This is a genomic window from Bacteroidales bacterium (assembly GCA_016707785.1).
GTDB lineage: Bacteria > Bacteroidota > Bacteroidia > Bacteroidales > UBA4417 > UBA4417.
In genome coordinates this window covers 57,672-143,178 of sequence record JADJGZ010000016.1, presented here as the reverse complement: position 1 = coordinate 143,178, position 85,507 = coordinate 57,672, and the positions used below count along the sequence as shown (strand labels likewise).

Annotated in this window: 77 protein-coding genes and 1 pseudogene (1 of these 78 running past the window's edge); 47 read left to right on the top strand and 31 right to left on the bottom strand. The window is 41.4% G+C overall.

What is annotated here, in order from left to right:
* Positions 1–186 precede the first annotated feature (186 nt).
* Complete coding sequence (locus IPH84_11015) at positions 187–480, top strand: hypothetical protein (protein ID MBK7173739.1); 294 nt, start codon at positions 187–189, stop codon at positions 478–480.
* 104 nt (positions 481–584) lie between these two features.
* Positions 585–1,580: a hypothetical protein gene (locus IPH84_11010; protein MBK7173738.1), complete on the top strand. Its 996-nt coding sequence runs from the start codon at positions 585–587 to the stop codon at positions 1,578–1,580.
* Positions 1,581–1,692: 112 nt separating this feature from the next.
* On the opposite strand, the gene IPH84_11005 is transcribed toward IPH84_11010, so the two are convergent.
* Both IPH84_11005 and IPH84_11000 read right to left on the bottom strand, forming a co-directional pair.
* Positions 1,693–2,496: a 5'-nucleotidase, lipoprotein e(P4) family gene (locus IPH84_11005; protein MBK7173737.1), complete on the bottom strand. Its 804-nt coding sequence runs from the start codon at positions 2,494–2,496 to the stop codon at positions 1,693–1,695.
* Positions 2,497–2,703: 207 nt separating this feature from the next.
* A complete protein-coding gene (locus IPH84_11000; protein MBK7173736.1) occupies positions 2,704–3,582 on the bottom strand; it encodes a T9SS type A sorting domain-containing protein in 879 nt (292 codons plus the stop codon).
* Between the two features lie 360 nt (positions 3,583–3,942).
* Between IPH84_11000 and IPH84_10995 the strand changes: the two genes are divergently transcribed.
* Genes IPH84_10995 through IPH84_10980 form a run of 4 tightly spaced genes read left to right on the top strand, consistent with a single transcriptional unit; the run spans position 3,943 to position 7,478 of the window.
* Complete coding sequence (locus IPH84_10995; GenBank protein ID MBK7173735.1) at positions 3,943–4,947, top strand: TonB-dependent receptor; 1,005 nt, start codon at positions 3,943–3,945, stop codon at positions 4,945–4,947.
* A complete protein-coding gene (locus tag IPH84_10990; GenBank protein ID MBK7173734.1) occupies positions 4,947–5,102 on the top strand; it encodes a hypothetical protein in 156 nt (51 codons plus the stop codon). The genes IPH84_10995 and IPH84_10990 overlap by 1 nt, the downstream gene beginning before the upstream one ends.
* A gap of 34 nt (positions 5,103–5,136) precedes the next feature.
* Complete coding sequence (locus IPH84_10985) at positions 5,137–6,666, top strand: TonB-dependent receptor (protein ID MBK7173733.1); 1,530 nt, start codon at positions 5,137–5,139, stop codon at positions 6,664–6,666.
* A gap of 2 nt (positions 6,667–6,668) precedes the next feature.
* Positions 6,669–7,478, top strand: a complete 810-nt coding sequence (locus tag IPH84_10980; protein ID MBK7173732.1) for a DUF4249 family protein — start codon at positions 6,669–6,671, stop codon at positions 7,476–7,478.
* Positions 7,479–8,224: 746 nt separating this feature from the next.
* Here the strand turns inward: IPH84_10980 and IPH84_10975 are convergent.
* From IPH84_10975 to IPH84_10965, 3 genes and pseudogenes are all read right to left on the bottom strand, one after another.
* A pseudogene (locus tag IPH84_10975) lies at positions 8,225–9,462 on the bottom strand (alpha-glucosidase C-terminal domain-containing protein).
* Between the two features lie 239 nt (positions 9,463–9,701).
* The gene (locus tag IPH84_10970; protein ID MBK7173731.1) at positions 9,702–10,016 is read right to left on the bottom strand and encodes a hypothetical protein; all 315 of its coding nucleotides are present in this window, start codon (positions 10,014–10,016) and stop codon (positions 9,702–9,704) included.
* A gap of 13 nt (positions 10,017–10,029) precedes the next feature.
* Positions 10,030–10,953, bottom strand: coding sequence for an alpha/beta hydrolase (locus tag IPH84_10965; GenBank protein MBK7173730.1), 924 nt, complete (start codon positions 10,951–10,953; stop codon positions 10,030–10,032).
* Between the two features lie 320 nt (positions 10,954–11,273).
* Between IPH84_10965 and IPH84_10960 the strand changes: the two genes are divergently transcribed.
* The 14 genes from IPH84_10960 (at position 11,274) to IPH84_10895 (ending at position 27,215) form a co-directional block, all read left to right on the top strand.
* Positions 11,274–12,605 carry a TolC family protein gene (locus tag IPH84_10960; GenBank protein ID MBK7173729.1) on the top strand — a complete coding sequence of 444 codons (1,332 nt, stop codon included), beginning with the start codon at positions 11,274–11,276 and terminating at the stop codon, positions 12,603–12,605.
* Positions 12,606–12,831: 226 nt separating this feature from the next.
* Positions 12,832–13,989 carry an efflux RND transporter periplasmic adaptor subunit gene (locus IPH84_10955; protein MBK7173728.1) on the top strand — a complete coding sequence of 386 codons (1,158 nt, stop codon included), beginning with the start codon at positions 12,832–12,834 and terminating at the stop codon, positions 13,987–13,989.
* A gap of 40 nt (positions 13,990–14,029) precedes the next feature.
* Complete coding sequence (locus IPH84_10950; protein MBK7173727.1) at positions 14,030–14,776, top strand: ABC transporter ATP-binding protein; 747 nt, start codon at positions 14,030–14,032, stop codon at positions 14,774–14,776.
* 33 nt (positions 14,777–14,809) lie between these two features.
* The gene (locus IPH84_10945) at positions 14,810–16,033 is read left to right on the top strand and encodes an ABC transporter permease (protein MBK7173726.1); all 1,224 of its coding nucleotides are present in this window, start codon (positions 14,810–14,812) and stop codon (positions 16,031–16,033) included.
* Between the two features lie 508 nt (positions 16,034–16,541).
* Positions 16,542–17,597: a histidine kinase gene (locus tag IPH84_10940; GenBank protein ID MBK7173725.1), complete on the top strand. Its 1,056-nt coding sequence runs from the start codon at positions 16,542–16,544 to the stop codon at positions 17,595–17,597.
* A complete protein-coding gene (locus IPH84_10935; protein MBK7173724.1) occupies positions 17,594–18,304 on the top strand; it encodes a response regulator transcription factor in 711 nt (236 codons plus the stop codon). Before IPH84_10940 ends, IPH84_10935 begins: the two co-directional genes overlap by 4 nt.
* Positions 18,305–18,574: 270 nt before the next feature.
* A complete protein-coding gene (locus tag IPH84_10930; protein MBK7173723.1) occupies positions 18,575–20,479 on the top strand; it encodes an aryl-sulfate sulfotransferase in 1,905 nt (634 codons plus the stop codon).
* Between the two features lie 15 nt (positions 20,480–20,494).
* Positions 20,495–21,700: a T9SS type A sorting domain-containing protein gene (locus IPH84_10925; GenBank protein MBK7173722.1), complete on the top strand. Its 1,206-nt coding sequence runs from the start codon at positions 20,495–20,497 to the stop codon at positions 21,698–21,700.
* A 59-nt stretch (positions 21,701–21,759) separates the two neighbouring features.
* Positions 21,760–23,943 carry a CotH kinase family protein gene (locus IPH84_10920; protein MBK7173721.1) on the top strand — a complete coding sequence of 728 codons (2,184 nt, stop codon included), beginning with the start codon at positions 21,760–21,762 and terminating at the stop codon, positions 23,941–23,943.
* Positions 23,944–24,078: 135 nt separating this feature from the next.
* Entirely contained in the window at positions 24,079–24,489 is a 411-nt protein-coding gene (locus IPH84_10915) for a hypothetical protein (protein ID MBK7173720.1), read from the top strand.
* Between the two features lie 32 nt (positions 24,490–24,521).
* Complete coding sequence (locus tag IPH84_10910; protein MBK7173719.1) at positions 24,522–25,088, top strand: hypothetical protein; 567 nt, start codon at positions 24,522–24,524, stop codon at positions 25,086–25,088.
* Complete coding sequence (locus IPH84_10905) at positions 25,075–25,848, top strand: polyphosphate polymerase domain-containing protein (protein MBK7173718.1); 774 nt, start codon at positions 25,075–25,077, stop codon at positions 25,846–25,848. Before IPH84_10910 ends, IPH84_10905 begins: the two co-directional genes overlap by 14 nt.
* Positions 25,849–25,870: 22 nt before the next feature.
* On the top strand, positions 25,871–26,554 hold the full coding sequence (locus IPH84_10900) for a DUF4956 domain-containing protein (GenBank protein ID MBK7173717.1): 684 nt from the start codon (positions 25,871–25,873) through the stop codon (positions 26,552–26,554).
* Complete coding sequence (locus tag IPH84_10895; GenBank protein MBK7173716.1) at positions 26,547–27,215, top strand: DUF2490 domain-containing protein; 669 nt, start codon at positions 26,547–26,549, stop codon at positions 27,213–27,215. The genes IPH84_10900 and IPH84_10895 overlap by 8 nt, the downstream gene beginning before the upstream one ends.
* Before the next feature lie 63 nt (positions 27,216–27,278).
* Here the strand turns inward: IPH84_10895 and IPH84_10890 are convergent, their stop codons facing one another.
* From IPH84_10890 to IPH84_10870, 5 genes are all read right to left on the bottom strand, one after another.
* Positions 27,279–27,659 carry a hypothetical protein gene (locus IPH84_10890; GenBank protein MBK7173715.1) on the bottom strand — a complete coding sequence of 127 codons (381 nt, stop codon included), beginning with the start codon at positions 27,657–27,659 and terminating at the stop codon, positions 27,279–27,281.
* 69 nt (positions 27,660–27,728) lie between these two features.
* Positions 27,729–29,126: a DUF4403 family protein gene (locus tag IPH84_10885; protein ID MBK7173714.1), complete on the bottom strand. Its 1,398-nt coding sequence runs from the start codon at positions 29,124–29,126 to the stop codon at positions 27,729–27,731.
* A 615-nt stretch (positions 29,127–29,741) separates the two neighbouring features.
* On the bottom strand, positions 29,742–31,088 hold the full coding sequence (locus IPH84_10880; GenBank protein MBK7173713.1) for a GIY-YIG nuclease family protein: 1,347 nt from the start codon (positions 31,086–31,088) through the stop codon (positions 29,742–29,744).
* Between the two features lie 22 nt (positions 31,089–31,110).
* Complete coding sequence (locus tag IPH84_10875; GenBank protein MBK7173712.1) at positions 31,111–32,268, bottom strand: endonuclease; 1,158 nt, start codon at positions 32,266–32,268, stop codon at positions 31,111–31,113.
* A 14-nt stretch (positions 32,269–32,282) separates the two neighbouring features.
* Complete coding sequence (locus IPH84_10870) at positions 32,283–33,941, bottom strand: endonuclease (protein ID MBK7173711.1); 1,659 nt, start codon at positions 33,939–33,941, stop codon at positions 32,283–32,285.
* A 239-nt stretch (positions 33,942–34,180) separates the two neighbouring features.
* On the opposite strand from IPH84_10870, the gene IPH84_10865 reads away from it, so the two are divergent.
* Positions 34,181–34,381: a hypothetical protein gene (locus IPH84_10865; GenBank protein MBK7173710.1), complete on the top strand. Its 201-nt coding sequence runs from the start codon at positions 34,181–34,183 to the stop codon at positions 34,379–34,381.
* 214 nt (positions 34,382–34,595) lie between these two features.
* Here the strand turns inward: IPH84_10865 and IPH84_10860 are convergent, their stop codons facing one another.
* From IPH84_10860 to IPH84_10840, 5 genes are all read right to left on the bottom strand, one after another.
* Positions 34,596–39,068 (bottom strand): T9SS type A sorting domain-containing protein, encoded by a 4,473-nt coding sequence (locus tag IPH84_10860; GenBank protein MBK7173709.1) that lies wholly within the window; start codon positions 39,066–39,068, stop codon positions 34,596–34,598.
* Positions 39,069–39,115: 47 nt separating this feature from the next.
* On the bottom strand, positions 39,116–40,261 hold the full coding sequence (locus IPH84_10855; GenBank protein MBK7173708.1) for a hypothetical protein: 1,146 nt from the start codon (positions 40,259–40,261) through the stop codon (positions 39,116–39,118).
* An 88-nt stretch (positions 40,262–40,349) separates the two neighbouring features.
* Positions 40,350–44,219: a dockerin type I repeat-containing protein gene (locus IPH84_10850; protein MBK7173707.1), complete on the bottom strand. Its 3,870-nt coding sequence runs from the start codon at positions 44,217–44,219 to the stop codon at positions 40,350–40,352.
* 484 nt (positions 44,220–44,703) lie between these two features.
* A complete protein-coding gene (locus tag IPH84_10845; GenBank protein ID MBK7173706.1) occupies positions 44,704–45,666 on the bottom strand; it encodes a hypothetical protein in 963 nt (320 codons plus the stop codon).
* The gene (locus IPH84_10840; GenBank protein MBK7173705.1) at positions 45,575–45,886 is read right to left on the bottom strand and encodes a hypothetical protein; all 312 of its coding nucleotides are present in this window, start codon (positions 45,884–45,886) and stop codon (positions 45,575–45,577) included. Before IPH84_10840 ends, IPH84_10845 begins: the two co-directional genes overlap by 92 nt.
* Positions 45,887–45,981: 95 nt before the next feature.
* On the opposite strand from IPH84_10840, the gene IPH84_10835 reads away from it, so the two are divergent.
* Positions 45,982–46,170 carry a hypothetical protein gene (locus tag IPH84_10835; protein MBK7173704.1) on the top strand — a complete coding sequence of 63 codons (189 nt, stop codon included), beginning with the start codon at positions 45,982–45,984 and terminating at the stop codon, positions 46,168–46,170.
* 286 nt (positions 46,171–46,456) lie between these two features.
* Here the strand turns inward: IPH84_10835 and IPH84_10830 are convergent, their stop codons facing one another.
* Positions 46,457–46,615, bottom strand: coding sequence for a hypothetical protein (locus tag IPH84_10830; protein ID MBK7173703.1), 159 nt, complete (start codon positions 46,613–46,615; stop codon positions 46,457–46,459).
* A gap of 180 nt (positions 46,616–46,795) precedes the next feature.
* Positions 46,796–50,593 (bottom strand): dockerin type I repeat-containing protein, encoded by a 3,798-nt coding sequence (locus IPH84_10825; protein MBK7173702.1) that lies wholly within the window; start codon positions 50,591–50,593, stop codon positions 46,796–46,798.
* Positions 50,594–50,837: 244 nt separating this feature from the next.
* Between IPH84_10825 and IPH84_10820 the strand changes: the two genes are divergently transcribed.
* A complete protein-coding gene (locus tag IPH84_10820) occupies positions 50,838–52,130 on the top strand; it encodes a cysteate synthase (GenBank protein ID MBK7173701.1) in 1,293 nt (430 codons plus the stop codon).
* Between the two features lie 270 nt (positions 52,131–52,400).
* Here IPH84_10820 and IPH84_10815 read toward each other — a convergent pair whose 3' ends face one another.
* Positions 52,401–53,429, bottom strand: a complete 1,029-nt coding sequence (locus IPH84_10815) for a hypothetical protein (protein MBK7173700.1) — start codon at positions 53,427–53,429, stop codon at positions 52,401–52,403.
* A gap of 345 nt (positions 53,430–53,774) precedes the next feature.
* Between IPH84_10815 and namA the strand changes: the two genes are divergently transcribed.
* The 3 genes from namA (at position 53,775) to IPH84_10800 (ending at position 57,491) form a co-directional block, all read left to right on the top strand.
* Entirely contained in the window at positions 53,775–54,833 is a 1,059-nt protein-coding gene (namA, locus tag IPH84_10810) for an NADPH dehydrogenase NamA (GenBank protein MBK7173699.1), read from the top strand.
* Between the two features lie 85 nt (positions 54,834–54,918).
* Positions 54,919–56,382, top strand: a complete 1,464-nt coding sequence (locus tag IPH84_10805; GenBank protein MBK7173698.1) for a DASS family sodium-coupled anion symporter — start codon at positions 54,919–54,921, stop codon at positions 56,380–56,382.
* 296 nt (positions 56,383–56,678) lie between these two features.
* Positions 56,679–57,491 carry a class I SAM-dependent methyltransferase gene (locus tag IPH84_10800; protein MBK7173697.1) on the top strand — a complete coding sequence of 271 codons (813 nt, stop codon included), beginning with the start codon at positions 56,679–56,681 and terminating at the stop codon, positions 57,489–57,491.
* A 49-nt stretch (positions 57,492–57,540) separates the two neighbouring features.
* On the opposite strand, the gene IPH84_10795 is transcribed toward IPH84_10800, so the two are convergent.
* From IPH84_10795 to IPH84_10785, 3 genes are all read right to left on the bottom strand, one after another.
* Positions 57,541–58,830 (bottom strand): MFS transporter, encoded by a 1,290-nt coding sequence (locus tag IPH84_10795; GenBank protein MBK7173696.1) that lies wholly within the window; start codon positions 58,828–58,830, stop codon positions 57,541–57,543.
* Between the two features lie 99 nt (positions 58,831–58,929).
* A complete protein-coding gene (locus IPH84_10790) occupies positions 58,930–59,634 on the bottom strand; it encodes a hypothetical protein (protein MBK7173695.1) in 705 nt (234 codons plus the stop codon).
* Positions 59,635–59,963: 329 nt separating this feature from the next.
* Positions 59,964–60,233 carry a hypothetical protein gene (locus tag IPH84_10785; GenBank protein ID MBK7173694.1) on the bottom strand — a complete coding sequence of 90 codons (270 nt, stop codon included), beginning with the start codon at positions 60,231–60,233 and terminating at the stop codon, positions 59,964–59,966.
* A 482-nt stretch (positions 60,234–60,715) separates the two neighbouring features.
* On the opposite strand from IPH84_10785, the gene IPH84_10780 reads away from it, so the two are divergent.
* The 7 genes from IPH84_10780 (at position 60,716) to IPH84_10750 (ending at position 64,390) form a co-directional block, all read left to right on the top strand.
* Entirely contained in the window at positions 60,716–61,198 is a 483-nt protein-coding gene (locus IPH84_10780) for a hypothetical protein (GenBank protein MBK7173693.1), read from the top strand.
* The gene (locus IPH84_10775) at positions 61,153–61,899 is read left to right on the top strand and encodes a T9SS type A sorting domain-containing protein (protein MBK7173692.1); all 747 of its coding nucleotides are present in this window, start codon (positions 61,153–61,155) and stop codon (positions 61,897–61,899) included. Before IPH84_10780 ends, IPH84_10775 begins: the two co-directional genes overlap by 46 nt.
* An 11-nt stretch (positions 61,900–61,910) precedes the next feature.
* Positions 61,911–62,177 (top strand): hypothetical protein, encoded by a 267-nt coding sequence (locus IPH84_10770; GenBank protein MBK7173691.1) that lies wholly within the window; start codon positions 61,911–61,913, stop codon positions 62,175–62,177.
* Positions 62,164–63,651 carry a hypothetical protein gene (locus IPH84_10765; protein ID MBK7173690.1) on the top strand — a complete coding sequence of 496 codons (1,488 nt, stop codon included), beginning with the start codon at positions 62,164–62,166 and terminating at the stop codon, positions 63,649–63,651. Before IPH84_10770 ends, IPH84_10765 begins: the two co-directional genes overlap by 14 nt.
* Before the next feature lie 130 nt (positions 63,652–63,781).
* Positions 63,782–64,051 carry a hypothetical protein gene (locus IPH84_10760; GenBank protein MBK7173689.1) on the top strand — a complete coding sequence of 90 codons (270 nt, stop codon included), beginning with the start codon at positions 63,782–63,784 and terminating at the stop codon, positions 64,049–64,051.
* The gene (locus IPH84_10755; GenBank protein MBK7173688.1) at positions 64,048–64,188 is read left to right on the top strand and encodes a hypothetical protein; all 141 of its coding nucleotides are present in this window, start codon (positions 64,048–64,050) and stop codon (positions 64,186–64,188) included. The genes IPH84_10760 and IPH84_10755 overlap by 4 nt, the downstream gene beginning before the upstream one ends.
* Before the next feature lie 25 nt (positions 64,189–64,213).
* Positions 64,214–64,390, top strand: a complete 177-nt coding sequence (locus IPH84_10750; protein MBK7173687.1) for a MarR family transcriptional regulator — start codon at positions 64,214–64,216, stop codon at positions 64,388–64,390.
* A 116-nt stretch (positions 64,391–64,506) separates the two neighbouring features.
* On the opposite strand, the gene IPH84_10745 is transcribed toward IPH84_10750, so the two are convergent.
* Positions 64,507–64,842 (bottom strand): hypothetical protein, encoded by a 336-nt coding sequence (locus IPH84_10745; protein ID MBK7173686.1) that lies wholly within the window; start codon positions 64,840–64,842, stop codon positions 64,507–64,509.
* Positions 64,843–65,024: 182 nt separating this feature from the next.
* Positions 65,025–65,783: a fibrobacter succinogenes major paralogous domain-containing protein gene (locus IPH84_10740; protein ID MBK7173685.1), complete on the bottom strand. Its 759-nt coding sequence runs from the start codon at positions 65,781–65,783 to the stop codon at positions 65,025–65,027.
* Between the two features lie 348 nt (positions 65,784–66,131).
* Between IPH84_10740 and IPH84_10735 the strand changes: the two genes are divergently transcribed.
* Both IPH84_10735 and IPH84_10730 read left to right on the top strand, forming a co-directional pair.
* Positions 66,132–66,989, top strand: a complete 858-nt coding sequence (locus IPH84_10735) for an alpha/beta hydrolase (protein ID MBK7173684.1) — start codon at positions 66,132–66,134, stop codon at positions 66,987–66,989.
* A 68-nt stretch (positions 66,990–67,057) separates the two neighbouring features.
* Positions 67,058–67,345: a hypothetical protein gene (locus IPH84_10730; protein MBK7173683.1), complete on the top strand. Its 288-nt coding sequence runs from the start codon at positions 67,058–67,060 to the stop codon at positions 67,343–67,345.
* A gap of 135 nt (positions 67,346–67,480) precedes the next feature.
* Here IPH84_10730 and IPH84_10725 read toward each other — a convergent pair whose 3' ends face one another.
* Positions 67,481–67,843, bottom strand: coding sequence for a T9SS type A sorting domain-containing protein (locus IPH84_10725; protein ID MBK7173682.1), 363 nt, complete (start codon positions 67,841–67,843; stop codon positions 67,481–67,483).
* 181 nt (positions 67,844–68,024) lie between these two features.
* Positions 68,025–68,663 (bottom strand): hypothetical protein, encoded by a 639-nt coding sequence (locus IPH84_10720; protein ID MBK7173681.1) that lies wholly within the window; start codon positions 68,661–68,663, stop codon positions 68,025–68,027.
* A 198-nt stretch (positions 68,664–68,861) separates the two neighbouring features.
* On the opposite strand from IPH84_10720, the gene IPH84_10715 reads away from it, so the two are divergent.
* The 7 genes from IPH84_10715 to IPH84_10685 all read left to right on the top strand — a co-directional run bounded on the left by IPH84_10715 (position 68,862) and on the right by IPH84_10685 (position 74,678).
* On the top strand, positions 68,862–70,034 hold the full coding sequence (locus IPH84_10715) for an alpha-amylase (GenBank protein ID MBK7173680.1): 1,173 nt from the start codon (positions 68,862–68,864) through the stop codon (positions 70,032–70,034).
* A complete protein-coding gene (locus IPH84_10710; protein ID MBK7173679.1) occupies positions 70,001–70,258 on the top strand; it encodes a hypothetical protein in 258 nt (85 codons plus the stop codon). Before IPH84_10715 ends, IPH84_10710 begins: the two co-directional genes overlap by 34 nt.
* Before the next feature lie 91 nt (positions 70,259–70,349).
* Positions 70,350–70,937 carry a starch-binding protein gene (locus IPH84_10705; protein ID MBK7173678.1) on the top strand — a complete coding sequence of 196 codons (588 nt, stop codon included), beginning with the start codon at positions 70,350–70,352 and terminating at the stop codon, positions 70,935–70,937.
* A gap of 171 nt (positions 70,938–71,108) precedes the next feature.
* A complete protein-coding gene (locus tag IPH84_10700; GenBank protein ID MBK7173677.1) occupies positions 71,109–71,474 on the top strand; it encodes a hypothetical protein in 366 nt (121 codons plus the stop codon).
* Positions 71,475–71,575: 101 nt separating this feature from the next.
* A complete protein-coding gene (locus tag IPH84_10695; protein ID MBK7173676.1) occupies positions 71,576–72,295 on the top strand; it encodes a hypothetical protein in 720 nt (239 codons plus the stop codon).
* Between the two features lie 478 nt (positions 72,296–72,773).
* Positions 72,774–73,955, top strand: coding sequence for a hypothetical protein (locus tag IPH84_10690; protein MBK7173675.1), 1,182 nt, complete (start codon positions 72,774–72,776; stop codon positions 73,953–73,955).
* Between the two features lie 135 nt (positions 73,956–74,090).
* A complete protein-coding gene (locus tag IPH84_10685; protein ID MBK7173674.1) occupies positions 74,091–74,678 on the top strand; it encodes a cysteine hydrolase in 588 nt (195 codons plus the stop codon).
* 85 nt (positions 74,679–74,763) lie between these two features.
* Here the strand turns inward: IPH84_10685 and IPH84_10680 are convergent, their stop codons facing one another.
* The 4 genes from IPH84_10680 to IPH84_10665 all read right to left on the bottom strand — a co-directional run bounded on the left by IPH84_10680 (position 74,764) and on the right by IPH84_10665 (position 78,581).
* A complete protein-coding gene (locus tag IPH84_10680; protein MBK7173673.1) occupies positions 74,764–76,761 on the bottom strand; it encodes an aminotransferase class V-fold PLP-dependent enzyme in 1,998 nt (665 codons plus the stop codon).
* A 48-nt stretch (positions 76,762–76,809) separates the two neighbouring features.
* Positions 76,810–77,055, bottom strand: coding sequence for a helix-turn-helix transcriptional regulator (locus tag IPH84_10675; protein MBK7173672.1), 246 nt, complete (start codon positions 77,053–77,055; stop codon positions 76,810–76,812).
* Position 77,056: 1 nt separating this feature from the next.
* Complete coding sequence (locus tag IPH84_10670) at positions 77,057–77,503, bottom strand: hypothetical protein (protein ID MBK7173671.1); 447 nt, start codon at positions 77,501–77,503, stop codon at positions 77,057–77,059.
* A gap of 301 nt (positions 77,504–77,804) precedes the next feature.
* The gene (locus IPH84_10665; protein MBK7173670.1) at positions 77,805–78,581 is read right to left on the bottom strand and encodes a 1-acyl-sn-glycerol-3-phosphate acyltransferase; all 777 of its coding nucleotides are present in this window, start codon (positions 78,579–78,581) and stop codon (positions 77,805–77,807) included.
* A gap of 362 nt (positions 78,582–78,943) precedes the next feature.
* On the opposite strand from IPH84_10665, the gene IPH84_10660 reads away from it, so the two are divergent.
* From IPH84_10660 to IPH84_10650, 3 genes are all read left to right on the top strand, one after another.
* A complete protein-coding gene (locus tag IPH84_10660) occupies positions 78,944–80,245 on the top strand; it encodes an MFS transporter (GenBank protein MBK7173669.1) in 1,302 nt (433 codons plus the stop codon).
* A 549-nt stretch (positions 80,246–80,794) separates the two neighbouring features.
* Positions 80,795–81,481, top strand: a complete 687-nt coding sequence (locus IPH84_10655) for a type VI secretion system tube protein Hcp (GenBank protein ID MBK7173668.1) — start codon at positions 80,795–80,797, stop codon at positions 81,479–81,481.
* Between the two features lie 160 nt (positions 81,482–81,641).
* Positions 81,642–82,121: a hypothetical protein gene (locus IPH84_10650; GenBank protein MBK7173667.1), complete on the top strand. Its 480-nt coding sequence runs from the start codon at positions 81,642–81,644 to the stop codon at positions 82,119–82,121.
* A 73-nt stretch (positions 82,122–82,194) separates the two neighbouring features.
* On the opposite strand, the gene IPH84_10645 is transcribed toward IPH84_10650, so the two are convergent.
* Entirely contained in the window at positions 82,195–82,776 is a 582-nt protein-coding gene (locus IPH84_10645) for a DUF1211 domain-containing protein (GenBank protein MBK7173666.1), read from the bottom strand.
* Between the two features lie 343 nt (positions 82,777–83,119).
* Between IPH84_10645 and IPH84_10640 the strand changes: the two genes are divergently transcribed.
* Positions 83,120–84,112, top strand: coding sequence for a phosphatidylserine decarboxylase (locus IPH84_10640; GenBank protein MBK7173665.1), 993 nt, complete (start codon positions 83,120–83,122; stop codon positions 84,110–84,112).
* A 113-nt stretch (positions 84,113–84,225) separates the two neighbouring features.
* On the opposite strand, the gene IPH84_10635 is transcribed toward IPH84_10640, so the two are convergent.
* Entirely contained in the window at positions 84,226–84,558 is a 333-nt protein-coding gene (locus IPH84_10635) for a TIGR03987 family protein (GenBank protein MBK7173664.1), read from the bottom strand.
* 127 nt (positions 84,559–84,685) lie between these two features.
* On the opposite strand from IPH84_10635, the gene IPH84_10630 reads away from it, so the two are divergent.
* Positions 84,686–85,507: the 5' portion of a site-specific integrase gene (locus IPH84_10630; GenBank protein MBK7173663.1), read on the top strand. It continues 414 nt past the right edge of the window; only the first 822 of its 1,236 coding nucleotides appear in the window; it begins with the start codon at positions 84,686–84,688; its stop codon lies beyond the right edge, outside the window.

The following is an 85,507-nucleotide window of genomic DNA, read 5'->3' as shown; positions in this document are numbered from 1 at the left end:
GTTGAACCAGATCATATTTGCGGATCAAATGGTTGGGTATATTGCAGGTGATGGGGGTACCATCCTCAAGACAACAGATGGTGGTTCAAACTGGAGTGTCATTGAGTATTTGCCTGTGCAGGACTGGATATCTGTAAGTTTTACTTCTCAGCAGACAGGTGTAATTGCTTCAAAAAATTTTCGCCAATGGCTAAAACACCAACGGAGGATGATTGGGAGGTTGTTTATGAAGATGCATGGAAGCAGTTTCGGATTACCTGTATCAATGAAAACACCTATATAGCGATCGGAGAAATGGGGCTTATTCTTAAAACCACAAATGGTGGAACTACCTGGGATTCCATTCCTTCAGGGACTACAGTAAAGATTCGTGATATTGAATTTGTGAATGAAACAAATGGATTTATTGCAGGGGATCATGACTATAACAAAATACCAATGTCTTCCTTAGAACCACATGGTGGAAACACCTTGGATTAATACTGCTGAAGCAAATGAATACAGTGTTTATGAGGAGATATTGCATTTACCAGTGAAAATGCGGTGGATATAACCGCAAGCTATAAACACCTTTGAGACAACAGATGGAGGGAAAGCTGGACGTAGTTATCCTGGCTGGGAAACTCTTAAGCATTGCCTTGCTGGATGATTCAACCGGATACAGTGCTTCAATCTATGATATCAACAAGTTTAGTCATTATGGGACTGAATATCAAAACATTAATTATTCTTTCCCTGGTTATATCAATGATATTGCCTGTCCTGATGACAAACGGTTATTTGTTATTGGTGCTAACGGGTTCCTTTACTCCTCTTTTGCACCAGTATCCTACCACTGGGAACCATCCACAGGCCTGAGTGCTGATGATGTTGAATCTCCGGTTGCCAGTCCAATGGAACCCACTATTTACACAGCAACAGTGCTGTATTCCAATGGCACTACCTGCACTGATTCAATCACTGTGCTACTCCAGAATGAATGGTATTCTCCGAATTTATGCATGGTTACTGTGGACTCAACCTCATCACATTATATGATCCTATGGAATGAACCCGCATTAGGAACAGCCGATTCTGTATTTATTTACAAAGACGGGACTATCGCCGGTCAGCCCATCAGGCTGGCAGGTTTTTCAGCATCCGCTCCGGGTGAATATGTAGATATACTTTCCAATCCTGCGGTAAAGACAGAATGGTATGCTATGAATGTGATTGATAAGTGTAACATATCATATATGGGTTTTGGTCATAGTCCGGTGCATTTAGCTATTAACCAGGGTGTTGGAAATACCTGGAACCTGATGTGGAGTGATTACCACGGGGCTTTGTTATTGACCTATAATATTTACAGAGGTTCAACTTCTGACAATCTGCAGCTTCTGGCATCTGTTTCAGGAGGAATTACCCAGTATACGGATCTGAATGCACCTGCCGGTGATATCACCTATCAGATAGAAGCCATACTTGATGTTGAATGCAGCCTTTCAAAAGAAGCAACGCCATCATACTCCAATCTTGCCAGGTATTCCCCCTTTCAATATCTCCGGCATATCATCCGGGATATATATCCTGAAAATTGATCTGAAGGACAAACCGCAGAGTATTATGCAAAAACTGATCAAACTTTAATTATCTGTTTGCAAAACACCCAAGGATCTGTCATTATTTGGTGGCATACGCAAGATATAGTTTTTACCTAAGCTTCTTCAGCATCAGCTCCGTTTTTTCATCTTCCGTGAGATTCTTTTTATAATCATAAAGTGGCTTCTCCCAGGCACCATACATAGGGTTGGGAAGAACGATAAACCGTTGGCCAAAGAGTGCTTTATTCTTTTCTACGGCATCTTTCCCATAATTAACTGACCGGTCCTCAAAGACTTCTGAAAAATCATTCAGATTGTCACCTATAAGAAGCACAATCTCATGTGTGGAGGAAACTTTTGCTCTTCGCCCTACTTTAGAGCTGGTATTGCCGTTGTAGAAGGCTGTGTCGCTTCTTGTAAGCAGGTGGTCATTTGTGGCAAAAGGAAATCCCTCTTTCTGCAGATTCAGCAGGGTGGCAGCCTGTTCCTGGTAGTCATGGTTTGTAGTATAAAAGATATGAACACCCTTGCTTTCGGCATAATGGGCAAATTCCAGTGCCCCGGGAAGTGCTTTTGCTGAAGCCTTTGTTGTCCAATCATACCATCCGTCCTTTTGTTCTCCTTTTGTAATCACAATAGTTTCATATGGACTGTTATCCAGCATGGTTTCATCAATGTCAACCACTACCGCCAATGGTTTTAGACTGTTGTTGGTAGCCAGTTGTTCATCCAGGCGGAGTTTGGCGATATTAAATCCCTGGTAATAAAGTGCCGTCATCTCTGCAGAATTCTGAAACCAGGAAACAGATGACAATAAGTTGTTGCTATTCCTGGCTGTGACTACTTCCTTGCTTGTGTTACATGATTGAAAAAGGAAAGTAACAAGCAATAAGGTGAGAATTGTCCATTTCATAAAGTGAAGATTATAGTTGTCAAATTTCTTATTCAAAACCAAGTCAAAATTAAAGATTTACAAGCTAATTTGTTTGTTTGAATCATGCAATTGTTCATTACAGGAAAACCAAAGATGCCCTGGACTATCCAGGGCATCTTCAAATCTAATCGGAAATCAACACCTCCATTCCGGAATATTATAGAAGTATTTTCCGGAGGATCATTGTTAATCAATAAGAAGTAGCTTGCTCACATGTACATCACTTCCTGATATCCAGCGAACAAAATAACTTCCCCTGGGCAAAGAGGCTAGGTTAAGTGTAACGGCTTCATCTTCAATAGTTTTAGATTGATATACCTGGTTCCCGATCGCATCAAAAATGTAAAGTGAAACTTTTTCACCTGGATGGTTATCCATTTTAATCACAACCTTGTCCTTAGCGGGATTTGGAAAAATCCGGAATGATGCTGATGGATCTGAACCCACAGATAGTGTGGAACCATCTTGTGTAACCGTCACCTGGCTGGGTTCAAGCCCTTCCACTTCAATGGATATGGTAGCAATACGTGTGGCTGAAGTTGGATTTTCCAGGTAAGTAGCTACAATCGTCCCATTACCGGAACCCGATGGGGTTGCTGTACACCAGTCCCTGTCGGTGGAGGTTGTCCATATTGCATTGGAGGTCACACTGAAAGAAGTTGATCCGGCTATATACCCAACATTTCGATTTTGAGGAAATAATGTCAATGTTGGCACAGATGCAGTTGCTACAAAGGATCCCACCATGCCCATTCCTGTATGAGGTGTACACTTATAATTATAGGTACCTGCTTTGGTTACTTTATATTCATAGGAAGTTACTGTGCTTGTAATCGGACTATTCCATGTAGCAGCGCCTGAAGGAATGGTGGTTGAGGTTGTTGTGTGTGAACCTGAAACCCAGACCCATCGCATAGTGTCACCCACAGTAACATTATTAATATTTGCAGGGCTGAATGTATAATTTTGAACGTTGATCACATGTTTTGTTGCCAACGCCTCCCCTGGTAACACCGTAAGTATGAGGAGAATTATCCCCGTAAAGAGTGTAGCTATTGTTTTCATATAGGTATTATTTAGAATGTTTCTTAATACAACAATCTAATAATGATAAAGTTGATGAATTGAGTTATTTGATAGTTAATGACCAGGTATTATGCATGTTATATAGAATGATTGTCTTCAATTTTTGGTATCACGATATCACCCTGAATATTTCTGAAGCACTCATGGGACAAGCAATCATAATGCAGAGTTTGCTCATTAGTAATTGATTTCCAAACTGAAATAACATTTGCATAGAATAATCTCAATAGATAAAATGTGGTGATTCATCGGTATAAATCTTGTCAACGTATATTTCATTTTTGCCCGTCCGAAGGATGCGTAGAATTTTGCTGCCTCATCACTATGTAATAACAAATGATGCATAAGCCTTCCACTCTTCATTATCTTTTTGGTATCATCCTAATGGCCTTATTGCTTGTTAAGGTTATGCCCATCCATGCGCAGGACGATCAAGGAATCAGGATTTCTGAGTATTACTGGAGCACACCATTGGTGAAAGTCCTCGGAGATTTCAAATTCAAGTATAAGGCTGATATAGAATATGACTCGGCGATGGTCAAAGGTTTTACCCTGGACTATCTTTTTACGAATACCCCAATTGCAACAGCCGTAGAAGTGGTATTTCGTAATAATCCGGAAGTGGGTTATTTCATGGATGACAAGAATCACATCAAAGTTATACCACGTTCAATACTCAATGCCAGTAAACTCACTTCAGCTAACCAGAAATTTAAAGGAAAGCCTACCAAGTTCAATTTCACAGCAAGCGGGATTGTCAAGGACAGGCAAAGTGGAGAACCTTTACCTTTCGCTTCAGTGCTGATAAGGGGAACCAGTAAGGGCTGTTCATCGAATATCGACGGATATTTTACACTTCCGAACATCCCTACCGACACCTCTGCTATCCTTGTTTTTTACCTTGGCTACTACAAGCAACTCTTCTACCTAAGTCCTCATGCCGATGTTCATGAAATTACTATTCTGATGGATCCGGTAACTACCCAGCTAAAAACAGTAGAAGTTAAAGGACAGCGGGAGGACTTACTTAAAGCTTCTGAAGGGGGAAACCTGATAAAAATGGCTCCTGCTAAATTAGCTGAGTTGCCAAGTTTGGGGGAAAAGGATATTTTCAGGACGTTCCAGCTGATGCCCGGAATTGGCGGAGGCAGTGGTTCCTCAGCCGGACTGTTTGTGAGAGGGGGAACCCCTGACCAGAACCTAATCCTGTATGATGGATTCACAGTTTACCACCAGGAACATCTGTTTGGGATGTTCTCAGCTTTCAACCCCAATGCTATCAAGGAAGTGCAACTATATAGGGAGGGTTCGAGGCTAAATACGGGGGAAGGCTTTCCTCTGTGATGGAGATTATCGGGAAAACCGGTAATGATCAAAAATTCAATGGTGGGATTGATGCCGGGTTTATTGGAGTAAACGGCTATGTCGAAATTCCCCTGAAAGGAAAAAGGCTCTGTATTCCTTGCCGCCAGGAGGTCGTACAAGTCGTTCCTTTATGAAAAGTTGTTTGATTCCTTCAGCCAGGATAATGTGGTGCCACAAGAAATAAGGCCTGCCGGGCCTGGAGGAATGCCCAGGATGATAGAGGAACAGGAACCAACATCCTACTTCTATGATCTGAATGCCAAAGTCACGTATAAGTTTACCCTCAAAGACATTGTTTCCTTCAGCTTTTTCAGTGGACAGGATTATTTCGATAATTCCCGTGATATGAACCATTCAAGGGGAGGGATGAGTATAAGTGGAGGAATAACCGACCTAACCAAATGGGGGAATTGGGGGAGCAGTGCAAAATGGTCCAGGAAATGGAATGAAAAACTTTATACCAATAACCTGGTATCCATTTCCGATTATTCCAATTCGAAGGATAGGAGTGATGCCCGCACAATTTTTAATGAGGATGGAACCAGCAGTGTGTTCAATAATGGTTCTGTGGAACAAAATGCACTAAAGGATTTTTGCTTTAAGACCGATAATGAATGGAAATGGAACGACCAGAACCAGGTAGAATTCGGGGCTCAATACAATCATTATGATATTGCCTATTCTTTCCTGCAGAATGATACCCTTTCAATACTGGATATGCAGAACGAAGGGGACCTGATTGCAGCCTATGTCCAGAACCGTTTGAATCCTTTTGATAAAAAAATAACCTTACTCCCCGGGTTGAGAGTATCCTATTTCAGCAACACCGGCAAACCCTATTTCGAACCCCGTTTCCAGGCTTCCATCAATGCTACTTCCAAATTAAAGATTAAAGCATCCACGGGTTTGTACTACCAGTTTGCAAACAGGATCATCAGGGAAGATATCCAGGCCGGGAGCAGGGATATATGGATACTCTCAAACGGGGATAATATCCCGGTAAGCAGCTCCATTCATTTTATTTCAGGAGCCAGCTACGAAACAAGGGATGTCCTTATTGATGCAGAGGTTTACTATAAAAGACTTGCAGGTCTTACTGAATATACCTTGCGTTTCAACCACCGCTTCGGTGAAAGCATTGACTATTCCTCCCTCTTTTATGAAGGAACAGGTTATACCCGGGGTTTTGACCTGCTGCTACAGAAAAAATTCGGAAAATTCAGCGGATGGATTGGATATACCTTATCCGAAACCCGGTACAAATTCCCGGTATATGGCGAAGGCTATTTCGCTGCCTCACAGGATGTAACCAATGAACTGAAAATAGTAGCTATCCATAAAATTAAAAAATGGACCTTGTCAGGAACATGGGTGTATTCTACCGGAATGCCATACACCCAGCCTATTGGGGGCTATGTACTGACTATGCCTGATGGAACAACAAAAAGTATCATCATTCCCGGGACTAAAAATGCCTCCCGCCTGCCCGATTACCACCGGCTCGACCTGTCAGCAAAATATGATTTTACCATGGGTGAAACCGGGAAGGGCAGCATAGGGTTTTCCCTGTTCAATGTGTATAATCGTAAGAATGTGTGGTACAAGGAATTTACCGTGGATGAAACAGGCCTCACGGAAACCAATGTTAACCTCCTGGGGATTACTCCCAATGTTTCAGTAACACTTCAAATCAGGTAATTATGAAAACTAAACTCCTGATAATCTTATCAGTTGTATTCATTTTGATGTTCAATTCCTGCGGCAAAGAACTCATCGATCCTCTGAATTCCGATGAAATCGCCATCGTGGAATCCTATTTATACGCCGGGGATAGCAGCATCAGGGTAAATGTTTCCAGGCTACTGCCGTTTTCGGAAGACACCCTCGAGGTGAAAGAAGGTATAACCGGGCTTAACATTTTATTGAATGGTTTGCCAATGAGCGATATGGGCTCAGGTGAATACCAGTTCCTGCTGGGAAATAATAAAGTGGAGGCTGGTACTTCATTTACAATGGTTTTCTATTATGGTAGTGATTCAGTGAGTTCATCCACACAGATCCCCGAAAAGCCTGTTGATTTTTATCTCTCCGACCATGTCATTTATACTGACCGAATTACCAGCAGTGGTGGATTTGGCAGTGGCCCGATGGAGGATATTGATGTAACCTGGACCAATGATGATGACAGTTATTACTATGTTACCATTGAATACCTCGAAAGCACCCCTGACCTGATAAATGAAGTCATGGAAGATACTGATGTGCCCACCATTCAGAGTATTTCACCCATTCAGTCGTCGGGAACCAGGCTGGGTATGAGGAATCTGCAGTTTTTTGGACATTATCGTATAGTCTTATTCAAGGTGAACCAGGATTTTGCTGACCTGTATCAGCAGATCTCAGCAAATTCAAATAATATTACCGACCCTGTAACTTCAATTAAGAATGGATACGGTGTTTTTACAGGGATGAGTACGGATACAGCTTTTATAGAAGTGAGGGAGAATTAATTTATAAAAACATGCAACAAGAAGAAATCCCATTGTTTGAAGCAATAGATTGTTTGACTTGAGTATTGCTACAGGTGGGCTGTATCGTTGTGGCGAGGATAATAAATATCTAAAACTGCAACGAAAAAAAGGAAAAGGAAAGTGGTGGGATGCCCGGGTCCTGTCGGATTAGGAGGGTTAATTCGGCACACTTTCCTCCTGTCGGATGTTTGATGTCGGATGTTTGATGTCGGATGTCGGATGTTGATGTCGGATGTTGGATGTTTGAATTCGGATGTTTGATTTCAGATTGCTTCGGGAAATTCTTTAGCTCGTTGATTTTCCTCAAGGAAGCCTTGGTTTTGGTTCGCAGGTGAGATTGGGCTTGGATTTTGGACTTTGGATTTGAGACTTGGGACGTTTTGGTCCGCAAGCTGGCGAATGAGACTTGGTCCGCCAACCGGCGGATGGATTTTTGATTTGCTCTACGTTTTTTATTTTCTTATTAAAAAATTCTCCTGGTCAGGCAGCTTTAGGCAGTAAGTAGGTTTTTCGTTTTTCATTTTTCATTTTTCATTTTTCACTCTTCACCTGCCCGCTGTGAATATTTTCCTTTTAAGCAAGATTCCCCTGGTCAGACAGACCCCGCACTCAGAACCAAATGCTTCCCAATTGGGCACTCAGCACTCAGAGCCAAAGGTTCCCCTTCGGGGCACTCAGCACTCAGCACTCAGCACTTTGCCCCCGACACAAAAAGCCAAAATCACTTAGTCCAAAACCAGCACAAGATATCCCCACGGATTAAGAGTTATTACATCATCTCCACTTATCCGGAAAACTTTGCCTGTAAACAACTCGGTATAATTTCCAAAATGATGGCTGGTCTTCAATTTGACAGTTACATTTTCATTACTGAAATTAAAAATAGGTATCACCTTATCCCCATTCATTTCCCTTGAGAATGAAATCACCTTTGAAGGCTGATCATTGAAAATTCTAACCATTTCGCCGCCCCAGGCCCCATTCCAAAGGGCCTTGTTTGTGTGTTTCAGGGTGAAAAGTTTCCTGTAAATCTCGTAAAAAGGGTGTTCCCGCCATTCTATCAGGTCTTTGTCGAAGAATGCCAGTGAACGATTAAGTCCGGCTTCCTGCCCGCTATAAACCAATGGCATTCCATTTACTGTGGCGGCTAGTACAATACTGGTTTCAAGTCCATCTCCAAAGTTCAGCAATGGATTTCCTTCCCAGGAGTTTTTGTCATGGTTATCGGTAAAAGTCATCCGGTAAGCATCCCGGGGAAAAGTGTTCACATCATGAGCCATGTATTCCACTAATCCACCAATGTTTTTATGACCGGTAGTTACCTCCTTCATCTTATCCCATAAACTCCAGGAATAAGTCATATCGAAAGCATACCTGTGCAGGTCACGTGATTCCCATTCAGCCAGCATAAAAACCGGTTTGATAGCATCTAACTGCTTTCTGACGGATTCCCAGAAATCGACCGGGATAAAACCTGCCACATCACATCTGTAACCATCAATATTGGTTTCTTTTACCCAGAATTTAAGTGCCTCTGTCATATATTCCCTCAGTCCTGGCTGGTTGTAATCGAAATCAATGATATCTTCCCAATCATACCAGGGAGTAGGTTGAAAGTCTCCTTCCAGCGTCCGGGTGTACCATTCCGGATGTTCTGTTACCAGGGGATTATCCCAGGCTGAGTGATTAGCCACCCAGTCGAGGATTAAATACATCCCCATCTCATGTACTTTTTTAACCAGGGATTTAAAATCATCCATCGTTCCAAACTGGGATTAACCCCATAATAATCCTTCACCGAGTATTCGCTGCCTAATGTTCCTTTCCGGTTTTTCTCTCCAATGGGTTGAATGGGCATAAGCCATAGTATGTCAATACCCATTGCTTTTAAACGGGGCAAGTGGGCTTCAAATGCTTTGAATGTACCTTCTTTGGTGTATTGACGGATATTCACCTCGTAGATGGTGGCATTTTTGCTCCATTCCGGGTGCTGAAGTTTTACATAGGTTTCTGGCTGATAGGATGGCTTGACATTTACTCCAAAAAAGCCTGGGCCTTCAGGTTTGCTGAGTTAATTCCGGCAAGCAAGAAACTTGAAAGGAGAATCAGATTGTAAAGTGTTTTCATACAAAAAGATAAAGTGAATTTAAGCCGTCGGAATTCTTGCACTTATGATCCTTTATTTCAGCAATTATTGTAACCCTATCCAGGAATTTCCGGTACTTCAATGATCATATTTCCGGTTCCCAGTGCAAAAGTAATATTCAGAAATATCATGCAATTGTTTTCAGTGCCCGATTTTTCCACCCGGTTTTCATCAATTAACAGAATTTTTACAAGCTCTTTCCTGAGATACAGAAGATCTTTTTCTTCCAACTCAAGGATCAGTCCTAGTGAAATATCAGAAAAACGCTGAAAATTGATAATTGTGGCATATTTATCTACAATTGCCTGTATATCGCTGATGGCTTTGATTCGCTCATCACGACTTATCCCCGACCAGTAATACTTACTCATTCAAAAAGAGTTATCATTTTTTGAGTAAAAAGTTCATTGGAATGTCAAAACGCTTATTCCATGCTTTCTCACTATGGTCCTCGCCGGGGAAGTACCGGGTAATCCAGTTGGAGGAGTTGAATCCTTTTTCTTTCATAACCTGGTCAACCTTTTCCTGGAGGGGTGGGTACAGGCTATCCAGAGTCTGATCTCCATAATCGAAATAAATCTTATGCGAACGTGGATTAGGAAGATGAAGGCGGAGATAATCGTAAAAAGCTTCCGGTATGGGGTTGTTATCCATTTTGAAAATCCCGGGCCAATGTGTACTTAAACAGGCTGCACCCCCAAATACATCAGGGTATTCGCAGATGGCATACATCGAAATGAGCCCTCCCATGCTGCTGCCGGCTATAAAAGTATGTTTCCGGGTTTTTAATGTGGAATAAGTCCTGTCAATATAGGGTTTTAACTCAAGAGTGATGAATTTCAGGTAGTTGTCGGATTGAATCTTGTAATCGTTGAAAACTGAATATCCATTACCCCTTGCGGCTGTGTAAACTGATTCCTTTTGTTCAGGTGATAATGACTCAAAGGGTTTTTGAGGGAAATAATCCGAATGCCTTGATTTATCGCCATTCCACACACCCACAACAATCACATCCCTGATACTTCCCTTTTCCATCATGGTTGTCAATACATCATCTACATTCCATGAACTATGGTTCCAGGTTGTATTGGAGTCATAAAGCATCTGACCATCATGCATGTAAAGTACATTATACTTCTTCGAGCTTGAATAACCGGCAGGTAGCCAGATATCGATATTTCTTGAAGTGACATACGCTGAGGGGAAGTTTTCAATCCTGGAAATACCGCCTGAAACTACTTTGGGTAGCGTTTGTGAAGAAACTGTGAAGGACAGTAGAATACTAATTGTAATCAATAGACTTTTCATCTTGAAGTTTTTCAGGCTTGTTTTAATAGGAGTTGAAGCACTCACTAAAGAAAGAAAGTTGTTTGTCAGGTAATTAAGTAAGTCTGTTCCCAAAAAGTATCTTTCTGATTTATCGTAAATTAAGCGATGCAATAATAGCATAATTCTGTAATTGTTGATCAGGTATACTGTATTCTGATTCTTGTATCCTAAAAATTTATAGTGTTTATTACTTCGTCGATAAATTCTTGCACTTCGTCCTGAAACATGTCACCAACTTATATATAGTTTGAGGGCTCACTATCAAGGAGATACTTTTGCTCATTCTTAATTCCCGGATCATGACCAAAAAGAAAAGTATCTTCATACTAATCAGCCTTTTTATCACACTCTTCTTTCAGTCAGCTATGGCTCAGCAACCTGCTGCTAGCTGGACACTAAGGGCTTGTATTGATTATGCCCTGGCCAATAATATCCAGATTAAAAAACTCAATGAGTCGGTTAAAAGCATTGAGCTTGACCTGGAAGCTGCAAAAGCATCACTCTATCCATCTCTTTCTGCATCTGCCAATCAATCCTATACTCACCAGAAAGCCCAGTCGGGAAGTCCGGACGATGAGTCAAATTCATTAACAGGGAATTATAGTATCCGTTCTTCTGTTTTACTGTACAATGGAAATAAACTTAAAAACACAATTGAATTACAGGCACTCACCGTGCAGAGTGCCGGATTGAATCAACAGGCTACCCAAAATAACATTGAGCTTGAAATCTCATCACTATACCTCCAGGTTTTATATGCCAGGGAAGCATTGGTGAATGCAGAAAATAATCAGATTTCCACTCAATCTCAGGTAGATCGCGCAAAAATTCTCTATGATGCAGGTTCAATTTCAGAATCTACTTACATGCAATTAGTGGCTCAGCTCAGCGAAGCAAATTATTCAGTAGTAAGTGCCAGGACCAGTCTTGAGCGACAGTTACTGAACCTGAAACAAATGCTGGAGCTTAATATCAATGAACCTTTTGATATAGCTTATCCTGAAATTGATGATGATCAGGTACTCTCCCTGCTTCCTGAAAAGCAACAAGTGTATATTTCAGCCCTGGGTTTCATGCCGGAATTGCAAAATGGTCAACTGGCCGTTGGTCAGGCACAAATAGCTGTTCAAATTGCAGAAGCCGGTAAACTGCCAACGCTTGCCATGGATGCCTCCCTGGCTTCAGGGTATTCCAGTCTTTCAGGAAACCAGTTTGCTACTCAGCTAGGGAATAATTTCTATCAAAATGCCGGCCTGACCTTAAGTATTCCGATTTACAGTAATAAACAGGTTAAGACCGCTGTTTCAAAAGCGAAAATTTCTCAGAAAACAGCTGAACTCGATCTCAGCCTCACCCGAAAAACAGTGCTCCATTCAATCGAAAATGCGTACCTCGATGCATCTTCTGCCCAGAGCAGGTTTGTAGCAGCTAAAGATCAACTGAAAGCGTCGAAAATCAGCTATGATTTAATAAATGAGCAGTTTAGGCTGGGCATGAAAAACTCGGTGGATCTTCTCACCGAGAAGACACTCTACCTCAATGCCCAACAGGAATACCTTCAGGCAAAATATACTACTGTGTTAAATCAGAAAATCCTCGATTTCTACAGGCAAAAGAGAATTGAGCTTTAAGCAGGTAGGAAGGGGAATCCAGAATCCAGAATTCAAAAAACATGCTTCATTCATTCGTTCTTCATTCGTGCATTCGTGGCATTTTTTACTCCCCCCGGAGAATACCCCGGCTTGGAGCGTCAGAACTCAAAGTAGTTTTCATGATCCAGGAACATTTATTTTCAATTCTATCTCCTGGATTCTAAGAAAAACTTCCATTAGACAAATCACTTAAACAACAACAGATATGACCAAAAAGAAAATAATCTATGCAACCCTGGGGATCCTTGTCATCCTGGCCGTTTCTCTGGCTTTGCTCCGTGGTGGCGAGCAGAAAGGGACGATTTCCTATATTACAGAGGAAGTTACCATCGGATCTATATCCTTAACTGTTACAGCAACGGGCACTGTGGAGCCGGTAAAGCAGGTTGAAGTAGGAACCCAGGTTTCAGGGGTTATCAAGAAAATTTATGTTGATTTCAATTCCAATGTAAAGAGTGGACAGCTCCTGGCTGAACTCGACAAAACACCTCTTTTGGCGCAACTTGCCTCGGTTGAGGCCGATCTGCAATCGGCACAGAGCCAGTTTGTTTACCAGGAGGCAAATTTCCACCGGATGGAACAACTGCTGGCAAAAAAAGCCATCAGTGAAACCGATTATGAATCAGCTTTATACCAGTTTAGTGCAGCCAAAGCCAACGTGGCCAAGATGAAATCGGAGGTGGAGCGTGCCGGTACCAATCTGGGTTATGCCATGATCTATTCACCGATCGATGGTGTAGTGTTGAGCCGTGCTGTGGATGAAGGACAAACCGTTGCTGCAAGTTTCAATACCCCTACTTTGTTTACCATTGCCCAGGACCTCACTAAAATGCAGGTGGTGGCTGATGTAGATGAAGCGGATATAGGAAGAGTAAAAGAAGGTGAAAAAGTTTCCTTCACAGTTGATGCTTATCCTGACGATACATTCGAAGGGAGTGTTAAACAGGTTCGTTTACAGGCTGTTACAAATTCAAATGTGGTTACTTACAGTGTGGTGATTGATGCCCCAAATCCCGAACTGAAGCTGAAACCCGGGCTTACTGCCAGTATCACTGCTTTCACAAATACAGCTGAAAATGTACTTACTATTCCAGCCAGAGCACTTCGCTTCATGCCTGATAGCACCGTGGTTAAGAGGTTTCCGCAAAAGGGTAATTCAATTGTCTGGGTGATGGAAAAAGGGCAAATTAAACCAGTTGAAGTTGTTTCAGGACTTACTGATGAAACCCGGACGGAAATCATATCAGGCCTCTCGAAAGGTGAGCATGTTGTAGTTTCCTATAGAACAGAAACGGTATCCGGCAATGAAACCACATCTGCCCAAAGTCCTTTTATGCCTAAACCACCGGGAGCTAAGAAGTAATCGTTAACCCTGTTTATATTGAAAATTCAAAAGTAAAGTAATGAGCGAGATACTTACAGCAAAGCAGATTAAAAGGGAATTCATGGTGGGAAGCCAGAAAGTAAATGCCTTAAAAGGGGTTTCTTTCATGATAAAAGCCGGGGAATTCGTCACTTTCATGGGGACAAGCGGTTCAGGTAAATCAACCCTTCTGAATATACTTGGATGCCTTGATACGCCCACCGAAGGAGAGTATCTGCTGGATGGCATTCCGGCACAAAGTATGTCGAAAAATGAAAGGGCCCTGCTTAGAAACCAGAAAATTGGTTTTGTTTTTCAAACCTATAACCTACTTCCCCGGACTACTGCCCTCGAAAATGTAGAACTCCCTTTGATGTATAATTCAGCAGTCAAGGCAAGGGAAAGGGAGGAAAGAGCTATACATGTGCTGGAATCGGTGGGACTGGCAGATCGTATGCACCATACACCTAACCAGATGTCGGGTGGGCAGCAGCAACGGGTAGCTATTGCAAGGGCATTGGTAAATGATCCGGTCATCATTCTGGCGGACGAAGCTACAGGAAACCTTGATTCACGAACATCCTATGAAATCATGGCTCTATTCCAGCAACTGAATTCTGCTGGGAAAACCATCGCCTTTGTAACCCATGAGCCGGATATTGCTGCTTTTAGCCAAAGAAGCATAGTACTCAGGGATGGCAGGATATTAACAGATACGAAAATCTTACAACCAGCTTCAGCGGCAACAGCTTTACTAAATCTTCCTGCTGAAGAAGAATTTGGCTGAAATAATACTTATACAATTTGAAAATCCTTCTAAATGAATATTTCAAATCTTTTCAAAATATCCTTTAAGGCACTGGGCAGTAATAAGTTCAGAGCTTTATTAACGATGCTGGGAATCATTATAGGCGTGGCAGCTGTAATTGCTATGCTGGCCATTGGACAAGGTTCAAAAAAGAGTATTGAGGATGAAATTTCCAAAATGGGCTCCAATATGCTGATGATTCAACCGGGAGCTGATATGTTTCAGGGTGGTGCCAGGATGAATCCTGCCAGTAATAATACTCTGATCCTTGAAGATTTTACCGCCATCCGGAAAAACTGCAATTATATTTCAGCGATTTCTCCGGTAGTAAATGGAAATGGACAATCTATCTATGGGTCTGATAACTGGCCGGTTAGCATGGTGGGAGTAAACGAAGAATACCTGCAAATCAGGAAGTTCAGTGTAAAAAGTGGAAGAATGTTCAATGAGCATGAAATCAACTCGTCGGCAAAAGTATGCCTGCTGGGTCAAACAGTTGTTGAGGAGCTTTTTGGAGAAGGTGCTGACCCTGTAGGACTCTCCATCCGGTATAACAAGATTCCATTTATAGTGATTGGTGTGCTTATTGAGAAAGGTGAGAATGGGATGGGTCAGGATCAGGATGATATTATCCTTGCACCTTTTACAACAGTTCAGAAAAGGGTGGTAGCTATCGATTATATTAATGGAATCAATTGTTCAACCACCACAGAAGAGGTCACCCAACAGGCGAAAACCGAAATTGAAACAATTTTACGCTCACAACATGGAATTAATGAAGGTGATGAGGATGATTTTCATGTCAGGTCACAACAGGAAATGTTAACCATGTTCAGTAGTACCAGTGCAGTGATGACCATTCTGCTGGCTGTTATTGCAGGAATTTCCCTGATTGTTGGAGGTATCGGAATTATGAATATCATGTTTGTCTCGGTTACTGAACGCACCAGGGAAATTGGTTTAAGAATGGCAGTTGGAGCCAGGGGAATGGATATCATGGCTCAGTTCCTGATAGAAGCTTTCCTGATAAGTATGGTCGGTGGTATGATAGGAGTGGGCCTGGGGATAGGCAGCTCCTTCATAATTAAAAACATGTTGAACTGGCCGGTAGTGATCACCTCGTATTCGATCGCTCTTTCGTTTGCAGTTTGTACCTTTACAGGTATATTCTTCGGATGGTATCCTGCCAGGAAAGCTGCCAACCTGGATCCGATTGATGCCATTAGGTATGAGTAGATTCGGATGTCGGATGTTTGATGTCGGATGTTTGATGTCGGATGTTTGATGTGGAAAGGCGGATATTTGATGTTGGATTTTTGAATTGAGAATATGAGCATGTCCCCCTTTGCAAAAAGGGGGTGTCCGCTTGCGGACGGGGGATTAAAAGTGGTCATAGACTTCAAATGGGAATCTCTGGATTGGAATGTTGAATGTCGGATGTTTGATTTCGGATTCGGATCGGATGTTGGATATTACGAAGGAAGGCCTATGGCTTGGATCTTCAAAAATCAAAAATCCCTGCCTGCCTGCAGGAATGCTAATACTTAGCTGGTTTTTCGCAGTCAGGCAGGGTTAATCGACAATCTAAATTCAAGAGCAATTTTGATTAACGATTGAAGATTAACGAATTCAGAATTAAGAAGGAGTTTGACATCCGACATCTTCAAAACCTTCTTTCAAATTTCCCGTTCAGGCGAGCACAGCACCCAGCACCCAGCACAATGACAGTAAAATCAACCCCAATATGATCGACTCTAATCCATTCAAACATCGCCTTCAATTCCTGATCCATATAATCATCTGGGGGGTGATCATTATTTTTCCCCTGGTATTTATTTACAGTGAAGGTGAAAGAAGCCTGGTCCGCTTCCTCGACTTCTCACTTCCTGCGCTCTTCCTGATCCTGGTATTTTACATGAATTCGTTTTGGATCATCCCTCAATACCTGTTCAATAAAAAAATCTGGCAGTTTTTTCTGGTAAACATTGTCCTGATTGCTGCTTGTATCTTTTTGATGGACACTATTAAACACTTTTATTTCGTTGAGTACTTTGCACAATTTGAGAAAAGAAATCAATTCCCTCCCAAACCCCGCATGGAGGGTATAATATTCTTCAGAGATATTATTTCTATGTCAGTAACGGTCGGACTTTCAGTGGCTATCAAGATGACAACCCAATGGTATCAGTCACAGGCAGAGCAAAAGGAACTGGAGAAATTACATGTGGAATCGGAACTGAATAACCTGAAGCATCAGTTAAATCCACACTTTCTGTTTAATACACTTAATAATATTTACTCCCTGATCAGTATTAATCAGGATCATGCTCAACATGCCGTTCACCAGCTTAGTAACCTGATCCGTTATGTGCTTTATGATAGTGATCAGCCGAAAGTTTCGTTAATCAAAGATCTGAAGTTTACCTCAAATTTCATTGAATTAATGAGCCTCCGGTTGCCTTCACATGTAAAACTTGAAACAAATATCTCTGCATCAGAAGAGGACCTGGAAATTGCCCCTTTGTTATTTATATCACTGGTAGAAAATGCCTTCAAACATGGTGTTAGTCCAACCGAACCTTCCTTAATTAAGATTGAGATCACTAATTCCCGGCAAAATGAAATTGTATGCATCGTCAGGAATAGCAATTTCCCAAAAACTGAATCTGATCGGAGTGGGTCGGGTATTGGCCTGGTAAATCTTAAAAAAAGACTTGATCTTATTTATCAAGGGGCCTATGATTTATCAAATGAAATCAATGGCGAACAATATATTGCAACCCTATCCCTGAAATTATGAAAATCAGCTGCCTGATCGTCGATGATGAACCCCTTGCCCTTGATCTTTTGGAGGGATATGTAAACAAAACACCATTTCTGTCACTAGCCGGCAGATGCAATAGTGCTTTCCAGGCAATGGAAATTATGACTCAGCTGGATATTCAGCTAATATTCCTTGATATTCAGATGCCCGGATTATCAGGACTTGAATTCAGTAAAAGTATTCTTGAAGGGCCAAGAGTGATTTTTACAACAGCATTTGAGAAATATGCAATATCCGGATTTAAAGTAGATGCCCTCGACTACCTTTTAAAACCTGTCAGTTTCCCTGAATTCCTGACGGCAGCCAATAAAGCCAAGCGTTGGTTCGACTTTCAATCAAAAAATATTTCTCCTGAAGTCAGAAATTCACTGTTCGTGAAAAGTGATTATAAGATGATCCAGATCGAATTCAACAGTATTCAATTTATTGAAGGTCTTAAAGATTATGTCAAAATATATCTGTCAGGTGAAGAAAAACCGATTCTTACTCTCATGAGTATGAAGTCTCTGGAAGAAAATCTGCCGGAAAACTTGTTCATGAGAGTGCATCGATCCTATATTGTTAATCTCGAAATGATAAAAACGATCGAAAGGAATCGGATTATCTTTGGGAAAACCTATATTCCTATTTCAGAAAACTATAAGGAGAAGTTCCAGGAATTTGTCAACAGCCGTTTCTTCTGATGCAATGCTAGTCGGGATATTAGATATCCGGCTGTAATCATTCTTAACCTTATTTTAATGATCAACACTTTACGCTGTATCTGTTTCCCATTGGTCATGAGAATTCAGTAGTCTAGTCGAAAAATCAGTGTTTCCATCTATTTGTTTTTAACAGTAAATTAATATTTTATTAATTTGTAAACTCAAGGTAAAATGATAACTGCACAAATTTGACAACCTTTGGATTATCATTTAGTTCCAGAACTTTTAAAGCTGATAAAACCAGATTCTATGAAGCTTACAAATTTCTTAATTGCCATCGCTTTCTTTTTATGTGTGGTAGTTTCAGCTCAGCCTTATGGCAGCTACACGCTTTACAGCTTAAAAAACAGCACCAAAGCCTATCTCGTTGATTTAACCGGGGCTACTTATAAAATGTGGACATTCAACTCATCTAAACCGGTTGGTTACTCTTCCTACCTGTTACCAGGTGGTGTGATTCTCCGCACTGTTGCCAAATCAGGAAACTATTTCACCGGGGGTCCGATTTGCGGAGAAGTTCAAAAAGTGGATTGGAATGGCAATGTTATCTGGGACTATGTGTATTCCACAACAGAATACTGCACCCATCATGATATTTGCCCTATGCCCAATGGAAATGTCCTCCTTATCGCCTATGAAACCCGCAATCCAACGCAGGTTTCAGCTGCAGGATGTTCACAAAATATAACGATGTGGCCCGATAAAATTGTTGAAATTGAACCGGTAGGAACTACGGGAGGGAATGTCGTTTGGGAATGGCATGCCTGGGATCATTTGAGCCAAAGTTTATACCCGTCCAAAGCTAATTATGTTACATCCATCGTTGACCATCCGGAACTACTTAATGTTAACTATAAAGCACAAAAAGACTGGCTGCATGTAAACGGGATTGATTACAATGAACAGTTGGACCAAATCGTTTTTTCTTCCCATAATATGAATGAGTTCTATGTGATTGATCATAGCACAACTATCGCTGAAGCCGCTTCTCATTCAGGAGGAAATTCAGGAAAAGGTGGGGATATCCTCTACCGATGGGGGAATCCTGAAGCCTATCAAGCCTCTGGTTCCGCTAATTTCAATGTTGTGCATGATGCGCATTGGGTGCCAGCAGGATGCCCGAATGCCGGATTTCTATGTGGATTCAATAATAAAGGCGGTGCAGGAGGTAAAACCTGTGTCGACCTGGTTTCCCCTCCTTATGATGGTTATAATTATTCTCATACACCGGGAATGTCCTACGAACCGGCAACTTATTCCTGGCGCCATACCTATAGCGGAAGCCCTACCCAGAATGAAGGCAATTCACAACAATTACCAAACGGTAATACCCTGGTCAATATCTCATTTTCAGGATATATGTACGAAATTGACCCAAATCAGAATGTGGTCTGGTCAAAAACAGTTGCAGGTACTAATACATCCGCATTCAGATATACCGATTGCTATGTTAACAGCATTGGCTATGCAAATGCAACCGCCGTTCCTAAGAGTCTCTGCGAAGGGGATGCAGCACAGCTTGACGCACAGGGAATCGGGGGCTCCAATTATACTTACCAATGGACTTCGAATCCCCCGGGTTTTACTTCCAACCAGCAAAATCCATTAATCAATCCAACCGAAACAACCACTTTTATCGTGACAATCACGAGTGGAACATGCACAGCAACCGATTCAGTGAAGGTTATTGTAACACCTTATCCGGAAACACCTGTAATAACGGTTCATGAAGATAGCCTTATTTCCAGCAGTGAAAGTAATAACCAATGGTTTCGGAATGGCAGCCTGATTGAAGGTGCCACCTTCCGATACTATCTTCCATCAGAACCGGGTAATTACCAGGTACAAATAATTACCAACGGCTGCGAATCAGATCTTTCAACCCCGGTCGTGTACACTTCCAGCGAAGAACAATCGTTGAACTGGCCTGTAAATATATACTATCATGCAGTTTCAGAACAGGTAAGGATAAGTGGAATTGAGAATATCCCGGGCACAAAACATCTGTTGGCTTATAACTACCTGGGACAACTCATTCTTGATGAAGAAGGCAAAGAAGATATTGATGTTGCAAATCTTCCAACAGGTGTATATTTATTCAAACTTATAAACCTGAACAAAGTCATTTTCATAGGGAAAGTATTCATTCACTGATGTTATTATAAGCAAATGAAATATCTGTTGCACTTTTTAATTCCCGGCATGCTGGTGATGAGTTCACTCATTTCTCAGGCCCAGTTTTTTATTAACTATACAACCACTAACGGTCTCCCGGATAATAATGTGAATGGGGTAGCTGTAGATGCAAATAATGTGAAGTGGTTCGGAACTCAGTCGGGTGTAGCCCGTTTTGATGGCTCTTCATGGACCACCTTTACCACGGCAAATGGCTTGATTGATAACTTTATCAATTGTATAGCAGTAGATGTCAATAACCATATTTGGGTAGGAACCGATCTTGGTATCAGCAGCTATGATGGTGCAGCCTGGACAAACTTTAACTCATCCAATGGACTGGTGAATGATATGGTAAGCTATATTGCAGGAGCTGATGATGGTAGCCTATGGATTGGTACCAGTGGGGGAGTGTCAAAGCTCAATGGCTCCACTTTCACAAATTATACCACTTCCAATGGCTTGCCTTCTGATATGATAAGTTATATAACAACAGATGGAAGCAAAGTCTGGATGGGAACCTGGCTGGGTGGCCTGGTTAAATTCGACGGCTCTGTGTTTACCATTTTTACAACAGCCCAGGGATTGCCGGATAATAATATTTCATGTATCACTGTCGATGAAGCTGGAAATAAATGGGTGGGTTCTTTTATGGGTGTAACCCTGCTTGATAATTCCGACCAGTTAGTTACCACCTATACTACCGTAAATGGTTTATTTAATAATTATGTCAAAGACCTTGCCATTGACTCAGATCAGGATGTGTGGGCCGGCATCTACGCTGATTATCTCCAGGATGGTGCGCTAAACTGGTTTGATCAAACAGATTGGATTACTTATAAAGTGGAAGATGGATTAGTGAACCCAATGGTCAAACGACTGGCCATTGACCAAAATGACCATATTTGGATAGCAACCGGAAATGGGGTTTCTGAATTTATTAAACTGGATGGACAAATTGAATCCTCTTTAACTGGTATCAATATCTTCCCAAATCCTGCCAGGGACTGGCTGAAAATTACCGGGATCAGGTCTGTATCTGACATAGGTCTCTCCAATTTACAGGGACAGATGGCTCTTTATCAATCCGGTGTTTCAGGTGATGTTGAAATTAACATTAAGGGATTACCCGCAGGTATTTATGTTCTCTCAATAAAAAATACCCAAACAATTAATACACTAAAGGTGGTTATTAAGTGAGGTTTTGGTTTCTGTTAATAGGGATTTTTTGGTTTGCTTCTTCGACAAATGCCCAGGAGGTGAATTTCTATGATGCTTCAGCTATCAATGAAATCCGCATCTCTTTCAGGGAATCAGATTGGAGACATATTCTCGATAGTTTGTTCATTAACCAGGGAGATAGCGGACGATTGATAGGTGACGTCAAGGTGAATGGTGAAGAATTTCCTGATGCCGGGATCCGGTATAAAGGGTATAGCTCCTGGAATAGTAATGAGATAAAGAATCCTTTCAATATTGATCTTGATTATATTCATGCCGGGCAGGATTATCAAGGCTTTGCTAAAATAAAACTGAGTAATGTTATCCATGATCCTTCCTTTGTCAGGGAAGTACTTTCCTATGAAATTGCTCGTCAATATATGCCTGCTCCCAGGGCAAATTATAGCAGGCTATTTGTTAATGAGGAATATATCGGACTGTATACCAATGTTGAAGCAATAGATAAAAGATTCATTACATCAAGGTTTGGATCTAATGATCGAAGCTTTTTCAAAGGGGAACCCGAAACCTTGATTTATCCTTTCGGACAGAATGCTAACCTTGCATATTCACATGGTACGGATACCAGTGGATACTTACCCTATTACAAAATGGAGTCTGACAGGGGGTGGAGTAATTTGGTCAATCTAATCAGGATACTGAACACGAATTCTGATAGTTTGGGCCAATACCTTAATATAGACAGGGCTCTTTGGATGCATGCCTTCAACTATGCGCTGCTGAACCTGGACAGTTATATAGGGTATGCACAGAACTACTATCTCTATGAAGATGAAAATGGCAGGTTTAATCCGCTCCTCTGGGATCTGAATATGTCCTTCGGAAGTTTTAGGGATACTGATGGATCTACCAATTTTCTTGGACTCACCATCCCAAAGCTGAAAACTCTTGATCCCTTACAGCACCTTAAATTCAGCATAAGTCCAAGGCCACTGATGACACGGCTGTTTGCCAATGATACCCTGAAGCGTATGTACCTGGCTCATATCCGGACAATCATCGGGGAGAACATTGAAAATGGCAATTATTATTCAAAGGCATTGTCGATGCAGGAACTTATCCGGCTAAGTGTTCAGGCAGATACAAACAAATTCTATTCTTTCCAGGATTTTATCAATAATGCAGATACAACCGTTGGAGGTGTTGGAAGCATGATTCTGTACCCGGGTCTCCGGGACTTAATGACGGCCCGTTCTGCATATTTAGCGGGTTATAAAGGAATCAGCAGTCATCCCTTAATCACTGAAATCAGGAATTCCCCTGAAATACCTCTGAAGCAACAACCTGTGGTGATTGAAGCTAAAATTGAAGATGCTTCTGAGGTGATATTGGCATATCGTTGCAAAAGGGAGGATCTGTTCACACAAGTGTCAATGTGGGATAATGGCCAATCCGGTGATGCAGTGGCTGATGATGGCTTCTTTACAGCTTCTGTTTTATTGAATGGGAATGTATTCCAGTATTACATCTATGCTCAGAATGACAGTGCCGGAGTCTTTTCCCCTCCCAGGGCCGCTTATGAGTATTATACTTTGCAACCTGCCATCGGGAAAGGCGAATTAGTTATAAATGAAGTTAGCTTAAATAATAATGAATGGATAGAAATCCAGAATCGAACCACAGAACCCATCAACCTTGAAGGCTTTAGGTTTACTTTCAGTTCTGAACTAATGGATGAATGGTTATTTCCTGATGTGGTAATTGAGGCTGGGAAATTTTTATGCGTAGATTCCAGGGATATAACAGGGAATTACCTGGATTTCTCAATTCCTGGCAAAAATTTCATCAAACTGGAGCTTGAAAATTCAAAAGAAGAGGTTATCGACTCACATATACTTACCACTGTTCCCGATTCGAGAACATTAGGCCGATACCCCAATGGTTATGGCCCTTTTGTATTTATGGAGCCTTCACCTTGTGCTAACAATTTTGTGGGCACCACTCCAACTAATGGTTTCAATGTTTATCCTAATCCCGCCTCAGAACAATTTACCATTGAATTTGTCAATCCCAGGGAAGCATACAACATTGAAATTTTTAATGCTTCAGGTCAATGCATATTTAAGGAAGAATATGATGCCAATCCTGAACACATGGATGCTGTTGCCCTGCAATATGAATGTAAAGGCTTCTCAGGGCTTTTAATAGTGAGAATCAGTGGAAACGGGTTCCAGGAAATAGAAAAGCTGTTGGTGAGGTAAGGATATGAGCATGAAACGAAGGCTCCTGGATACTGTCTGCCAATTGGCGGATGAATTCTGAATTCTTTTTGCGCTTCATTTTAATAATTTTAGACAGTTTCTAAACCAACTTTTTAAAATGTCAATAAGGAAAATATGATTTCATTAAAGAAAAAACGGATAGCTGTCGGCTTATTGCTCATCTTTGTCATCGTTTTTCAATCCTGTAGTAAAGAGCCGGGTTCTGGAGGGAGTTCAGGAATTTATGGCAAGGTGTATGTGAGGGATTATGATGAATTCTTTACAACTTTGCACGAAGAATACTATGGTCAGGAAATAGATGTATACCTGATCTATGGTGACGATCGTTCTTATAGTGACCAGGTTAAAACAAATTATGACGGTAGCTTCGAATTTAAATACCTTCGTCCTGGTGAATACCATCTATTCTGCTATTCTGAAGACTCAACCTTGCAAACCCGCGCGCTAATACCGGTAATCAGGGATGTAACCATCAGCAGGAATAAAGAAAGTATTGAAGTCGAAGATATTACCATCTTCAAGTAATGGGATTTATTAATAATACCAAGCAATCATAAATGAAAAATATCATCATCTGTTTCTTTCTTCTTTTCAGTGGACTCTTGACATTTGCACAGGGTAGTAAAGAAATAAAACTCAACAAAATAAAATCAGTGACTACCTGGCAATCTGATACTGAAGAAGGGTCTGCCGAGCTGGTCAAAGAGTCTTATGATGAGTTTGATAAAAACGGGAATCCTGTTCTTGAAATTAACTATAAAAAAGATGGGACAGTTGATCATAAAAAAACCACGAAATACGACAGGAAGCAGAACAAAATCGAAGAAATTGAGTATGAGGGAGATTTTGTGATCAAATCCCATAAAGCCTACCTCTACAATACCCTTGGGAAAAAAACAGATGAAAGGGAATATGATCCTTCCGGGACTTTGATTCAAACGACTAGTTTTAGTTATTATCCCGATGGGGAAAAGAAATCAGAGACAACTACAGACGCAAAGGGAACAGTCCTTAAATTGGTTGAATATAAATACAACTCCAGGCAACTTAAAATTCAAAAGATCAGCCAGAATAAAGAGAAAAAGTCTGAGGCAATCAAGAAATGGAGTTATGAATATCACTGATCCAATGGAGGATATTTCCCCAATCCTGGCATTATTTGAGCCCATCAGTCTGGAAGAGATGGACCGTGCAAAGCTATTGGACAGGATGGACCTCAAATTTATCTTTCAACGAAGCCTCCTTCCTGAAATTCTCCGGAATTGCCAGGAGAATTACAAGGTATTATCGATAAAAGAAGAACGCTTCAGCCGGTATGAGACACATTATTTCGATACGACTGATTTCTCAATGTACATCCAGCACCATAATGGGAAATTGAACAGGCATAAAGTGAGGTATCGCAAATATGTCGATTCAGGCCTGTGTTTCTTTGAAATAAAATTTAAAACAAATAAAGGACGCACTATAAAGGACCGGGTGAAGGTTAAAGAGTTGAAAAGTAACATTGAGGGAGCTTCTGAACAATTGCTTATTAAAAAAACTGATTTTGAAGCCACAGCACTTGTGGAATCACTGAAAGTAAATTATAACAGGATAACACTTGTCAATAAGAACCTGTCTGAAAGGGTAACCATTGATGTATCCCTCAGCTATGGTACACAGCCGAATTGTTGCGAATATCCAGGTATTGTCATCGCTGAGGTGAAACAGGAAAAAACATCACGTTCACCGATGATCTCCGTCATGCAATCACACCACATCCATCCACTCTCTTTAAGTAAATATTGCCTGGGTATTGCCAGCATGAACCAGGACATAAAAAGTAATAACTTCAAACCTAAACTTCTCCATGTTAAGAAATTATCAAATAACCAGGAATAGCGCCAAGTTACTGTTTCTGATCATGTTATTGTTTGCAACACCCTCTTTTGGACAGTCGCTTTCAGCTATTGAATCAGAAATCCTGGCAGAAGAAACAGATAGCAAGGATGCTAAAGCCGAAGCAAAGAAAAAAGATAAGGACATTATTGAAATCAACTCCCGCTTCTTTATAACTCTTGGAATTGATGTTGCTGCTGTCTTACTGATCATATTGGTGGTCTATTATCCCAATTACAGGAAAATGGATACCATCTTCACTTTTATTCTCTTTAACATTATAATATTCCTTTTAACCTTTGTGCTGAATAAGGTCAAAATATCCATGGGGGCGGCATTCGGTTTGTTTGCCGTGTTTTCCATGCTTCGATACCGGACTGCCGGAATTGGAATGAAAGATATGACTTACCTCTTCATCTTTATAGCGCTTGGATTGCTGTCAGGTATTCAGCTTGAATATGATGAACTGGGAATCATTTGTGGAATCATCTTCCTGGTCACAGTTATCATGGACACCAAGCTGCTGCTTCGAAGAGAACAAAGCAAAAATATACAGTTTGAGAAAATTGATCTTGTAAAACCGGAACACCATGCGCAACTCATGGAAGAACTGAGGTTTCGCACCGGGCTGAATATTCATCGTATTTCAGTAACCAAACTGGACTATCTGAAGGATATTGCCTCTATCCGAATCTATTATTATGAGTAAAACGCTCCTCCCCTTTATCCTGCTTGTATTAATCCTGGCATCTGTCAATGGATATGCCCAGGTGAATGATGCCGGACTATGGGTCTCCGGTACTGCACAGAAAAACCTTTCAGAAACCTTTGCCATTCAATTGTCACAGGAAGTAAGAATCATGGAGAACATTACCGAAGCAAGTACTGTGTTTACTGACCTGGGAGTTGATTATAGAATCAGTAAACCCTTGAAATTATCCATTCATTACAGGCATACTTTTGATAGAAGACTTGATGACAGTTATGAACGAAAATCAAGGTTTTATGCCGATTTAAGCGGCCGTATTAAACTAAAACCAATTGTTCTGCAAGTCAGGGAGCGAATTCAGACAGAATTTGTGCCTGTTAATACCAGGGAAAATGCTACACCAGAATGGTACTCCAGGACCAAAGCTCAAATTAAGCTTGATCTTGACAAGAACTGGTCCCCTTACCTGTTTTCCGAAGGCTTCACAGCTCTCAACCCTGGATCAGATTTACTAATTGACAAAATAAGGTTTGGAGGAGGTGTGGAAGTTCAAATTCTAAAAAAGCACACTATTGATGCTGCTTATATGATTCAATCAAAGTTTCAGGATGAAAGGGAGAATGATTTTATTATCGTTGTCGGGTATTCAATTATGCTTTAGTGTCATGCATAAAAAAAGCCTCCTAAAAAAGAGGCTAATCAAAAGTCTATGATATAACTATTACTAAACCACTTTCAGTTTTTTAACCTTATTCACAAATTCATCCTGCTCCATAATCTCTTTTTGAGCCAATAACCTGATAACACGGTTCCTGTGGATGAGATGTTTCATAAATTGGTAATTCCCGGCTCCTTTAAGGAACTTCATCATGATTTCAGTTGTCTGAAGTTCAGCCCGCTCTTTTGCAGCTTTAATAATCTCTGAGTTTACCCGGAATGCGTATTCACATAATCCTAGGTCAACAATGTCTTTAATCTGCTGACGCAGATCGGCATTTACCTTTATGGCTTTCTGAAATAAAGAGAAAGAAATTTTCTTTCCTTGTACAAGGTTACAAACGCCTTCCGGATAACGGTCTCCTGATAGATAGTCAACTTGTTTCATGGTTTGGGATATTTGCTTTCTAGTTTATTGCCCCAGGACCATTTTGTAATATTTATTTTGAAAAATTTCTTAATTATTTTGTAATCCAACATGAACTTTGCCTTCAATCACTACAGGAGCAATGATTGCCTGCTTACTTAACACAGGCTGCATAACCTCCATTTTAAGTAATTGCCCTCCCAGATAAAAGCCTTCTGCCAGTTCATAATGTTTAAGGTTTTCTTCTAATAAATCATAGGTGTTCCTTAAATCTCCTCCCACCGGGTATACCATCTTCTTTTCAAGAATTCTTTCAATCCCGCCATTAGCAAGCCATGTTGCTGACTTAAGCAATACATTCCTGGTTTTCAGATGGAAATCCAGGTTCGAAAGAATTATAGATGAATCAGCCGCCCTGTATACCGGTTTGCCGGCAAAATAAAGCTTGCCTTTAATGCTTCCTGTAACATCTGTCTCAACTATGAGTTTATCTTCTCCCGAATAAACATTAACCCCGGTGATAGTAAGGTTTTTCTTACCTACGGTATAGGTAGTGTTGACCAATAGTGCTTTTGAAATGGAATCAATATATTCATATCCTATATAAGAAGTCAGGTTGATAATAAAGTTGTCGCTTAACTTCGAAACAGGGGTTAGGTCAGGTAATGTCTTATTAACATTATATGACGGCTCTTTTCCTGTAAAGCACTCAGCTACTGCCTGAATGGAAGAAGTATGGCGGATAAACCCTTTGCTGCCGGTTATAGGGGCTGCTGAAATTGATTTAGGGGTTACTTTGAGCCAAAGCTTATAGTCTTTATCCAGGAGCATGGGTTTCTGAATATCAATCCAGGCTTGCTGAACGTTTGTTTTAAGATCGAGGCTTGACTTCATTCCCTCATCAATGGCAGTGCTAATAGTCTCCATATTATACTTAATGATAAGGTCAGCAATAAAGGTTATGGGCAAATCAATGGGGCCTAGCTTCAATACAGGTTTGCTGATCCAGCGATATCCATCAGAAACAGTCTTTGTATTGATCGTCCAGTCTTTGTTGACACCTACCCCGGTATGAAAATCAAGGGAAATCTCTGCATTCACCTCTTTGTAATCTGAAAGTGAAATTCCAAATTTCTCTATCTTCCACCCCGCCTTGATCCATAATTTTAATGGTACCGTGTAAATAAACTGCCCTTTGTCGAAAGAGAGCTTTATGGCGTCTTTTTTCCAGGCTTTTACCATCAGGTTATCGCCACCATTATCGTCCAGGCTGTTGTCTTCATAAATCAACCCGGTCAGCTGCCGATTCAGGAATAATTCCAGTTCCGGTATCTTCATTTCTATGGGAACATTGATCAGGGAAGGCTCGGGTTGATATTTGAATTCCTGATAGGATACCATTGGTTTTTCAGGCAAGAGTGCACTTTTGCAAGATGAAAAAAGACTGATAAATATCAGGAACGACAAGAGATGTAAACAATATTTCATTTCCTTTCATTTTATGCAAAAGTAGGTTGAAGGGAGCATAACAGGAATAATAAACAGATAAATTAAACGGAATATTTGTTAAAAAACATGATAATTTGTCAAAAGTTTAATCTCACCAGCATTCTCTTACCTGGTGAACCAGATCGCAAAGGGTTTTTATGAAAACTTCTCCCGCTTCAATGATAAAATCACTCAAAATGGTTCAATTTGGGAAAACAAAAAACCGGGACTACTAATCCCGGTTCTTGTCAATATGGGGTTTCTGGTTATAGGTTACAAGTTAAATCCTGAGATTCTGATATTTATAGAAAACAAGATTAATTTCTTATGTATGTTTTGATCTTTTTTGTCCGAAACAGGGCAAATAAACACTTTTGTGATGCCTATAATGACCAATATTATGCCATGAATTGTATTCATTTGTTTGTCATAATATTACCCATTTGGAAAGAGGAAACATTCTATGATTTTGTCCCAATATTAGAATTTTTGTTTCCAGAATGGCAAAGAAATTTATCTGAAAAGTCTATATTAGGGAATGAGTCATAGCTATTCGGTAATCAAGTAAAAATGAGAGGCATATGATATAGCCTTGAGTAGTAAGAAATTTGAATTTTAAAATTTAATAAATTTTAATCCTCTTCGGGTGCGGGTGTATTGTCGGATGATCTGTTGAATATCCCTGTTATCCTGGTACCTTTTAATGCAATCCAGAATTATGTCCTTCTGATAGGTAGATCCATTTTTCTCGAACCAACCAAATCCGGTATATTTCCCGTTTTCGATGAGTATGGCAGATTTCTCATCCTCATTCCGTCCATTATCAATAATCAGGACATTCTTCCAGGGGTGCTCATAGAACGCCAGGGCAGCATTAACCCTGACATTGTAAGCGTCCGGACTTTCAGCACCAATACAGGCTCCGTTACATTGTCCGATAGAATGGTGAAAACAGGCCCCCTGACTTTGATATAATCCGCTTAGTTTCTGGCAAAGCTGGAATTTTGTTACCAACTGGTGCAAAGTATTGTTGGCTTCATTTAGTGATAAGAAAACCGTTATGGGATTGGATGAAGGAGTCAGCTTACTTACCTGGAGGTTTAAATATCCTGCATGATTTAGATAGGTGTTCAACCCGTATTTATAGAGTGTCCTCCTTTGTAGTCGGTTGAATAAGGGAAGATGTTTCTTGATTTCATCTGATTCCAACAGCAAAGCAATAAGTTCGCTACCCGTTTCTTCAAAACTGATATCAGCGATCCTGCCGGTCATTTCAAAGGTCTTAGGCGACTGTGTATTTGTGAAATGAGATAATATCCTGGTACGTATATCTTTACTCTTACCGATATAAATGATCTTCCCGCTATCATCGTGGAAATAATATACACCCGGAGAATGTGGGATCCTCGAAAAAACGGATTTATTTAGAGATGGATTCAGTATTTGTGGATTCACCCCATTCAGAGTGGGATCGGCTTCGAGTAGTTTCTCAAAAACTTTCACTGTGGCAAGAGCATCTCCGGCAGCCCGATGCCTGTTTTCAATCCGGATATCCAGACTTTCACAGAGGTTGCCAAGAGAATAGGATGTAAAACCCGGAAGTAATTTTCGCGAGAGTTTCACAGTACAGAGCGTCGGACGATAATACTTATATCCCAGATTGAGAAACTCATGCCTGATGAAACTGTAATCAAAGATTGCATTATGGGCGACAAAAATGCAGTCTTTTGTAATTTCAATGATGTTTTTGGCTACTTCATAAAATTTTGGCGCATTCAGCACCATTTCATCTGAAATGCCTGTTAGCCTGGTAATAAAGGGAGGGATTTTCTTTTCAGGATTCACCAACGTGGAATACTCCGCAATGACCTTCTGACCATCATGAATATAAATGGCTATTTCTGTAACTTTTTCATTAACAGCACTTCCCCCTGTGGTTTCAATATCGATTATGGCGAACATCCCGCAGCAGTATATTTACAACTCAGGGTTGTGTCGTTTGTTGAAATTGCGGAACATTGTCGGTTTTATAGTTGATGCTACTGCCTGAACCAGTATAAGCAAAGAGTTTGAAAAAGTAAGTAGTTCCAGGCGTTAAATCCATGAACCAGCAACCTTGTAATGAATAGGCAACATTTTTCTCAGTTGGAGAATTGATAACAGGAACCCCATCAATTGGATCCTGGATGTCATTAAATCCAAGACTGCTCATTCTCATCAGGTAACCTTCGGGAATGATCGGTCCTGTTGCATCTGTCCATTGAAGAAAGATATTATGGGCTGAAAAGTTTGAAGGATAATTCGATGGTTCCGGGGAGGTGCCAGTATTGCTGCCCCAAATGGCCTGGGCATATTCCGGATGATCTACAAAAGGATTGCGGTTATGTTGAATTAAATAAATGGCTTCATTTCTGTCAATCTCTTTCTGTGAAACAGGGTCCTGTTGAGCCCAGAGCATCATCAGATCCTGGGCCCAGGGTAAAAGCTGGGACCCGGCAGCAGCAGCACTTCCTGGCCAGCTTGCACCTTCTGCTAAGTATCGGGTTGAAACATAAAAATATATCCTTGCAAAATCACCTTTATATTCATCCCGTGGTTCAAATACAGTGGAATAATAGCCAGGTGATACACAGGGCCCTAGTTTTCCCCCATTCAGAGAGGTATTTGTTGGAATATTGACTTCGCCATATGGATAATTGGAACGCATATTATTAACATATTGATCGGCTGGAACCAAAAGGAAGAGATCGGAATACATGGGGTAAACTTCACCTCCAAACCAGCTCTTAGGCCAGGAATGTTCCCGGCTGTAACATTGACCTTCGGCTGTTACACCACCAGTTCCGCATTGATCAGAACCCATCAGATATACATATGGTGGATTGCCATTGGGAGACCCATCAGGAATGTCAGAATACATATCCCAAACAGTTCCATTGGGCTTATCATCAGTAGTATAATAAGCATTCCAAACCCCGGGAGTATAGGTGAGTACAGTGTGATTATCAATTATATTATAAAGAGCAGCCTGAAGGGCTGTTCCTGTCAGGCCGGTAGCCGCATTATAGTATCCAGGTGGAATGACTGCCTTAGCCTGGTAAAATGTCAGGGCTATCAGTAGGAGGAAAATACTCTTTTTCATTGGACTGTCAGAAATTATGGTGAAGTTAATTGCTGAACTTCCGGAATCAATCCATCAGTCTTGTAATTGATACCACCACCACTGCCTGAATACCCAAAGATCTTGAAATAATAGGTAGTATTGGGAGTGAGGTTCGAAAACCAGGCTTTTTGCGCACCATAGGGTACGTTGAGGTCTGTGGCTGAATTTAGCACAGGAGTACCATCTACAGGGGTTTGTATATTGCCAAATCCCACGCTGCTCATCCTGATTAGGTAAGCTTCGGGCACATTGATACCAGAAGCATCAGTCCAGTGAAGAATGATATTGTAAGCTGAGAAATCAGCAGGATACTCACTGGGCTCTGCCTGAAGATTTACAGTCACAGGATATATTGTTGCAGCTGCAGCTGTACATCCGTTGCTGTTCTGGTAGTTCACTGATATGCCATAGTTCCCGGTTTGAGTCCAGGTTACAGTTGCACTGCTATTTGTACTTCCACCTCCGGATGTGATTGTTCCACCAACAGGCAAAGTCCACACATAGTTGGTCATGGCTGCCTGGGTTGTGTAAACATATCCTGCAGTATTTACAGTAACTGATGAAGGTCCGGATATTACCGGAACAGGTAAAGCATTTACAGTTACATTGTAAACTGTAGGTGAAGGAGCCGCATATCCTCCAGTATTTGTATAATTCACTGAAACGGTTTGTGCTCCAGCAGTATTCCATGTAACTGTAACTGTATTGCTGCCCGCTCCCCCGGCAGTGATCGTTCCGCCTGCAGAAATGATCCAACTGTAGTTTGTCTGACCCGATTCAGTGGTATAGACGTTACCTGTTGCGTTTTTACATAAGGAAGCAGGGCCCGTGATCGTTGGTGTGGGTTGATTAGCTCCAACTCCCCATACCTGGTATACATATTCAGGATGGTCAATATATGGATTACGGTTGTGCTGAAAACTGGTATAAATATCGTTATTCCTGTCAATTTCCTTCTGACTCACAGGATCGGCAATATGCCATTCACCCAGCATATTCAAGAACCAGGTTTCAAATACGGGATAAGAGTTTGGCAACAAAATGGCTTCAGCATTGGCATCATTGGAATGCCAGTTAGCAATCAGGTTTTCATACCTTGTAGCCATATAGAAGTAGGTCCTGGCAAAATCTCCTTTATATTGATCTATGGGTTCAAATACAATTCCCGTATAACCTGGATAATTGCAAGGGCCTCTTTTGGATCCATTTCCAGTAGTAATTGTCGCTGTACCTACTGTGCCGTAAGGATAGTTATCGCGGATCCCATTAACTTTACCATCTGTGGGATAAACATGAAACATGTCACTCACCATAGGTGAACTACTATTAAACCAACTTTGAGGGAAACTGTGCTCCCGGTTGTAGCAGTCACATTCCACCTGATAGCTGCCGCATTGGTCACTTCCAAAGGTAAAGGTGCAATTGGAATACATATCCCAAACATGACCGGTGGCATCATTATCTGTCGTTTGATAGGCCGTCCATAACCCATCATAACTTACTATTGTATGGTTTTTAATGATATTATACAACGCCGTCTTCAAGGCGGTGTCGCTGAGCCCTATTGCAGAATTGTAATATCCGGTTGGGATTTGGCTTTTCACACTCAGACTGACGAGTAAAAAGAGCAGTAAATAGTAATATCGCTTCATAAATTGGTTGTTCTTTCTGCCTGAACTAAAGTTTTGGGAAGTCTTCCGGGTTGGCAGATGTGTAAAGTATAAGGGTTGGGTCTTTGATACTGTTAATCAGATCAATCTGCAAAAGTAATAAAGTCTTTTGATAGAATCATCAATTGAATATTCATCGACTGTGTCTGCATCTGTTTTTCAGGTCGGAATGAATAATTTTTAACCCATTTCCTTATCTTTACTTATCAAATAATTTATTTATGAAAAATTTATTTAAATGGTTGGCCTGGGCCAGCGGCGCTATTGGAATGATCCTTATGTTACTTGGAATTATTGCTGTACTTGCAGGAGATAGATTCCTGGGACATTTCTGGTCTAATTATTTCTACCCGGCCTATAATTTCATATTATTGGGAATCTTCTTCTTCCTGGCCTTACTAGTGAAAAAAGGTAAACAGTAGTCAATCTTTTCTAAAAGAATTTCTGAATTTGTCCTTTCCTGCCTTTACTTTTAGGTGAAATGTTTGTGGCGTTTAACATTCAACCACAAGAGTTCCTGTGATTCATAGAAGCAATTAAATTAATTCGTGGAGAAGATTTCTGTACTCACCGGATTAAAAAGACAAAGGCTGCCCATTTAAGGCAGCCTTTGCATAAACCGGGGTTTTAAGCCCTTTAGTTGATAACTACCTTGCGGATGATTTGAGTGTTACCGCTGAGCAGTACCACTGAATAAATACCCTTAGGCATCCTGGAAAGGTCAATTTCCTGTTTGAGGCTTCCGTCTACTTCAACGCCCTTTCTTTCATAAACAACCACACCCAGGTTACTCATGATGCGGATGTCGAACATCTCTCTCGATGAGCTGGTTACTCCCAGTGTGAATTGTCCATCATTGGGGTTTGGATAAACTTCCACTTTCTGCAGTTTTACCAGTTCATTCACCCCTACGGTGTATACAACCAGGAGTCCTTCTGAACTTTCTGAAGTACATCCGCTCAGCGTTACAACCACTGAATAGGTGCCTGTCTCCAAAACTTCATAGGTCTGTGCTGTTGCTCCGGTGATCAGAACACCATCTTTATACCACTGGTTGCCTGCAGGTGAACTGCTGGTCAGGATATAACCCACGCGGGTAATGGTTGGGGTAGCTGGTATCGGGTTAACAGTTACTGACAGGGAAGAGGATGTGCCCAGTCCGCAGGCATTGCTGCCGGCTACTGTTACAAGCCCTGATACTGCTGTACTGCCATAGTCCACCGTTATGCTGGTGGTTGTAGCTCCTGTTACAATGGTTGCTCCTGTGGGAACAGTCCAGCTGTAAGAAGTAGCACCGCTGATAGCTGTGGTGGTATAGGTCACACCTGAGGTACCCTGGCATAGGGTAGTGGTTCCGGTGATAGTTCCTGCTGCTGATGGCACCGGACTTACCGTTACATTAAATACGGTTGGTGCTGCTGCGCTGCATCCTGAGGCATTGGTATAGCTTACACTTACGAATTTCGCCCCGGAAGTAGTCCAGAAAATCATTACTTCATTGCTGCCGGTTACCCAGGTCATGGTACCACTGCCCGGACTCATTGCCCATACATAGTTGGTCATTCCTGGTTCGGTAGTATAGGTGTAATAATCTGAATCTTCACAAACTGCATTGTCTCCGGTAATGGTTGGTACTGGTAAAGCGCCTACGCTTACATTGTAAACAGTAGGTGTGGCTGCTGTACATCCGTTACCATTGGTGTAAGATACACTTACGGTCTGTGCACCTGATCCGGTCCAGCTTACTGTTACGGTATTATCCGTTGCTGTACCTCCGGCTGTGATAGTACCTCCGGCTGATACGGCCCATACATAGGCGGTCATACCGGCCTGGGTTGTATAAACATTACCGGTTGCTGAAGAACAAATCGAAGCAGGGCCGCTGATCGTTGGCACCGGAGCTGCATTTACTGTCACTGCATAAGCTGGTGACAAGCCACCATTACCATAGATATTGGTTCCATAAACAGTGATATTTCCTGATACTGCTGTATATCCAAAATCAACTGTGATGCTGTTGGTATTGGCACCGGTTGCAATGGTTGCACCGGCTGGCAGATTCCATACATAGCCTGTTGCATTAGGAATTGGAGCTACACTGTAAGCTACACCCATAGTACCCTGACATACTGTTGATGTTCCTGTGATGGAACCGGCAGTTGGAGGAATGGATATAACGGTGACAGGATAGGAAGTAGCCGTTGTGGCATTACAGCCATTGGCATTGTTGTAGTTGACAGATACTGTTTCTGCTCCTGCTATATTCCATAGGATGGTGACGGTATTGCTGGTGCTGGTTCCACCGGCTGTAATGGTTCCACCGGCTGAAACAGTCCATACATAGTTGGTCATACCGGCTTCTGTGGTATAAACATGGGAGGTTCCAACACCTGCTGGTGTGGTGCCTGTGATCGTTGGTACAGGTTGTGCATTAACCGTTACATTCTTAACAGTAGCACTTGCTGCTGTACAGGAGTTGCCATTGGTGTAATTTACACTTACGGTCTGGGCTCCGGCTGTATTCCAGGTTACTGTAATAGCATCAGTGCCTGCTCCGGCAGTGATGGTTCCGCCTGCTGATACAGTCCAGGTGTAACCTGTCATACCTGCTTCGGTGGTGTATACATTACCGGTGCTTGAAGCACAAACGGGCGATGGGCCTGTAATAGTGGGTACTGGTAAAGCATTCACCGTTACATTATAAACGGTTGCTGAAGGTGCTGTACAGCTGTTTGCATTGGTATAGTTCACACTTACCGTCTGGGCACCTGCTGTATTCCAGGTTACCGTGATGGCATTGGTGCCAGCGCCGGCTGTGATGGTACCACCTGCTGATATATTCCAGGTGTAGCCTGTCATACCTGCTTCTGTAGTGTAAATAGCGGTTCCGCTAACACAAACTGATGCCAAACCACTGATTGTAGGCACTGGAAGAGCGTTTACAGTAACATTGTAATCTGTGGCTGCAACAGCAGTACAGTTGTTTACATTGGTATAGTTCACACTGACCGTCTGGGCACCTAAAGCAGTCCAGTTAACAGTAACAGTATTGTCGGTGGCTGTGCCTCCGGCGGTAATAGTACCCCCGGCAGATACAACCCAGCTATAACCTGTCATTCCGGCTTCTGTAGTATAAACTGTGCTGCTGTTAAAACATACAGAAGCTGGCCCGGTAACTGTTGGAACAGGTAATGGATTAACTGTTACATTATAAACTGTTGCTGCTGCTGCAGAACATGTGTTGATATCTGTATAGTTTACATTTACTGTCTGAGCTCCTGCTGTTGTCCAGCTAACCGTAACGGTATTATCGGTGGATGTACCACCTGAGGTAATAACTCCACCTGCTGAAACATTCCATACATAATTGGTATAGCCAGCTTCTGTTGAATAAACATTACCTGTGGTATTTACGCACATAGAGGCTGGTCCGGCCAATGTTGGTGCGGGTAATGGATTAACGGTCATGGTAGTAGTGGCGGAAGTAGCCGGGCTACCTGTTGTACAGGAAAGGCTGGATGTCATCATTACATAAACCTGGTCATTATTGGCAGGAGTATATGTGAATTCATTTGAATTTGTGCCAGATGGTGTTCCATTTACATACCATTGGAAAATTGGTGTTGCTCCGCCATTAGTAGCAGAAGCAGTGAATGTTACAGACGTTCCGGCACAAACTGTTGTAACAGGAACTATATGGGATACGCTTGCTGGAACAGGAACATCAACGGTCATTGTAACAGTATTGGATGTCACCGGGCTTCCGGTAGCACAAGCAAGGCTGGAAGTCATGATTACGTATACCTGGTCTCCCGTAGCAGGAATTACACTAAAGGTACTTTGATCCAGACCAGCAGTTGATCCATTGAGATACCATTGATAGGATGGTGTTCCGCCATTGGTTGGAGTCGCGGTGAAAGTTACTGTTTCAGAACCACATGATGGATTAGCACTTGCAGCTATTGAAACACCGGCAGGGCCTGAAGCCACTACTGACATTGTGATAACATTTGAGGTGGCAGGATTTGAAGATAGGCATCCACCAAGATTGGACGTCATCACTACTGAAACCTGTTCAGCATCCAGAGGAACATAGGAGAAATTATCTGCATTGGTTCCGACAGCTGTCCCGTTTACATACCACTGATAGGTAGGAGCTGCACCTCCATTGGTTGGAACAGCTGTAAAGTTAACAGTTGTACCTGAGCAGACATTGGTGGAGCTGGCTGAAATGGCTACACTTACAGGAATAGCAGGGATTTCAGTAATAACAGCACTGCCAAGCATATCTGTGGTTCCAATAGTATTGGTACCGCTAATGGTATAGCTACCAGCAAGCTGAGGTCCAAAAGTTATGGCTGAACCTGTACCGGCAACAGTAGTAGGCTGAGCCACTAAATCCTTGTAAAGAGTATAGGTGACGCCAAGTTCTGAATTATCCAGTCCTACTGGAGCTCCGGCAGTACCCTGACAATAGGAATCTGTGCCTGTTACATTATAAGCAGTAGGTGGTAATGGAGGGTTAAGAGTTGGATTAACCAGGTTTGTTGTAGTATGGGATGCTTGAACAGTAATATCAGTATTGATAGTACCTACATAAGCGAACATCTTTGTTTGATAACCATTGGTAAGGCTAAAACTCCAGGTAAGGTTAGGTTGTGCTGTGGCAAAAGGTACGGAATTGATCACCCTGATCCTGATATACTTTGTGCCGGGGGCTACATTGGAAATAATGGATGCAGTAGTTGCTCCAGGAGGAGCTACCGGGGTTACAATAATACAGTTTTTCAGATCATTGAAAGAGAATTTCTCAGGTCCCGGAACCTGGGCAACATTTGTGAGCGTTGAACTTCCATCAACAGGTTCTACAGTGATGGTTCCACCATTCTTAATGGCAGGATTAACATTAATCCCCATTTGGAATTGTGCCAGTTTAAATACATTGACTCCGGTCCTTTGGATGTAAACATCAAACTCATAAACAGTTTGAGACACCTGAACATCATTCCTGAGAGAACAAATGTAGGTAGGTGTTTGCGCCACAGATCTGAAACCAATCAAGGTCAACAGGCCCATAACTAAAAACATCAATAGTTTTTGTTTTTTCATACGTAATTTGGTTAATAAAGGTTGCTTTTTGCTTGTTTGGGTTAATATTAAGGTTTAATCGTTGAGATCACTCCGGTGGAGTTATTGTCGATAACAGCCATGTCAGAACCATCAACAATCCCGTCTCCATTAATATCTTCAGCCAGGTAACCGGTTGCAACAGAAGTGCTGGCATTGTCAACAACTGCCATGTCAGAGCCGTCAACAATGTTATCCTGTGTGGCATCACCTCCGAATAGTGCATAGATGGAACCTAACATAATCATGTTATCCCCAAATGCTTGCCCGGCAGCTGAACTAAAATCATAAGAAATGGTACTTCCTGTGAAGGTAACTGGTGCAGCACTCCAGGTTTCAATGGAGTTGCGATGTTTCACCACGATGTAATATGAACCGGTCAATTCGGCTGGAATTGAAAAGGCGCATTTCCCATTTGTATAGAGCAGCACATTGTTGGCTGTATATACAGTTTCATATGGCATTGATCCATTTGCTAATTCAACAGTAATTTCGTCAGAAACCGGACCTGCAAAATGATTGCCTGATTCATCCTGTGCTTTTCTGTTTCCGGTACCGGCAGTATAAAGGCCTTCCAGAAACAATTGAAGATTCTGAGGCTTCGAGTGAGAAACTGCGTTTGTAATTGAGGTATTTACAAATGGTGATACTGCAGGGATGAATGCAGATACTACAGTATGATAGGGCATAAGGTTCATGCTCCAATCATAATTTAGTGGATCAGCTCCAAAGGCAACAGTATTGGATAATCTCACCTTACATACCAGTGTGCCGGTTGTGCTGCTTATGACAGTGCCGGATGTAACACCTGTAATGTAATCCCTGGGTGGTTTGCGGGGTGCAATTTTCACACAAAGGAAGTCCTGTTCATAATCTATATTCAAAGGGACCTGAGTGCTGTTCAAATCCGAGCCTGTAACCAGGGAAGGAGTGATCGTCCCACCATTAATGAACCCTGAGTTCAGTAAAATTCCGGTATTAAAACAGGCAAGTTCCAATGAAACACTTCCTGTACTTGTTAAATAAATATCAAATTCAAAAATTTGGTCACTTACAAAGCTACCATTCCTGATTTCACAACGATACGTGGGATTATCAGCCTTGGCAGCAAGAAATAGAAATAAAAAAGGTAGAACAAGTAGTGCTCTAAAAGTTAAAGTTGAGTGTTTTTTCATATAATACAACGTTTAATTGGTATAAAAGTACGAATTTCCCATTCATGTGAATGGGAAATTCGCAACTAATTTACATATGTTAAATTCATTAAGGCCTTTGAATCTGAATAATAGCAGTTGAATTATTATCAATTAAAGCCATATCCGTTCCATCAACAATACCATCACCATTAACATCTTCAGAGTTATACCCCTGCAGGATGCTGGTACTTGCATTATCAATCAGAGCCATGTCAGTTCCATCAACAATTCCGTCCTGTGAAGCATCGCCTCCATAGAGAGCATAAACTGTTCCCATAAGCCTCATATTGTTACCATATGCCTGCGAAGCAGAAGTGGTAAAGTCAAAAGCAATAGGACCCGATCCTGAGAAGGATACAGCACTTGCACTCCAGGTCTGAATACTATTACGATGATTGATAACAACATAATAGTCACCTGAAATAGCACCAGGAATAGTATTGATTGAAACAGTACCATCAGTATTCAGATTTGCATCAGTAAAGGTATAAGCTACTGTATTTGGAGATGCAGATTCATGAAGTTCAATGGTAACCTGATCAGCAATTCCAGCTCCAAATTGTGGGCCACTGCTTCCCTGCGCTTCATTCATGAAACCGGTTCCGGTATTGTAAAGGCCTTCAAGGAAGAACTTAGCATTCAAAATCTTGGTTGAAGGAGGCTGTTCCTGACCTGTAAAGGTTCCTGCGATATCTGTAAGTGTAGCAGTAAGCAAGTTATTTGTTGCATCTGCAACATCATAAAGATTAGATGTAGGAGCAACCCTATAGCAGTAAATTGAACTCTCAGTTCCAACAACATCATTTTCAGTATAATTGAAAGTTGCATTACAGCTATAATCCGTGATACCAGCAGAAACAACATTCCAATACCTGGTTAAATAAGAACCTGATACACCTGGATAAGAAGCATTAACCAGATTAACGCCTGCATATGCACTGGCAAAAGTTCCGGCTGTAAAATTCAGGGTCACTGGTGAATATTCTGCAGTTCCTGTATTGTCGCCTACTGGGAAAGTAAAGCTACCAACTCCGGTAAATACTTTCCTTAGTTCTCCTGCACCTGTTGCAACTACCATGTTTGTTGCCGATGGGGTACCAAGTACTGAAGCTGTAGCTGCTAATGTAACATGATTTCCTGCAAGCGTAACTAAACCACTGGTAAGGCTTAAGGTTCCATTAATGGTTAATGGGTAATCGAAGGTAACTCCTGCAGCATTGTTAATGATCAGATCAGTATTGGCTCCAAGTGTTATTGTTCCCGCACCACTGATAGTTTGTGCGGAGGTTCCTTCCATTGAAATATAGGACGCAACAGATGGGTTGTAGTTAAAAGTAGCACCAGAGGCAACAGTAACATTCCCTTTTATCTTCAAAGGTAAATTAATGCTAAATCCAAGGGTTCCTTGTGTAACTATCAGGTTATCACATGTAAAAGGAGCTGTACCAGCATTCACATTGATATTTGCTGAGGCATGATCAACTTCAAAATCGGCACAACTTCTGTTGGAAAATGATGGAGAACCTGTTTGCTGGAACTTGAATAGACTGCCGGTCTGGAATTCTACTTTTGAGTTTGGAGCACCTAATCCATAAGGATTGGAACCAGCCAGCTGATAGAAAATCGACCCACTCATGAAACGAACAACATTAGCAGTTCCTGAACTGGTAAAAATATTGCTGGTACAAAGTAGTCCTTGGGTTAATGACGCCCCGCTATTGAATACGATAGCACTAGCGCTGGCAGCATTCATTTTATGTGTAGTGCCTGAGAAGGCCATAGTTCCACTGATACTTGCTGTAGCCCCGGCTGAGAAGAAAAGAGTTGTGGCAAGAGTCCCGGTTATATTCAGCGCACATCCTGCTGGTACAATCAAATCGGTTCCATCATTGGTTCCACCTACTGTAAGTGTGCCAGCTACTGCACCTTTCAGATTGATGATAGTATTATTGGAAAGAATGATCTGACCAACAGTTTCATTAGCTACTGCTGTGATGGTTTTTGTGGTGCCATCATTGAACAGCAATTTGTCTGAAGCCTGAGGTGCAGTTCTGTTAGGTGTCCAGTTAGTAGCTTCAATCCATGAGGCATTGTCAGCACCAGCCCATATATATTCTGATGATCCAAGTGTTGCAGCTGAGGCGGTTGGCACAGTAACTGCAGTTTTGTAGTTTATGGTAGCACTTGCTCCAGTATAAGGATAAATCTTGAAGTAATAAGTTGTACCGAGGTTAAGGCCTGTGAAATCAACTGTCTGTACTCCCTGGGCTACATTTTTAACCAAGAGCGCATCTGTTTCAGGAGTGCCATCAACAGGATCAACAATTGATGCGAAATCAACAGAACTTGCCTTAATCAGATAAGCTGTTGGAGGAACTCCTGTGGTTGCATCTGCCCAGGTAAGTGGAATAGATGTAGTTGTAGTAGTACCTGCAATAAAAGCTGTTACATGTTCACTTGGTTCAACTGCGAATGTATAGAAATTGCCCTGTGTTGAAAGGGTTGTTCCATTAACATTGGTAGCATAAGCTGCATAAAATATCTGTGTGGCAGCAGGCAATGCAGATCTCAGGTGTGAAAATACACCAACTGAGGTACCGCCTTCTGCTAATTTATTATTAGCAATAGTAACTGGAGAAGTTGTACTCCAGACAGTTCCTCTTTCAGTGATGGCTGAACCACCATCGGTGCTGATTTCACCACCAAGAATTGCGGAGGTGTTTGTAATGGCGCTTACTGTCGGTAATAATAATACAGGGGCTGTGGTACCAGTAGAGGTAGTCACGGGCACCATCACCGGACTGGCTTGCAGATTGGTAAAGGATTCTGCAACAAAATAAACATTGTAGGTAGTTGCAGAGGTAAGGCCGGCAATAGCATCTTGGTATTCTGTTGAAGCAAGGGCACAGGTAATGGTCCCGGCTAGGTTGGCGGCAACAGGTGTACCTGATGCATCCTGTCCGTTTTTCACCTGTACTGCTGATGGGGCAGAAGCTCCATTTGGCAGTACAACATAATATGCAATACCGGGATCTGAAAGGTTTACCTTAGCAGTAAAACCGGCTGGACTTGCATTTTCAGCTTTTGGATATCCACTGGTCCATGATGGAGTATAAAGTGTGAAGTCATCAGAGAACCTGGGTGTAAACTGCATATCAGCAGCGAATTGTCCGACAAGACCAACTAAATTTACAGGTGTTGTAGGTATGGGAGTTAACATATAATCAGCTTCAGTGAAAATGGTTCTTAAAATCATTGAACCACTGGCATCGGTGATCGTATAGTTGAAGCTTCCTACAAAGCTGCCTGTTTGGGTAAATGTTACTTTGCTCAATGAAACGAGTTCTGCCTGGTCAGCGGTTGTGATGGTAGCAGTTGTTTTAGCCTGTGGAACCACTGCATTGCCTGTTGTGGTAGGTGCACCCGGATCAGTAACGGGTAATAATTCCAACAGGTTATTATAATTAAGTAATGTTCCGGTGATACCAGTTACTCCATCTCCAATGTTGTAATCAGTAGTAATCTTTAAAGGTAAATCGTCAATTACAATACCTCCCGTGGCATCCTGAATATACAGTTGGTTCCTGCTATTATCCGGTCTCTGGAAGGTTACAAGAGCCTCGCTGCTTAGTCGGTAAACTGTGCCATCCAGCAATCCGGCCCTCAAGGCAGCTATACTGGATACACTTACAGGTGCAATACCTGTTCCGGAAACCGCCACATTTTGTGTAGCAGCAGTTGGAGACGTATGTGTGATATTTCCGGTATAAGCCTGGACAAGTGTGGGTACAAACCTTACATTAATAGTTGTGGAGGCTAATGTGCCCAGCGTCGGTGTAAGAATGATAGGATTAGTTGCAACAAAAGCAGTTCCTGTAAGAAGTGAGATTTCAAATCCTGCCGGAGGTGTGATAGTAACATCACCTGTCAGGTTCAAGCCTGAGACAGTATAATTCTTTTCTGCAGATATGGAGTATTGATATTGGTTGCCAAAAGTTGTGAGTGTACCAACGGTAATGGATGGCCCTATTGGGGTTACAGATCCGTTACAGGTCAGTAATGCACTGGTAACACCTCCACCTGAATGGGCAATCGTTTCTGCATTATAGCTTCCGCTAGCAAGTCCTGCTTTCAGTCGAACATAAACAGTAACTGAAGCAAGAGTGGCTCCGGAATAAGGAATGTTTGCAGAACCTGAGAAATTCAGGTTATCAGTTGATACCTCATAACTTGCACTTCCGGTAACTGAAATATTTCCAGAACCGCCGGTGAGGTTAGCACCACTTACAGTATAAGATTGTGAAGTGGATGGACCGCTTCCTTCAATGTAGTTGAAGCCACCTAAAATAGATGGTGAAATTGCTAGGGTAGGGTCGGTAGTACCAACAAGTTGTCCCCAACTGGTTGCTACCCTGATCCCATCAATTTTTGCAGTTGAGAGTGTTGAGCCCTTGCCTTAAAGCGATGGCTGCAATCCCCGTTGGATCGGTACCGGCATCAGTAGAAACAATGGCTGGGGTCGGTTCAATGGCTGTCCATGCAGGATCAATATAGAGGTATGCAATGTCATCAGTGGCTGTGGCAGAATTGAAAGAATATTTCAGTACTAATAAATAAGTGGTATTTAAGTCGTAACTGAAAGGAGTGTAAGTAACAGTGGTAGTAGAAGATTTGCTGATACCAAATGATACTTTATTGGAAGCATCTCTTTTAGCGAATACTCTTCCAAAGAAAGGACCAGCACTTGAACCGGCTATCTGGCAAAAATGGAAGAAATAATCAGTACTGGTATTAGCAAAAGCTGAAGCATTGAATAATACAGAAGCATAAAGTGAACCAGATGTTTGTGAAGCGAAACCATAATTTACATCTTCCGCACTTCCAGGGACAATTGAAACTTCATTTCCAATAGCTGATAAAGGATAACCAGGGTATGTTATTGAAGATGCTCCAACAGTTACCGGAAGAGAATTGGCTCCACTATGTGCTACCCAGCCGTTGGCTGTGAGCAAAGTTCCTGCGGTATAATCAAAGTTTTCATCAATTGGCAGTGAAGGAGGAACTGGAACAGCATTTCCTGTTACAGCTACAGTCATTGTTGTGGCACCTGTGCTTGCATGGGTAATATTATCTGTATAAACCTGCACAATGGTAGGAGCAAAACGCACATAAATAATAGTACTTGTTACGGTTCCACCGGTTTGGGTAAGGGTGATTGTCGCTGGATTGGCAACAAAACCTGTTCCGGTTGCGGTAGAAATTTCAAATCCGACCGGGGGTGTAATAACAATATCAGCAGTTAGGTTGACACCGGAAACGGTATAGTTTTTTTCCGCAGATAATGTGTTGATAATGGTGTTTGAGAAAAGCCGAGACAGTTCCAACAGTAATAGCTGGAGCAAGGCTTGAAACAGATCCGTTACAGGTTACATTTTGAGTGGTTGCACCAGTTGATGTGCAGGCAATGGCTTCACTGTTATAGGTCCCAACAGCTAATCCGGCTATTAACCTGGCATAAATTGTTGTGGTTGCAACAGTTCCACCGGTTTGAGTTAGTGTAATAGGACTGGTGTATCCAGATCCTGGAAGTAAGGGAAATTTCATAATTGGTTGGAGCGGCAATGCTGATGTCAGCAGTCAGGTTTGCACCAGAAACAGTAAATGATTGATCAGTAGAAGGGCCTGAACCAATTGTATAATTGAATCCTGAAAGAGAGGAAGGTGTTACAGTGATTGCCGGACTAGTTGCTGCTGCAGGAGCAACACCAAAACCATCAAGTCCTGCAGGTAAAGTTGCAGGAGTGGTAGAAACAGTAGAAAATCTTAAACTGGGATCTGTCCAGGCTGCTGCACCAGTTGTTATACCAGTGAGTAAAGCAAGGTTTTGATTAAACTATTTGACTGTACCACCTGTCCATGAAGTACCAGGGTCAGCCTAAGTGTACCAAAATATCAGTTGTTGTTGCACCATATTTTACAGCAAATGCGTCATCACCATTGAATAGTAAAAGCGATAATAAAAAGATACGTTGTCAAGCCATGCCTGTAAGATAAGTTCCAATATCTGAAGTTCCCTACAACTAAAACAGCCCTGGCAGCAAGAGTGCCAGTGCTGATGGTTACAGTGGCTAATGCAGCGCCATTAGTTCCTTGTTGAATTACAAGGTTGTTTGTTCAGATCAAGGCAGCTGTATTATTCCATATTTCAACTCCTTTCGGAACGGAACCGGAATTTGTTTCCACGTACTGACTAATAATTTGGCTCCATCCCACCCGGGAAGTGCCAATAACTAGTATTGCCATCAGTAAGGCAATAATCGTAGATCTTTTCATAAGAATTGGTTTTTGGTTTTTGGGTTTTTGATAGTATATAATTATTTGTTTTTCAATCAATTCGAAGGCGAATCCCGCCTGAAAAGGGCATCAAATATAAGGAGTTTTTGTACTGGTTGATTTGCTTTTATGTTTATTAATTATGAACTTTTTGGTCCTTTTTCGATCCATTGGATTATACTAAGGCTTTCTTGCTGATATAAAGCTACTTGCATTACTATCAGCATAATCAATATCGGTTATATTTACAACCCCATCTCCATTCAGATCCGTCACCAAATATCCTTCTGAAAAAGAGGCTGCTTCATTATCCATTAGTATCATATCATCTGCATCGATTAAACCATCCTGGTTTACATCACCAGCATATAACAAATAACTGCCATCATTAGCCTGCTTTAGGTTATTTCCATATGCTTTATTAGATTGATCTGTGAAATTGTAAGTGATTGAACTTCCTGAAAAAGAAACAGGAATCGCACTCACTGTTTCAATTGAATTCCTGTGACGTATGGAAAGGTAATAACTCCCTCCGAAATTTAATGGAATGGTCGTAGCTATTTGTCCGTTTGTACTCAGATTTACTGGTCCGGAGGAATAAATCAAGGTCGGATAATCTCCCGGAACCGATGAGTGCAACTCAACTTCCACCTGGTCCGCAGTATTTCCGGCAAACTGATCTCCTGAAGCATTCTGCGCTTTATTCATTAGCCCGCTTCCTGCATATAAACCTTCGAGGAATAAGCTAACCGACAGACTCTTATCAAGTTGAATTCCTGTAAAAGAACCTAAAGTAGTGATCCCTGTTGCAGTCAATTGATGCTGGCTGGTATTTACAGTTCCGGCCATTGTTGGAATAGGGTTCATCCTGGCACAGACCAGGTCTGCTTCAACACCAACTACATCTGCTGTAGTGTAAGAAAAGGTTGCATCACAACTGAAACCAGATATCCCGGAGGAACTAAGGTTCCAGTATCTCTGAATATAACTGCTACTGATGGGTCCACCCGGATACACAGTATTGGAAAGATTGATCCCAACATAATTACCTGTGCTTATGCCCCCGGATATTAAAGTGAAGAGTACAGGTGAATACTCAGCCGTCCCGGTTACATCCCCCAAAGGGAATAGAAAACTACCGCCACTCAATGGGAACTCTTTTTTGAGTAATCCTGTACCTGATGCAGTGATCATATTGGATGCACCAAAGGTTCCGGTTATACTTGCAGTTGATCCCAGGGTAAGGCTTCCGGCATTCAGACTGAATATGCTTCCCTGCAAAGCAAGAATGCCATTGAGTGTAATGGAGGTTTCAAGCAGTATCCCTGCAGGATTATTGACTTCTAGTGTTTCCAGCGTATTAAGGTTAATAGTACCTCCACCTGAAATCATTTGTTGCGAACTTCCATTCAAGGAAACTGTTGCCGCAGAAGTCGGTGAAAAATTGAGTGTGCCTCCCGGATTTACAATGATATCCCCTTTAATTGAATGCCCGGCAGTACCTGTCATATTGAAATTTAAGGTGCCGTTGGTAATTTTAAGTTCCTGAATTGACACGGCCCCGGTACCTGTTTGTGTTAATGTTGCCCCAATGGCATCCAGTTCAAAATTGCCATAGGTGCGTCCGGAGAATGCAGCAGTTACACCTGCAATTACCTTAAACAAACTAGCTTCCTGAAAAACTACCACACTATTAGGGGCAGAGGCTCCGAAAGGATTGCTTCCCGACTGGCTCAGGTAGGTTGATCCATTATCAAAAATTATAGCATTGTAGGGTGCAGCTGTACCAAAAGGACTCCCGGTAAAACCACTGCCAGCCTTGAAATAGGATCCTGAGTTGAAATAGACGGCACCAAGAGTTCCCCCGGTTAAGCGATGTGCTCCATTTGTGAAAGTGATACCTCCCGATATGCCTGCGGCAGCTGTGGATGAAACAGCAATTGTAATTGCATTTGTACCACTCAGGTTTAATTCTGAACCCGCCGTTATATCCAGGTCGAGCCCGGTGCCTCCTGCAATGGTAATGGTTGCCACTGCTGAAGACTGAAGGGTGATTTTGGTATTGCCCGAAACAAGTATCTTACTAATTGTCTGAGTGGGAATAGCAGTAATTGTTTTTGTTGTGCCATCATTAAACTGAAGGATATCAGCAACTTCAGGAGTCGATCGGGCAGGTACCCAATTTGTTGGGATATTCCAGTCGGCATTATTGGCTCCCGCCCAGGTATAAATATTTATTGGGATAGCAGTAGTTGTAGCTGTGCAAACAGGGGTGCTGGCCGAGGTTTTGTAATCAATGGTGGATCCGGAATTGGTATAGGGGTAGATGGCAAAAAAGTATGTAGTGGAAGGCAAGAGTGAAGTCCAGGTATAGGTGTTTGTTCCTGTAGTCACATTTACAGTTCCTGACCCATCTCCAAGATTGGTGTCGTCTGTTTCAGGGAATCCATCCACTGGTGCGGTAAAAGTACCTGTGGTATTGCCTTTGATGAGGAATCCGGATGCCGCCTGTGTTCCATTATTGTCATCCCAGGATACAGCAATCGTGGAATAGGAAATTAATGGGGAGAATATTGCAGTCGCCTGGTTACTGGGTTCTTCGGCTAAGGTTATAAAGCTGGACTCAGGCGAAATTGAGGTGCCAATTGCGTTTTGAGCATAAGCAGCGTAAAAGATTTCTGTTCCGGCCGGAAGTGATGACCGTAAATGAGCGAAGATTCCTGTGTTGAGGTTGCCTTCAGCCATTTTATTGTCGTTGATGGATATGGGCGAATTTATGCTCCAAACTGTACCTCTCTCGGAAATTGGGCTTCCACCATCGGAAATAATATTTCCTCCAATTATTGCACTATTGGATGTAATACTTGCTGCAGTAGGATCAGAAACAATCGGTGGTTGAAGTACAAATAGGGTTGCCTGGCTGTTGGGGTTATTGCTACCGGTTGCAATAGAATATTTGGTATTGATTCCTGTGCCATTATACTCAAAAACCTGGCACCAATAGGTTGTACTTGAACTTAGCCCGGTTATATTGATAGTACTGTCGCTGCCATTAAATACAACTTGCTGTCCGGTACCCTGGTATATGTCATTGGCTGAGGGATCTGTACCATCTTCCGGAGGAATGATATTTGAACTGTTACTTATAATAGCAACACGCTTTTCTCCATTCCCCTTATACCAGGCAGCTGTCATGCTATTTCCGGTTACATTACTGAAGGAGATATTAGCTGATTGGAGGGTGGGGGCAACTGTTTGAACTCCAATGGCATCTGTCCAGGAAGTAGCGATCCTGATCCCATCAACAATATAATTTTGAGTGGCTGAGTATTGTCGTAAAGCTATACTGGCCGGGTTAAGATCTGATTGAGTTGCATCAGTTAAGGGGCCAACTGTTGGTGAAGCAGGTTCAGTGGCTGGTGCATTGGTGTTAAAAACATAAAGGCTAACCTGGTCATTTGATGTTCCGGCATTGACCTGGTATTTCAAAACCAAAAGATAGGTAGTATTGGTTGAAAAAGTCGAAGAAGAATAAGTGCCGGTATTGCTACCCAAACTTAGTCCAAAATGATTGGTGGCGTCTACAAATACTTTTCCACGGTGGATTGTACTTGCAGGATTAGTAGAGAGATGAATGAAATAGCCTGCTGAAACAGCGGCAACATTCACCATGAAAGCGGCATATACTGTACCTGAAGTTTGTTGGGTAATACTAAGGTAAACATCCTCCCCAGTATTGTCGACCAAAGCTGCATTGCCAATTCCACTCAGGTTGAACCCCGGGAAAGATAATCCTCCATTGTTAACTGTAACAGCTTGAGTTCCGGCTCCACTATGAGCCAACCATCCATGATTTGTCAGTAAATCACCTGCCGGGTAATCGAAATTTTCAACGAGCAATTGACAGGCACCGTCTTTGGGGATAGTAATGAAAAAGATTGCCGCAAAAATTACGGCAAGTAATGTAACACTCTTCAATGGTTTACAGGTTAATTGGAGTAGGTTATGAATTGAGTAGCAGAGTATTCTTTCATTTATAATACAAAATTATTCCAATTTCGTTCACCTACAATAAAAAAGCAGCGATTTAATTAAATATTAATCTGATTATCTGATATTAACACCTCACTTCGGGCTGGAATTATTTGTAAAAGAGTGGGGAAAACCAATTTGAATTCATAAGGTCATTTTATACTTTTGTCCCGAATAGAAAAAAATTTAAATGAAACAGGACAAGTTAGCAACGATTTATCAATTGCAATCTTTGGTTAATGGACAAGTTTTTGAAGATTCCGGATGGTTGCTTGATGAACCAGGTGCTTCTGTTCCGGGATTGATCAGGGCTATTTATGAAGAAAAGACCTTAAACCTGAGAAGCCAGGAGTCAGGATTATACCGGTTTGCTGGCTGGTTGCCCATTAAGAAATACCTTAAAGGGTCTTCTGCCCCGGTTACTTACAAAAGTGAGGCATTGGCAGCATCTCTCGGACTTTCTGACCTCTTCATCACATTTAGTGGCTACTGGCCTGAAAAGGGAGCTACTATGAGTACCTGTTCATTCAAGGAAACAGAAGCTTATTCGGTATGTGCGCGCCTGGATCCCGAGATTGGTAAGGTTCTGGTGGTGGCTTCTGCCGGAAATACAGCCCGGGCATTCGCAAGGGTTTGTTCAGATAATAATATTCCATTATTGCTTTCTGTGCCTGAAGATAATCTCACGGCCCTTTGGTTTGATACTCCGCTAAATGATTGTGTAAAACTGATTGCCAGCCGGAAAGGATGTGATTATTTTGATGCTATCCACCTGGCAAATTTGGTTTGTTCTCTGGAGGGTTTCATTGCTGAAGGTGGTGCTAAGAATGTGGCACGTCGTGATGGAATGGGTACAACTGTCCTTTCTGCCGTATCATTTATCGGAAGGATTCCGGATTATTATTTCCAGGCTGTTGGAAGTGGTACCGGGGCCATTGCTGCATGGGAGGCTAATTTGAGGCTATTGGAAGATGGCCGGTTTGGACAAAACAAAATGAAACTTATTTTGTCTCAAAATGCTCCATTCACACCTATTATGGATGCCTGGAATGCAGGGTCGAGGGATATGCTGCCTTATGATGATGCTATCGCACGTAAGCATGTAGAAGAAATTGATGCTAAAGTACTTTCAAACCGTAAACCCCCTTATCCCATAAAAGGCGGACTGTTTGATGCTCTTTCAGATACCGGAGGATTGATCATGGCGATGAATAATGCTGAAGCTCGTAATGCTGCTCAGCTCTTTCTCGATACTGAAGGTATTGATATCCACCCGGCTGCTGCTGTCGCCGTTGCTTCGCTTGTTGAGGCAGTACATAAAAAGCTGGTTGGCAGGAACGACCAAATTATGCTGAATATCACCGGAGGGGGTGAACAGAGATTCCAAAAAGAAAAAGAGTTGTTTTTTCTCAAACCGGATTTGATCTTTGATATGAATCCTTCCATCGAAGAAATAGCAGCATTGGTGCCTTCATTGTTCTGATTTCCTGAAGTTAGTCTTTTTACCCCAACCTCCTATCAATAGGGGGAGGCTCCCTTACTAAGCATGTTGGCTTTGAGATCTTTTCTTAACTTGGAATATTAGAAAAAATTCTTCTCCTCCCCGCCGGGGGGGGGGGGGGGGGGGGGGGAAAATACCCTTTTTTTGATTTTCTAAAATCCTGAAATGGTAGAAACTTCTCCTCCCTACCTAGTAGGGAGGGCCGGGGAGGGCATTTGGGATCCTGCTTAAAATCCTGAAAGGAAATGTACTTTAAGTTCTATTTACAATCAGGTAGGTACAACGGCAAAACCCTTTTTCGCTATGAAAAGGCCGGGTGCATGATTTATGAGGAAGAGGCATTAGTTTCAACGCCTCTTCAATTGACAGGACTTTATCAGAATCTGCTTTACAAACTTTACAGGAATCAGGATTGGAAATAATCTGCACCTTTTTTACAAATTCATGAGTTTTTAGATGCATAAGTTCGAGACGCCTCGATTCAACCAGGTCCTCAGTGAAGTCTTTCCCGGAGCTGTCAAGCAACAATGCTTTCAGGTAAAATAGCTGAGCTTTTTCACTGTTACTCCTCGACTTCTTGATTTTGTTGTTCAGTAAATAAAAGTAAGCATCGTCTAAAGTAAAAGTCGGATCATTCTCCATGAGTTCTTCCTGAATCATCTTCACTTCATCTTCCGACTTTTCAATCATCTCCTGCTTATTAAGAAGCTCATATTTTTCAATATGTTCAGAGATCTCTCTTTCAATTTTGAAAGCCTCTTCTTCTGTGACCAGTTTCTTCATATTTTGAAGAGTGGAATACCAGACATAAATCATCTTATGACAGGAAGGGCAAGAGCCTTTCCTTTGAGGCATTACAGGAAACTGGTAAGAACAATACGGACAACTTGCCGAATCTTCAGCCCTGGTTGTCTTCGATACAAGCTCTTCTCCTGGAATTTTGATCTCATTTACACCCTCAACTTCATGATCCTGTAGCGCCCGATGTTCCAATTCCATCTGCTTGATCTCATTCCTTACCTCACGGATCGACTCATAAATGGAAGATATTTTTTTAAAGTCAAGGAATGAGTATTCATTGGCTAACTTAATCAATTCAACCAGTTTCTTCATGGCATATTCCAACCTTGATTTTTTAGTATCAAGGTCTGGAGCACTCATGGCAAGCTGAATTGACTCATTTACAATTGTGTAAAGAGTTTCAGCGGAATGTGTGATGCTATTGACGAATGATTTTGGATATTTACCGCTACCCTTGAAGACGTTATCGAGAAAACCCATGTTCTGAATCTTTATATCAGGAAAGAATCCTTTTGGAATGAGAGGATTAACTTTTGAAAGATAAGGCAAAGATAAGTAAACGCAATAAAAAACTGGTAATCTTATTGATTAATATGAACGCAAATTTCTTCCTAAATATTCGAGGTAATGGAAGTATTTGTAATCTGGACCTAAAATCTCAAATGATTTCTTAGCACACTCCTGAAATGCTGTTGACTGGAAGCAATTTGTCTTTGGATAGATTAATCTATGCTTTTGCAGTTTGAAATTTACAAAATGGAATAGACTTGTAGTACACAAAGTATCTGATAGAAATTTTAGTAAATTGTCAAAAATTTCTATCCTATGCTTTTTGAACCTTTAACCATAAGAGATATCCGTTTCAGGAATCGGATTGTGATGTCACCCATGTGTCAGTATTCTGCAATTAATGGTTATGCAAACGACTGGCACCTTGTACATTATGGCAGCCGGGCTGTTGGAGGGGCAGGATTGGTCATTATGGAAGCAACGGCCGTTTCTCCTGAAGGCAGAATTACTCCGGGTGATCTGGGTATTTATGATGATGACCATATTGTACAATTGCGTAAAATAAATGCATTTCTTCATCAATATGGCGCCATATCCGGGATACAACTTGCCCATGCCGGAAGGAAAGCCGGATGTGCATTACCCGTGGAAGGAGGGAAGCAACTCGGAATCAATAAAGGAGGGTGGCAAACTTTAGCGCCTTCTCCAGTACCTTTTTATGCCGATGATTCCTTTCCCCTGATGCTGGATACAGCTGGTATAAAAGCCATCATTGCCAGTTTCCGGAAGGGAGCACAGCGATCATTGGAGGCCGGTTTTAAGGTGGTTGAGATACATGCGGCTCATGGATACCTGATCCATCAGTTTTTATCTCCATTAAGTAATAAAAGAACCGATGAATATGGTGGAGATTTTAATAACCGGATCCGGTTTCTAAAAGAAATTGTGACTGCTGTGAGGGAGGTGTGGCCGGAGAATCTCCCATTGTTTGTCAGAATTTCTGCCACCGACTATTCCGAAGGAGGCTGGAATGTTGATGAGTCAACACAACTTGCAGTCATTCTTAAAACCATGGGTGTCGACCTGATAGATACTTCTTCAGGGGGTCTCGTATATGATGCCAAAATTCCGTTCGGACCGGGTTACCAGGTAATGTTTTCCGAGAAATTAAGAAAGGAAACAGGTATTAAAACGGCTGCAGTAGGATTGATCACTGAACCTTCACAAGCCGAAGAAATTCTACTGAAAGGCCAGGCAGATATGATTATGCTGGGGAGGGAGTTACTACGGAATCCTTATTTCCCCTTATTTGCTGCTAATACACTCTCAAATGAAATAGAATGGCCTTTGCAGTATAAGCGTGCACAAAAGTAATAGCATAAACTAAGAGAACCGTTAAAATGTAAATCCTGCAAATCCGGTCGAGAGTCACCAAATTGTAAAAAGAAAAGTTACTCTTATGCTAAAATGGCTGAAAAGAAATCAATTCGTGATTTCGCTATTTGCAGGCATCCTGCTGGCATTAGCTGAATATTTGCTGAACCCGTTTAATTTGGGAGAGGATGCCACAAAGGCTGTTGCTGTTGCCATACTGATGATCACCTGGTGGATTACCGAAGCCTTACCAATGCCGGCTGTTGCATTACTTCCTCTTGTGCTGCAACCCTTACTTGGACTAGGGACTATTGAAGAAGTGTCAAAGTCATACAGCAATCCGGTTATTTTCCTGTTCATGGGAGGGTTCATGATTGGTCTTGCACTTCAGAAATGGAACTTACATAAGCGAATTGCCTTGTATATCGTAAAACAAACAGGTACGAGTGGCGACAGGATCATCCTTGGGTTCATACTCGCTACCGGCTTTTTAAGCATGTGGTTAAGCAATACAGCCACTACCATGATGATGTTCCCCATTGCTCTCAGTGTGATTGTTGTGATGAAAGAGCATGAAAATGCAGGGTCCGGTTTTACCAATTTTTCCCTGGTTCTTATGCTGGTGATTGCTTATGCAAGTAATATTGGAGGAATGGCGACTATCATCGGGACGCCACCCAACGTTGCGTTCCTGGGATTTATAGAGAAAAAGTATGGTTATACTGTGCAGTTTCTTGATTGGATGATCATTTGTGCCCCCCTTGCCTTGCTATTATTGGCAGCACTTTATCTCACAATGACAAAGATTCTCTTCCCAAACCACATCAAACATAATGAAGTAGCAAATAAATTTATTGAACAGGAACTCAAAGCCCTTGGGAAATTATCTAATGCTGAAAAACGGGTATTGGTCATCTTTTCAGTTACTGCTTTACTATGGATTACCAAGGATTTGTTAAATGGTATCGGTCTGTTCAAATTGGACGATAATATGATTGCTGTTTTAGGTGCTCTTGCATTATTTGCTACTCCCAGTGGAGAGAAAAAGGAACAAAAGTCTGTTATGGTGCTCGATTGGAATGATACCACCAAAATGTCATGGGGGATACTTTTGCTTTTCGGAGGAGGGATCGCTTTGGCGAATTCCCTTGAAAAAGCCGGAGTTATGGCTCAGATCGGGAATTGGTTGGCAGGGTTCAGTCAGATGGGTGGATTTACATTGATACTGATTATCGTTGTGGTCTCCATCTTCCTGAGCGAGCTGATGAGTAATGTTGCCCAGGTGATCGTACTTGCACCGGTCCTGGCCTCTCTGGCCGACGCTCTGCATCTTGACCCTATCATGTTGGGATTGCCAATGACGCTTGCAGCGAGTGCGGCTTCCATGATGCCTATCGGAACACCTCCCAACGCTATTGTTTTTGGCAGTGGTTTCATCAAATTGAAAGATATGCTAAAGGCTGGATTTGTAATGAATTTGATCAGCATTATCCTTATAACCCTTTTTTGTTGGTTCCTGTTACCATTGGTGATACATGTGATGAAATAGAATATAGCGGTATACTTCACATGGCTTGTTCTTTTTATTCATAGAGAGTTAATCAATATTTTAGCTTGTTTCACCATATGCGTTTATTTAAATAAGTGATCTAATTGCATGGGATAAACATTATGAGTAGATTTATATAAATATTCAACTATTCCGGAAATTTCTTTGTTATATATTAGTAAAGACTCAAAAGCTAAATCACGCCCTGATCTGGTATTTATTGTTTCTTTGCGACTTCATTTTTACCGGAGATTAACACTTGATCATCATTTACACATTTTAAATCTTTTGACTTTATGGCACATTTGAACAATAATGCGGGAATGATCAGGAAAGTAAAAAAGCTGTCAAAAAGTATTTTTTTTAAGGTCTGGTATTCCTATGTAAGCAAAGTGGATAAAAATGCTGAGGTTACATTTATGAACTATGGATATTCGAAGAATAAGCATTCAATCGAACTTGATGAAAAAGACCGATTAAACAGGTACTCTTCACAACTTTACCATTTTGTAGCCGGAAGTGTTGATATTCAAGGGAAAGATATACTTGAAATTGGCTGTGGCCGAGGTGGTGGCATATCTTATATCAGTCGATATATGGCACCAAAATCGGCTATAGGGCTTGATCTGAATAAAAATTCAATAGAATTCTGCAAAAATTATTACGCAAACGAGAATATCCGGTTTGTGAGGGGTAATGCAGAGAAACTCAGTTTCCGGGAAAATTCATTTGATGTAGTTATCAATGTAGAATCATCGCATCGATACCTAAAGATGGAAAACTTCCTCAATGAAGCCTATCGGGTGCTGAAACCAGGTGGTATTTTGCTTTTTGCAGATTTCAGACCTGATGATGAACTGGAACTGCTCGATCAGCAGCTTAAAAGTGCGAGATTCATTCCAATGAAAAATGAGATCATTACAGAAAATGTATTGGAAGCTCTGGAGCTAACATCAACCGACCGGCAAATCCTTGTGCGAAAGCTTACTCCGAAAATGCTGCATCGTATTGGCGATATGTTTGCCACCACTAAAGGCACACCTACTTTTAACAAATTAGCAACCCATCAGTTTGAGTACCTGTTTTATATGCTGATGAAATCACATTAAAAAAAATTAAGGTACTTAGAAACTAAGGAATTATTATTATTTTTCAGAATTATGCTTTTTGGCTATTATTGTTGTTGACAATAAACCTGTTATATAAAAGCAATCCAATTATTGTAACTACTCCTATCATTGAGAAAGTAATCCATAACAGGGCCGGATTGTTTTGCTTCTCTACAAACCTCACATACAGAGTAGCTCCCAGGATTCCGCCTACTCCACTGCCAATTACTCCATAAAGGAAAGAATAACCCTGGTAAACTGCTTTTTTGTCCGGAGGAGCGATAAGTCCAACATAGGAAATAAATTTTGGATGGGCAATCATCTCCCCAAGGGTGAATACAAACATTGAAGCCATGAAAACCCAGGCATTAGGGGCAATAGCGAGCATCCCCATTCCCAGTGATCCTAAAGCAATTCCAAAGATCATCGTAGGCAGTACTTTCGTGTTTCTTACAAGGCTCGAGACCAGGATTTGTAACAGGATAATAGCCCCGGCATTCATTGCAGTAACATGCTCGGCCTCAAATTTCCATGAAGGTGAATCCATGAATAATCCCAGAAAGGAATTTACAATATTGTTAAAAGGTGACATGTCCACTTTCTCTGTCAGGTACCATAAAACAGAATCGTATACCTGGAAATACATGATCCAGAATCCGCTGTAAATCAATAGCATCAAGAAAAACCGATAATCTTTAAGCACAATGAGCATTTCGGTGAATACCTGGATGAGAGGCTTTGAACTCTTTTCTTTCACCGGTTCTTTGAAAACAAACAGGTTGAGGAATATCAGCCAACCTGTTCCTATAGCTGCCATAAAAAATATATATGACCATGAAATTGATTTCAACCAGGGTACAAGGATGAGTGGGAAAAGGAAGGCTCCAAGGTTAATCGACCAATAGTAGATTCCAAATCCCAGTGAAGAACTTGATTCATCAGTAACTTTTGCTATGGTGCCGGAAATCATAGGCTTAAAGAATCCGGCTCCCAAGGCTACCAACAATAATGAACTGAAAATGGCTATGTAAGTGGTGGAAAGCCCTGCAAAGAAATATCCCAGACTCATTGAAGCAAATGCAAAGAAGAGCACTTTTCGGTAACCATACCGATCTCCTATTGCGCCTGACAGAATGGGAAGGAAATACAGCATTGGCACAATCACACTCTTGATAGCTCCTACACTTTCTTTCGAAAAGCCCAATCCTCCTTCATTCCTGCTCAATACAAGATAAACGGATAATACCGACATCATCCCATAATAAGAACCTCTTTCGAAGAACTCCATGGAAATTACAGTCCAGAAACTACGGGGGAATGAAGGGCGGGGCTCAGCCATATAGCAGGGTCAGTTGAAGGATTTACGAAAGTAGGAAAAACTCTGACGTTGTTGTTATACGAAACGGGCCGCCAAGTGATTTTAAAGCAAGTAGCAGAATTAAAAAGTAAAATAATTCACCTTATTGATTGCTTTACCCATCTCAACACCTTTCAGATCCAGTTTGTATGTCTCATCTTTCTGCAATGATACAGTCTTCATTAAGGTTTTGCCACCTCTGTCATCTTCTGTGGTCATTTCCATAACAAAACCCGGAACAGATAAAGTATTGTGCAATGCAGCCATCTTACAAGCCCTGAAAACCCCGATGTCATTAGAAAGTTTCACATCTTCCGTTAACCAGACTTCACCAAAAATCTTTTTGTGGGTATAGGTATATTTCCGGCATTTCAGATTTGCAATCAATTTGTTTTCATCTGTAGGAATAAGAGTAAGTTGCTTCAATTCATCTGCTGCCGGATACTTAAATGCCCCTGCATTGTACATAGGAGTAGCCCCGCCACCTGTACCAAACATCTGGATGGCAATTTCATTCTTTTTATCAATAAGGGTTTCGGTTCCATTGCCCTTCATTTCAGAAAGGTATTGTACCAGGAAGTTTTCTCCGTTCGACTGATAGAAAGTTTTGATATTCCTGGTTTTCATCAGCTCATTGTTTTTGGCATAAAATTCAAGTGCAAAAACATTGCATCTGTCGAAATTGTAAACTTCTTCCCAGGTCAATCCGGGGAGAACTGAAGGAGGCTGTGCAATGACCATCAATAGGCTGAAAACCAGTAGAAAAAGAATAACTGTCCTGTTCATGATATATTATTTTTAGATGAAAAGATTCTTCTCGTTTCAAAGTTAAGCGGTTTCTGAATAAATGCAAAGGATACTGTGTTGTATTAATGCACAGTTCAAAGGGGAAGAAATTTCCTTTTCCGTCACACATTACCCTCCCAACAATGTATTTCATCACTTGAAAGTGAAACAAGTGGGTTATTCTCTGGAAAATGACAAAATGACATATTAAGACATCTGATAATCAGTAACTTATACTGTGGCTCGGTTTTTGACAATTGCTTATCATCTAACAGGGTTCATTCACAAAGTGAAGAAAAGGTTAATAACACTTGAAAATCAATTGATTATCAAGTAGAATGATGGATGGTCCCGATTAAGAAAATTAAAATGTACGTACAAATCAATCCGGAATACATAATTGCCTCTTTTAAAAAACCATTAACCATAGCCCGTCTGAAAAGAATGCTGAACATCAGGAATGAAAAACCTGTGTTTGTCGGGCAACTGAAAAAAGTATAACCCAGGTTAATCAGCTCTTTGATCTTATAAAGATAAAAGCCTGACTTGTATAGTTTTAGGCTTCGTTTACTGTGTCCGGAAGTGAAAGATTTATTCATTTTGCATTGGATTCCTGAAGAGTTACTAAACTATTGCAATGGATTTGATACAATACTACTTCCATTTAATACCGGCTACCGTCAACCCCAAATCTTCATGTTATGTGCCATCCGATACTGTTAATCATTAAATAAAATCAGGGTCCATAGCCTGAATTATAATTAATATATTTAACAGAATTCGATGTGACTTTTCTCCAATTGTCGGATTAACTTGTGTTATGCCGAAACTGAACAGGTAAGCGAAAGTGATACTTCTATTCGTGATGTTATCATTCACATAAGCTACTTCGCGTCGGAAACTGCCAGTAATGAGTGAAAGTAAGATGATTGTCAGCTTTTTCCCTTGGTTTCATCTCGCTTTCCATACAATCAGGGCCTGAATAATAATAGGTGAAACGGAAGCAAAATTTCTTTAGTCCTGTAAACCCTAACAGTTAGACATTTCGATTATTTACTGAAAACAGGCTAAAAAATCAGTAATGAAAAAGTTATACCTTCTATGTGCAATACTCATTGCTCTGACATCCGGGAGCAACGCACAAAGCCATACAGGCTCAATGATCTGGAAATGGGATACGGTAATTTGTTATAATGAGCAGGATTTAGTGATTGAAAGGCTGATACAGTCGTTCGATGAAAATGGATTTGTTACAGGTCAGCTTAACGAAAAACGTACATCCGGAGAATGGGTGAATGATTCAAGGATTACTAATACAAATAATGCAGGTGGAAAGGTGATTTCTTCACTAACGCAGCTATGGCAGTCAAATGCATGGTTGAATTATTCAAGAGTCTCCGTTGAATATGATTTTAATGGTCATATCATTCTGGAATCAGTTGAAAAATTTTCAGGTGCTAACTGGGTGAATTATATCAAACGGAGTTACAGCTACGATGGCCTGGGCAGAAAATATCCATGCTACAGGAGCGATGGACCCCGGGAACCTGGAAAAACGACCTGAAAAGTGACTATGCTTATGAATCAAACATGCTGACTGTAATTACACAATACTCTGATGATGGTTTAAACTGGCTCAATGGCAGCCGTTTTATTTATACCTACAACGAAAATGGATATTACGATGAGCTTCTCATCCATAGTTGGGATGAAAATCAATGGGTTGCTGCCAACAAAGTTGATTACACTGTTGACGACGGGGGTAATATTCTTACCGAATGGGCTTACAATCCATCAGGCATTGGTTGGGTGAGTGATTCAAGAAAGACTTACACACATGATACCTTTGGCAATACGCTAACAGGCAAAAACGAAATCTGGTCTTCCGGAACCTGGCAGCCTGATATGCAGACTTCCTACCTTTATTATAAGAATGAATATGTTCTGCTGCTGAATGTTCAGACTTATCGGTTTGAAGCTTCCTATAAGGGATTTCCTCTCGGGTATGATAATAAGACTGCATTCAATTTCAAGCTTTTTCCTAATCCTGCTGATAATATCGTAAGGATCGATGGGCTGATGGTCATTCCGGAGGGAAATGTTATCAGTGTCAGCGATATGCATGGACGAATCCTGAAAAAGGTAGATCTGAAAACAGGTGATACTATAGTGGAATTGGGAGATATAATTTCAGGGCACTATTTGTTTACCATAGAATCAAAGTCGGGAATGAGAAGTGGGAAATTGCTTATCATACAACATTAATATATCTAAAAATGGAAAAACTGACCTTGAAACTCATCGGAATTGCAGTGATCATCCTGATCATTATTTCAACCGGATGCAGTAAAAAAGAAGATGATCCTTCAACAGGGCTGATGGAAGATTCATTCGATAACCTTACATCATTTCCTTTACCTGCACAACAGAGCTTTAACGAAAAACGGGGAACAGGTCACCATGTTTGTCTACCCCGGACAGGTTGTTTTACTATCACCTTCAGGAACAGTAGAGCAAGTAAGTCAACTTGTGGAACAAAATGAAGGTGTCATCAAGATCCAGGTCCCAACTGCAGGTTTATACCTGGCGAATGTTGAACAGTCTAAGGTCGCTGACTTTATAAAAGCCATGCATTCATCATCTGTAATTGCCGATGCTTTCCCTAATATAGTTGTTACAGTAAAAAATGGCGGGGTATTTTCTGGCATACCTTGTGGTTCGAAGAGTTTGTTTGCAATATCAGGTGATAAGAATAGTCTCATTCAAACCATTGATCTGGGTGTAGTCATGCCATGTGAAGACGGAATGACACATATGCAGGCTGTCGCCAATGTTGCTGGAGCTGGTGGTGTGGATGTAAATATCAATGATGTAACAGTCCCCGTGAATATAGAACTGAAAGGAGGAGATTATTGCAAAGCGATGAAAAAGACGGTAGAAGTGTTGAGCTATGCCCACGAGCATAATCTTCCTGTAGTAATCAATATGTCAATGGGTGGGATCGATAGCATTCCCGGTGATAATTATTGGTATTACAGGCGTTATATTACAATGTTCAAAGCTATTGAACTTAAAAATCCACATTTGCTCGATAATGCAGTCTTGCTGATGTCAGCTTCCGACACAAATATTAATGAAACCGATGACCTTGAATATTTACAGCAGGAATTTCCTGGCTCCCCGGTTTGGGATCATATTTATATGGTGGGTTCACAGGAGGCGCCATCCGGCTGTGGAATGGGCTATGCCAATAGGGGAACGGCCAACTACCTGAGTGCCCAGGCTTGTGAGGTAACAATTCCCGGCTCTTCTTGTCCGGGTTATGGCAACTCTTTTGCTGTCCCCAAAATTTCCGCCCTGGTGGCGGGTACTTATGAAATGCTAAAACAAGCCAGTGTTGATATTAAAATTCCGGAAATTACAGCTGCACTGTGGAATTACCAATTAGAACATAACGGACAGTTGCCTACCGTGACCCAATTGTTTAATATCTTGGCAGGTATAATTCCTGAAGTCAACTATGCCGGTACCTGGAGCGGGACATTTTATTATAAAGCTGAAGTCCCCCAAACCTCTGGCCCTCCTGAAGTAATAAATACCAGCTTTATTCTTACCGTTTCCCTTGAACCACTTGCGGTTGTGCAAGGTTATCCCCACCTGATGAAAATAACAGCTGCTACATGCAGTGATCCATCCTTCGGTGCAACAATGGCTGTTGTTCCTGACCCAGCAGTCAGTATGGCTTTTCTGCCTGCAAATTATGGCTCTCTTTCTGATCAGGGGATGAGTATTATGGTAAAATTCCCGAATGGTTCTCAAATTTTTACCTCGAACTCAGTAGCAGGTTCTTACGTGGTAGATGCTGACGGGAATAAAATCGAAAGCACCAACCTTGTCGCTAACGATGCTTTTTCTGCAAGTGGTACAGTGGATAATAGCAATAAACCCGGATCCGGACCAGGAGGATACGCCTATAATTGGTGCACTTTCAAAAGCTGGTCACTGACTAGAATGTAGTAATCATAAAACCAGGTGATTGACCCTTCTGATCAATCCGCTTCCCGGTATTGCGGTATTTAATTTCTTCTTAATCTTGTTCATATTGAAGGGAGGTTGTATTTTTGAGTAAACAATAAAACCCTAAGCTATGACAAGAAAGCTACTTTTTTCATTGATAGGTGCCATCATTCTTTTCGCATGGCTCTTCTTATCCAATGCGATGCCCAATTTCCATAAAGCGGCAAGCACCTATACACCAAAACAGGCTGAATTATTGCAAAAAATCCAGGAATCGGGGCTCGAAGAAGGCATGTATATGCTCGGACAACCAGATCCTTCTGAGTCAGGCCGAACAACAAGCTTCCATGGAATCACTGGAAGGTCAACAGGCTTTTCCTATCTTTGGCCGTGGGAATGATTGGATTTTTCTTCATTCCTTACTCAAGCTTTATCTGGTACAAGGAGCCGGACATTTTTGCTTACTTTGCCGATGCCATATTCCCCTGGCTGATACTTGGTTTTATAGGTCATAAAATGGCCCCGGTAAAGGAATAAGAAAAATTATCTTAAACACTCATACATGGAAACAAAAGACGTAGTATTTCAAACACTAAAGGAATCACCGAAACCCTTGAAATCGGCAGAAATTGCAACCCAGACAGGGATAGATAAAGCCTTAGTTGACAAAGCCATCCAGGCATTGAAAAAAGAAGAAAAGATCGTTTCTCCGAAGGTCTGCTTTTATTCAGCCAAATAAAGATTATTTATTTAGTTGCAGTTACATTAAGTGATCCGCTAACTGACAGACTAAGCGGGATGTTCAGGATTGAATCTGCGAAGAATTGCTTCGCAGATTCATTTTTTATAGATATTTTACAATCTAATAATCTGCTCAATAACTTTTGTCGGCGACAGAACCTCGCCTTTAAAATTGACCTGGTCAAAATAGTTATACCACCCTGATTGTTGAACAATTTGCTCAAAGCCTGCCGCAAGTTCCCTGGTTGGGAATTTCCAGGCTGCAAAGTAATCAAAGGGCCCACGGTTTGAGGTATCGGGGTCATTGATGCTCCATGATACAATCTCAACCCCTGCACTTATAAGGGATTCAATTCCCTTTCCAAGTTCAGCCATATAGGCACCCCTGGCTTCTATACTTAAAGCCTGCCATTCCGGTCGGGCTTTCCAGCATTCAACGAATAGATACATATGCTTGAATTTTTTGATTAGTATAATAATGAGTCTTCACTAAATGGGGTATTTCTCTTTAATTATTGAGTCTGACTAATCTTAGTACCTTTCTCTGAAGTTAAATAATAGCTTGTGATACTGCGTTTCAACAAATTCTGAATGGAAATATTATTTCATTTGGATGAACATCGCATACTTTATTAGTCTTTTACTAAACGTATACTGTATCCAAAGCGTTTGTCCGTTGTATTAATCGGAGCCGAGGCCCCATCTGTGCCTACATGGTATGAATTTGCAGTATTAAGAAGGGATTCTGCTGACCACCATTCTGCAGTTTTACCGTGCAACCTGAATAAACCCTGGTAATGCCTAAAGCCAGAGGGCAATGCAGTAAAACCAGATGAATTATAACCCCAATAGTTAGGTTCTGCCCAATGCATAGTTCCGGCCTCTTTCATTCCACCCCCACCAAATGTTACACCTCCACTGTACTGAATCAACCGCCGCCACTCAAGGTCTGTTGGTATATGCCATCCGGAAGGTGCAATTTTTTCACTGTCAATAGTATAGAAGTTATACAGTAGCCCGAATGTAGCAATTGAATCAGCACTTGTGGTATTATTATAGGTACAGTATGCACCCGTTGTTAAATTTGCCCAGGACACATCATCTGTTACATTTGGGATGTCATACCCATCATTATATTTTGTAGTTCTTAAATTCTCAGCCATCCATGTTTCTCCTAATCCATTTGTGGATTTGGAATTAATTGTAATTGTTTTATAAACATTACCATCCTGATCGGTCATTGTTCCATATTCAATATCTGGATTAAACTGCGCAGTGGTCTTTCCATTGTACTGATTTTTGGTTTCTCCGCTGCTGTCATCTTTTTTACAACTATTGAAGGCACTTGTAAATAGTGCGATGATAAATAAAATGGAAATTAATCTTCTCATGGAATTAGGAGTTATAGGTTATGACAATTTCTTCTTTCCTTATTTAGGATGCCGGTTCATGCAAAAGTATCCGGGAATATCTGACTAGGCAATCACCTTTTAGTGTGATTTATACTGAAACAGAAGATGTGTAGAAGTTCATCTGAACACTATGTGAAAATCATGTTCATAATCAAACAATTATATAGTTTATTGGTTCTTTTAGATATCCAAAAGTGAGGCAGGCGTATGACTGTTAACTTATTACAACAGATCTTCCTTTAAACTTTCAAATCGCTATTAATAATGAAGCACTTATATCAGCATTAAGTTTTAATTAAACAGGCTAAACTTATTAATCATTGCCCTATGAAAAAGAAGTGCTTTAAGCTGTACCCGCTAATTCTATTTAGCTTTCTTTTCATAGATACAATAACTGCCCAACCTGATTCCTATTCGATACCTTATGTTAAAAATTCTGAAGTCGGTTGTTATATCAATATGAATGGTGTATTGCAATACTATGAGGTATATGGCCATGGTGAGCCTCTTGTTTTGATCCACGGCAACGGCGGTAGCATTGCATATATGAAGCCACAGATAGAATTCTTCTCCAAATCATATAAAGTTGTGGTTATGGATTGCCGGGGAAGAGGGAAAAGTGAACTGGGGACCGACAGCCTGACCTACATGCAAATGACTAAAGATATTGCCGGCATCCTTGATTACCTCAGGATCGATTCTGCTCATATTGTTGGCAGAAGTGATGGCGGAATCATTTCCATTCTGCTGGCTATTTATTATCCTCAGAAAGTTAAGAAGGTTGTTGCTTTTGCTGCAAACCTAACAGCAGATACGAATGCGCTCTATCCGTCCTTTTTTAAATCAGTGATACGCGACAGGAAACAAGCAGATGAAATGCTTGCAAAAAATGATACCAGTCAAAACTGGAAGATCATTCAACAGCGAAATCGTTTGATGGAGTTTCAACCCAATATCAGTGCAAAGGACTTACACAAGATCAAGTGCCCTGTCCTGGTAATGTCAACTGACAGAGATATTGTCAGGGAAGAACATACGATGTTTATTTATCGAAATATAAAACAATCAAATCTTTGCTTTTTATCCGGCGAAGACCATTATGTTACAACGAATAACCCGGATTTATTCAATAGTATAGTAGCAAAATACCTGACAAAGCCATATTCTGGAGATGAGTTGAGGTAAACGTTTTTGGAGAATAAATAATCCCTACATTGTGGGTTTTCTTAAGTGTCGCCGTATTTGCTACAGGCATGGAACTATGCTGGAAAAGGGTGGCCGCTACTCAGTTTACCCTTTATATGGCGATTTCAAACCTGGGAAAGTCTGTTGGCTCTGGTTTACTTGGACCGTTACGTAAAATTATGGACTGGGAATTTGTGATCCTGTCTTTTTCCGGATTTGCAATTGTGATGCTTATACTGATTCAATTTCTGCGCTTAAACCGGCATCTTGACCGAATTAAAATTCTGGAACAGGCCCATTCAGATGCTGAGTCAGTAATTCAGCCTGCTCTAATACCCATGGCAAAAGGTAAATAATTTGATGGTTTAGCTGATACGAATGAGTTTTTCTGAAAGGATTAATTTTCAGTCAGTTGACGGATCGTATGCATTCCGTTTTTTAAAGCACTTTGAAAGTAAAACCTGATCATTTTTTACCCTTCATGACTTTTGTCAGTATATCAATAATTTATAATTTACTACTTTCTGATCATATTCTATGCGTATGATATATACGCCGGGATTGAGTGTCCCGGTGTTGACAATTGTCTGCTCCTGAAGCATCTCTTTAGATAATTTCATATTCCCATTAATATCGAAAATTTGAAGGTTAGCCGAACGTTTATTATTTACAGATTGAATGTTAAGAATATCATGAGCCGGATTTGGAAAAATGTAAAATGAAGATTGCAGTAGTGGTTCTTCATTTATACTCACATTTAACTGGTTCAAAAGCCTGCTCCAAATACCACCGTATCCTTTCACAGCATACAACATATTCCCGTTATCAGTTAGGGCATAACTCAATGATTCCAAACCTGTATGCTCCCAATTCCAGGTCTCTTTAGATAATTTGTAAACACCTGTTTCTCCACACAGAGGAATATGTTATCACCAATCTGATGGAACATATTAAATTCGCCATAATAGTCGTATCCCGAAGGGTTCCATAGTTTAATCAAGCCATTGCTTACATCACTAATACTACCGGAACTGGTTATTTTCTGTAGATTCCTCCTTTTGATGCTGCAATGATTGTGTCTCCTTTTATGGTAACAGCATTCCATTCAAAAATATAGTCACTCCAAAGGGTCCAGCTTAAACCCATATCACGACTTTCTGCAATCCCATTTCCTGCTACTACCATAAGGTTTCCATCGAAATCAAAATCTGAGATCCCAATTACCGGGCTACTCTCACAGATGGTAGTCCAGGCAGAGCTTCCAACAATCCTTTGATATATTTGGCTATTGCTGACAGCAAGCTGAATGCTGTCGTTGAAAAGCATTTTATGGATTAGTCCGCCTGGCAGACCATCATTGTATGACGACCAGATTAAAGTATCTTTTCTGGACACAAATATTCCATTGGGAGTACAGGCATAAACCATCGAGTCTTTTGAACACAAAAATGTTACCCCACCCGATGAGGCTAGATTTTTTCCAACCCAGGTATTCCCGCAATCATTTGAAATAGCCAGGTCAAATGACCCAAAGGATGAAGACCCTGCAATAATTGTTGAATCGTAGGCTGTAACTGAAATATTGGGAGTAAAGTCATTGCTAAGACTTACCCATTGTGGATAGACACTTTGAACCAATGCGCACAGAAAGAAAACAGAGATAGTCTTTCTCATGATCTGAAGACTTAATAATTAAAGGTACAACAATATATTCTTTTTCACTCAAAGTTCAGATAATATGTGATTTATATTCAATCAGGGGCAATCGAATGAAACAACTACCCCAACTTTATTCCAGCCTCTATTCCAAGCTATACCCACCTGATTTTAATTAGTTTTGCGGTCTAATCGTCCTTATCAAACAAACTTTTCATGAAAAGACTCTTTACCTTATCGCTGCTGCTGACTATTATTTCTTTAGGGAGTTCAATATTGAAAGCCCAGGCACCTGCTCAATGCCAGGATGTGATGCTACAGGCATTCTACTGGGATTCGTATACCGACAGCAAGTGGACAACACTCACATCCAAAGCAGGCGAAATTGCCCCTGTTTTTAGCTTGGTGTGGCTTCCTCCCAGTGGGAATTGCCAGAGTTCCAACAGCATGGGGTATGCACCTGTATGGTGGTTCGACCAGAACTCCGCATTCGGCACTGCCGATGAGTTAAAGACTCTCATCAATACCCTGAATACCAGGGGGGCTAAAACAATTGCTGATGTAGTAGTGAATCATAGGAGTGGAGCCACAAACTGGACCGATTTTCCAACTGAAACCTATAACGGGGTAACTTATTCGATGGGCCCGGCACAGATTTGCAGCACGGATGAAGTGGCAAATGAACCCGGACAGGCACAACCTACAGGTGCCCCCGATACCGGGGACGATTTCAATGGCTCGCGTGATCTCGATCATTTGAGTGCGATTGTCAGGAATAACATCAAAGGATACATGCAATTCCTGAAGAATGAGATGGGTTACTCCGGCTGGCGTTACGATATGACCAAGGGGTTTAGTGCTTCTTATGTAAATGAATACAACAATGCTGCCGGTGAATATTTTTCAGTTGGGGAGTACTTCGATGGCAGCTACGATTTATGCAAGTCATGGCTTGCGGGTTGCAGTTATAATTCAACCACTTTCGATTTTCCTGAGAAATTCGCCCTGAATGCAGCCATGTGGAACGGGGGCATGAATTTAACCCAACTGGTATGGCTGATGAATGGCACCACCCCACAGCCGGCTGGTTTGATCCATCATCCTGATACCAAGCGTTATGCAGTCACTTTCGTGGATAATCATGATACCTATAGAGTTGAAAGTGGAAACAAATTCAATGGGAATGTACCCGCTGCATATGCCTACCTGATGGGTTCCCCGGGGGTGCCATGTGTGCTTCTCGATCATTGGAACTTATACAAAACCCCCATTTTCCGGATGATTGCCGCCCGCAAGGCTGTTAAACTGCATAGCGAAAGTAATGTGGCGTTGATCAGTATTCAAACAATATTTATGTGTCAACAGCCACAGGCCTTAATGGCAGCCTGATCGTTAAGGTCGGCAGCGGATCTTATTCTCCGCCTTCCGGTTATACCCTGGCTGTTTCAGGAACGGATTATGCCATCTGGACGAAAACCACCGCTGCTGTAGCGCCTTCTTTGATGGTTACTCCTTCCGGGGGAACCTATTATACTGCCCAAACAGTTACCATGATTGCTACATCGCCCCGATCTATATACACCCCGACAACACAAGCCTACAAATACATCTAACGTACACTGTTCCTATTACTGTTTCCACAAGCTCAAAAACCATTCGCTCAGTAGCCTACTAATCCGCAATTATATTCACCGGTGGAGACAAATGTCTATACCATTTCTTCCATGCCCGCCTCCATCAAGGTTCGCTTCAAAGTGCCCTCCGGATGGAATGCCTGCAAGGGTTTATTCATGGGTTGGATCAACGCCGTTATGCGGTGGTTGGCCCGGCAGCTCAATGACATTGGACAACGACAGGTACTATTCATATGATATTTCCGGTTACTCTTCCTTGCCGATAGGTGTTGTATTTAACAATGGATCCACATCCTCAAATCAGCAGACAGTAGACCTCTTCACTTCCACAGATAAGTGCTGGGAGGCCGGAACATTATCTGTTGGGAAATATACGGCCAATGAAGTGACCTGCCCTAATGTTGGTATGGAAGAACTATTTAATGAAACCCTGAAAATATATCCCAATCCTACCCATGACCGGGTTTCTTTCACTGTTTCTGAACAAGTAAAGGAAATAACCGTCACATCAGTGTTAGGGAATCGACTGGATATCAAGCCCTCTCGGATTCTGAATACTTGCCAGTTTGATCTTTCAGATTATCCTTCAGGTGTTTATTACATCACATTAATGAGATCTGATGGAACTTCGGTTTCCAGGGCGCTTTTGAAGTACTGATTTTACTTCAGACCACCAGCTGTTATCAGTCAGTTAGTATTATCCCTTATATTTTATGGCATGTGATTTCTCAAGGGAAGGGGTATCGATCTTCCTTCTTGTTTATTAGTCAGAAATTTTGTATATTAGTACCAACAAGGTTTTTGGCTATTACTAATACCAATGGGAAATATGAAAAATCGAGATCGTTCGACCGAAGTCGCTGATTTGAAAGCCGTTGCCCATTTGGAGGATTACCTTGTACTTTTCATTGATAGTGAGGATCAGAATATCCCGACTTCTTTATGTGTCCAGGCAAATTTCGACACATTACAGTTTGGACCGGTACAACCTATGGGTATGTACCTGGAATCGAATTCCTACCATCGAATTCATGACGGCGACATGCGTATATCCTACCGGCAGCGTATTGTGGAAGAGATGAACCCGGAGGTGGTTTCTGCCATGCTCAAAGAATTCTCCCGAATACGTTGGCTAAAGCTTGAGAGAATTGAACCTTTTAAACATGCTTTTCCGGAATGGGAGCCGGGAGGGTAATAATGTCATAATCAATACGGATATTTCTGCAAGGAGTATGTTTTAAATTTACTTTCCTTTGTAGATCAGGACACCCATAATCCTGATATATCAAAGTATCCATGCAAAGTATTCAACCCGAACTTTTTGATCAGCAGGAAGAAAAATGGCTCCCTTTTCGGGATGCCAGGATACTTGCCCGTCGATATAATATTGAATACAAGGAAGAGTGGGAAGAGCTGATGGCACAACCCTCTTTTCTCGACAAAATTCCTGACAATCCGGATCATATTTACAGGTTCACTGGCTGGAATGGTTGGACTGACTGGTTGGTTGATCCGGCAAGGCGATTACAATATTCTAGATTTACTGATACGAGGGAGTTCGCACGCTCTCTGCGGTTGAAGACTTCTGATGAATGGCTGCAAAACTTGTCAGAAAACCGCATCCTTGCCGGGCACTATAATCTTGTTATACCGCGACTTCCTCAACATCAATATAAATCAGATGGTTGGAAAGATTGGCATGATTGGTTAGGATTAAGTATTGACTATAAAGATTTTGAGACTACCAGAAAGTTTATCAGCACTCTTAAGCTAAAGTCGAAGGACGATTGGAAACAATTCTGTAAAACAAAAAAGCCTAAGAATATATACTTTTATCCCGAAATCGCCTACCGCAAGAGTGAATGGAAGGGTTGGGAATACTGGCTTGGAATAGGGTTGTCAAATACTGAAAACGTGATGATGGTTGTTCCTGAAAGGGAAGTACAATGTAAGTGCATGGGTAGGTTGACTGATTGCCTGGAATGCGATGGGAAGGGGTATTATCAACTAAAATGAGATTATTGTCAATATCGAGTATTTTCTTTCTCAAATTTCCTTCTGAAAACCCCTGTCCCGCTGAAGAGCTGTTTTTGAGTCAACCTGAATTATATAATGAGCCTTGGTTTATCCGGCAAATTATTGATCAAATTAATTGTTTCAAAGTAGTCAGTTTAGGTGGAACCGCTATTCTAATCACACCTTAAATTCATACTTTTACAGTTAATCTTCATGCTGGCCGTTTATTTCCTCAAATCGAATTATTAAACGAAAAAACTCATGGAAAAGCAAAATAGTATCTGTGAAAAATGTAAATATTATTTTTCACTGATGAGCAACATGTTACTCATGGTTTTGTCAGACTTGAAACCTGTCAAAAGGAACATTTCAATAAACTCATTAAAAAATTACGCACAGAAGAGGTTTTATCATGTAAAGATTTCGAGGCAATAATTGAATAAAATTTTAAGGTAAACTCACACCAATATCTCCTAACGTGGCAGCACTCAAAATTAAACTACTTGCATCTCAAGGCACAGCAGCATCAATCTTTGAAAATGCCGGTAGTAGGATTGAAAAACTAATTGCCCCCGCGAATTATGAACTTGTTGAGGACAGTCCGGATATCCTGTTTTTTCTTACCGGCGGATCTGAACAGTTTGCAATCAAACAGGTTTCGTCAGGACAACTCTACCTGCTTATCGGTTCACGACACGATAATTCATATGCTTCTGCTGTGGAAGTAAAGGCATATTTGAACGAGTTGAAGATACAATCATTGCTGTTGGATGAAGAAGAGGCAGAAACCCCATTACTTTTCAAAAGCTTCTTAACCCTAAAAACCGCATTGAAAAGCCTTAACGGGAAAAAGCTTGGACTCATCGGGAAGGTGTCGGATTGGCTGATATCCTCTTCAATCTCACAAGGTTTATTAGAATCGAAATTTGGAATTCAACTAGTTGTTATCCCCTGGAACGAATTGCCTCATTATTCCAGTTTTAAGCCTTCCGACAGCCTCAAGGAATTGTTTTCGGATGAGAAACAATTCGATTTGACTGATACCGCCAGGGTGTATGAACTCCTTGAAAGTACGATTCAAAAAAGGCGACTGGATGCCATCACAGTCGAGTGTTTTCCTATGGTAAAAAATGATGGTGTTACTGCCTGCCTTCCTTTAGCGAAGTTCAATAACGAAGGGTTTCCGGCCGGCTGCGAGGGGGATCTTACAGCAATAGTTGGTATGATGCTTTGCAAGGAACTCACCGGGATCATTCCCTGGATTGCGAACATCAACAAAGCTACCGATGAGGTTTGTACTTTTTCTCATTGTACCATTGCTCCGGGTTTGGTTTCCGGTTTTTCAATAAAAACGCACTTTGAAACCGGGATAGGCACTGCTATTCAAGGGACTTTTAAAGAAGACCGGGTCACCATATTTCGCTTTGATAATGCCCTCAGAAAAGCCTTCATTGCTTCCGCTAACATAACCGGACGACCAAAGTCCGACACTGCCTGCCGAACACAAATCGAGGTGAAACTCTCAAAAGAGGAAGTAAAATTGCTTAGGCATAGCCCTCTGGGTAACCACCACCTCATTTTCCCGGGAGATTGTAAAAAGCTATTGCAGTTTACTTGTTTGATGCTTGGGATAGAATTACAAACAGGAGAACATTTCTAGAAAGCCAGTGAACCTTGGTTTTCAAGGAAGGCTTTTTTTGCATTGATAACATCTTACCTGTTATTTTACCCATTTCATCGATTCTGTTTGCACCCTGGGTGTTATTTTAGTATATTTGTTTAAATCGTTTTAGCTATGAAAAGAGTATTTACAATCCTCGCTTTGGTAATTCTTTTCCAGGGCCTTTCGGCTCAATCGGAAAAATCGGACAAGATATTGATGAAACCGGCCTTACTGGTGATCGATGTCCAGAAAGCATTCCTTCCTATGATGTCACAGCAGGACCAGGATAAGGCTATTGAAATGATGAACTGGTCCATGTGGCTCTTCAGGAAGCATGGACTCCCGGTCATACGGGTGTACCATAAAGGTGAAGATTATGGAGTAGTGCCGGGAACTCCGGGTTTTGAGTTTTCCGACTCACTGAAAATCGAACAGACTGATCCAATGGTGATCAAGACTTATTCGAGCTCATTTACCAAAACAGAACTGGACAAGCTTCTCAAGGAAAAAGGCATCAACACATTGTTCCTTTGCGGGCTGAGCTCTGTGGGATGTGTGCTTGCGACATACATCGATGCGGAAAATTACGATTACAAAGCATTTCTCATTGAAGACGCACTTCTCAGCCATGATGCTGATTACACCAACCAGATTGAGAAGATGTTCAGGGCCCTTGACCTGGAGGCGATCGATTATATGCTTAAGATCAGGATGGAGTGATATTTATGGTTTAATCAGCGGATTATTTTGCGCTAATCTACGATAAAACCAGGCCTAATAGTCTTTCATTTAAAGTATAATCACTTTATTGTCCGAAAACCTTCATCTCACTTGATTCGATAAACTTTCTGAATTGCTTTTTCACCTCCTTTTTGTTAAAGGTGATTTCAGAATTTCCGACCATGTGCTGATCTTTGTTTTTCTGTTTCGTATCAGCACTCACCATGATCCTTTGCAGTTCATTTATCAATGCATCTACATCCGCTTCGGTATTTTGTATTCCCAAACTAACCCGCATAATTCCCTGCAAATTCAGGATAGGAACCATCTTTACAACTAACCGCTGAAATTTTTCCTGGAAAGGGGTGAAGCTACCGAGTTGCTTGATAATCAGGTGAGAACAGAGGCAGCCGAAACGCACTCCCATCCCGCCCGAAAAGGCAAGCCTGCGGGCAACTGTTGCGGGCATACCTGATTTAACACTAAACCCGATCACCCCAGTTTTTCCTGGATGTCCAACCTGATCTGCAACCTTCATCCCGTGAATTTCAATACCAGGGATAAGCGATATCTCCTTAAGGGCTTTGTTGGTGAGTTTTGTTTCCTCCTCTTCTATGAGGTCAAACCCGATCCTTTGAAGCAACAGTAGTGATTTGCCAAGAGCAGCTATGCCCCCGGTATTCTCTTCCCCGGAAGCGTTAATAAGGTTCCAGTCGGCATCTCCAAATTGAAGCATACCCTTGCGAACAATCAATACACCAGTGCCAAAGGGTGCATAGATCTTATGTGCGGAAAAGGCAATACCATCAATGCCTGTGGCCGACATACCGATCTTCCGGTGCGCCACCAGCTGGGCAGCATCCACCACCAGCATCGCTCCATGCCGATGCACTATCTCACTTATGGCGGTCAGATCGTTGCAGGTTCCCAAAACATTGGACGCTCCGCTCACAGTAACCATCCTGATCCTCTTTTTTCCCTGCAACCGTTCACTGTTGTATGAGCTGAGCAACACCTCAAGTTCTTTCAGATCGAAAACGCCTTCATTATCTGCTGACAGCCTGAGAAGGGTATGTCCGGGTACAGTCCGCCAGGGGAGATCGTTTGATGAATGTTCAAGCACAGTGGTCAGGATCACCGGTTCTGTTTCTCCGGTAGCTTGTTTACCCAGTCCCAGGGCTGTAATGTTGATGGATTCTGTGGTATTGGAGGTAAAAATAATATCGTAATCAGTCAGCGGTGCACCGAGAATCTCTGAGCATATTTGCCGTACTTCTTTAACAAGTCCATGCCTGGCTTGATCATTCAGCCGCAGGGACTTTCGGAAAGCCTCCCATACCGGGCTGAAAGCCTGGGTGCTGGCACTGTTGTCGAAATTAATAAAATTCTTAAATCCGGAGGTAGTCGGAACCTGGATAGCACTGCCGATCATAGTTTCCCGGAGCCTTTGCAGCAGTTCCAGTCCCTGTAGTTCATTCCATTCGCCGGAATAAAGGATTTCCGCAGGGGTTGTGTTATTTTTTGCACTGTCCTGAAAAACATCCTTTCCCCTCCTTTTCATGATCTGGAGCATTTTCGAGAAGGCAATGATATTGATGATAGCAGGAGTGCCTGCTTCGAACCTGTCGGGATGGTTGGCCCACAACACCCAATCAGGACCATAAAGTTTAGTTGTTCCACCTCCCGTTTCGAATGGCGTATCTTTTGGTAAAGCATTCTTTTGAATGGCTACAGCCGAAACACCTAAAGATAACCCTGTTTCTTTACTGCTGATTGTCTTGAAACATTCAGGCCGCAGAAGTTCAGTAAATGCTTTGGCTCTGCGGGGTGATAAAAAGAGTACTTCATATCTGTTCCCCCTTAGTCTTAGGTGATCCAGCACAATTTGACGAGCTTTTTCATAGAGATGGGTCGATGCTTTTGAGAAATGACCGCTTCCGCGATGTACATTTGAATACCTCTCAAGGGCATTATAGATACTTTTCTCAAGCTCGGCCATTGCCTGTTCATGATTCCCGGTTTTCCCGGGATTGTATGCTGTTTCAGAAGGACAATTTCCGGTCAATATTTCGGTCGTGTTCATAGCAATGATATACTTCAATTGATTGTTTCTGTAATATGCATCTGGAAATTATTTCTTCGTTGTTTTCTTTTCCGGCTCGGGAGCAAGTTCAAAAGTGAACACTTCATCCAGCGGAACCTTGAAGGTGTGAGCAATCCTGAATGCCAGTTCAAGTGTCGGGAAATACTTGCCGTTTTCAATGGCGACAATGGTTTGTCGTGAAACTCCGGTATTATCGGCCAGTTCCTGCTGGGTCATTTCATTTGCAAAGAACCTCAGCCTTCGGATATTGTTATTGATAATAGCTTTCCTCATTTCAGACTCCTTTCCTGTAATAATAAAGCCTGAGGATCTCGTTCACCACACTTGCGACAAATCCAGCTGAAAGCAGCACGACGATCATCACCCAGGGTTTCATGCCAAGAGCCAGGCAACCCATGGCCATCATAAAGCCCATTATAAAAATGTAGTGGGAGATTTTGATGGCCTTCAGTTCAATGAGTTTGTCCCGCTCATCTTCAATAGGATCAACATCTTCACCACTGGTAATTTTAGTGACAATGGCTAACACGATCTGGATAATGATCTGTGCCCCGATAGCTACCGGTATCATGATCAGGAATGTTTTCCCCAGAAATTTCAGGTCGTTGAGCACCTCCGGGTTCCCTGCAATGTAATTATAGTACACATAAATGCAATAAATGCTCAATATCATCACTGAACTGATCAGTGCTACGAGAATTCTTTTTTCTTTCAGATCCATTTTTTCTCCTTTTATAAATGATTATATATAGTCAATTAATTTCGACACAAAGTTAAACATATTTATCTTCATGTCTAAAATATCATACATTTATTTTATAAAATTATTTCTAGTGATGAAATTCTAATGATGGGAAAAAGATTTATTAAGAACCTGAATACGGCTCAGTCAGCAGAAACCGTTATTTAATTACTAACTGATAACCTTAATTTGTGTTACCAGGTGGCGTAAGACATTAATCAAGACTGGAAAGGATCCCCCGCTTCAGTGACGAAGGAATAACTATGTAAAATCTTTGTGGTTATTTCAGTTTCGGCAAATAGAAAATGTGTTTCAGAAATTGCGGTTCCTCTTCCCCCCGAACATTGAAGAACTCTTCAAGAAATAAATTAAAGGGTTTTTGCCCTAAAGTTGCCTGCTCCCGGGCAAGTTGTGTGAGATCTTCAAATTCAACAAGTACTTTTCTTTTAGGCACAAAAAAGAGCAGATTGGCAAGTGTAAAAAGAAATCCCCGTAATAACTGGATAAAAAAATCAGGGGATTTGCCTGTCTTTGCTTTCGAAAACATACTACCCCAAAGTCCTGTCATGCGTACACCTATAATTTGAACATTATCTGGCAGCTTATTGACAATATGATAGGTGGATTTTTTATTGAAGATCTTTTCATATCCTTGTCCGGCTAATTGCCCGGCAGGATAGATGACAATATTTTTGTTCCGGAGAAAAGCCTTGTACACCGAACGGGTAATCAGTTTCAATACATTGATATCGCGGCTGCCGGATTCCAGGTCACTCACCCTTACAGCGCCCATATTTCTTAATAACCATTTTGCTAAAGGTATATCATAGTATTTTTCGGAGATAACCGGAGCAGCCGTCGAAAACCTGTAAATATGGCTCAGCAATATGATAGGATCAATCAATGCCTGGTGATTGGGTAGATAAAGCACCGGTGAATTTCGGCGGATAATTTCCAAACCCTGAAAAGAGATCTTATAACGGAAACGCAGTAACAGCCTGATTTTTAATGCTAAAATCTTAGAAAAAAGATAAAAAGTATAGTTGGATTTTTTCATAATGATTTCAGCTTAAAGTCCAAAAGTAGTGAGTTTCGGGTAAATGAGCTTAAATGATGATGCCTTGATTTGCATTAGTTAAAGATCCGCCAGACCTCTTCACTCTTGAATTACCAAGTGATAAGGTTCCACAAATGAAAATAGACACAAATGGACACAAATAATAATAGACTTATGATCTGTGCCAGCTTTTCGATTTTCACCGCAAGGGCGCAAAGGATGCGCAAGGACACAATATCTAGGTCAGGAAGCATGAGGCTGAATGTTTAAAGAGATGTTTACATTTTCATTAAATGTAGGGTCATACAGCATTAATTTGGTAGTTTTATCTTTGCAAAAATACCGATCTGATGAATAAACCCATGCTGCCTGTTAATTCCCCTAAACTCCTCAATGCCTGGTGTTCTTATGATATTGCCAATTCTGCTTATATTCTGAGTGTAAATACTGTGCTATACCCGATTTTTTACCAGGAAGTGACAAAAAAAGCTTCTGGATCAGAAATGGTAGCCTTTTTAGGGATGAGTATCAGGAACACTGTGTTATACGAATATGCCATTGCGTTGGGGTATTTCCTGGTCATATTGCTGACACTATCTTTATCGGGGATCGCCGACCTGGGCGGCTACCGGAAGCAATTCATGAAGGTTTTTACCTTCATCGGGTCTTTTGCCTGCATGGGACTTTTCTTTTTTACCGGGGAGAACCTTGAACTGGGACTGATTCTCCCCATGCTGGCTGTGCTTGGCTTTGCCGGGTCCCTGGTATATTATAATTCCTTTTTACCACTCATTGCCACTCCCGACCTGCATGACCGGATCAGTGCAAGAGGGTTTTCCTTTGGATATGCCGGGAGTATGATTTTACTGATCTTTAATATTATCACTCTTCAGAATTATCAATGGTTTGGATTCGCTGATGGACTCGAAGCTGTAAGGTTTTCATTTGTCCTGGTCGGTATTTGGTGGCTTGCAGTGGCTCAGATAGCATTTTACTATCTCCGTGAAGAACGAAGGCCGGTAAGTTTCAAACTAAACCTGCTGGGTAAGGGCTTTCATGAAATATCAGCAGTGTTTCGCTATATCAACCAACATAAAACCATGTCGCGCTTCCTGCTGGCCTTTTTCTTTTTCAGCATGGGAGTACAGACGATCATCATTGTGGCATCCTTGTTCGGTAAAGCAGAATTGGGAATCACCGATTCGAAACTGATTATGACCATCCTGATTATTCAGGCAGTGGCGATTCTCGGGGCATTTATTTTCGGCCGTGTTTCATCCCGTTTCGGAAACAGGACATCCCTGTTGTGGATGCTGGGTATCTGGATATTCATCTGTATTTCAGCCTATAAGGTGAACACTGAAATGCAATTCTTTATTCTCTCAGCGATGGTAGGAATGGTATTGGGGGGCATCCAGTCGCAGGCACGCTCCACCTGGTCCAAATTGATCCCAACAGGCACATCAGACACCGCTTCTTACTTCAGTTTTTATGATAGTACAGAAAAGCTTGCCATCGTTATTGGCATGCTGAGTTTCGGCCTGATCGAACATGTTACCGGAAGTATGAGGAACAGTGCCTTGTTACTGTCAGGCTTCTTTCTTGTAAGCTTTTTGATTATTGTGTTTACTAAGTTGAAGAGGGAAGAGGGGATATCTGAGTAAAAGATTCTATATGAGTCTTTTGTGCGTTGTTCACATAGTTGTGCGATACAAGGACAGGTTTCATTGCTTAAAGCTTTAAACCCGCGTCTTTGTTGCACCTCCTTCATTCCCGCAACTACAAATGAACCTGAGGCCCTCTGATTTGTCAGTTGCTCCATCAAATTGTTTTTTAGTTACCAGCTCAGCGAGGATTCCTTTAAAAGGACTTTCCATTAATCATCGCTTCAATTAATTTCCATGATTTTTGTTTTTTGATGAATTTCCCCACTTTAATTGCCTCTGACCTGGAATAACCACATTCAAAACAGCCTTCAATAGGCCGTCCTGTGTTTTGAAGTAAATGATGGTTCCATTGATTAGTTCAGATAACCTTGATAAGGGTTGCATAGAGTATTGTATTGATTTCTAGATAAAAAGTTTTTTATTTAGAATCAATATAAATAACTATATTTGCATATAAGTACTCAAAATCATTAAATAACTGGAAATTAAATAAAAAAAAGGGGAAGCCGAAAACTGTTCAGAGTAGGCAACAATAATCATACAATTATGAAATATATCTTTATCTGCATTTTATTTGCAGCCCAGGTAGCCACTGCTCAAGTTGGCATTGGTACTTTGAACCCCAGTTCTAATTCCATTCTGGACCTGACCAGTCCAGACAAGGGCCTCCTGCTGCCCCGTGTAAACGATACCGGTTCTGTAAGCAATCCTTCCGCCGGATTGATGATTTATGACATAAATACCAAAACGCCTGCCTTTCATAATGGCGCCAAATGGAATTCACTGACAAGTGCAAGTGCATTGTCAGGGACATATGGCGATTCAATTACATATTCTTTCTTTGGCCCAGGTTCATTTAGTCCGGGCGTTTACCAGGTAACTGCTATGTCCTTTGGGGGGTCAAATGCTGGTTTTTCAAACAGTGTCAGTATTCAGGACGTGTCCTTTAGCAAGACCCAGGATTACAATTCCACTCACTTTTTTAAAGCGATGATTTTGGGTTCAATGGTTGGGGGCATTGAATTTAAAATGTATGTGCCCGGACAAGCTACTCCTTATTATTCGGTAAAACTCTCCAATTGGAAAGTTTCAAGCATGTCCCAGAGTGTGTCAATAGGGGGGGATTTATTTGAAGCCATTAGTTTGAACCCTGAAAACATCGGGTTTAAAGATTGGACAAATAATCTCGGTTTCTCTTACAATATTTTAACTGAAGTCATTGGTCCATATTGATGCTTTAAAAGTCCGGGTAAAGGAGAAAGTTACAGATATGCTGAATCTTAGCAGATTTGCGATTCGTCAACTGACGGAAGCTGAAAAGATTCAGTATAACAATGCTTGTCATTCCCAGATTTTATTTAAGTTTATCATCTGAGATTCAGGAAGGCATACAATGAAAAAAGTAATCTTATTGTTCTTACTTGTCCTTGCCCTAAGTATTGCAGCTACAGCTCAAGTCAATGTTTATAAAGGCACTTCCACCTACAGTTCGGATATAATCAGCACTATTACTGATGGGAAGGTATATAAGAATACATCTTCCTACACTTCGGACATTCTCTGTCATGTTTCAAAAAATCGGGTTTATAAAGGGAATTCCACACATACCAGCGATGTGATCTATACTATAACTGATGGTAAGGTTTACAGAGGAACATCAGCTTATACTTCGGATATAGAATATACCATCAAAGACAGCAAGATCTACAAGGGAACTTCTTCTTATACCAGCGACATTCTGGCGACGATAAAAGATGGCAAGGTTTATAGTGGAACCTCTTCTTATACTTCTGATATAGAGTTCACCATTGATGGAGAAGTTACGATAGAAGAGTTAGTGGCGGTTTGGTATGCAGTTAAATACTGCTATTGACCTGTTCTCATTATTATAGTCACGAGGAAGCTGGGAAATCTGTGAGAAATGAAGCGGCCTCATCTGATACCCGTCATTCCTCCTTCTCAAGGAGCCGTTCAATCCGCATATCGGGCATAAGCCACATCAACGCCACCAGCGCATAAAGCACCTGTGCCAGCAAGGGAAGGATAAACGCGCAAAGGATCGCAATGGCATAGATTCCTATTGATATCTTCCCTTTGAAGTCGCTCCCGATTGCCTTGGCCAGAACCGAATCCCTCCCGTGTTTGTAAAGGATAAAACGAACCAGAACATAGTAGGCAACTGCAGCCATCAGGAGCACGATCCCATACAATGCAACGGGAGGGCCAGCAAAACCGTGTTCACCCATCCAGGCTGTTGTAAAAGGGATCAGTGAAAGCCAGAAAAGGAGGTTCATGTTTGCCCAGAGTATCCCACCGTTCACTTTTTTAACAGTATGCAGAAGATGGTGATGGTTGTTCCAGTAAATTCCAATGAATGCGAAGCTCATAACATAGCCAAGGATCTTTGGAATCAGAGGCCGAAGGGAAGCGAAGGAAGTATCGGTCGGGGGACGAAGTTCCAGGACCATGATCGTTATGATAATAGCGAGAACGCCGTCACTGAATGCTTCTAACCTGTTTTTGTTCATTTTATCTGAGGGTTGACTAGCTCAAAAATAATGATTATTTGAAAGTGGTTTTCCTGTTCGAACAATGATGTGCGATTTTCGGTTAAAACTTAAAATTCGTAGATCGATTTCCGGTTTTCTATTCCCGGGTTTAAAGACCTGAGTGGAAAAAACGCTCACTTTGACCAGCCTTCGCCGGGAAAGCCAGACCAGCTCAATTTCTTGATTGTTAATAAACCAAGGTGGTCAACCAAAATCGGCAGAAGGTGGTTATATGATCCGATTTGTCCAACCAAAGGGGATCACCCTAAGGTTAATTGGACTTTGCACTATATTTGCTCTTCAAGGCAAACACAGCAAGCAGATGAACATTTCAAAAACTAAAAAGAGGTGGGGGATCATTTTATTATTGCTTGCTGTCATTGCCATACTGGCTTTATATCCGTTGCCCCCACAAGCTCCTATCCAATATTATGAGAGGCAAAGTGGTTTGTTAAAAACAGAAAAAGTAGCTGGCGAAAAGTGGTTGGTGTGGCTGTATAATAATCCGGCAGGCGAAGCAACATTGTGGGCGCTGGCCAAAAGAAAGGTGGTATCGACTGTTTATGGCAATAGAATGGATCATCCTTCATCTGTCTCCAAAATACAACCTTTTGTTGATGAATTTGATATCGACATGAGTGCCGCCCAAAAACAGGAGTTCAACTCATTCAATGATTTCTTTACCCGGAAACTAAAGAATATTGCCAGGCCGGTGGATACCAACTCAACTGTTATAGTGTCACCTGCCGATGGGAAAGTACTGGCCTACGCCAATATCAGCAACAGCGATTTTATAATCAAAGGATACCGCTTCGATATTTCTTCGTTTTTGAATAATGCCCGCCTTGCTCAAAATTACTTTGATGGTACCCTGGTAATCATCCGGCTTGCCCCTCCCGATTACCATCGTTTCCATTTCCCCATTAGCGGAAGTGTATCCCCCGTCACCCGGATTGATGGTGATTATTACTCGGTTAACCCCTTGGCTTTGCGAAAAATGGCTGAAATTTTCTGCCTGAACAAAAGGGAATATGTCATCATTTCAAACCCCATGTTTGGAGATGTTGTGATGGCTGAGATAGGTGCAACAATGGTTGGAAGCATTGTGCAGACCTATACCGGGGATGATGTTAAAAAGGGGGAAGAGAAAGGGTATTTCGAATTTGGGGGATCCACGGTGGCGCTGCTGTTCGAGAAAAACAGGGTTAACATCGATAAGGATCTGTTGATTAATACTTCAAAAGGCTATGAAACGGAGATCAGGGAAGGAGAGCGAATTGGGGTATCGATCAGTGATCCGGAAGTCCGGAGATAGAAACGGGAAAGGCAAATGGGAACAAATGATCAGACCCCGATAAACGGGACAATGCATATTTGGCGTCATTTTCTCTCGCCTTGTCCTGCTTTGCCTGATCCTTTCGTTAGTTCTCATCCCGCCATACCCATCATCATCCCGCCGAAATAGGGAATCAGCCAGATCATCCAGACTACCAGGCTATACCGGTGAAACCCTGAGAGGGCTTTTTCGCTTCCTTTGCGGACAACATAGCTTGCCCAGATCGCATGGGCAAGCATGAGCCATAGAGCAATCTGCCCGGTAAGCGTATGCAATTCCATCAGGTTGAATGGGCCATCTGCCAGCTTAGTCATTGCTAAAGTTCCCGAAACATCGAATGCAAAACCAGTCCAGAAAGCAGCCACATGCCATCTTTTAAGATATCGGGCAATTCTTTCAGCCCAAACACCCAGCGAATAAAAAATGTAGTTTGATTTACTGTTATAAGTAACTCTATAAAAGGTAGTTAAAAAATATATTTATAAATATTATTTCTATATGTTTTGATATTTTCTCTATATTTGTATGCAAATTGTATGCAAATTTATTTCGATGAAAAATAAGATGCCACTGACACGGATCCTGCTGGATACTCGCAGAAAAAAATCAGACGGAACGTACCCGGTCAAATTACGCGTAACCTATACTAGGGAACAGCGACTTTACCCTATCGGATTATCATTATCGGAAAAGCAGTTTAAAGAATTGCTTTCCTCAGAGGATGTCAGAGGAAAGAACAAAGAGAAAAAGCGTCAGATGATTGCCGCTCAGGAGAAGGCTGATCAGGTGATTGATAAACTGACAATCTTTGGATTTGATGCCTTCGAGAGAAAATTCCTGATTTCCAGCGGAGATGATTCAGATGTTATTCATCAATATGAAATGGTAATTAATGAAATGAGGTTGGAGGGCCGTATCGGTAATGCCTCAAGTTATGAATGCAGCATGAATGCAATAAAAGAATTCTACGGGAAGTCTAGTCTCAGCTTCCATGAGGTTTCTCCTGAACTCTTAAAGAAATTTGAATCCTGGATGATCAATAGAGGAAGATCCCGCACTACAGTTGGTATTTATTTGAGGTCATTAAGGGCATTATTCAATAAAGCCTTGGAGGAATCAATTATCACTAGGGAATTTTATCCTTTTGGTCGGACAAAATATGTAATTCCTTCAGGCAGAAACATTAAAAAAGCACTAAAAATCAGGGATGTACAAAAGCTACTGACCTACCAATCTATTCCTGGCACAACAGAGTACTGGGCACACAAACTATGGATATTCAGTTATCTTTGTAATGGAATGAACATCAATGATATCGCTAATCTTAAGTATAAGGACATCGAAAAAGACAGATTCTATTTCTACAGAGGAAAG

What these genes read in the sequence shown, in the direction of transcription:
- IPH84_10780 (MBK7173693.1), top strand. Translation starts at nt 60,716, where the DNA reads ATGAAAAAGTTATACCTTCTATGTGCAATACTCATTGCTCTGACATCC.
- IPH84_10910 (MBK7173719.1), top strand. Translation starts at nt 24,522, where the DNA reads ATGAAAAATATCATCATCTGTTTCTTTCTTCTTTTCAGTGGACTCTTG.
- IPH84_10860 (MBK7173709.1), bottom strand. Translation starts at nt 39,068, where the DNA reads ATGAAAAAACAAAAACTATTGATGTTTTTAGTTATGGGCCTGTTGACC.
- IPH84_10890 (MBK7173715.1), bottom strand. Translation starts at nt 27,659, where the DNA reads ATGAAACAAGTTGACTATCTATCAGGAGACCGTTATCCGGAAGGCGTT.
- IPH84_10815 (MBK7173700.1), bottom strand. Translation starts at nt 53,429, where the DNA reads ATGGGTTTTCTCGATAACGTCTTCAAGGGTAGCGGTAAATATCCAAAA.
- IPH84_10805 (MBK7173698.1), top strand. Translation starts at nt 54,919, where the DNA reads ATGCTAAAATGGCTGAAAAGAAATCAATTCGTGATTTCGCTATTTGCA.
- IPH84_10870 (MBK7173711.1), bottom strand. Translation starts at nt 33,941, where the DNA reads ATGAAGCGATATTACTATTTACTGCTCTTTTTACTCGTCAGTCTGAGT.
- IPH84_10715 (MBK7173680.1), top strand. Translation starts at nt 68,862, where the DNA reads ATGAAAAGACTCTTTACCTTATCGCTGCTGCTGACTATTATTTCTTTA.
- IPH84_10930 (MBK7173723.1), top strand. Translation starts at nt 18,575, where the DNA reads ATGAAGCTTACAAATTTCTTAATTGCCATCGCTTTCTTTTTATGTGTG.
- IPH84_10675 (MBK7173672.1), bottom strand. Translation starts at nt 77,055, where the DNA reads ATGAGGAAAGCTATTATCAATAACAATATCCGAAGGCTGAGGTTCTTT.
- IPH84_10935 (MBK7173724.1), top strand. Translation starts at nt 17,594, where the DNA reads ATGAAAATCAGCTGCCTGATCGTCGATGATGAACCCCTTGCCCTTGAT.
- IPH84_10950 (MBK7173727.1), top strand. Translation starts at nt 14,030, where the DNA reads ATGAGCGAGATACTTACAGCAAAGCAGATTAAAAGGGAATTCATGGTG.
- IPH84_10790 (MBK7173695.1), bottom strand. Translation starts at nt 59,634, where the DNA reads ATGAACAGGACAGTTATTCTTTTTCTACTGGTTTTCAGCCTATTGATG.
- IPH84_10940 (MBK7173725.1), top strand. Translation starts at nt 16,542, where the DNA reads ATGATCGACTCTAATCCATTCAAACATCGCCTTCAATTCCTGATCCAT.
- IPH84_10955 (MBK7173728.1), top strand. Translation starts at nt 12,832, where the DNA reads ATGACCAAAAAGAAAATAATCTATGCAACCCTGGGGATCCTTGTCATC.
- IPH84_10660 (MBK7173669.1), top strand. Translation starts at nt 78,944, where the DNA reads ATGCTGCCTGTTAATTCCCCTAAACTCCTCAATGCCTGGTGTTCTTAT.
- IPH84_10970 (MBK7173731.1), bottom strand. Translation starts at nt 10,016, where the DNA reads ATGAGTAAGTATTACTGGTCGGGGATAAGTCGTGATGAGCGAATCAAA.
- IPH84_10915 (MBK7173720.1), top strand. Translation starts at nt 24,079, where the DNA reads ATGATTTCATTAAAGAAAAAACGGATAGCTGTCGGCTTATTGCTCATC.
- IPH84_10755 (MBK7173688.1), top strand. Translation starts at nt 64,048, where the DNA reads ATGATTGGATTTTTCTTCATTCCTTACTCAAGCTTTATCTGGTACAAG.
- IPH84_10905 (MBK7173718.1), top strand. Translation starts at nt 25,075, where the DNA reads ATGAATATCACTGATCCAATGGAGGATATTTCCCCAATCCTGGCATTA.
- IPH84_10900 (MBK7173717.1), top strand. Translation starts at nt 25,871, where the DNA reads ATGTTATTGTTTGCAACACCCTCTTTTGGACAGTCGCTTTCAGCTATT.
- IPH84_10875 (MBK7173712.1), bottom strand. Translation starts at nt 32,268, where the DNA reads ATGAAAAAGAGTATTTTCCTCCTACTGATAGCCCTGACATTTTACCAG.
- IPH84_10785 (MBK7173694.1), bottom strand. Translation starts at nt 60,233, where the DNA reads ATGAATAAATCTTTCACTTCCGGACACAGTAAACGAAGCCTAAAACTA.
- IPH84_10705 (MBK7173678.1), top strand. Translation starts at nt 70,350, where the DNA reads ATGTCTATACCATTTCTTCCATGCCCGCCTCCATCAAGGTTCGCTTCA.
- IPH84_10670 (MBK7173671.1), bottom strand. Translation starts at nt 77,503, where the DNA reads ATGGATCTGAAAGAAAAAAGAATTCTCGTAGCACTGATCAGTTCAGTG.
- IPH84_10945 (MBK7173726.1), top strand. Translation starts at nt 14,810, where the DNA reads ATGAATATTTCAAATCTTTTCAAAATATCCTTTAAGGCACTGGGCAGT.
- IPH84_10685 (MBK7173674.1), top strand. Translation starts at nt 74,091, where the DNA reads ATGAAAAGAGTATTTACAATCCTCGCTTTGGTAATTCTTTTCCAGGGC.
- IPH84_10775 (MBK7173692.1), top strand. Translation starts at nt 61,153, where the DNA reads ATGCTACAGGAGCGATGGACCCCGGGAACCTGGAAAAACGACCTGAAA.
- IPH84_10770 (MBK7173691.1), top strand. Translation starts at nt 61,911, where the DNA reads ATGGAAAAACTGACCTTGAAACTCATCGGAATTGCAGTGATCATCCTG.
- IPH84_10925 (MBK7173722.1), top strand. Translation starts at nt 20,495, where the DNA reads ATGAAATATCTGTTGCACTTTTTAATTCCCGGCATGCTGGTGATGAGT.
- IPH84_10645 (MBK7173666.1), bottom strand. Translation starts at nt 82,776, where the DNA reads ATGAACAAAAACAGGTTAGAAGCATTCAGTGACGGCGTTCTCGCTATT.
- IPH84_10855 (MBK7173708.1), bottom strand. Translation starts at nt 40,261, where the DNA reads ATGAAAAAACACTCAACTTTAACTTTTAGAGCACTACTTGTTCTACCT.
- IPH84_10960 (MBK7173729.1), top strand. Translation starts at nt 11,274, where the DNA reads ATGACCAAAAAGAAAAGTATCTTCATACTAATCAGCCTTTTTATCACA.
- IPH84_10820 (MBK7173701.1), top strand. Translation starts at nt 50,838, where the DNA reads ATGAAACAGGACAAGTTAGCAACGATTTATCAATTGCAATCTTTGGTT.
- IPH84_10800 (MBK7173697.1), top strand. Translation starts at nt 56,679, where the DNA reads ATGGCACATTTGAACAATAATGCGGGAATGATCAGGAAAGTAAAAAAG.
- namA (MBK7173699.1), top strand. Translation starts at nt 53,775, where the DNA reads ATGCTTTTTGAACCTTTAACCATAAGAGATATCCGTTTCAGGAATCGG.
- IPH84_10995 (MBK7173735.1), top strand. Translation starts at nt 3,943, where the DNA reads ATGCATAAGCCTTCCACTCTTCATTATCTTTTTGGTATCATCCTAATG.
- IPH84_10840 (MBK7173705.1), bottom strand. Translation starts at nt 45,886, where the DNA reads ATGAAATTTCCCTTACTTCCAGGATCTGGATACACCAGTCCTATTACA.
- IPH84_10880 (MBK7173713.1), bottom strand. Translation starts at nt 31,088, where the DNA reads ATGTTCGCCATAATCGATATTGAAACCACAGGGGGAAGTGCTGTTAAT.
- IPH84_10735 (MBK7173684.1), top strand. Translation starts at nt 66,132, where the DNA reads ATGAAAAAGAAGTGCTTTAAGCTGTACCCGCTAATTCTATTTAGCTTT.
- IPH84_11000 (MBK7173736.1), bottom strand. Translation starts at nt 3,582, where the DNA reads ATGAAAACAATAGCTACACTCTTTACGGGGATAATTCTCCTCATACTT.
- IPH84_10655 (MBK7173668.1), top strand. Translation starts at nt 80,795, where the DNA reads ATGAAATATATCTTTATCTGCATTTTATTTGCAGCCCAGGTAGCCACT.
- IPH84_11005 (MBK7173737.1), bottom strand. Translation starts at nt 2,496, where the DNA reads ATGAAATGGACAATTCTCACCTTATTGCTTGTTACTTTCCTTTTTCAA.
- IPH84_10980 (MBK7173732.1), top strand. Translation starts at nt 6,669, where the DNA reads ATGAAAACTAAACTCCTGATAATCTTATCAGTTGTATTCATTTTGATG.
- IPH84_10990 (MBK7173734.1), top strand. Translation starts at nt 4,947, where the DNA reads ATGGAGATTATCGGGAAAACCGGTAATGATCAAAAATTCAATGGTGGG.
- IPH84_10745 (MBK7173686.1), bottom strand. Translation starts at nt 64,842, where the DNA reads ATGTATCTATTCGTTGAATGCTGGAAAGCCCGACCGGAATGGCAGGCT.
- IPH84_10680 (MBK7173673.1), bottom strand. Translation starts at nt 76,761, where the DNA reads ATGAACACGACCGAAATATTGACCGGAAATTGTCCTTCTGAAACAGCA.
- IPH84_10865 (MBK7173710.1), top strand. Translation starts at nt 34,181, where the DNA reads ATGAAAAATTTATTTAAATGGTTGGCCTGGGCCAGCGGCGCTATTGGA.
- IPH84_10750 (MBK7173687.1), top strand. Translation starts at nt 64,214, where the DNA reads ATGGAAACAAAAGACGTAGTATTTCAAACACTAAAGGAATCACCGAAA.
- IPH84_10665 (MBK7173670.1), bottom strand. Translation starts at nt 78,581, where the DNA reads ATGAAAAAATCCAACTATACTTTTTATCTTTTTTCTAAGATTTTAGCA.
- IPH84_10700 (MBK7173677.1), top strand. Translation starts at nt 71,109, where the DNA reads ATGAAAAATCGAGATCGTTCGACCGAAGTCGCTGATTTGAAAGCCGTT.
- IPH84_10720 (MBK7173681.1), bottom strand. Translation starts at nt 68,663, where the DNA reads ATGAGAAAGACTATCTCTGTTTTCTTTCTGTGCGCATTGGTTCAAAGT.
- IPH84_10650 (MBK7173667.1), top strand. Translation starts at nt 81,642, where the DNA reads ATGAAAAAAGTAATCTTATTGTTCTTACTTGTCCTTGCCCTAAGTATT.
- IPH84_10760 (MBK7173689.1), top strand. Translation starts at nt 63,782, where the DNA reads ATGACAAGAAAGCTACTTTTTTCATTGATAGGTGCCATCATTCTTTTC.
- IPH84_10895 (MBK7173716.1), top strand. Translation starts at nt 26,547, where the DNA reads ATGAGTAAAACGCTCCTCCCCTTTATCCTGCTTGTATTAATCCTGGCA.
- IPH84_10830 (MBK7173703.1), bottom strand. Translation starts at nt 46,615, where the DNA reads ATGAAAAGATCTACGATTATTGCCTTACTGATGGCAATACTAGTTATT.
- IPH84_10965 (MBK7173730.1), bottom strand. Translation starts at nt 10,953, where the DNA reads ATGAAAAGTCTATTGATTACAATTAGTATTCTACTGTCCTTCACAGTT.
- IPH84_10730 (MBK7173683.1), top strand. Translation starts at nt 67,058, where the DNA reads ATGGAACTATGCTGGAAAAGGGTGGCCGCTACTCAGTTTACCCTTTAT.
- IPH84_10885 (MBK7173714.1), bottom strand. Translation starts at nt 29,126, where the DNA reads ATGAAATATTGTTTACATCTCTTGTCGTTCCTGATATTTATCAGTCTT.
- IPH84_11015 (MBK7173739.1), top strand. Translation starts at nt 187, where the DNA reads ATGGCTAAAACACCAACGGAGGATGATTGGGAGGTTGTTTATGAAGAT.
- IPH84_10640 (MBK7173665.1), top strand. Translation starts at nt 83,120, where the DNA reads ATGAACATTTCAAAAACTAAAAAGAGGTGGGGGATCATTTTATTATTG.
- IPH84_10795 (MBK7173696.1), bottom strand. Translation starts at nt 58,830, where the DNA reads ATGGCTGAGCCCCGCCCTTCATTCCCCCGTAGTTTCTGGACTGTAATT.
- IPH84_10740 (MBK7173685.1), bottom strand. Translation starts at nt 65,783, where the DNA reads ATGAGAAGATTAATTTCCATTTTATTTATCATCGCACTATTTACAAGT.
- IPH84_10695 (MBK7173676.1), top strand. Translation starts at nt 71,576, where the DNA reads ATGCAAAGTATTCAACCCGAACTTTTTGATCAGCAGGAAGAAAAATGG.
- IPH84_11010 (MBK7173738.1), top strand. Translation starts at nt 585, where the DNA reads ATGGAGGGAAAGCTGGACGTAGTTATCCTGGCTGGGAAACTCTTAAGC.